This is a genomic window from Prosthecobacter sp. GW821-HT29F12, assembly GCF_058803405.1.
This window is the reverse complement of record NZ_CM179517.1, coordinates 3,329,272-3,436,879: the sequence shown is the minus strand read 5'-3', so window position 1 is coordinate 3,436,879 and position 107,608 is coordinate 3,329,272. Positions and strand designations below refer to the sequence as shown.

The 107,608-nt window shown below is 60.9% G+C and carries 112 protein-coding genes, 1 pseudogene and 1 riboswitch (2 of these 114 running past the window's edge); of the genes and pseudogenes, 41 read left to right on the top strand and 72 right to left on the bottom strand.

The features are described 5' to 3' along the window. From rplQ to AC3RLQ_RS14275, 3 genes are all read right to left on the bottom strand, one after another. A protein-coding gene (gene rplQ, locus AC3RLQ_RS14285; RefSeq protein ID WP_493038150.1) for a 50S ribosomal protein L17 crosses the window boundary here: on the bottom strand, positions 1-373 show its 5' portion. It extends 116 nt beyond the left edge of the window; 373 of the gene's 489 nt are visible here — the first part of the coding sequence; the start codon lies at positions 371-373; its stop codon lies beyond the left edge, outside the window. 39 nt (positions 374-412) lie between these two features. Beyond that, complete coding sequence (locus tag AC3RLQ_RS14280; RefSeq protein ID WP_395734463.1) at positions 413-1,534, bottom strand: DNA-directed RNA polymerase subunit alpha; 1,122 nt, start codon at positions 1,532-1,534, stop codon at positions 413-415. Positions 1,535-1,734: 200 nt separating this feature from the next. Continuing rightward, entirely contained in the window at positions 1,735-3,051 is a 1,317-nt protein-coding gene (locus AC3RLQ_RS14275) for a Trx7/PDZ domain-containing (seleno)protein (RefSeq protein ID WP_493038148.1), read from the bottom strand. A gap of 123 nt (positions 3,052-3,174) precedes the next feature. Here AC3RLQ_RS14275 and AC3RLQ_RS14270 point away from each other — a divergent pair, with 123 nt between their 5' ends. From AC3RLQ_RS14270 to AC3RLQ_RS14245, 6 genes are all read left to right on the top strand, one after another. Beyond that, positions 3,175-4,245, top strand: a complete 1,071-nt coding sequence (locus AC3RLQ_RS14270) for a TFIIB-type zinc ribbon-containing protein (RefSeq protein WP_493038146.1) — start codon at positions 3,175-3,177, stop codon at positions 4,243-4,245. A gap of 6 nt (positions 4,246-4,251) precedes the next feature. Next, positions 4,252-5,376, top strand: a complete 1,125-nt coding sequence (locus tag AC3RLQ_RS14265) for a sugar ABC transporter permease (protein ID WP_493038144.1) — start codon at positions 4,252-4,254, stop codon at positions 5,374-5,376. 57 nt (positions 5,377-5,433) lie between these two features. Next, positions 5,434-6,315, top strand: coding sequence for a uracil-DNA glycosylase (locus AC3RLQ_RS14260; protein WP_493038142.1), 882 nt, complete (start codon positions 5,434-5,436; stop codon positions 6,313-6,315). A 15-nt stretch (positions 6,316-6,330) separates the two neighbouring features. Next, on the top strand, positions 6,331-6,948 hold the full coding sequence (locus AC3RLQ_RS14255; RefSeq protein ID WP_493038140.1) for a hypothetical protein: 618 nt from the start codon (positions 6,331-6,333) through the stop codon (positions 6,946-6,948). A gap of 41 nt (positions 6,949-6,989) precedes the next feature. Then, complete coding sequence (locus tag AC3RLQ_RS14250; RefSeq protein WP_493038138.1) at positions 6,990-8,210, top strand: molybdopterin-dependent oxidoreductase; 1,221 nt, start codon at positions 6,990-6,992, stop codon at positions 8,208-8,210. A gap of 81 nt (positions 8,211-8,291) precedes the next feature. Continuing rightward, on the top strand, positions 8,292-8,618 hold the full coding sequence (locus tag AC3RLQ_RS14245; RefSeq protein WP_493038137.1) for an H-type lectin domain-containing protein: 327 nt from the start codon (positions 8,292-8,294) through the stop codon (positions 8,616-8,618). Here AC3RLQ_RS14245 and AC3RLQ_RS14240 read toward each other — a convergent pair whose 3' ends face one another. Next, a complete protein-coding gene (locus AC3RLQ_RS14240; RefSeq protein ID WP_493038135.1) occupies positions 8,619-9,416 on the bottom strand; it encodes a phthiotriol/phenolphthiotriol dimycocerosates methyltransferase in 798 nt (265 codons plus the stop codon). 117 nt (positions 9,417-9,533) lie between these two features. Here AC3RLQ_RS14240 and msrP point away from each other — a divergent pair, with 117 nt between their 5' ends. Together msrP and msrQ are read left to right on the top strand one after the other, a co-directional pair. Continuing rightward, complete coding sequence (msrP, locus tag AC3RLQ_RS14235) at positions 9,534-10,499, top strand: protein-methionine-sulfoxide reductase catalytic subunit MsrP (RefSeq protein WP_493038133.1); 966 nt, start codon at positions 9,534-9,536, stop codon at positions 10,497-10,499. 5 nt (positions 10,500-10,504) lie between these two features. After that, positions 10,505-11,122 carry a protein-methionine-sulfoxide reductase heme-binding subunit MsrQ gene (gene msrQ / locus AC3RLQ_RS14230; RefSeq protein WP_493038131.1) on the top strand — a complete coding sequence of 206 codons (618 nt, stop codon included), beginning with the start codon at positions 10,505-10,507 and terminating at the stop codon, positions 11,120-11,122. A 15-nt stretch (positions 11,123-11,137) separates the two neighbouring features. On the opposite strand, the gene AC3RLQ_RS14225 is transcribed toward msrQ, so the two are convergent. After that, positions 11,138-11,884: a hypothetical protein gene (locus AC3RLQ_RS14225; protein ID WP_493038129.1), complete on the bottom strand. Its 747-nt coding sequence runs from the start codon at positions 11,882-11,884 to the stop codon at positions 11,138-11,140. Positions 11,885-11,986: 102 nt separating this feature from the next. Between AC3RLQ_RS14225 and AC3RLQ_RS14220 the strand changes: the two genes are divergently transcribed. After that, entirely contained in the window at positions 11,987-12,328 is a 342-nt protein-coding gene (locus AC3RLQ_RS14220) for a zinc ribbon domain-containing protein YjdM (RefSeq protein WP_493038127.1), read from the top strand. Here AC3RLQ_RS14220 and AC3RLQ_RS14215 read toward each other — a convergent pair. Next, entirely contained in the window at positions 12,325-13,389 is a 1,065-nt protein-coding gene (locus AC3RLQ_RS14215; protein ID WP_493038125.1) for a fatty acid desaturase, read from the bottom strand. The two genes, AC3RLQ_RS14220 and AC3RLQ_RS14215, sit on opposite strands and share 4 nt — an antisense overlap. Positions 13,390-13,564: 175 nt before the next feature. On the opposite strand from AC3RLQ_RS14215, the gene AC3RLQ_RS14210 reads away from it, so the two are divergent. Further along, on the top strand, positions 13,565-14,581 hold the full coding sequence (locus AC3RLQ_RS14210) for a methyltransferase (RefSeq protein WP_493038123.1): 1,017 nt from the start codon (positions 13,565-13,567) through the stop codon (positions 14,579-14,581). Positions 14,582-14,587: 6 nt separating this feature from the next. Here AC3RLQ_RS14210 and AC3RLQ_RS14205 read toward each other — a convergent pair whose 3' ends face one another. Beyond that, positions 14,588-15,046: a DUF5069 domain-containing protein gene (locus tag AC3RLQ_RS14205; RefSeq protein WP_493038121.1), complete on the bottom strand. Its 459-nt coding sequence runs from the start codon at positions 15,044-15,046 to the stop codon at positions 14,588-14,590. Between the two features lie 108 nt (positions 15,047-15,154). Between AC3RLQ_RS14205 and AC3RLQ_RS14200 the strand changes: the two genes are divergently transcribed. From AC3RLQ_RS14200 to AC3RLQ_RS14185, 4 genes are read left to right on the top strand one after another with little or no spacing between them, the layout of a single operon-like run. Further along, entirely contained in the window at positions 15,155-15,331 is a 177-nt protein-coding gene (locus AC3RLQ_RS14200; RefSeq protein WP_493038119.1) for a hypothetical protein, read from the top strand. Positions 15,332-15,368: 37 nt separating this feature from the next. Beyond that, positions 15,369-15,902: a SelL-related redox protein gene (locus AC3RLQ_RS14195; RefSeq protein ID WP_493038117.1), complete on the top strand. Its 534-nt coding sequence runs from the start codon at positions 15,369-15,371 to the stop codon at positions 15,900-15,902. Positions 15,903-15,962: 60 nt separating this feature from the next. Continuing rightward, complete coding sequence (locus AC3RLQ_RS14190; protein WP_493038115.1) at positions 15,963-16,175, top strand: hypothetical protein; 213 nt, start codon at positions 15,963-15,965, stop codon at positions 16,173-16,175. Between the two features lie 12 nt (positions 16,176-16,187). After that, positions 16,188-16,838 carry an SGNH/GDSL hydrolase family protein gene (locus AC3RLQ_RS14185; protein ID WP_493038113.1) on the top strand — a complete coding sequence of 217 codons (651 nt, stop codon included), beginning with the start codon at positions 16,188-16,190 and terminating at the stop codon, positions 16,836-16,838. 12 nt (positions 16,839-16,850) lie between these two features. Here the strand turns inward: AC3RLQ_RS14185 and AC3RLQ_RS14180 are convergent, their stop codons facing one another. The 8 genes from AC3RLQ_RS14180 to AC3RLQ_RS14145 all read right to left on the bottom strand — a co-directional run bounded on the left by AC3RLQ_RS14180 (position 16,851) and on the right by AC3RLQ_RS14145 (position 21,698). Then, positions 16,851-17,189 carry a hypothetical protein gene (locus tag AC3RLQ_RS14180; protein WP_493038111.1) on the bottom strand — a complete coding sequence of 113 codons (339 nt, stop codon included), beginning with the start codon at positions 17,187-17,189 and terminating at the stop codon, positions 16,851-16,853. Between the two features lie 64 nt (positions 17,190-17,253). Continuing rightward, positions 17,254-18,150, bottom strand: a complete 897-nt coding sequence (locus AC3RLQ_RS14175; RefSeq protein ID WP_493038109.1) for a class I SAM-dependent methyltransferase — start codon at positions 18,148-18,150, stop codon at positions 17,254-17,256. A 104-nt stretch (positions 18,151-18,254) separates the two neighbouring features. Next, positions 18,255-18,716 (bottom strand): cupin domain-containing protein, encoded by a 462-nt coding sequence (locus AC3RLQ_RS14170; protein ID WP_493038107.1) that lies wholly within the window; start codon positions 18,714-18,716, stop codon positions 18,255-18,257. Continuing rightward, positions 18,713-19,801, bottom strand: a complete 1,089-nt coding sequence (gene rlmN, locus AC3RLQ_RS14165) for a dual-specificity RNA methyltransferase RlmN (protein ID WP_493038105.1) — start codon at positions 19,799-19,801, stop codon at positions 18,713-18,715. The genes AC3RLQ_RS14170 and rlmN overlap by 4 nt, the downstream gene beginning before the upstream one ends. Further along, on the bottom strand, positions 19,798-20,154 hold the full coding sequence (locus AC3RLQ_RS14160; protein WP_493038103.1) for a TfoX/Sxy family protein: 357 nt from the start codon (positions 20,152-20,154) through the stop codon (positions 19,798-19,800). The genes rlmN and AC3RLQ_RS14160 overlap by 4 nt, the downstream gene beginning before the upstream one ends. A 6-nt stretch (positions 20,155-20,160) precedes the next feature. Continuing rightward, positions 20,161-20,775 (bottom strand): DNA-3-methyladenine glycosylase I, encoded by a 615-nt coding sequence (locus tag AC3RLQ_RS14155; protein ID WP_493038101.1) that lies wholly within the window; start codon positions 20,773-20,775, stop codon positions 20,161-20,163. Positions 20,776-20,781: 6 nt separating this feature from the next. Then, positions 20,782-21,069 carry a YciI family protein gene (locus AC3RLQ_RS14150; RefSeq protein WP_493038099.1) on the bottom strand — a complete coding sequence of 96 codons (288 nt, stop codon included), beginning with the start codon at positions 21,067-21,069 and terminating at the stop codon, positions 20,782-20,784. Positions 21,070-21,107: 38 nt separating this feature from the next. Then, positions 21,108-21,698 carry a TetR/AcrR family transcriptional regulator gene (locus tag AC3RLQ_RS14145; RefSeq protein WP_493038097.1) on the bottom strand — a complete coding sequence of 197 codons (591 nt, stop codon included), beginning with the start codon at positions 21,696-21,698 and terminating at the stop codon, positions 21,108-21,110. A gap of 95 nt (positions 21,699-21,793) precedes the next feature. On the opposite strand from AC3RLQ_RS14145, the gene AC3RLQ_RS14140 reads away from it, so the two are divergent. Further along, positions 21,794-22,465, top strand: coding sequence for a hypothetical protein (locus tag AC3RLQ_RS14140; protein ID WP_493038095.1), 672 nt, complete (start codon positions 21,794-21,796; stop codon positions 22,463-22,465). A gap of 8 nt (positions 22,466-22,473) precedes the next feature. Here AC3RLQ_RS14140 and AC3RLQ_RS14135 read toward each other — a convergent pair whose 3' ends face one another. The 8 genes from AC3RLQ_RS14135 to AC3RLQ_RS14100 all read right to left on the bottom strand — a co-directional run bounded on the left by AC3RLQ_RS14135 (position 22,474) and on the right by AC3RLQ_RS14100 (position 30,184). Next, entirely contained in the window at positions 22,474-23,349 is an 876-nt protein-coding gene (locus AC3RLQ_RS14135) for an RNA polymerase sigma-70 factor (RefSeq protein WP_493038093.1), read from the bottom strand. Positions 23,350-23,798: 449 nt separating this feature from the next. Beyond that, positions 23,799-24,212 carry a cupin domain-containing protein gene (locus AC3RLQ_RS14130; protein WP_493038091.1) on the bottom strand — a complete coding sequence of 138 codons (414 nt, stop codon included), beginning with the start codon at positions 24,210-24,212 and terminating at the stop codon, positions 23,799-23,801. A gap of 37 nt (positions 24,213-24,249) precedes the next feature. Continuing rightward, positions 24,250-24,999 carry an SDR family oxidoreductase gene (locus AC3RLQ_RS14125; protein WP_493038727.1) on the bottom strand — a complete coding sequence of 250 codons (750 nt, stop codon included), beginning with the start codon at positions 24,997-24,999 and terminating at the stop codon, positions 24,250-24,252. Positions 25,000-25,187: 188 nt separating this feature from the next. Then, positions 25,188-25,676, bottom strand: a complete 489-nt coding sequence (gene bamJ, locus AC3RLQ_RS14120) for a BamJ family beta-barrel-assembly machinery protein (protein WP_493038089.1) — start codon at positions 25,674-25,676, stop codon at positions 25,188-25,190. Positions 25,677-26,606: 930 nt separating this feature from the next. Beyond that, entirely contained in the window at positions 26,607-27,347 is a 741-nt protein-coding gene (locus AC3RLQ_RS14115) for an IS5 family transposase (protein ID WP_493031932.1), read from the bottom strand. A 79-nt stretch (positions 27,348-27,426) separates the two neighbouring features. Continuing rightward, entirely contained in the window at positions 27,427-28,209 is a 783-nt protein-coding gene (locus AC3RLQ_RS14110; RefSeq protein WP_493038087.1) for a M90 family metallopeptidase, read from the bottom strand. Positions 28,210-29,012: 803 nt separating this feature from the next. Then, the gene (locus tag AC3RLQ_RS14105) at positions 29,013-29,489 is read right to left on the bottom strand and encodes a VOC family protein (RefSeq protein WP_493038085.1); all 477 of its coding nucleotides are present in this window, start codon (positions 29,487-29,489) and stop codon (positions 29,013-29,015) included. Positions 29,490-29,617: 128 nt separating this feature from the next. Next, positions 29,618-30,184 (bottom strand): hypothetical protein, encoded by a 567-nt coding sequence (locus tag AC3RLQ_RS14100; protein ID WP_493038083.1) that lies wholly within the window; start codon positions 30,182-30,184, stop codon positions 29,618-29,620. 199 nt (positions 30,185-30,383) lie between these two features. Here AC3RLQ_RS14100 and AC3RLQ_RS14095 point away from each other — a divergent pair, with 199 nt between their 5' ends. The 3 genes from AC3RLQ_RS14095 (at position 30,384) to AC3RLQ_RS14085 (ending at position 35,100) form a co-directional block, all read left to right on the top strand. Next, positions 30,384-31,931 (top strand): DUF1549 and DUF1553 domain-containing protein, encoded by a 1,548-nt coding sequence (locus tag AC3RLQ_RS14095; RefSeq protein WP_493038081.1) that lies wholly within the window; start codon positions 30,384-30,386, stop codon positions 31,929-31,931. A gap of 11 nt (positions 31,932-31,942) precedes the next feature. Then, on the top strand, positions 31,943-33,301 hold the full coding sequence (locus AC3RLQ_RS14090; RefSeq protein WP_493038079.1) for a DUF1501 domain-containing protein: 1,359 nt from the start codon (positions 31,943-31,945) through the stop codon (positions 33,299-33,301). A 467-nt stretch (positions 33,302-33,768) separates the two neighbouring features. Beyond that, complete coding sequence (locus tag AC3RLQ_RS14085; RefSeq protein ID WP_493038077.1) at positions 33,769-35,100, top strand: ammonium transporter; 1,332 nt, start codon at positions 33,769-33,771, stop codon at positions 35,098-35,100. A gap of 191 nt (positions 35,101-35,291) precedes the next feature. Here AC3RLQ_RS14085 and AC3RLQ_RS14080 read toward each other — a convergent pair whose 3' ends face one another. After that, a complete protein-coding gene (locus AC3RLQ_RS14080) occupies positions 35,292-36,362 on the bottom strand; it encodes a hypothetical protein (protein WP_493038075.1) in 1,071 nt (356 codons plus the stop codon). 119 nt (positions 36,363-36,481) lie between these two features. Between AC3RLQ_RS14080 and AC3RLQ_RS14075 the strand changes: the two genes are divergently transcribed. Then, positions 36,482-37,408, top strand: coding sequence for a metallophosphoesterase (locus tag AC3RLQ_RS14075; protein ID WP_493038073.1), 927 nt, complete (start codon positions 36,482-36,484; stop codon positions 37,406-37,408). 47 nt (positions 37,409-37,455) lie between these two features. On the opposite strand, the gene AC3RLQ_RS14070 is transcribed toward AC3RLQ_RS14075, so the two are convergent. The 4 genes from AC3RLQ_RS14070 to AC3RLQ_RS14055 all read right to left on the bottom strand — a co-directional run bounded on the left by AC3RLQ_RS14070 (position 37,456) and on the right by AC3RLQ_RS14055 (position 41,554). Next, complete coding sequence (locus tag AC3RLQ_RS14070; protein ID WP_493038071.1) at positions 37,456-37,767, bottom strand: hypothetical protein; 312 nt, start codon at positions 37,765-37,767, stop codon at positions 37,456-37,458. A 237-nt stretch (positions 37,768-38,004) separates the two neighbouring features. Continuing rightward, positions 38,005-38,580 carry a hypothetical protein gene (locus AC3RLQ_RS14065; protein ID WP_493038069.1) on the bottom strand — a complete coding sequence of 192 codons (576 nt, stop codon included), beginning with the start codon at positions 38,578-38,580 and terminating at the stop codon, positions 38,005-38,007. 286 nt (positions 38,581-38,866) lie between these two features. Then, positions 38,867-40,795: an acyltransferase family protein gene (locus AC3RLQ_RS14060; protein WP_493038067.1), complete on the bottom strand. Its 1,929-nt coding sequence runs from the start codon at positions 40,793-40,795 to the stop codon at positions 38,867-38,869. 378 nt (positions 40,796-41,173) lie between these two features. Then, positions 41,174-41,554 carry a hypothetical protein gene (locus tag AC3RLQ_RS14055; protein ID WP_493038065.1) on the bottom strand — a complete coding sequence of 127 codons (381 nt, stop codon included), beginning with the start codon at positions 41,552-41,554 and terminating at the stop codon, positions 41,174-41,176. Positions 41,555-42,301: 747 nt separating this feature from the next. On the opposite strand from AC3RLQ_RS14055, the gene AC3RLQ_RS14050 reads away from it, so the two are divergent. Further along, positions 42,302-44,080, top strand: a complete 1,779-nt coding sequence (locus AC3RLQ_RS14050; protein WP_493038063.1) for an OmpA family protein — start codon at positions 42,302-42,304, stop codon at positions 44,078-44,080. A gap of 481 nt (positions 44,081-44,561) precedes the next feature. Here the strand turns inward: AC3RLQ_RS14050 and AC3RLQ_RS14045 are convergent, their stop codons facing one another. The 7 genes and pseudogenes from AC3RLQ_RS14045 to AC3RLQ_RS14015 form a co-directional block, all read right to left on the bottom strand. Continuing rightward, positions 44,562-45,296 carry a hypothetical protein gene (locus AC3RLQ_RS14045; protein ID WP_493038061.1) on the bottom strand — a complete coding sequence of 245 codons (735 nt, stop codon included), beginning with the start codon at positions 45,294-45,296 and terminating at the stop codon, positions 44,562-44,564. Positions 45,297-45,359: 63 nt separating this feature from the next. After that, positions 45,360-46,109, bottom strand: coding sequence for a hypothetical protein (locus AC3RLQ_RS14040; RefSeq protein ID WP_493038059.1), 750 nt, complete (start codon positions 46,107-46,109; stop codon positions 45,360-45,362). A gap of 39 nt (positions 46,110-46,148) precedes the next feature. After that, positions 46,149-47,438: a nucleotide disphospho-sugar-binding domain-containing protein gene (locus AC3RLQ_RS14035; RefSeq protein WP_493038057.1), complete on the bottom strand. Its 1,290-nt coding sequence runs from the start codon at positions 47,436-47,438 to the stop codon at positions 46,149-46,151. A 36-nt stretch (positions 47,439-47,474) separates the two neighbouring features. Then, positions 47,475-48,080: a TetR/AcrR family transcriptional regulator gene (locus tag AC3RLQ_RS14030; RefSeq protein WP_493038055.1), complete on the bottom strand. Its 606-nt coding sequence runs from the start codon at positions 48,078-48,080 to the stop codon at positions 47,475-47,477. A gap of 582 nt (positions 48,081-48,662) precedes the next feature. Further along, on the bottom strand, positions 48,663-48,974 hold the full coding sequence (locus tag AC3RLQ_RS14025) for a PDDEXK nuclease domain-containing protein (protein WP_493038053.1): 312 nt from the start codon (positions 48,972-48,974) through the stop codon (positions 48,663-48,665). After that, positions 48,971-49,234 carry a GIY-YIG nuclease family protein gene (locus tag AC3RLQ_RS14020; RefSeq protein WP_493038051.1) on the bottom strand — a complete coding sequence of 88 codons (264 nt, stop codon included), beginning with the start codon at positions 49,232-49,234 and terminating at the stop codon, positions 48,971-48,973. The genes AC3RLQ_RS14025 and AC3RLQ_RS14020 overlap by 4 nt, the downstream gene beginning before the upstream one ends. Before the next feature lie 51 nt (positions 49,235-49,285). Beyond that, a pseudogene (locus tag AC3RLQ_RS14015) lies at positions 49,286-50,113 on the bottom strand (PDDEXK nuclease domain-containing protein); the annotation flags it as partial. A 644-nt stretch (positions 50,114-50,757) separates the two neighbouring features. Here AC3RLQ_RS14015 and AC3RLQ_RS14010 point away from each other — a divergent pair. Next, positions 50,758-52,860, top strand: a complete 2,103-nt coding sequence (locus AC3RLQ_RS14010) for a helix-turn-helix domain-containing protein (RefSeq protein WP_493038049.1) — start codon at positions 50,758-50,760, stop codon at positions 52,858-52,860. 134 nt (positions 52,861-52,994) lie between these two features. Here the strand turns inward: AC3RLQ_RS14010 and AC3RLQ_RS14005 are convergent, their stop codons facing one another. Genes AC3RLQ_RS14005 through thiC form a run of 3 tightly spaced genes read right to left on the bottom strand, consistent with a single transcriptional unit; the run spans position 52,995 to position 56,838 of the window. Continuing rightward, on the bottom strand, positions 52,995-53,615 hold the full coding sequence (locus tag AC3RLQ_RS14005) for a HEPN domain-containing protein (protein ID WP_493038047.1): 621 nt from the start codon (positions 53,613-53,615) through the stop codon (positions 52,995-52,997). A 23-nt stretch (positions 53,616-53,638) separates the two neighbouring features. Continuing rightward, entirely contained in the window at positions 53,639-54,856 is a 1,218-nt protein-coding gene (locus AC3RLQ_RS14000) for a GmrSD restriction endonuclease domain-containing protein (protein WP_493038045.1), read from the bottom strand. Between the two features lie 17 nt (positions 54,857-54,873). Next, positions 54,874-56,838: a phosphomethylpyrimidine synthase ThiC gene (thiC, locus tag AC3RLQ_RS13995; RefSeq protein ID WP_493038043.1), complete on the bottom strand. Its 1,965-nt coding sequence runs from the start codon at positions 56,836-56,838 to the stop codon at positions 54,874-54,876. Positions 56,839-56,896: 58 nt separating this feature from the next. Continuing rightward, a riboswitch (TPP riboswitch) is annotated at positions 56,897-57,008 on the bottom strand. Between the two features lie 464 nt (positions 57,009-57,472). Between thiC and AC3RLQ_RS13990 the strand changes: the two genes are divergently transcribed. The 3 genes from AC3RLQ_RS13990 (at position 57,473) to AC3RLQ_RS13980 (ending at position 60,939) form a co-directional block, all read left to right on the top strand. Next, positions 57,473-58,837 (top strand): vanadium-dependent haloperoxidase, encoded by a 1,365-nt coding sequence (locus tag AC3RLQ_RS13990; RefSeq protein ID WP_493038041.1) that lies wholly within the window; start codon positions 57,473-57,475, stop codon positions 58,835-58,837. A 29-nt stretch (positions 58,838-58,866) separates the two neighbouring features. Then, positions 58,867-60,051 (top strand): serine hydrolase domain-containing protein, encoded by a 1,185-nt coding sequence (locus AC3RLQ_RS13985; RefSeq protein ID WP_493038039.1) that lies wholly within the window; start codon positions 58,867-58,869, stop codon positions 60,049-60,051. Between the two features lie 72 nt (positions 60,052-60,123). Beyond that, the gene (locus AC3RLQ_RS13980) at positions 60,124-60,939 is read left to right on the top strand and encodes a superoxide dismutase (RefSeq protein WP_493038037.1); all 816 of its coding nucleotides are present in this window, start codon (positions 60,124-60,126) and stop codon (positions 60,937-60,939) included. Positions 60,940-60,960: 21 nt separating this feature from the next. Here AC3RLQ_RS13980 and AC3RLQ_RS13975 read toward each other — a convergent pair whose 3' ends face one another. The 4 genes from AC3RLQ_RS13975 to AC3RLQ_RS13960 are packed head-to-tail and all read right to left on the bottom strand — an operon-like array spanning position 60,961 to position 65,031. Next, the gene (locus tag AC3RLQ_RS13975) at positions 60,961-61,533 is read right to left on the bottom strand and encodes a hypothetical protein (protein ID WP_493038035.1); all 573 of its coding nucleotides are present in this window, start codon (positions 61,531-61,533) and stop codon (positions 60,961-60,963) included. 14 nt (positions 61,534-61,547) lie between these two features. Beyond that, the gene (locus tag AC3RLQ_RS13970) at positions 61,548-62,642 is read right to left on the bottom strand and encodes a helix-hairpin-helix domain-containing protein (protein ID WP_493038033.1); all 1,095 of its coding nucleotides are present in this window, start codon (positions 62,640-62,642) and stop codon (positions 61,548-61,550) included. Beyond that, entirely contained in the window at positions 62,642-64,246 is a 1,605-nt protein-coding gene (locus AC3RLQ_RS13965; protein WP_493038031.1) for a hypothetical protein, read from the bottom strand. The genes AC3RLQ_RS13970 and AC3RLQ_RS13965 overlap by 1 nt, the downstream gene beginning before the upstream one ends. Before the next feature lie 11 nt (positions 64,247-64,257). Further along, positions 64,258-65,031, bottom strand: coding sequence for a metallophosphoesterase family protein (locus AC3RLQ_RS13960; RefSeq protein WP_493038029.1), 774 nt, complete (start codon positions 65,029-65,031; stop codon positions 64,258-64,260). A gap of 83 nt (positions 65,032-65,114) precedes the next feature. Between AC3RLQ_RS13960 and AC3RLQ_RS13955 the strand changes: the two genes are divergently transcribed. Beyond that, positions 65,115-65,876, top strand: coding sequence for an ABC transporter ATP-binding protein (locus AC3RLQ_RS13955; RefSeq protein WP_493038027.1), 762 nt, complete (start codon positions 65,115-65,117; stop codon positions 65,874-65,876). Here the strand turns inward: AC3RLQ_RS13955 and AC3RLQ_RS13950 are convergent, their stop codons facing one another. From AC3RLQ_RS13950 to sqr, 3 genes are read right to left on the bottom strand one after another with little or no spacing between them, the layout of a single operon-like run. After that, positions 65,877-66,404, bottom strand: coding sequence for a DsrE/DsrF/DrsH-like family protein (locus AC3RLQ_RS13950; RefSeq protein WP_493038025.1), 528 nt, complete (start codon positions 66,402-66,404; stop codon positions 65,877-65,879). Positions 66,405-66,423: 19 nt separating this feature from the next. Further along, a complete protein-coding gene (locus tag AC3RLQ_RS13945; RefSeq protein ID WP_493038023.1) occupies positions 66,424-66,735 on the bottom strand; it encodes a TusE/DsrC/DsvC family sulfur relay protein in 312 nt (103 codons plus the stop codon). 21 nt (positions 66,736-66,756) lie between these two features. Beyond that, complete coding sequence (sqr, locus tag AC3RLQ_RS13940) at positions 66,757-67,986, bottom strand: type III sulfide quinone reductase, selenoprotein subtype (protein ID WP_493038022.1); 1,230 nt, start codon at positions 67,984-67,986, stop codon at positions 66,757-66,759. Between the two features lie 85 nt (positions 67,987-68,071). Here sqr and trxA point away from each other — a divergent pair, with 85 nt between their 5' ends. Next, complete coding sequence (trxA, locus tag AC3RLQ_RS13935) at positions 68,072-68,530, top strand: thioredoxin (RefSeq protein ID WP_493038020.1); 459 nt, start codon at positions 68,072-68,074, stop codon at positions 68,528-68,530. A 4-nt stretch (positions 68,531-68,534) separates the two neighbouring features. Here trxA and AC3RLQ_RS13930 read toward each other — a convergent pair whose 3' ends face one another. Together AC3RLQ_RS13930 and AC3RLQ_RS13925 are read right to left on the bottom strand one after the other, a co-directional pair. After that, positions 68,535-69,212, bottom strand: coding sequence for a class I SAM-dependent methyltransferase (locus AC3RLQ_RS13930; protein ID WP_493038019.1), 678 nt, complete (start codon positions 69,210-69,212; stop codon positions 68,535-68,537). Positions 69,213-69,303: 91 nt separating this feature from the next. Then, entirely contained in the window at positions 69,304-69,684 is a 381-nt protein-coding gene (locus tag AC3RLQ_RS13925; protein ID WP_493038017.1) for an ArsR/SmtB family transcription factor, read from the bottom strand. Between the two features lie 152 nt (positions 69,685-69,836). Between AC3RLQ_RS13925 and AC3RLQ_RS13920 the strand changes: the two genes are divergently transcribed. The 3 genes from AC3RLQ_RS13920 to AC3RLQ_RS13910 all read left to right on the top strand — a co-directional run bounded on the left by AC3RLQ_RS13920 (position 69,837) and on the right by AC3RLQ_RS13910 (position 72,386). Continuing rightward, positions 69,837-70,115: a DUF6132 family protein gene (locus AC3RLQ_RS13920; protein WP_493038016.1), complete on the top strand. Its 279-nt coding sequence runs from the start codon at positions 69,837-69,839 to the stop codon at positions 70,113-70,115. Positions 70,116-70,135: 20 nt separating this feature from the next. Beyond that, positions 70,136-70,687 carry a peroxiredoxin family protein gene (locus tag AC3RLQ_RS13915; protein ID WP_493038015.1) on the top strand — a complete coding sequence of 184 codons (552 nt, stop codon included), beginning with the start codon at positions 70,136-70,138 and terminating at the stop codon, positions 70,685-70,687. Between the two features lie 61 nt (positions 70,688-70,748). Next, positions 70,749-72,386, top strand: coding sequence for a bifunctional metallophosphatase/5'-nucleotidase (locus tag AC3RLQ_RS13910; protein WP_493038014.1), 1,638 nt, complete (start codon positions 70,749-70,751; stop codon positions 72,384-72,386). A 108-nt stretch (positions 72,387-72,494) separates the two neighbouring features. On the opposite strand, the gene AC3RLQ_RS13905 is transcribed toward AC3RLQ_RS13910, so the two are convergent. From AC3RLQ_RS13905 to AC3RLQ_RS13840, 14 genes are all read right to left on the bottom strand, one after another. Continuing rightward, positions 72,495-72,683 carry a hypothetical protein gene (locus tag AC3RLQ_RS13905; protein WP_493038013.1) on the bottom strand — a complete coding sequence of 63 codons (189 nt, stop codon included), beginning with the start codon at positions 72,681-72,683 and terminating at the stop codon, positions 72,495-72,497. 21 nt (positions 72,684-72,704) lie between these two features. Further along, complete coding sequence (locus tag AC3RLQ_RS13900) at positions 72,705-74,162, bottom strand: NAD(P)/FAD-dependent oxidoreductase (protein ID WP_493038012.1); 1,458 nt, start codon at positions 74,160-74,162, stop codon at positions 72,705-72,707. Positions 74,163-74,249: 87 nt separating this feature from the next. Continuing rightward, a complete protein-coding gene (locus tag AC3RLQ_RS13895) occupies positions 74,250-74,594 on the bottom strand; it encodes a hypothetical protein (protein WP_493038010.1) in 345 nt (114 codons plus the stop codon). A gap of 216 nt (positions 74,595-74,810) precedes the next feature. Continuing rightward, entirely contained in the window at positions 74,811-75,524 is a 714-nt protein-coding gene (locus AC3RLQ_RS13890; protein WP_493038008.1) for an ABC transporter ATP-binding protein, read from the bottom strand. Beyond that, entirely contained in the window at positions 75,521-76,735 is a 1,215-nt protein-coding gene (locus AC3RLQ_RS13885) for an ABC transporter permease (RefSeq protein WP_493038006.1), read from the bottom strand. Before AC3RLQ_RS13885 ends, AC3RLQ_RS13890 begins: the two co-directional genes overlap by 4 nt. Further along, entirely contained in the window at positions 76,732-77,655 is a 924-nt protein-coding gene (locus AC3RLQ_RS13880) for an efflux RND transporter periplasmic adaptor subunit (protein WP_493038005.1), read from the bottom strand. Before AC3RLQ_RS13880 ends, AC3RLQ_RS13885 begins: the two co-directional genes overlap by 4 nt. Positions 77,656-77,665: 10 nt before the next feature. Next, positions 77,666-79,336 (bottom strand): FAD-dependent oxidoreductase, encoded by a 1,671-nt coding sequence (locus AC3RLQ_RS13875; RefSeq protein WP_493038003.1) that lies wholly within the window; start codon positions 79,334-79,336, stop codon positions 77,666-77,668. Further along, a complete protein-coding gene (locus tag AC3RLQ_RS13870) occupies positions 79,333-79,908 on the bottom strand; it encodes a DUF6691 family protein (protein ID WP_493038001.1) in 576 nt (191 codons plus the stop codon). The genes AC3RLQ_RS13875 and AC3RLQ_RS13870 overlap by 4 nt, the downstream gene beginning before the upstream one ends. Positions 79,909-79,912: 4 nt before the next feature. After that, a complete protein-coding gene (locus AC3RLQ_RS13865; RefSeq protein WP_493038000.1) occupies positions 79,913-80,434 on the bottom strand; it encodes a YeeE/YedE thiosulfate transporter family protein in 522 nt (173 codons plus the stop codon). A gap of 20 nt (positions 80,435-80,454) precedes the next feature. Further along, on the bottom strand, positions 80,455-80,937 hold the full coding sequence (locus AC3RLQ_RS13860) for a DsrE family protein (protein WP_493037999.1): 483 nt from the start codon (positions 80,935-80,937) through the stop codon (positions 80,455-80,457). Beyond that, positions 80,934-81,359, bottom strand: coding sequence for a rhodanese-like domain-containing protein (locus AC3RLQ_RS13855; RefSeq protein ID WP_493037998.1), 426 nt, complete (start codon positions 81,357-81,359; stop codon positions 80,934-80,936). Before AC3RLQ_RS13855 ends, AC3RLQ_RS13860 begins: the two co-directional genes overlap by 4 nt. A gap of 20 nt (positions 81,360-81,379) precedes the next feature. Continuing rightward, complete coding sequence (locus tag AC3RLQ_RS13850; protein WP_493037997.1) at positions 81,380-81,730, bottom strand: ArsR/SmtB family transcription factor; 351 nt, start codon at positions 81,728-81,730, stop codon at positions 81,380-81,382. A gap of 139 nt (positions 81,731-81,869) precedes the next feature. Further along, positions 81,870-83,477: a bifunctional metallophosphatase/5'-nucleotidase gene (locus AC3RLQ_RS13845; RefSeq protein WP_493037996.1), complete on the bottom strand. Its 1,608-nt coding sequence runs from the start codon at positions 83,475-83,477 to the stop codon at positions 81,870-81,872. A gap of 46 nt (positions 83,478-83,523) precedes the next feature. Further along, a complete protein-coding gene (locus tag AC3RLQ_RS13840; protein ID WP_493037994.1) occupies positions 83,524-83,874 on the bottom strand; it encodes an ArsR/SmtB family transcription factor in 351 nt (116 codons plus the stop codon). A gap of 68 nt (positions 83,875-83,942) precedes the next feature. On the opposite strand from AC3RLQ_RS13840, the gene AC3RLQ_RS13835 reads away from it, so the two are divergent. The 6 genes from AC3RLQ_RS13835 (at position 83,943) to AC3RLQ_RS13810 (ending at position 89,482) form a co-directional block, all read left to right on the top strand. Beyond that, positions 83,943-84,440 (top strand): hypothetical protein, encoded by a 498-nt coding sequence (locus tag AC3RLQ_RS13835; protein ID WP_493037992.1) that lies wholly within the window; start codon positions 83,943-83,945, stop codon positions 84,438-84,440. 40 nt (positions 84,441-84,480) lie between these two features. Further along, a complete protein-coding gene (locus tag AC3RLQ_RS13830) occupies positions 84,481-84,687 on the top strand; it encodes a YgaP family membrane protein (RefSeq protein ID WP_422322976.1) in 207 nt (68 codons plus the stop codon). Between the two features lie 71 nt (positions 84,688-84,758). After that, complete coding sequence (locus tag AC3RLQ_RS13825; RefSeq protein WP_493037990.1) at positions 84,759-85,775, top strand: efflux RND transporter periplasmic adaptor subunit; 1,017 nt, start codon at positions 84,759-84,761, stop codon at positions 85,773-85,775. Beyond that, positions 85,772-89,059: an efflux RND transporter permease subunit gene (locus AC3RLQ_RS13820; RefSeq protein ID WP_493037988.1), complete on the top strand. Its 3,288-nt coding sequence runs from the start codon at positions 85,772-85,774 to the stop codon at positions 89,057-89,059. The genes AC3RLQ_RS13825 and AC3RLQ_RS13820 overlap by 4 nt, the downstream gene beginning before the upstream one ends. A gap of 6 nt (positions 89,060-89,065) precedes the next feature. After that, on the top strand, positions 89,066-89,296 hold the full coding sequence (locus AC3RLQ_RS13815; protein ID WP_493037986.1) for a YgaP family membrane protein: 231 nt from the start codon (positions 89,066-89,068) through the stop codon (positions 89,294-89,296). A gap of 18 nt (positions 89,297-89,314) precedes the next feature. Continuing rightward, positions 89,315-89,482 carry a DUF6132 family protein gene (locus AC3RLQ_RS13810; protein WP_493037984.1) on the top strand — a complete coding sequence of 56 codons (168 nt, stop codon included), beginning with the start codon at positions 89,315-89,317 and terminating at the stop codon, positions 89,480-89,482. Between the two features lie 111 nt (positions 89,483-89,593). On the opposite strand, the gene AC3RLQ_RS13805 is transcribed toward AC3RLQ_RS13810, so the two are convergent. Together AC3RLQ_RS13805 and AC3RLQ_RS13800 are read right to left on the bottom strand one after the other, a co-directional pair. Further along, positions 89,594-89,992: an RNA recognition motif domain-containing protein gene (locus AC3RLQ_RS13805; protein ID WP_493037982.1), complete on the bottom strand. Its 399-nt coding sequence runs from the start codon at positions 89,990-89,992 to the stop codon at positions 89,594-89,596. A gap of 269 nt (positions 89,993-90,261) precedes the next feature. Then, positions 90,262-91,200 (bottom strand): sugar phosphate isomerase family, encoded by a 939-nt coding sequence (locus AC3RLQ_RS13800; protein WP_422320533.1) that lies wholly within the window; start codon positions 91,198-91,200, stop codon positions 90,262-90,264. A 178-nt stretch (positions 91,201-91,378) separates the two neighbouring features. Here AC3RLQ_RS13800 and mazG point away from each other — a divergent pair, with 178 nt between their 5' ends. Genes mazG through AC3RLQ_RS13780 form a run of 4 tightly spaced genes read left to right on the top strand, consistent with a single transcriptional unit; the run spans position 91,379 to position 95,571 of the window. Further along, on the top strand, positions 91,379-92,167 hold the full coding sequence (gene mazG, locus AC3RLQ_RS13795; RefSeq protein ID WP_493037980.1) for a nucleoside triphosphate pyrophosphohydrolase: 789 nt from the start codon (positions 91,379-91,381) through the stop codon (positions 92,165-92,167). A gap of 30 nt (positions 92,168-92,197) precedes the next feature. After that, the gene (locus AC3RLQ_RS13790) at positions 92,198-92,449 is read left to right on the top strand and encodes a hypothetical protein (protein WP_493037978.1); all 252 of its coding nucleotides are present in this window, start codon (positions 92,198-92,200) and stop codon (positions 92,447-92,449) included. Then, positions 92,446-92,841 carry a PIN domain-containing protein gene (locus AC3RLQ_RS13785; protein WP_493037976.1) on the top strand — a complete coding sequence of 132 codons (396 nt, stop codon included), beginning with the start codon at positions 92,446-92,448 and terminating at the stop codon, positions 92,839-92,841. The genes AC3RLQ_RS13790 and AC3RLQ_RS13785 overlap by 4 nt, the downstream gene beginning before the upstream one ends. Further along, positions 92,842-95,571: a DEAD/DEAH box helicase gene (locus AC3RLQ_RS13780; protein ID WP_493037974.1), complete on the top strand. Its 2,730-nt coding sequence runs from the start codon at positions 92,842-92,844 to the stop codon at positions 95,569-95,571. Here the strand turns inward: AC3RLQ_RS13780 and AC3RLQ_RS13775 are convergent. Genes AC3RLQ_RS13775 through AC3RLQ_RS13765 form a run of 3 tightly spaced genes read right to left on the bottom strand, consistent with a single transcriptional unit; the run spans position 95,558 to position 99,175 of the window. Next, the gene (locus tag AC3RLQ_RS13775) at positions 95,558-97,999 is read right to left on the bottom strand and encodes an MFS transporter (RefSeq protein WP_493037972.1); all 2,442 of its coding nucleotides are present in this window, start codon (positions 97,997-97,999) and stop codon (positions 95,558-95,560) included. The genes AC3RLQ_RS13780 and AC3RLQ_RS13775 overlap by 14 nt on opposite strands. Before the next feature lie 9 nt (positions 98,000-98,008). Next, on the bottom strand, positions 98,009-98,674 hold the full coding sequence (ispD, locus tag AC3RLQ_RS13770; protein WP_493037970.1) for a 2-C-methyl-D-erythritol 4-phosphate cytidylyltransferase: 666 nt from the start codon (positions 98,672-98,674) through the stop codon (positions 98,009-98,011). Between the two features lie 48 nt (positions 98,675-98,722). Next, entirely contained in the window at positions 98,723-99,175 is a 453-nt protein-coding gene (locus tag AC3RLQ_RS13765; protein WP_493037968.1) for a GatB/YqeY domain-containing protein, read from the bottom strand. Positions 99,176-99,480: 305 nt separating this feature from the next. Between AC3RLQ_RS13765 and AC3RLQ_RS13760 the strand changes: the two genes are divergently transcribed. Both AC3RLQ_RS13760 and AC3RLQ_RS13755 read left to right on the top strand, forming a co-directional pair. Further along, positions 99,481-100,329, top strand: coding sequence for a PIG-L deacetylase family protein (locus AC3RLQ_RS13760; protein ID WP_422321577.1), 849 nt, complete (start codon positions 99,481-99,483; stop codon positions 100,327-100,329). Positions 100,330-100,333: 4 nt separating this feature from the next. Continuing rightward, positions 100,334-100,738, top strand: coding sequence for a VOC family protein (locus AC3RLQ_RS13755; RefSeq protein ID WP_493037966.1), 405 nt, complete (start codon positions 100,334-100,336; stop codon positions 100,736-100,738). An 84-nt stretch (positions 100,739-100,822) separates the two neighbouring features. Here AC3RLQ_RS13755 and AC3RLQ_RS13750 read toward each other — a convergent pair whose 3' ends face one another. The 6 genes from AC3RLQ_RS13750 to AC3RLQ_RS13725 form a co-directional block, all read right to left on the bottom strand. Further along, positions 100,823-101,302 carry a peptidylprolyl isomerase gene (locus tag AC3RLQ_RS13750; protein WP_493038725.1) on the bottom strand — a complete coding sequence of 160 codons (480 nt, stop codon included), beginning with the start codon at positions 101,300-101,302 and terminating at the stop codon, positions 100,823-100,825. 843 nt (positions 101,303-102,145) lie between these two features. Continuing rightward, on the bottom strand, positions 102,146-104,713 hold the full coding sequence (locus AC3RLQ_RS13745) for a M16 family metallopeptidase (protein ID WP_493037964.1): 2,568 nt from the start codon (positions 104,711-104,713) through the stop codon (positions 102,146-102,148). After that, positions 104,710-105,123, bottom strand: coding sequence for a Minf_1886 family protein (locus tag AC3RLQ_RS13740; protein WP_493037962.1), 414 nt, complete (start codon positions 105,121-105,123; stop codon positions 104,710-104,712). Before AC3RLQ_RS13740 ends, AC3RLQ_RS13745 begins: the two co-directional genes overlap by 4 nt. Before the next feature lie 34 nt (positions 105,124-105,157). After that, a complete protein-coding gene (locus tag AC3RLQ_RS13735) occupies positions 105,158-106,462 on the bottom strand; it encodes a glycosyltransferase family 4 protein (protein ID WP_493037960.1) in 1,305 nt (434 codons plus the stop codon). Between the two features lie 399 nt (positions 106,463-106,861). Then, positions 106,862-107,407 (bottom strand): acetolactate synthase small subunit, encoded by a 546-nt coding sequence (gene ilvN, locus AC3RLQ_RS13730; protein WP_422316128.1) that lies wholly within the window; start codon positions 107,405-107,407, stop codon positions 106,862-106,864. Next, positions 107,404-107,608: the 3' end of a DNA-methyltransferase gene (locus AC3RLQ_RS13725; protein ID WP_493037957.1), read on the bottom strand. The gene runs 602 nt beyond the window's last position; 205 of the gene's 807 nt are visible here — the last part of the coding sequence; its start codon lies beyond the right edge, outside the window; the stop codon is at positions 107,404-107,406. The genes ilvN and AC3RLQ_RS13725 overlap by 4 nt, the downstream gene beginning before the upstream one ends.

The following is a 107,608-nucleotide window of genomic DNA, read 5'->3' as shown; positions in this document are numbered from 1 at the left end:
GGGCGGCTTTTGGCACGTAGGCGTCCACCCACTCGATGTAGGCCATCGGAGCGGAGTCGCTGCGGCGCTGGCCGAGCTTGGTGATGCGGGTGTAGCCACCGACGCGGTCCTTGGAGGCCACGGCGATCTCTTCGAAGAGCTTCTTCACCATGTCTTTGTGACGGAGTGAGGAGAGGGCGGTGCGGCGAGCATGCAGGGTGCCGCGCTTGCCGAGGGTGACGAGCTTCTCTGCGTAAGGGCGGAGGGCTTTGGCCTTGGCCAGTGTGGTGCGAATCCGGCGGTGCTCGATGAGGGAGCAGGTGAGATTCATGAGCAGCGCGTCGCGGTGATCCTGTTTGCGCTGAAGTTTGACGATTTTTCTTCCGTGTTTCATGTCCTAAATGGGTCTGTCTAAAATTCTGTCTGTGATTGATTACTCGTCTTCGTCGTCTGCGTCTGGCAGATGGCTGTCCACGAGCTTGGTGAAGTCGAGGGAGTCGGCTTCTTCATCGTCGTCGCCGATCATGCTGCTGCGGGCGAGGAGGGAGACACCGCCAGGGGTGGCCTCAAGCAGCGCTGGATCGAACTTCATGCCGAGAGACAGACCAAGCTCTGCGAGCTTTTCCTTGATCTCGGTGAGGGACTTCTTGCCGAAGTTGCGGTAACGAAGCATTTCGCCTTCGGTCTTCATGGCCAGCTGGCCGACGCTCGTGATGTTGGCGTTGTTGAGGCAGTTGGCGGCGCGGACGGAGAGTTCGATCTCGTTGACGCTCATGTTCAGGAGCTTGCGCAGCTCGCTGTTTTCTTCGCTCTGAGCTTCCGGTGCGGCTTCGAACTCGATGGCCTTGTCGTCATAGTTGACGAAGACGTCGAGGTGGTGGCGCAGGATGGCGGCAGACTGCAGGAGGGCGTCCTGCGGGGTGATGCGGCCGTCGGTCCAGATGTCGAGCACCAGCTTGTCATAGTCGGTGTTCTGACCGACGCGGGTGTTTTCCACGCCGTACTTCACGCGAGTGACGGGGCTGTAGATGGAGTCGATCGGGATGACGCCGATGGGGGTGTCAACGCGCTTGTTTTCTTCCCAGGTGGAGAAACCACGGCCGACGCGCACTTCGAATTCGCATTCGAACTTCGTTTTGCGGTCCAGCGTGCAGATCACGAGGTCCTTGTTGATGACTTCGTAGTGGTTGTCGTCCTTGATGTCACCGGCGGTGACGGCGCCTTCCTTGTCAGCAATGATGGAAAGCAGGCGGGGCTCCTTGGCATCGCTGTGATGCTTGAAGCGGACCTTCTTGAGGTTCAGGATGATCTGAACGACGTCTTCGAGCACGCCCGGGAGGGTGGTGAATTCGTGTTCCGCACCGCGGATTTTCACGGAGGTGATGGATGCGCCTTCAAGGGAGGAGAGAAGGACGCGGCGGAGGGAGTTGCCAATTGTGTGACCGTAACCTTTGTCGAAGGGTTCGGCAGTGAACTGGGCGTATGTTTCGGTTGCCGTGGCCTCGTTTTTCACAAGGCGGGAAGGCATCTCGAATCGGGCAAGACGTACTGACATAGGATTTGTGTTAACACTAACGGCCGGGTTACCTCCGGGCGAGAACCCTGCACATCTCGAAGAGAGGCAGGCGCGGAGACCAACGGCGAATGGATGACGACTCGCAGGGGGCGGGGAGTATGGAAGCCGCTCTTTAGAATGCAACCGGGAATTTTCGGGGGGAAATGGGCCGGAAACGCCCGGAAAAGGGCTGGTTTCGGCTACTGCTGCGGCAGATTCAGCTCCACCCGCTCCTGGCCTCTCAGCACGATGGCGGGGATTTTCTCTCCGGGAAGGTGGTGCAGGAGCAGATCGCCGATGAGGGCGCTTTCCGTGAGGCGCTGTTTCTGGTCGCTGATCTGAATGATGATGTCGTCCTTTTTAAATCCCGCTTTCTTGGCGGCCGCATGCTGGCCGAACTCGCCCACGTGGAAGATACGCAGGGCCATCTGGGTCTTGTCCAGGCCGAGGGCGGTGCGTTCCTCATCGGGGATGTCGTCCATTTTCATGCCGCCAAAGGCCATCGCCCGCATGGGCCAGGTGCCCACGCGCTTGCCGATGTCTGACTTCAAGCGCCAGCCGGCAGGGAGATCGAGGGTGACGGCGGTTTCCTTGCCGCTGCGCTGGACTGTGGCGGGGAGGGAACCCGAGTCGGGCGAGCGATGCAGCACCCAGCTCACGTCGGCGATGGAAACCAAGGGCTGGCCGTTGAGATGGGTGAAAATGTCGCCTGCTTGGATTCCGGCGGCATTGGCGGCAGAACCGTCTGCCACGGCCTCCACTTTGGCGACCTCGTCGGTGGCAAGAGTGATGCCGAGGGTCTCGATCGACGGCTGCGGGTAGATCCACTCGACCGGCACGGGCTTGTTCTGGCCACGGTAGTAGGCCCGAAAGGCATCGCCCACCATGTGGCAGTGGACGCAACTGGCCACGACTTTGCCGTTCCAGTCGAGCTTGCTCTGGTACTTGCCTGCGAGTGCGGGGAATTCGATGGGCGTCTGGTAAGGTGTGGGTCCGCCCTGCTTGCCACTGAGTGCGGCTTTGTTGGCGGGGTAGCCTTGGTGAATGGCCAGCGCGGCTTCGAGCGCCTTCTTGAAACCGGCGGTGGTTTTGTTCAGCGGGTCCTTTTGGTGCAGCCAGGAGCCATAGCGGCCGTAGATGGTGCCGTCGCCATTGAAGAGGATTGCAGAGAAGGAGAGATCGTAGTCAAACTGGAAGCGGGAGAGGTCGAGTGCGTTGGCATTGATGATGCGCACGCAGACAAATTGATCGAGCAGGGGCACGAGTTCCTGCTCCTCCAGCACACTGGCGTCAATGCCGGCGCAGGACATGCAGGGCAGGCAGCGCAGCACCACGAGCAGGGGTTTGCCGGTGGTCTTGGCCAGACGGAAGCCGCCGTCCACGTCATTCCAGTTCCAGCGGGGGTCGTTTTCCAGCCGGGCCTTGTCACCCCGCACCGCGCCCTCGCGGTCTTTGACGGTGGCGGCGGGTGCGGATTGAATCAGGAGCAGGACGGCGAGCAGCAGGAGTTGCTTCATGCCCGCATTCTGAGGAGTCGGCGGGGCCCAAGGCAAGCCGGGATTTATTTTCTGCCGGTTTTTGGAATGGACAGGCTTTGGTTTTCTCCGGTTAATCGGGCAGCTTTCACCCACGCGCCTTATATGTCTGAAGTCACCGCCATTTCCAAGTTTGCCTGTCCGGCCTGCGGTGCCGAGGCAGTCTGGACGCCTGCGAAGCATGCGCTGGTCTGCCCGTATTGCGGCACGGTGTCTCCGGCTGAGCTTAAGAACGACGGCTCGCTGGTGGAAGAAAATGATCTCGTGGCCATGCTGCGGGCCATTCCAGACGACCAGCGCGGTTGGGCGGCGGTGCGCAAGACGGTGAAGTGCCAGAGCTGCCATGCCATTTCCGTCTTCGATGAAAAGCGGGTGGCGCAGCGCTGCGACTTTTGCGGTTCGCCGGCCATCATCGCCGTGGATGATGTCGGCACGCCGATCCGGCCCGGCAGCCAGCTGCCATTCAAGATATCTGAAAGCCAGGTGCGGGAGGACATCCGCCGTTGGTATGCCAGCCATTTCTGGGCGCCAAACGCCCTCGGGCAGAAAGCCATGACGGACACGCTGCATGGCATGTATCTGCCCTACTGGACCTTTGATGCGCATGCGGAATGCCCGTGGGAGGCGGAGGCAGGCTACTATTACTACACCACCGACAGCAAAGGGAACCGCACGCGGCATACCCGCTGGGAGTATGCGTCCGGTCATGTCAGCAGTGATTTCGATGATGTGCTCGTCCCTGCTTCGAAAGGCGTGCACACGGCATTGCTCGAAAAGCTGCAGCCGTTTCCCACCACCACGGATCTGCTGCCCTATGACCCGGGCTATCTCTCCGGCTGGGTGGTGGAGCAGTATCAGATCGATCTCATTCAGGCGGCGCAGGATTCACGCAATCGAATGGACAACATCCTGCGCGGCCAGTGCACCGAGCAGATCCCCGGAGATACCAGCCGCAACCTGCAAATCTCCCCGGACTACAGCGCGCAAACCTTCAAGCATGTGCTGCTGCCGGTGTGGCTGCTGACTTACACCTATGGCACGAAGACTTATCAAGTCACCGTGAATGGAGCTACGGGCAAGATCGGTGGCGAATACCCGCTGAGCTGGGTGAAGATCACCATCGCGGTCATCATCGCCCTGATCATCCTTGGCATCTTTATGTCTTCGCAGAACTAAGCCCGCGTGAACTTCCGCTTTCGAGAACTGCCCATCGCCATCGCCTTGCTCGCGATCTGTGCGTTTTTTGCCATCAAGGAGCCGGCGTTTCTGGGAGCGCGCAATTTGTCCATGCTGGTGACCGAGCTTTCGATCACCGCCACGCTGGCGATGGGCATGCTGCTCATTCTGCTGCCGGGGCACATTGATCTGTCGGCAGGCAGCGGGGTAGGTTTGCTCGGCGGCATCGCGAGTGTGCTGGTGTTTCATTATCACCTGCCAGCGCCTGCCGCGCTAGGGGTGGGATTTCTCTGCGGGGTTTTAATCTGGATGGCCATGGGGGCCTTCATCGTGTGCGAGCGCATGCCTGCCTTCATTGTCACGCTCGGAGCGCTGCTGATTTTCAAAGGTCTTTTCTGGCTGGTGATCGACAACGCCACCGTGCCGGTGGCACCGGGCGGGCAGAGCAATCTCTACTCGCTCCTCACCACCTACTACCTGCCGGTGCAATTGGGCTGGTTGCTGGCGGCGGGGCTTGTGCTTGCGCTGGTGTTCACTACGCTCAGTGCGCGCAAACGCCGTCTGGAGCATGGCTTTGCGGTGGAGGACAGGGAGATGGCGTTCATGCGTTTGTTCATCACTGCGCAGGCCATCGCGCTGTTTGTGCTCGTCACGGGGCAGTTTCGCGGCATTCCGCTGCCTTCGCTCATTCTCGGCGGGGTGACGCTGATCGTGTATGCGGTGACGCAGCACACGGCGCTGGGGCGGCACCTGTATGCCATCGGCGGCAGCGCGGAGGCGGCCTTGATTTCTGGAGTGCCGATGAAACGCAGCGTGATCGCCGCCTACAGCGGCATGGGGGCCATCGTGGCCATGACGGGCTTCATGCAGACTGCCTACGCTGGCTCATCCACAACCACCGTGGGAGATCTGATGGAACTCGATGCCGTGGCCGCCTGTGTGATCGGCGGTGTCAGCCTGCGCGGCGGGCGTGGCAACGTTCTGGGAGTGCTGCTCGGTGCCCTAATCATCGCCTGCCTGCTCAATGGCATGACGCTGATGTCCGTGCCGCCGGAGAGGAAGTTCATCGCGCGTGGCGTGGTGCTGATTCTCGCCGTGTGGATGGACATGCGGCTCTCCCGGAAGCAATGACGAATGACGAAATCAGAATGACGAATGACTGAATCTCTGCATTCGTCATGCTTAAACATGTCCGCCGCCTCTCAACTCCTCAAACAGCACCTTCAGCAGCGCCAGATGCTGGGGAAGACGCACGTCGCGCTGCGGCCGGGGACGATGGAGAGGCTGAAGGGTGTTGTACGTGAGCCTGTGGTGCGTGCTGCTCCAGTGCCGGAGCCGTCCCGATCTTTTGCTGCGGCACCTGCGCCTGCCGCGCGCATCCTGCGCGAGACTCCGCCGCCGGAAACGAAGAAGGCGGAACTGCTCGAAGTGGCGGGGGAGACGGTCGAAGAAAAGCTCGCGGCTTTGCGCGCGATGGCGGAGACATGGGAGCCTGCGCTTTCCATGAGCAGCCTGCGCAAGACGATGGTCTTTGCCGTGGGGAGTCCGCTGGCATCGCTGATGTTTGTGGGCGAAGCCCCCGGAGCAGAGGAGGAAAAACTGCGCGAGCCGTTCGTGGGTCCGGCGGGGCAGAAGCTCACCGCCATCATCAAGGCCATGGGGCTCGAACGCCGGAAGGTCTACATCAGCAACATCTGCAAATTTCGTCCAGCCATGGACAATCAGGGCAGTGGCAACCGCAAGCCCACCGCCGAAGAGATGCGCGCCTGCGTGCCCTTCGTCCTCACCGAGATTGATCTCATCAAGCCGCTGGTCATCGTGGCTCTGGGTGCCACGGCAGCTGAGGGGCTCGGCATCCCTGGAACGGTCGGCGGTTTGCGTGGAAAGTTTCACAGCACCGGCGGCATTCCGACCATGGTGACCTACCATCCTTCCTATCTGCTGCGGGAAGAGCAAACGGGGGACGGCATTCGTGCCAAGCGCGCCGTGTGGGAGGACATGCTCAAGGTCATGGAAAAGCTGGGCCTGCCGATCAGCGCGAAGCAGCGCGGGTACTTTCAGACGAAATAATCCGCTCCACCGTTTATGAACAAGCACCTTGTCCTACTGCTGGCCTCGGGGGTGTTCTTTGCGCTGGTGTGGCTTAACTGGCAGCCAGCCAGACCCAAGCCTTCTGCTGTGGCTGTAAAGCCGGTCCCTGTAAAGGCTGCTGCTCCTCCTCCTGCGGAAACTGTTCCCACAGATGATGCGCAGCCACCCAAGCATTACCGGCCCAGGCAGGTGTCTGCAGCCGTGCGCCGCAAGGTGGATGACTTCATCCGCCGCTACAAAGACGCCTCTCCCGAGGAGCTGATGAAGAGTGCAGAAATGGTCTCCTTGACGAAGCAGTTTGAGGAGAGGATGGAAGCGCCTGAGTTTCTGAGCGAGTTGGAAAAGCGCATTTCGGCGATCACAGCCGCCCGTGGGAAGGAGCATGGCATGCTGACCATCAGCGGCGGCAAACTCGATGAGCCGGAAGGCCGGGCCTGGCTGGAGGCGATGTTTTCTGACGATGCAGATCTGCTGCAGGAGTACCTTCTCAACAAGCTGGATGGGGCCATCTTTGAATTTGCCTTTGATCCCACCCTGGAAAACGCAGGCAATGGCGTGAAGGTGCAAGGTGCAGCGCCTCCTGCGCCTGCGGCCAACAAGCTGCCAGACTGAGGGCTTGTCTTTCGCCGGCAGTCCGGGTTTAAATCATCGGCATGAAGTCCAAATCATTCTCCCGCCGTGAGCTGTTCAAGCTCGGCGCTGCGGGGGCTGCGGTGCTCGCCAACGCGGAAGTGCAGGGGGCTGGGAAAAAGACGGGTCCCGTGTGTGTGGAAGGCGGCTGCTGTATCACGCCTTCGGGAGATTTTTACAATGTGGAGCGCGGCAATCCGCTGCCGTACAAGCTGCCCATCGAGAAGCAGCGGGAGATCGGCATGGTGCGCGAAACGTGGCAGCTTGAAGTCGTCGCTGATGCAGCGAGCAACGCGAAGATCGAGCGGCCTATGCTGCGCAGCGATGGGACGGCGCTGACGTTTGAAAAGCTCATGGAGATCGCGAAGACGAAGGCGGTCAGTTATTTGAAAGTCATCACCTGCAACAACCTTGCAGATCCGCTGGGCCACGGCCTGTGGGAGGGCGTACCGCTGCGCGATGTGCTGTGGCAGTGCGGCCCGGTGGAAAACCTGCGCCACGTCTGGTATCACGGCCATCACAACGAAGACCCGAAGCAGATCTTCAAATGCTACCTGCCGATGAACCGCGTGTTTGAAGACCCGCCCGGCGAACTGCCGGTAATCCTTTGCTACAAGCTCAACGGTGAATTTCTCACCGGTGAGCGCGGCGGCCCGGTGCGCATGATTGTGCCGGAGGCTTACGGTTTCAAATCGGTGAAGTGGCTGCAGCGCATCGGTTTTACCAACGCGCATCAGTCCGACGACACCTACGCGAACGGCAACAACGACATCAACTCGTGGCTCAAGACCTTCGCGCGTTTTGGCGATCTGCCGGACAAGCTCAGCGCGAAGGATGAGCTCACACTGCATGGCAATGCGCAGGTGGGCATCTCAGGTCTCAAGCAGGTGCAGTACTGGCTGCGCAATGTGAGCACACCGCTGCCTGCGAATGATCCGCACTTCACCCAGGCGCCGTGGCAGGAGGCGCAAATTGTGCCGTTTGATGGCAGCGGCATTGCGGGATTTCAAGGAGCGCCGCTGCATCCGGTGCAGTTTGATCCCACGACGCGCAAGCCGCGCCAGTGGCCGCTGCGGCACACGCTGTGCCGCTGGACGGCGAAACCGGTCAAGCTTGCACCTGGAAAGTACGAGCTGCGCTGCCGGACGATTGATGAAAACGGGAATGCCCAGCCGATGCCGCGTCCGTTTCCGAAGTCCGGGAAAAACAACATTCAGAAAGCGCTGCTGGAAGTGGTGGCGTGATGCCGAGTGCGCGAGGCCTCATTTTCAGTGTGACAACAATGAGGGTGGTGTCCGGCCCGGATGCTGCTCTACTTTGGTCGCATGTATTCATCCACTGTTCCCTGGAAAGTCCTGTCGGCCAATGTCGGTGTCGGAATCCTCACTCCAGGCTGGACGCTTGATGTGGTTTATCCGGACTTTGCGGAGCCGCGGAGTTTCGTTCTGGATGTCGTGTTTGATTCACCCTTTTCGACCATCCCCGTCGTGCATCTCGGCCTCACGGGATTCGACATGGACCGGCGGGAAAGCTCGCGCATCACGGTGAAAGCAGTGAACGTCACCGAGTTCGGCTTTCAGGCGGTCATCTCCACCTGGGATGCGTCGCGGGTGTTTTCAGTGGAGTTCGACTGGCTGGCCATCGGGGCCTGATCACGGCTTGCGAAAGCACCAGGAGCGGTAGGAGAGCTCGCCAGACTTCAGCGCCTCATACACGCGCGCGCCCGGCAGTCCGGCAAAGTCGCGGCCCAGGGAGTGCAGAAACTTGGGCAGTCGCTGGCAGATGAGAGCCTCGCTGCGTACGGCATTGATCTCCATGCCGCGCAGCACCTCGGCGCGGATGTCACGGGTCTGCACGATATCGAGCGGTGATTGGGCGATGGCCTGCTCCCACTCGGCCCATTGATCGCGGAAGCGAAAGTCGGCGTAGAGGAAGTGACCGCCCGTTTTCAGCACGCGTGCGACTTTGGTCAGGAAGCCGGGGAAGTCAGGATAACAGTGTGAGGCTTCGACATTGATCACGGCATCAAACGTTTGCGGCGGGAAGGAGAGGGACTGCGCATCTCCCTGCACGAAGCGGAGGCCCGGCACCTGATGGCGTTTCTTGCAGAAGGCGATGCCGGTGGGATTGAGATCGAGCCCCGTGTAGCTCGCAGGATGCAGCGTGCGCGTGAGCCAGGAGGCGCCGCCGCCATGGCCGCAGCTCACCTCCAGCACGTTCTTGCCCTGCAGATCCACCTGGGTGGCCACGTGATGGTAGAGCTGGATGCAGGCGCGATTCGGTTCGTCTGCGGGGTCGAGCTTCAGGCCCACGGGCGGATCGGTTTCAAAGGCGTAGTTCAAAAACAGCACTTCTTCGCTGCGCAGCCGCCGTGTGAGGTAGGGATACCACAGCTGCCAGATGGCTTTGCGGACCGGGCCGATGGAGAAGAGGCGTTCGAGGAGTGACATGGAAGGGCAAAGCCTGCGAGATGATGGTGGCGGATGCAACTTGCCAGTTGGCATTCGTTGTGCGGGAATAGAACCGCCGCCTGCGCCTCACACCTGGAACTGCATGCTTTGTCCGCCATGAAAGATCGTTCTCACATTCCCTCCAGCGAGGTCACACCTGAGGAGACATTTCTGAACCGGCGCTTCTTCATGAAGTCGGCCATCTGGGCGGGCTCCACGCTGGCCACGGCGGGGCTGTACCGCACCTTCAGTCCACGGCCCGAGGTGGCGAACACGGGAGCCGCCATCGCCACGGTGGCGGAGCCTGCATTGCAGACGGCTCTGGGGGCGGATGAGAAGGTGAACTCGTTCACCGACATCGCGGGCTACAACAACTACTACGAGTTTTCGACGGACAAATCCGAGGTGGCTGCGAAGGCGAAGAATTTTGTGACGGATCCGTGGAGCGTGCAGGTCGGCGGACTGGTGCAGAAACCGCGCACGTTTGATCTGGCGGACTTGCTCAAGTTTGAATCCGTGGAGCGCACCTACCGTTTCCGCTGCGTGGAGGGTTGGTCGATGGTCATCCCATGGGTGGGTTTTCCGCTGTCCAAATTATTGAACCTGGTGGAACCGCAGAGCGCGGCGACGCATGTGGCGTTTGAGACTTATTATGACATCAAGCAGATGCCCGATTCGCGCTATGCCGGCATCGATCTTCCCTATGTGGAAGGCCTGCGGCTGGATGAAGCGATGCACCCGCTGACGCTGCTGGCCACGGGGCTGTATGGCAAGACGCTGCCGAATCAAAACGGGGCGCCGGTGCGGCTGGTGGTGCCGTGGAAGTATGGCTTCAAGAGCATCAAGTCGGTGGTGAAGATCACGCTGATGGACCGCGAGCCGCCCACCACCTGGAGTCTCGCGAATCCGGGGGAGTACGGCTTCTACTCGAATGTGAATCCCAAGGTGGATCACCCGCGCTGGTCTCAGGCGCATGAGCGGCGCATCGGCGAGATGGGCTTACGGCCCACGCTCATGTTCAACGGCTATGCGGAGCAGGTGGCGCATCTGTACCAAGGAATGGACCTCAGCGTGGATTTTTGACCAGTATGACCTTCAGCGCAGACACACGATTTCACCGGCAGCTTTTTGTCTTCAATGGGCTGCTGCCCGCCGTGCTCATCCTGATCGACGGCTGGCGCGGCAAGCTGGGCGCGAATCCGGTGGAGTTCGTCACGCGGGCCACGGGTGTGCTGACGCTGGTCTTCCTCATGCTCACGCTGCTGGTGACGCCGCTGCGAAAAATCTATGGCTGGAACTGGCTGCTCAAGCAGCGCCGCCTGCTGGGGCTCTATGCGTTCTTTTATGGACTCGCGCACCTGCTCACCTATCTGGCCTATGATCGTGACTGGCAGCTGGGAACCGTGGTGGGGGATGTGTACAAGCGGCCCTTCATTGCCATCGGCATGTTCAGCTTTCTGCTGATGGTGCCGCTGGCGGTCACCTCCACCAATGCGATGATCAAGAAGCTCGGAGGCCCGCGCTGGGCGCAGCTGCATCGCCTCACCTATTACATCACCATCGGCGGTGTGCTGCACTACTGGATCATCGTGAAGTCGGATGTGACGTATCCATTCTTCTTCGCGGTGGTGCTGGCGCTGCTGCTTGGATACCGCGTGGTGATGAGCATAAAAAAAGCGCGAGGTGCCGCACCCCGCGCTTCGTGAGACTTTGAAGTTTGCTTATTTCGCGGGAACGGCGTTCCAGACCTTGATGTCGTCAAACCAGCCGCTCTGACCGGCGACGCCGAGTTCGATCTTGGACTTGGTTTCGTGACCAATGCCGGCGGACTTGAGGAAGGCCACGGCCTTGCCATCGATGCTCACGCGCATTTCATCGCCCACGGTTTCCACCACGACGGTGTATTCCTTGTTCTGCTCCAGCTTCACGGGGAAGGTGGCGCTCTTGCCGGCCATGAGCTTGTTCACTTCGTCCTTCTTGGCGGGGTCCTTGCGGAGCTCCTTGATGATCATGTTCTGGCTGCCTTCGCGCTCATCCATGATGGTCACCTTGTCCAGACGGATCTGGGCGCGGCAGAGGTGGCCGTAGTGGGCGGCGGTGTATTTGCGGTCGTCGAATTCCACATCCATCATCGTGCAGCCGTCGAAGCGCATCTTCACCTCGATCACGGTGTCCTTGGTGGGGACTTCCAGGCCATAGACTGCGGCATGCGCGGTGATGACGGACTTGCCATCCTTGGAGGGCTCGTCCTTCACGCGGGTCTGCGTGCCTTTGAGGGCGTTGTTTTCAAAGACGAAGGTGTCCACCACGCGGTGCCAGCGCTTGTCGTGCTCGCTGCCGTTCATGTCATCGGAGAAGAGCAGTTCCTTCTTTTCGGCGATGGGCTTGGAAGGGATCTTGGGAAGGTCAGCAGCAAAAGCCGCAGTACTGATGAGGAGGAAAGGGGCAAGGAGGGGGCGGATGTTCATGGGCGCAAGGTAACGATTAAATTTGGCGAGTTCATGCGCTGAAATTGCCGAACTTAAGTCAGCACTTGAGTTTCATGCCCGTGAAGTGTTTGGTCATTGCCTATGAGCCAACCTGCCTGCCCGATGTGCGAGATGAATGATGTCCTGGACCACGCCGACCGCTATGAATGCATGACCTGCGGTCACGAGTGGCCGAAGGAGGCTGTGGCAGACGAGCCCGAAGCGGAACGCGTGGTGAAGGATGCCTATGGTGCGGTGCTGGCAGACGGTGACATCGTGGCGATGATCAAGGATCTGAAGCTCAAGGGCTCCAATGAAGTGCTCAAGGTGGGCACCAAATCCAAGCCCATCCGTCTGGTGGACGGCGACCACGAGATCTCCTGCAAGATGGACGGGATCGCGATCGGCCTGAAGGCCTGCTTTGTGAAGAAGGTCGTCAGCTAGGCGGCCGGCACGGCAGCCGCATTCAGCTTGGGATTGATCACATGGCGCCACCATGGGGGCAGCAGCACCATGGCGATGGCCCAGAAGTAACCGACCGGAAGCTTGGGGGCTTCGGGCTCGGGGTCCAGGAGGTAGTAGGGCTTCACCGCGATGTGGTGATAGGAGTGGTGGCCGACGCGGAAGGTGATGTAGCTGGAGAAAAAGTGGTAGGTGTCCCAGGAGTGCTCCGCGCCGGTCTTCTCATATTCACCGTTCGTCTTTTGGCGCATGAGGCCGTAGTGCTGGATGTAATTGACCGACTCGAGGACGATGTGTGCGCCAAGAATGTGAGCCAGATAGAACAGCGTTCCGTTCGGGCCTGAAACCAGGAACAGGCCGGTCAGGAGCGCCACCTGGCCCAGGGCGTAGATGAGCATTTTGTTCTTCAGCAGGCCCTCACCATTGCAGCGGCGTGCCTCCATTTTCCAGCAGCGGATCATGCTGCCGGGAATGGTACGGAAGATGTAGGAGTAGATGCTTTCGTTCATCCAGGCGGTGTTTTCATCCTGATCCGTTCCGGCGTGGACGTGATGGCTGCGGATGTGAATGAGCTTGTAGTGTGGGTAGAACAAGAAGGTGGTGAGCAGCCTTTGCGTGATTTGATCAAGCGCGTCCTTCCCATGCAGCAGCTCATGCGCCGCGCCAAAACCGATGCCGCCCAGAAGGCTGGCAGAGGCGATCAGGATGCCAATTTCCATGGCATTGAAACGATCCAGGGACATGGCCAGCCAGACGACTGAGGCCATGTAGAACAAGGCGTAGAGCCGGGTGTTCCAGTGCAGCACGGCCAGATGTGCTGCGGAGAACTCGGACTTGTCAAAGTGAGCGTCATCCTGCCAGCCGGTGATCCAGTCCAGCAGCGGCAGTGCGACCTGCAAAAAGACAATCGGCAGCAGCAGCCACCAGCCTCCGCCCCAAACACCCAAGGCCAGCATGACAAAGAGAGAATGGGGCAAAAGGCAGAAAAGGACGTGGCGGCTTACCGGCTGCTTGGTCTGGCTTTCAGGTGCGGGGGATTCCATGATGGCGGGGTAATTTGGGATGCGACTGAGCCTGAATAGAGATCGAGCCTATTCAGATGGAACCATGCGAGCGTGTGTGTATGACGGCCACTAAATCTTTATTTAGCCGGGCGTTTTCGGGTGAAGGCTGCGTTAGGGTGGCAGCCACGTACTCTCTCGTTTATTGTCTTTTATTATGTCTGAATTATCCACCGCCCCCTCTCCCCAACTCTTCTTTGAAACGATCAATGCTTTTCAGAAATCGGCGGCATTGAAGGCCGCGATTGATCTGGGTTTGTTCACCGCCATTGGCAATACTCCAGCGACTGCCGCGGAGATCGCGACGCTTTGCCAGTGCCCGCAGCGCGGTATCCGCATCCTGGCGGACAATCTCACGATCCTGGGCTTTCTCACGAAGGAGGGGGAGTGCTATGCGCTCACACCCTCATCAGCGGTCTTTCTGGTGCAGAGCTCTCCGGCCTACATGGGGAATGCCGTGAAATTTCTGCATGCTCCTGGCCTGACGGAGGCCTTTGATGATCTTGCGTCCACCATTCGTCGCGGGCGTCTGCATACAACGGAAGAGGGCACCACGGCGGCGGATCATCCGGCATGGGTGGAATTTGCCCGCGCCATGGGACCGATGATGGCACCCACTTCGCAGGGGGCGGCGGAGCTGGTGCCGCTGGACCCAGCCCGCGACACTCGCGTGCTGGACATCTCCGCGAGCCATGGAGCCTATGGCATCGCTGTTGCGCTGAAGAATCCGCGTGCGCATCTCGTGGCGCTGGACTGGGAGGCTGTGCTTGCTGTGACCGAGGAAAACGCGCAGGCAGCCGGCATTGCGGACCGCTTCAGCAAGATCGTAGGCGATGCCTTCACCGTGGATCTCGGGAGCGACTACGATGTCGTGCTGGTGCCGAATTTCCTGCATCACTTCAACATCGAGGACTGCACGCGTTTCCTGAAACGAGCGCATGCAGCGCTGCGTCCGGGCGGGAAAGTGGTGATCGTGGAATTCGTGCCGAATGCCGATCGCGTCAGCCCGCCACCTGCTGCGAGCTTCAGCCTCGTCATGCTCGGCACCACGCCGGAGGGAGATGCCTACACCTTCGCCGAGTATCAGCAGATGCTCACGGCGGCCGGTTTCCGCGAGGCGGAGTTTCATCCGCTGCCACCCACGGCGCAGAGCGCGGTGATCGCGGTGGCGTGAGGAAAATCACTTCGCGCCAGGGACCAGCCGGCCTTCGTCGATCTCGATGTATTCAAACATGGTCTGCACCGTTCCGGGTGGCAGGCCGATTTCTTCGAGGCGTTCGTTCAGGCGCTGGGTGCCGGCATCGCGCCAGCCGCGCTTGGTCATGAAGCCGTTCCAGACTTCGATCTCCTGCTCGGTGGGCTGGCGGCCGTTCGCATAGGCCCAGGCCAGCAGGCTCTCGTCGCTGCCGCCTTTGAGTGTTTCGGCCTCGAGTGCGGTGTAGTCGATCTTGAGGAATTCGCAGCAGCGCCAGTCAAAGCTGCCTTTCGCAGCACCACGCATGGGCTGCCAGCCTTCGGGGAGCTTGCCTGCGGCATTGAGGCGAATCTTGTCCAGCATGCGGCCGAAATAGACCAGGCCGTTCACTTGATCATAAGGGCTGCGGAGACCAGGGATGATTGTGGGGTAGGGGAGGGGCATGATGTGGTAGCAAAGCACGGCCCGCGCAGGCCTTCAAGAAACGCCTGCGTGTGCGCAATGGCCTGAAGCCTCCATTGCAATTTGGGCTTTTTAAAAGTATCGGAAGGCATGCGCAGCCAAAAAGTCAGCAACAGAGCCCCCAGACCCTTCAAGACCAAGAATGATCGGTGGTCGGGCGTCCGTGTCCCCAAGGTGATTTTCACCGCTCCCAAGCCCGCAGTGCCTGCTGTCAAAACCGACGCAGCGGCCGAGAAGCCTGCGGACAAGGCTGCTGATGGAAAGTAAATCGTGGGGGATGTGAGCGGCACGACCTGCAAGCATCATGAGCGCCTCCTCCAATACCGCCGACCTGCTGGGCCACACGCTGACCAGCGGCGGTGAATCGTTGGCGGCGCTGTCAGAGAAGTCGCCAGTGCTGCTGGTGCTGCTGCGGCATGAAGGCTGCACGTTCTGCCGCAATGCCATGTCTGACATCGCGCGACTGCGCCGTCAGATCGAAGGAGCCGGAACACGAATCGTGCTGGGGCACATGGGCACGGCGGAAGATTTCGCGGCGTTTGCCGGGCGCTACGGTTTGGCGGACATCGCTGCTGTGGCCGATCCGCAATGCACCCTGTACAAGGGATTGGGACTGCAGCGGGGTCGCATGCTGCAGCTCATAGGTCCGCGCGTGTTGTGGGTATGGGGCAAATCCACCCTGGCCGGACATCTGCCCGGGAGGATCAAGGGCGATCCGCTTCAGCTTCCCGGGGCGTTTCTGCTGCATCATGGGCAGGTGATCAAAGGCCACACCTATCGCGATGCCTCGGACCGGCCGGACTACGTGAGGCTCGCGACGCCGTTACAGGCGGCGTGAGCTTTTGTATTCACCACCTTTTTGGTTGCCAGTTTGCGGTGGCTGCGGTGATCGTACTTCATGGCAACTCCTGAGAACGTCCAGATGGCAGCAAACTTCGGTCTCTTCATGCTCGGCGTCGGCGCGCTGGGACTGTTCAGCGGGACGACGCTGGGACGCAGTGGCATGGTGCGGCGTGCGGATGCACCGGGCACGTTTTACGCCACCTGTGGCTCTCATCTGGCGGTGGGGGCTTTTTGTTATTTCGGGCAGCATTTCGCGCGGACGGTTTAAAGTGAAGGCCTCATGCTGCGTCTCCTCATCCTCCTCTTTTTACTGAGCCTCCAAGTCTTCGCGCAGAGTCCCGCACCGCGCACGGCGATTGTGTTTGGGGATTCCATCACCGCAGGAGGTGCCCTGCCCAAGGAGGAGCGCGGGCATCTCTGGGTGACGCAGGTGCAGCAGCAGTCGGCGGGCGCGCTGACGCTGATCAATGAAGGCAAAGGCGGGCGTCCGACGAACTCGCTCAAAGAGTTTGAGGCGATGCTCACACGCCATGCGAAGGCGGACGCGCTTGTCATTGCGCTTGGCATGAATGATTCACGCGACATCACCGCGCAGTGCATCCCCAAGGCGGTGGCGAATGTGCGGGCGATGATTGGGAAAGCGCGTGCAGCTTATGGCGCGAAGCTGCCGGTGCTGCTCGTGGGGCCTTCGAATATCAACAAAGCCGCGCTAGGGCCGACGAAGCCTATTGCTAAAGAACGCGAGGCCAAGCTGCGTGAACTCGGCGCTGCATTTGAGAAGCTTGCGGCTGAAACGAAGAGCGAGTTTGTCAGCCTCTTCGGCATCGTGCCGGATTCATCCCTGCTCAAAGATGGCGTGCATCCCGATGGTGCTGGGAATGACGCCATCGCGAAGGTGATGGGGAAGAAGTTGAAGGCGCTGGGCTGGTAGTGGCGCTGCCGCTCATCTGGAGCGCGCGATGCCGGACTTCACGTTGGAGATGGCCTTGGTGATCTTTTCCTGCATCTTGTCTTTGTCGCCCGTGGTCGCGAAGGCGATGGCCTCATCCACGTAGCCGATGGCATCCTTGCGCTGCCCTTCTTTGTTTGGCTTGGCATGCACCAGAGCTTTTCGGGCGGCACGCAGGCTTGTGAGGGGATCTTTGGCAGTCCGGGCGGCTTCTAGATGCCCGAGGGCCGTGCGCATGTGCGGCTGGTCATCGGCCTCGTTGGCTGAAAGAGGTGCGAAGGCAGGGGACAAAACCAAGGCCAGCATCAGCCAGAAAGCGGTTCGGTGATTCATGACGTGCGCGGTTGAGTTGGTCGTCATTATAGCCAGCCGCCTCAAACCGCGTCAATACCCTGATTTACTTCATCATCATCCACAGCGTGCTGGAGCCGTGGCCGGGCGGGAAGTCCACGGGGGTGCCGAGCTTGAGGTAGTCGGCGGAGCGGCGTTTGCCCTTCGCGCACCAGCGGGCGCTGCGCTCCAGGGTGGCGAGATCGAGCTTGGTGCAGTTCGTGGAAAGCAGGATGGCGCATTTTTGTGAGGCCACTTCCAGCGCGGCATTGAGGAGGTCTTCAAAGTGATCCTCCACCTGCCAGCGGCGGCCGTTCTTGCTGCGTGAGAAGGTGGGCGGATCAAGGATGATGGCGTCAAAGCGCTCTCCGCGCACACAGAGCTGAGGCAGCAGCTCAGCGGCGTCATCCACCACAAAGCGGTGCTTCGTTTCCGCGACGCCATTGAGCGTGAGATTGTGCCTGCCGCGATCCAGTGACTTGCGGGACAGATCCACGCTCAGCGTTTCCGCGCCCGCGAGCGCGGCCACCAGCGAGAAGCTGCAGGTGTAGGCAAAGGTGTTGAGCACGCGCTTGGGCTTCAGCGCGTGCAGCTTGGCGCGGTTGAGGCGCTGGTCTAGGAACAAGCCGTGACTGTAGCTGGCACCGATGTCGAGGCCGTAGCGAATGCCGGCTTCTGTGACCACCGTGGTGAGCGGCAGCGAGGCATCGCCGCTGTGCAGCACGGGCGAGACGCGGTCGGCGTTCTTCATCGGCAGGAAGCGGTAAAACACGCGCACGGGCTGCCAGCCGGAATTCGTGCACCACGTGGCCAGCCCTGCGGCCAGTAAATCACGGGCGTCGTCGCTCTTGTAGGAAAGGATCACGTCATCTCCCAGACGCTCCACCCAGCCGCCGGGGCCTGAGGCGAGGCGATGCGCGTTGGTGCCTGCGGCTTCGATCGTTTTACACTGGGCGGGAGTCATCCATGTCACGGATGGAGAGGCAGGACGTAGGTCGGGGGGAAGGTTCACTGCCTCACTCCTGCCGCAGGAAGGGCGGCGAGGCAATCAGAGTCGGCAGGCCCGGCTCAGTCCTTCGGCGGCCACTGCGCGCCTGCGAGTTCCTTGGGCAGCTGCTTGGGATCGGTGGGATAAATGAGCGAGAGGTCGGGCTTGGTCGTGGCACCGGGGAGAAATTCGATTTCCTCGGGTGCGCCGATGATGAGCCAGAGCACTTCTTCAGCGGTGTCGTTAAACACCTGGCGCAGTTGATCCGGGCCGACGTGGACGCCGCCGTGCTTGGGCACGGTGAGGGTTTCATCGCCCACGCGCATGCGGCCGGTGCCTTCGAGCACGAAGTAAAACTCCTCCGCGCGGATGTGTTTATGAAGTGTGTTCGCGCTCATGGGCGGCATGCGCCACAAACGTGCGCCCATGTTTTCGCTGCCGGTGCGCTCCAGAAAGTCTGCGTTCGGGATGCGCATGAGATTCGACAGACGCCAGGTGAGATCATCGGGCGTGATGAGATGGAAGCCTTGCACGGGGTTCATGAGCTTGCAGAAGTATGCGCCGCTTCGCGCTTCCGCAACTGGCCGCAGGCGGCATCGATGTCCGGTCCACGTGCGCGGCGCAGATGGGCCACGGTGCCATGGGCGCGGAGTTCGGTGAGGAATGCTTCCGTTTGCTCCAGGCTGCTCGGCGCATAGGTGCGGCCACGCAGGCTGAGGCCGGTGGCATTGTAGCGCAGCAGATTCACATGCATGCGCCGTCCTTCCAGCAGACGCGACAGATCACGTGCCTGCGCGAGGGAATCATTCACGCCATCGAGCAGGCAGTACTGGATGGTGGTGATGCGGCCGCTGCTGGCCTGATAACGATCCACGGCGGCGAGCACATCCTGCACATCAAACCGTTTACCCATGGGGAGCAGGTCAGCGCGGGTGGCGTCATCCGGTGCATGCAGAGACAGGGCGAGATGCACACCGAGATCCGCCTCACGCAGTTCATCGATGCCGGGCACGATGCCGACGGTGGAGATGGTGATCTGCCGCCAGCCAAAGGCACCGAGTGTGGGCGCGGCGATGCGCTGCACGGCGGCGAGCACGTTTTTGAGATTCAGCATCGGCTCGCCCATGCCCATGAAGACGATGGTGCGCAGCGTGCGGCCGGCTGTGTGTGCCTCACGGCGCAGATGGATGAACTGCTCCACGATTTCGCCGGAGGTGAGATTGCGCTCAAAACCGGTCTGCGTGGTGGCACAGAAGTCACAGCCCATGGCGCAGCCCACCTGGCTGGAAATGCAGCCCGCTGCACGGTCCGGGTGGAAGTCCGGCATCAGCACGGACTCCACGGTGCGGCCGTCATGCAGGCGCAGCAGGAGCTTCGCTGTGCCATCTTCAGACACTTGACGCATGGCGAGACTGGCGGCGGCAGGGGGAAAGGCGGTCTTGAGCTGCTCCTCCAGTTTCTCGGGCCAGAGGAAATCAGCGCGCGTTTTCGGTGGCTGCGCAGCCAGCAGACTCCGGATCACGCGAGGGGCGTGCGCGGTGTTGAAGCCGTGGTCTTGCATCCACGTGCCCAGCTCCTCGGCAGAGAGGTCGGGCAGGGCGCGTGCGATGATGGCGCGGGTGCTCATTTCGATGAAGGGGCTCGTTTTTTCGAGGCCTTGGCCTTGGGATTGAAGGCGAGCGCGAGCTCCACCCAATGACGCAGATCCTGCTCGGAATCGTAGCCTTCCGGATCCACAAAGACATAGCCCTTCATGGGCCTGCCGGTGAAGTCCATCGGCCTGCAGCCAGGACGTTTCAGCGACTCGGCCTCCACGGCAGGATCCAGCCGCACCATGAGGCGTGCCTGCGTCACGCCGAGGCACATCTTGTCATTCACCATGAAGCACAGCCCGCCCATCATCGCTTTTGTTGTGAAGCGAAGGCGCCGGGCGGTGAGCAGATCGGTGATGCGATCCGCAAGTGAAGTGTCGTAAGGCATGGAGGCTCAGCTATGGGGACGGCGGAAGACTTTGCGAGCCTTTTCCACCTTGGCGCGGATGAAGCAACCTTCCGCGTGGTCATTGATGAGACCCATCGCCTGCATGAAGGCATACACCGTCGTCGGCCCGACGAATTTCCAGCCGCGCTTTTTCAGTTCCTTGGAAAGCGCGACGGATGCCGCCGAGGTGGACGCAGTCTGGGGTTCCGCGAGTGTCCGGGCATCCGGCTCATGCCGCCAGACAAAGGCGGCGAGGGAGCCTTCCTGCTTCACCATCTCGCGCGCACGCTGTGCGTTGTTGATGACGGCCTCGATCTTGCCGCGATGGCGGATGATGCCTGCGTCTTGAAGCAGGAGCGCCACGTCCTTCTCGGTGAAGCGCGCCACGCGGTCGAAATCAAAGTCATGGAAGGCACGGCGGAAATTTTCGCGTTTCGCGAGGATGGTGCGCCAGCTCAGCCCGGACTGGAAGCCCTCCAGGCAGAGCTTTTCAAACAAGCGGTGGTCATCCGCCACGGGGAAGCCCCACTCGGTGTCGTGGTAGGCGGGGAATTCCGGTGCGGAGGCGCACCAGTGGCAGCGCGGTTTGCCATCGTCGGCGGAGGTGTGGGTCAGGCTCATGGCGGTTCAGGAGACGAGAAATTGCAGACGCTCATCGGCCATGCCGGGATCGAGCTCGTGGATCTCAGCGGTCACAATGCCCTCGGCGACAAAGGGGTCTTCGTTCACGCGCTGCTGCAGTGCGGCGTGCGTGGTCTGGTGCGCGAGGATGCCGCCACCGAGCCCGGGCTCAAGGCTGCCGGCGAGCAGGAAGACGCCTTCGGCGAAGCCGCGTTTGATCCAGGCCTTGTGGCCGTCCATGCACTGGCCGGCCTGGCTTTTCCTGTCCGTGAACTTGAGGAAGACGATGAACATGAGGGTGGAGTGAGGTGAGGAGTTTGAAGAGGGAAAGATCAGCGTTTGCTGCGGCGGGCGGGCCGTGTGCCGAGGCTGCCGAGCCACGCATGCACACGATGTACCTCCGCGCGGATGAAGGACTCATCGTGGAAGGCCTGCGCGAGTGTGGCGGTGCCCTGGCTCCAGGCCAGCAGGTGCATGGCATGCGCCCTGGATTCGCCCCCGCAGCCGAGGTCCTCGAACTGGCGTTTCAACCAGTCGCGGAAGAGGCTGAAGATCTTGTTCGCATGCGCGAGCGCCGCGTGCTCCAGCTTGGCCAGCTCCGTGCAGAGCGTGCCCACCGGGCAGCCGTGCAGAAGGATCTTTGCGCGGTTCATGATGAGGATGTTGATGAAGCTGCTGATGCGTTCCGCCGCAGTGCAGCCTTCCGCCTCCCACTGCTCCAGCATGCCGCGCGTGCGCCGCAGCCGCAGGTCGATCACGGCTTCCAGAATGTCGTCCCGCGTCTTGAAGTGGAAAGTGAGATTTCCGCGCGTGATCTGCACCGCCGCCGCGATGTCCGCGACGGACGTGTACTCAAAGCCCTTCTGGTAAAACAGACGGTCTGCGGTTTCGATGATCCGGTCTCGTGTGGTTGGGGCGCTCATGCTGGCCTGATGCCGCCGAATTAGGACAAATGTCCTAATGTGTCAAGCACGTGATCCGGCTGCAATTTCCTCTCATGCCCCGCGTTTTCGCCACCATGACCCCGCCCCTCCGTCTTGCCGCCCTGTGTTTTGCCTTCTCGTGCACCGTCCTGCCATCCCAAGCCCAGACGGGAGATGCTGACTACAAGCCGGAGCTGTTTCAGAGTTTGAAGCTGGTGTACTCGGACAACTTTGACGGCCCGCTGAACACGGAGCACTGGGAGGTGCGGCAGGGCACCACGTGGGTGGTGAAGGACGGCGTGCTCACCGGCAGCCCGTCGTCCAAGGAATTTCAGGACAAGAAGAAGGCCAGCGCCGATTCCTCCCACGCGGGGCTGAAGCCCGTGATCTGGCTCAAGAAGGTGCCGGAAAATTTCGTCTGCGCGATGCGGGTGCGCTATGATGCCACGACCTACCAGAAAGGTTTTCCGCTCTTCGACCTCGGCCACCACATCCACACCCTGAGCTTCAGCGAGAAAGCCACGACACTGGCGATCAAAAAGAACGTGGAGATCCTGCCCGTGACGGATCCGCTCTTTGCGCTGAACCAATGGCACGATGTGGTCATCGAGCTGAAGAAGGGCACGATCCTCCTCAAGATCGACGGCAAGAGGCATGTCTTTGAAAGCAAGAACATCGACATGACCGGCCAGGCGCAGATCGACTTTAAAGCCGTCGATTTCGGCTCCTGCCAGATCGACTCCGTGCGAGTGTGGGAAGGGAAGTGAGGCGATGTTTAAGCCAGAGGAAAGCCCGCGAGGTGCCGCAGCTTTTCCGGATTCCAGATGCCGTACACATTCCGCACGCGGCCGTCCACGAGGTCGAATGAATAGGCGCTGTAGATCTGACCGCCGGAGATCATGAGCATGCCCGGCATGCCATTGACGGTGGCGTACTGGCATTCGGTGTCGGTGGGGAGCTTGCGCTGGATGCCGATCAGGAAGCGACTGACGCGATCGGCGGTGCGGATTGGCAGACCTGCGGCTTTCACCTTGCCGCCGCCGTCGTTGTAAACGGTGACGTCCTCCATCAGCAGGTCCAGCAGTTGATCAATCTGCCCGGTGGTGGTCGCGTGGGCGAACTGCTCCACCACGCGCCGCGCCTGGTCATTGGGTGGCTGGGGTGGTGCGGGGCTGGCCAGCAGGCTGGCTTTGGAACGCCGGATGATCTGCCGGCAGTTCGCTTCGCTTTTGCCGACGATGGCCGCTGTGTCGGCATAGCTGTAGTCAAAGACCTCATGCAGCAGAAACACCGCGCGCTCCACCGGACCGAGGGTTTCCAGCATCATCATGAAGGCCATGGTCAGCGAATCGGTGAGGTCTGCCAGGTGGTCCGGCGCGGCATCCGCCGCCGCCACCAGCGGCTCTGGCAACCACACGCCGTAATACTCCTCACGCACATGCCGTGCAGAGCGCAGTTGATCAATGCACAGCCGGGTGGTGGCGGCGACGAGCCAGGCCTTTGGAGATTCGATCTCCTTCGCCTCCTGCTTCTGCCAGCGCAGCCACACCTCCTGCATCATGTCCTCCGCCTCAGACACGCGCCCGAGCATCCGGTAGGCGATGCCGAAGAGCGCGGGCCGGTGGGTGTTGAAGATTTCGATCAAGGTCATCTGGCCGTTTGTTGTCTCTGTTGCATAAGATTGCCCCGGAAGGTCATGTCTGCATGGCAATCTGCCAAGGCATACGCCTGGCATGAATAGCACTCGGTTAAGGCGAGGCATCGTTCTCTTCGCTTGCTTCTGGTGCTGCACATACGAGAACGCGACAGCGTCTTGGAACCGAAGCGCAGCGAAGGTAGACAGCCGCAGGCTGCCCGAAGGGTGAGCGGAGCGAATCAATGCGTGCGGCAAGCCTGGGCGCGACGCCGCTTTCGCAGGCCGGACAGCACGCTCAGGCCAAAAGGAGCATGCAACACCTGGCGAAAGCGGTGTCGGCGATGCAGGCTTGCGCCGTGCATCTTTGTCACCGCACTCCAAGACGCTGTCGCGTGACTCGGGTGCCCCAGACCTCCAGAACACACGACAATGCCCCTTAACTGAGTGCCATTCATACCTGGCTTCTACTTCCCGTGTTCGTCCAGCGGAGTGGAAAGCGGTGCGCCCTTTGGATTTTCCACGAAGGCGATGATGATCGTCTTTTCTGTGCCCGTATTTTTGCCCACGATGTGCACACTGCCGGCGGGCTCAAAGAAGACATCGCCTGCTTTCAGATGCAGCAGCGGGCCGCCTTTGATCTGAAAGTCGAGCTGGCCCTGCTGCACGTAGCCCGTGACCATGCCGGGATGCACATGCGGAGGCGCGCCTACGCCGGGCTGCAGTTCGATGCGTTTGACCACGATCTCCTTGTCCTTCAGCTCGGGATGGGCCTGCTTGAAGATCTCGGTGATCGTCACCGGCGGTTCTTCGGCGGGGAGAATGGAAAGCGAAAGGGTGAGCGAGGCGAGGACGGTGGCGAGAATGCGCGTTGTTTTCATGGATGGGGTTGGTTTGGGTAAATTGAAGTCTTTGAGCTCAAGCAGCGGAAGCCGCGAGCCAGTCTGTGAAACGGGTGGAACCGAGCAGCGGGTTCGCGCCCGGCACGAGGCTGTGGTCATCCACCGGCGTGCCGAAGTAGCCGGCATTCGCATCGGAGATGATCTCACGGGTGTCTCCCTGCGCGGCAAGGTACTGGCGCACCAGAGCATCCATACGGATGGGCTCGGGCCCGGCGAGCTCGACGGTGCCATTCAGCGGCGCTGCGAGCGCGATCTGCGTGACTGCGGCCGCGACGTCTCCGGAGTAGATGGGCTGCATCATGGCGGTGGAAATCCGTGGCACATCTCCCGTCATCGCGGACTGGGCGATGGCGTTCACGAATTCAAAAAACTGCGTGGCGCGGACGATGGTGTAGGGGATGCGGTCAGCCTTGATCAGCGTCTCCTGCGCCATCTTGGCCCGGAAGTAACCGCTGGCCAGCAGCCGCTCCGTGCCGACCACCGACAGCGCGATGTGATGCCGCACGCCGGCGGCGTTTTCCGCTGAGAGGAGATTGCGCCCGGAGGTCTCAAAGAAGGCGAGCACCGGCTTGTCTTCAAACGACGGCGAATTCGCCAGATCGACCACGACGCTGGCACCGCTGAGTGCCTCCGCGAGTCCTTCACCCGTGAGTGTGTTGACCCCGGTGGAGGGGGATGCTGCCACCACCTCGTGCCCGAGCTGGCGGAGATTTGCCACGACTTTGGAGCCAATGAGCCCGCTGCCACCGATCACCACGATTTTCATGTTTGTTTTCATCAGCAGTCCAGACGATCCAGCCGTGGGATCTGTGACAACGGCGGAAACTATTTTGAAAATCATTCGGTCACCGAGGTCGCGGGGGCCGTGGAGGTCGGCAAAAAAAATGACCCGCTGCGGTGTGCAACGGGTCATCTTTTGGAAAGAGAGTGATAGGCCGATGAGGCCCGGCATCATTACGCGCCAGCGCCGTGCACCTGGATCAGATGCACCTGGAAGATGAGGTCGCTGTTGGCCGGGATGTCGCCCATGGCCCGAGGGCCGTAGCCCAGATTGGCGGGGATGTAGAGCAGCCACTGGTCGCCGGGCTTCATGAGCTGCAGCGCCTCCGTCCAGCCGGGGATCACCTGGTTCACGCCAAAGGTGGCGGGGGCACCGCGCTCGTAGGAGCTGTCAAACACCGTGCCATTGGTCAGCGTGCCCTTGTAGTGCACCGTGGCGGAGTCATAGAGCGTGGGAGAGCGCCCGTCTGCAGGCCCGGATGCCAGCACCTTGTAGCGCAGCCCGCTCGGAGTGGAGATCATGCCATCGGTGGATGGCGTGCCGCTGATGGCCGGAGTGGCGGCGGCTTGAGCAGCGGGCTCGGACTTTTTGCCGCTTTCGCAGCTGGTCATGAGAAGCAGGAGTGCGGCGGACAGGGTGAAGGACAATGAAGAGCGTTTCATGGTGGCTGCGTTGGGTAGGGTGGTGCAGGGCCTCGATTGAGACTGGCCCCGTGGTGGCGGAAGATGTGGGCGGGAAACGGCCCGCGCGCAACCGAGATGCGTGGTGCTGCAAGGAGCTGCGAGCGGTGCGGGGGAAGGGAGCATGCTGTGTGGCCTCGCTCTCCAGCGATATGCGAAATGGATTTCTGGGAAGTGAGCGTGGCGACGCCCGACGGCGCTTGGAGGACCAAGCGCCCTACCTCGCGCCTTGCTTGCGCAGAACGAGCGCAGGTAGGGCTGGCTGTCCTCAGCCAGCCGCCGTCGGAGCCCACGATCTTCGAGCAAGAAGCAGCTTGTTAAACGGAAACGAGTTTTGCACAGCGCTGCAACCCGTTGTTGGGGAGGTTTCGTCAGTTGTGTCAGTTCTGTCAGTGCGTTTTGAAAGGGGGAGCCTTTTTTTCAGCGCTCCAGGTGAAGAATTGCATGCCCCACAGTTGCCTTGTGGCTGTGCAACAAGGTGCAGCTCCGCATCTCCCATACCTCACGGGGAGTCTCATGCGCCTTGCGGTTGCGGCGCCTACCTGTTCCACAGGAACAGGGCAACTTTGTCACAAGCTGCCCCCAACCGAGGGGTTTTGTAGGTTTCGGAGGTTTTGGAGGTCCATTTTGAAAAGGGGAGTTATTTTTCTGACCTCCCAGGTGATTGGGGGCTGGAGGTTTTGAGGGTTTTGATGGTTTTGAGGGTTCGTTTTAAAAGGGGGAGTGTTTTTTTACACGTGGGGATTCACGTGCTGGCATGACTCAAGGGTGGGTTGCCATGAGGGAGTTCATGAATGGTATGCCAGTAGATGTCATTGCATGTTACTCACTGGTAATTATAATAGCATAAAGTCACTTTGTTCCTCTGGCTAACTTACAGGTGAAACCTTCCTAGGCGGTGTTTGAAAACCCTCATCGGCCGTATTGAAGCCAGTCGATGACGGCAGCAAACTCGATGAGCGAGAGGAAATGTGCGGCGAGTTTGTCTCGCCGAGTGCTGGCACAAGCCCAGCGCTTCAGACGGCAGAAGTAGTTCTCAATGCGATAGCGCTGTCGGTAAAGTTTACGGCTGACCTTGCGCTGGATTCCACATCTGGCTCTGCGTGGAATGCAATGGGTTGCCCCGAGCAGTTGAAGCTGCTGACGTAGCTTGTCACTGTCGAAGCCTTTGTCGCCAACCACGCACAGCCCTGCAGGGTTTCCCAGCAGCGGCAGAACATGGTGCCCTTCATAGGCCTGTCCTGCGATGAGCAGCAGGTTCACTGCAAGCCCCCGCCCATCAGTAAGGGCCATGATCTTGGTATTGCGGCCTCCTCGCGTTTTGCCCATGGCCTGCTTGTCTGCGCCACCTGCAGGATTTGCAGCACACTGATGAACCACCACATGCGTGCCATCCACAAGCCTGATGCGGTTCCTGGTTTTGCGGGAGACCATGGTGAGCATGCGCTTCCAGAGACCTTCGCGCGCCCACTGCCGATGCCAGCCATAGATGGTGCGCCAAGGACCAAAACATTCGGGCAGGTCACGCCAAGGACCCGCGTTGCGCAGCCGGTAAAACAAGCCTTCAAGAACAAGATCCAGCGACGCTCGCGGACGGCCGCCAATGTTCAAAGCACCATTTTTTTGAGTCGCTTTTTGAGCGGCTCCCACCATGCAAAGCGTTGTGTTTTCATCGGTTTTCTCTCATGCCACAAATGCTTTCCTTGGGCAATCGAGGGTTTTCAAACACCGCCTAGTGTGTTTCCATCCACTCCCGTGGATCCAGACGGTAGTACCTGGCCAGCTCTGCGTACATCTCCGGCCGCTCATCGTACAGCTTGTGTGGTTTCTCGAAGAAGGTCTCGGTGGCCACGGCGAAGAACTCCGCCGGATTCGTGGCGCCGTAGGCATCCAGCACCTTCTCGGTGCCCTCCTCCGTGCGCTGCAGGAAGTCGGCGTAGTTGTCATGGAAGACGTGGGACCACGTGCGGTAGGCGGCACCGCTGGACAGGGCGGGGGCGCCATCGGTGGGACCGTCCTCATGGTCCAGCTGGTGGGCAAACTCATGGAAGGTCACGTTGTCGCCATCATGAATATAGCGTGCTCCGTGAGTCACGGAATCCCAGGCCAGCACCACGGTGCCCCAGTGGGAGGATTCCCCCAGCCGGTGAACCTCTCCCTCGCTGACGATGCCGTGGGCATCTCTGCGCTGGCTTACCGAGCTGAAGGTGGTGGGGTAGAGGTACACCGCGCTCAGCTTCGGATAAGGTCTCCCAGTGCGCTGCACCACCAGCAGGCAGGCCTGCGCTGCCACGGTGAGGATCATGGCCTCCGTCAGCTCCAGCCCGCCACAGCCTTCAAAACGGATCGTCGATATGAACTGCGCGATCCTCTCGTGAAGCCGCAGTCGCAGTTCCTCAGGCAGGTGGGCATACAGCGGTACATTCTCCTGCAGCAGGGCGATCCATTCCTCATGGAAGACCACTGGCTCCTTGGTCTCGATGCCTAACAGTGCCTTCAGTTTCTCCCAGATCATGGGGCGGAGAGTAGTCCATGAGAGTCTGGCTGCCAGAGCATTTGAAAAACTGGCCCATGACTGTGGGGCAGGGAGGTTCTTGTTCCACAGATGCAGCTCTTCCCGGCCATCCAAACTCTACTCCGCAGGGTGGAAAAAATAACTCCCCCTCTCAAAAGGAGCCTCCAAAACCTCCGAAACCTCCAGTCCACCTCCACCTGGGAGGGCAGAAAAAATAACTCCTCCTTTCAAAACGAACCCTCAAAACCCTCAAAACCCTCGAAACCTCCCCACTACATCGCCCGAGGTGGCTGAAAAAAATATTTCCTCTGCAAAACACACCGACGAAACCGACGAAACCCCTCAGGTGGGCAGCATCTGATCAAGTTGTCCTGTTCCTGTGGAACAGGGAGGCACGCCGCGACCATAGGAGCATGAGATTCCTCGTGAAGCGTGGGCGATGCGGAGCTGCACCTTGTTGCACAGCAACAAGGCAACTGTGGGTCAGCCTTCCTGCCACACACACACACAGGCCTGATAGAATTGCTCCCCCTTTTTAAATGCACTGACAAAACTGACAGAACTGACGCTACCGGGTTGTGTCAGTTTTGTCAGTGACCTTGAGATGGAAAATGGATGCAAAGCAGCCCTGTTTCTGGGCTCCGCAATCCCAAGCCCTGCCACACACGCAGGCCAGTAAAAAACACTCCCCCTTTTAAAATGAACCCTCAAAACCATCAAAACCTCCGAAACCCCAGTTTTGTTGGTTTTGATGGTTTCGTTGGTTCCCTTGGACTGGGATCGGGAGATGTTTTTCCGCCGGCCTAGGCGCCATCGGCGGCACGTTCCACTTCGGCGATGTCGATCTTGATCATCTTCGTCATCGCTTCCATGGCGCGGTAGGCACGGGCGGGGTCCGGGTCATTGAGCAGCTCCAGCATGCGTCTGGGCGTGATTTGCCAAAAGAGACCAAACCGGTCCTTCAGCCAGCCGCAGGCCACTTCCTCGCCGCCATTCGTGGTCAGCGCGTCCCAGAGCCGGTCCGTTTCGGCCTGGTCTTCACAATTGATCATGAAGGAAACGGCTTCGGTGAAGGTGAAGCTGGGCGTGTTCAGCGCGTAGTAACGCGTGCCCGCCAGCGTGAACTCCACCAGCAGCACCGTTCCCGCCGCCCCTCCGGGAGTGTCCATGGGCGAGCGTGTGATGCGTTCAATGCGCGAATCCGGCAGCAGCGAGACGTAAAACTGCGCAGCCTCTTCGGCCTTGCCGTCGAATGACAGGAAGGGGGTGATCTTTTGCATGGTTGTTTCGATGAGTGGTTGGCGGGGGGCGTTTCAGCGCACGCTGATAAATCAAAGATCCAGCCGAGTCCATGAGCGACCTGCGGGCGGGCGGGATTAGAATCCCAACCGCTCTCAGACCGGACACCTCACGGGCACCAGGCGTCGAGGGTGTTTTCCACCGCTTTCGCAGCCACGGAGACATCGATCGTGGGATCATCCTTGGCGAGTTCCAGCAGCACCACTTCGGGAATGATTTTCGTCACGGCCATGATGAAGGGCGTGAGCTCGCCGAGGTGGCGCAGGGCGATGTCTGCCAGCGGCTTGTCATCCATGCCCAGGGCGGTGGTGTGCAGCATCTCGTAGGACACGCAGGCCAGGGACAGGGCGGTGTAGTTGTCCCGCAGGATGCGCGAGAGGGGGTGCTTGCGCACCTGTCCATACAGGCCGGCCAGCGCGCCGGTGAGGTTCGTCACGGCTTCCTTCAGGGCCGCGCCCACGCCACCGCCCAGCGCGTGCGCCTGCCGCTCCATCTCCGCCCGCTGCGCGGCCAGGGTGCTGTGCATTTTTTCGATCAACTGGTGGGCCTCGATGTGGCTGCGCACGTCCGCGTCCTTGCACTGCTGGGCAAAGGCGTTCTCGATGTGCTTCGCCATCGCGGCGGTGTCGTTGACGTACATTTGCAGATTCTCGGTCTGGGCGGGACTGGTGGTCATGGAGAGTGGTGGTTTCCAGGCCATCGTGAATGAGAACCGGCGTGGATGGGCGAAACGTCGTGGGTGCGCCCCTCGCGCCCGCGCTTCGGAAAGAATGATCGGCGGCGGTCGTTGATGCTCAAACGAGGCCCCTCCGCCTTTCCAACCGTCTCAGCTCTTCGCTTCCAAACCGCCTTGGCAACTTCGGAAAGCAAACACCATGCGCTGCCTGATCTTTCCTCTCTGTGCGCTCGTCCTCGTCGCTGTCGCTGTGGCTGAGCGCCCATGCTCGGCGGGTGATACGGCCGCTGCAGAACTCGCCGCGTTGATCGACCAGCAGATCGACACACGCCTGCGCAGCGAGAAGGCGCAGCCTGCCGCCATGGCGGATGATGCGGAATTCGTCCGCCGCATTTACCTGGACCTCCACGGCACGGTGCCCACGCTGGAGCAGGCGCGGCGCTTTCTCACCGATGCCGCGCCGGACAAGCGCGCACGGCTGGTGGATGCCCTGCTGGCCGATGAGCGCTACGGCTTCTACATGGCCGACATCTGGCAGGGCTATCTGATGTCCCCGCTCGCGGATGAGATGGCCAAGCGCACGGATCTCTTCCGCAGCTGGCTCGCGGCGCAGTTCAATACACGGCGCTGGGATCAGATCGTCACCGATCTCCTCACCGCCACCGGCAGGATGGAGGACAATCCCGCCGTGACCTACCTCATCGAGGCCCGCCTGCCGCGCGCCGTGCCGGACCTGACCGATCTCACGAGCCGCTACTTCCTCGGCGTGCGGCTGAACTGCGCGCAGTGCCATGATCACCCCGTGGTGAAGTGGAAGCAGGCGGAGTTCTGGGGCCTGGCGGCCTTCTTCACGCAGATCCAGACGCCCAAGCGCGCCAAGCAGGTGTATGAAAAAGGCGTGGTGGATGATCCCACCCTCACGCTCGCCTCCCTGACCCAGGCGGGCAATCCGGATGGCTTTCTGCCGAGCGCGCCCACCTTTCCCGGCGGGCAGCCTTTGTCCGCCGCCGCCGGGCAGACGCACCGCGCCGCGCTGGCTGCATGGATGACCACCCCGCAGAATCCATGGTTTGCGCGGGCGATGGTGAACCGGACCTGGTGGCGGCTCTTTGGCCGCGGCCTCGTGCATCCGGTGGATGACATGCATGAGGGCAATGCACCCAGCCATGCGGTGCTGCTGGACGGGCTGGCGCGCCGCTTTGCGGCCTCCGGTTATGATCTGAAGCATCTGACGCGCGCCATCGTGCTGACCCGCGCCTACCAGCGCACCAGCCAGGGTGTGGCAGGAGATACCACGGGGAAACTGACGGCGCTGTTTGGCCGCATGGCCATCAAGGTGCTTTCCGCAGGGCAGCTCTATGATTCGCTGGAGACGATCTGCGGCTCGCCGGAAAAGGTGTCAGGCATTGACGCCCGGCAGGGCGCACGCTGGGAGTTTGTGCAGTTCTTTGGTGAAAGCGGCGATCCTGATCCCACGGCCTATCGGCGCGGCATCCCGCATCTGCTGCGCCAGATGAATTCCGGGCAGTTCGCCGTCAGTTCGCTTTCCAGCGTGGAGACGGTGTCCGGCGCGGGCTTGCCCTCAGCCGATGCGCTCGCATCCGAACTCTTTCTGAAGCTTCTCTCCCGGCAGCCCACAGCGGAGGAGAAGCGCCAGGCCAGCGCCTTCCTGACCAGCGGCGGCTCCGGCCTGCGCGAGCTGGCGTGGGTGCTGATGATGACGAGCGAGTTTTCACTGAACCATTGAGACCCACCACGATGAAATCCATGATCGACAGGCGGAGTTTTGTGACCACCACCGCAACCGGCGGCGCCGGGATGGCGCTGAGCGGCTGGCTCGGCAGGCTGGCGGCGGCAGCACCGGAGGGGAAGCGGCCCAAGGCCTGCATCCTCCTGTGGATGGCGGGCGGCCCCAGCCACATCGACACCTTTGACCCCAAGCCGGAAGCTCCGGCAGACATTCGCGGGGCGTTCAGCGCCATCGAGACCTCCGTCTCCGGCATCCGCATCAGCGAGCACTTTCCACGGTTTGCGCGGCTGATGCAGCACGCGGCCATCCTGCGCGGCATGAGCACGCAGGAGTCCGACCACAAGCTGGCCACCTACCAGATGCACACCGGCTACCAAAACCGCGCCGGAGCCGTGTCGTTTCCCAGCTTTGGCGCCCTGGTGTCCAAAGAGCTCGGCAGGCAGGATGTGGCGCTGCCCAATTTCATCACCATCGGGCGCGGACCGCAGGAGGCGCTGACCTCCGGGTTTCTGGGGCCGGATCATCAGCCGCTGACGGTGAATGATCCCATCCGCGGGCTGGACTTTGTGGAGCCCGCCGGGGAGCCTGCGCAGTTCCGCCGGCAGCTGGAACTGCTGCAGGGCTTTGATGCGGGCTTTCATGCCCGGTACCAAAGCCCCGCCGCCGACGCGCACCACAAGGCCGTGGAGCGCGCGGTGCGGCTGATGAATTCGCAGCAGAAGGAGGCCTTCGACCTTTCGCACGAGCCTGCCAGCATGCGCGATCTTTACAGCCCGCCTGCCGGTGCGCCCGGCTCCGCGCCTGCCGTCTCCGGTGGCAAGATGGGAAAAATGGTCAGCAGCGGTGCCAGCGCGGGCAGCTTTGGCCAGGGCTGCCTCATGGCGCGCCGCCTGGTGGAATCCGGCGTCCCCTTTGTGGAGGTGGTCATGGGCGATGGCGTGGGCTGGGACACGCATCGCGACAATTTTCCCCGCGTGCGCTCCCTTTCGCTGGAGTGCGATGCCGCCATGGCCGCGCTGGTGACCGATCTGCAAAGCCGCGGCCTGCTGGACTCCACGCTGGTGGTGTGGATGGGCGAGTTCGGGCGCACCCCGCAGTGCACCGGCGGCGGGCGCAACCACTGGGCCAAGGCCTGGAGCACCGTGCTCATCGGCGGCGGCATCCGCGGCGGCCAGGTCATCGGCCAGACCGACCGCGACGGCGCCACTGTGGTGGACCGCCCCATCAGCGTCCCCGACTTCCTTGCGACGATCGCCACCATCCTCGGCATCGACTACAAGCAGATCAACCGTCCTCCTGGCGTGGACCGCCCGATTCCGATTGTGGATACGAGCAAGAATGTGAAGCTGATCAGCGAGCTGCTCTAGGGGGAATGGAAGGCCGTGGGTGAACTTCGTGAAGTGGGAGCGTTGCGGAGCTGCTCCTTGTTGCACCGCAGCAAGGCAACTCGGGGCGGGCCAGCCGTTACCACGTCATGGTAGAAAACAATATTAACCCTCCAAAAACGAACAACTGAAGCTTGACTGGGTAGGTCGCCGGGGCGGAGGAGGGCCGCTTTTTGGGGAGGAAAGGTGGAGGCGACCTCTCAAAACCTCCCCGCACCATCGTGCTCCACCTGAGCAACTCGCACCTCAAAATCATCGTCTTCAGCCCGGTCGCGGAATCCGGGCACAGCAAAGCTGACTGGGGGTAAAAACCAGCGATGGAGTGAAAAATAGAGCAAGAATCGTGCCATCGACCGGTGGTTTTTTCTTGTCTGCGGGGGCTGTTTGGTTAGCATCGGCACCCCAACCAGCCTCCAACCAAGGCTCAAGCACCAACCTACCAACCAACCATGACCCCATCCCTGCTGAAACGCACGGGGAGCGGGGCCGCACGGCATGCCTTTGCCGCGCTGGCCGCGCTCGCTCTCGCCACCACCTCCGCCCATGCCGCCGACGGCTCCACCCTCAACAGCGGGGACACCGCCTGGCTGCTGACCTCCACCGCGCTGGTGCTCTTCATGATGATCCCCGGCCTGGCGCTGTTTTACGCCGGACTCGTGCGGGCGAAGAACATCCTCTCCATCCTGATGCAGTGCTTTGCGCTGACCGCCGTGCTCAGCCTTGTCTGGCTGGCCGTGGGCTACTCGCTGGCGTTTTCAGACGGCGGCAGCATCGTCGGTGGGTTCAGCAAAGTCTTCCTCAGCGGCGTCACGCCCACGTCCGTGCGCAGCGACTGCCCCACCATCCCGGAGCTGCTGCACTTCGCCTACCAGATGATGTTTTTCCTCATCACTCCCGGGCTGTTCATCGGCGCGTTTGCCGAGCGCATGAAGTTCCAGGCCATCCTGATCTTCAGCGTGGTGTGGAGCCTCGTGGTCTATGTGCCCTGCTGCTACGGCGTCTGGCACAAGGCGGGCGCGTTCTTCGGCCTCACGGGCGTGATCGATCTCGCGGGCGGCATCGTTGTGCACATCACCGCCGCCGTGGCCGCGCTGGTAGCTTGTATTATGGTCGGCCCGCGCCGGGGCTTCCCGCATGCGCAGATGATGCCGCACAATCTCGCCCTCACCGTCACCGGCGCAGGCATGCTGTGGGTGGGCTGGTTTGGCTTCAATGCGGGCAGCCAGCTCGCAGCGAACGGCTCTGCGGCCATGACCCTCGTCGTCACGCACATTTCCGCCAGCTCCGCCGCCGTGGTGTGGATGCTCATCGAGTGGCTGCGCAACGGCCGGCCCAGCGTGCTCGGCATCGCCACAGGCTCCATTGCCGGGCTCGCCGCCATCACCCCGGCCTCCGGGAAAGTGGGCCCCGTGGGAGCCCTCTGCATCGGCGCCATCTCCTCCATCCTGTGCTGGCTGGCCTGCGCCAAGCTCAAGCAGCGCTTCAAGTACGACGACTCGCTGGACGTCTTCGGCGTGCATGGCGTCGGCGGCTTTGTGGGCACCATCCTCGTGGCCGTGTTTGGCACCACCTCCTTCGCCGGCGGCCTGGGCGACTTCCACATCGGCAGCCAGCTCGTCACGCAGCTCCTTGCATCGCTTTACACCATCCTGCTTTCCGGCATCGCCAGCTACGTCATCCTCAAGGTGATCGATGTCACCCTCGGCCTGCGCGTCAGCCCCGAAGATGAGAACCAGGGCCTCGACCTCGCCGAGCACGGCGAAGCCGCCTACAACGACTGAGTTCAAACCCATGTCGCGGGAGGGAAGGCGGTGGCAGTAAACACGCCGCCGCCCTCTCCCTCCCCGCGCATGGAGGGCGCTTAAAGTTGCCCTGTTCTTGCGGAACAGGCGAGCGCCGCAACGACGAGCACTGTGAGGGATTCGTGACGCGTGGGAGATGCGGGGCCGAACCTCGTTGCGCAGCCACGAGGCTACTTTGGGCCCAGCCTGCTTGCACCATGGCATGGTATATAAAAGCAGAAGGAGGTCAGACTTCGATCTTCCAAGTCTCCTTGAGCATCCAGCGCCACCCCTCGCTTTTTTTTGGCAAACTCTTCTTCTGAGCTGAGATCCTCATAGAAGCACCAGCCATCTCCTGCCGTGCGGCGATAGCCGGGAAACTCTCCTGCATCCCTGGCGCACAGCAGCCAGCGAAACCTGCCGCTGTTCAAATAGTAATCGGGCGCATGATTAGCAACCAGCAGGAACCCATACCCAATGCCTTCGGAAAAGACCAGAGATTCGGCGTTCCAGGGCGCTGCACCCTGCGATTTTTCTGTGGAAATGCAGATCGGCCAGCGGTTTGCACGCGTCAGAGGATCCGGGCTTGAACGCAAACGTTGCTGCATGAAGGCCAGCCGGGTAGCCTGATAATCGTCCACGAGGAAGCTGACGCAGGTGACTTCGGCGCGGCTCAGCAATTCGCGCAGCTTTTCATAAAAGCCCTTGGGGAAGCACGGCCTTGTACGGCTCTTGTAGTCGGAGCGTGTGAGCTCAAAAGGCGTCTTGGCATCAAAGTCATAGGTATGGCGGCGCAGATCCAGACAAGCCAGCTCCGTGCGAATCAAAAGATCTGTGGATTCTCGCAGGGAAGCCTGGGCCGCCTTCACCTCGGCATACAGCTCGCTTGCCCAGTCTTTGAATGACTGGCTTTCGCGTGCGGTCAGCCAGCAACGGGATTCAGGAGTGGTGTCATCGTAGGCCCAGTCAAAGCAGCGGTCAAAGTCGGCAAGCGGCAGCCAGTTGTCCGGCCATTTGTGGGAGCCTTGGGTGTCCTTCTTTCTCCAACTGCGGAAGTCGTGGACCGAGGGAGGCACGTCCAGCAGCTCCACCCAGATGTATTTCCACACATCACCGGGGCGTTGGATGGCCATCAGCTCGTATACACGGTATGCCTCGGCAGCATCGGCCATCAGATGCCGCAGGGCCAGGTCATGAAGCTTCACCTTGAAGGGCAGGGAAGGATCATTTCTCCAGAAGTGGCAGATGAGATCAACGAGCATAAGAATGCCATTGTGGAGAACGCTGGCACTGGCGGCAAGCCGCAACTCGATGCTCACGTAATACCTGTTCCATTTCACCCTCGCTAAGGCACTTCATTTCCCGTACTCTCCCAACAGCCATGCCCATCCATCTTTCCACCCCATCCCGGCGCACGTTTCTCACTCAGCTTGGCGGCGCGGTCGTTTGTGCTCCGGCGCTGCATGCGGCGGACGCGCAGCGGGTGGATGCGGACCGCATCGCCATTCTTAATGACACGCACATCGCCGCCGGGCACACGGCCAGTGCGGCCATCCCCACGCATCTGCGGGAGACGGTGGCCTGGCTCGTTGCGCAGGAGCGACGGCCGGCGGCGGTGGTCATCAATGGGGATCTCGCCTTGAGCAACGGGCGGCCCGGCGACTACGCTCACTTCGCGCGGCTCATCGCCCCGCTGCGGGAGGCTGGCATGCCCGTGCACCTCACGCTGGGGAATCACGATGACCGCGATGTCTTTTACCAGGTGCTGCAGGCGGAGAAAGCCGCAGAGCCGCCCGTGGTCTCGCGCCATGTCGGCGTCGTCTCATTGGCCAAGGCGAATCTCTTTCTGCTCGATTCGCTCAAAACCGTGGGGCAGGGCGCGGAGGCACGCATCGTCGCGCAGGGGTTGCTCGGCGCGGAGCAGCTGGAGTGGCTGGGCCGCATGCTCGATGCGCACCCTGGCAAGCCCGCGCTCGTCTTCGCTCATCACAATCCCCGCCTTGGCGGCGAGGAAAAGCATTTCCCCGGCGGGCTGGAAGACTCCGAGCCCCTGTGGGAGCTCCTCGTCTCACGCCCGCAGGTGAAGGCGTATGTGCACGGCCACATCCATCATCGGGATCACTTCCAGCATCGCGGCATTCACATCCTGAACACTCCCGCCACCTCCTACGTGTCCAATCCCACCGCCAGCACCACCGGCTGGACGATGGCCCAGCTCACGGATCAGGGTGCGGACTTCACCACGCTGACGCATGCGCCAGACCACGCGTGGAATGGCAAGGTGGAAAAGGCGGTGTGGCGGGCTTGAGCTCCGCTGCCTCCTGAGGCAGAAGGCGGAGCGGGGAGCGTGGAGTGTTATTCCGCAGACGCCTGCGTCAGAGGTCCCACATGCACGGAGCCTCTTTTATCTCCGGCGTGCCGGATGGCCTGCGCATGGTAGAAGGTGTTGTTGTCCATGCTCTGGTGATCGTAAAGGAAGGGCGTGTACAGCTTCGGACTGTACTGCTGCAGCGCCACTTTGTTGTTCATCACAAGAGGGCCAATGACGCCTGGAGCGGATTCGAGCACCGTGCCGGTGTGAACCAGCTGGACCTTGGGGGAATTTGAGCAGGCGGTGAAGCTGGCGGCCAGACCAGTCAGCGCGAGCAGCATATAATGACGTTTCATGGTGGTAAGTGGTAAGGAGTTGAAGATGGAGTTTGAGACTCTCAGTTCTAACATTGGACACCAAGGGATCGAACCCAGCTCAAAGAACGACCTTCCGGTGCACCCCCGAACAGAGGGTCAGGGACTCCATTACCGCCATGCGGACGGCCGCCGATGTGTTCCCCTCCCACCCTTTATCCACCACCTGCTGGCGGGAGCCTCAGTCCGGGATTGCACCCTGGATCAAGGAGTGCGCTGTCAAAGCCCGGCTCCTGCGCCTTTCTTTTCATCCGGGTTCATGATCACGCTGAAATGTTTGGCGACGCATTTCGGACAGATGCCATGGGTGAACTGGGCGGCGGACCGTGAGGCGACGTATTCCTCCATCTGCTGCCATTCGCCCTCTTCATCCCGGATGTCCTTGCAGTAGGCGCAGGTGGGCAGGAGCCCCTCCAGCGTACGTACGCGGGCGCGCAGGGCCTGGGTTTGCTCAGAGAGCTTGCCGCACAGGAAGGTGATGAAGAAGAGGATCGCGAGCCGGATGATGGCATTGATGATGGCCACGGGCAGCGTGTAGGGGATGCCCCAGGCGTATTGGATGCTGAACCGGATGATGCACAGGATGGCCGCCAGCCGCAGGGCGGTGCGGAGGCCGCAGTTCCACGCCATCAGCGCCACGGGGATCACAAACAGGAAGGGAAAGAAAACAATGGGGCCTGCCAGGAAGTCGCTGCAGGCCATCAGCAGGGCAATGCAAAACAGCACCCGCTTGTCATTCCAAGGATACCGTTCGAAAAAGTATTCCGACGGAGGTTGGGACGGGTGGCCATTCATGGCTGTTGCCGCTCAAGAAACATGGGATAGGTGCTGTAAAGGGGCAGAGTCACGCAGGTGACTATGAATCAGTGACTAAGGGAAGGCAATGGATTCCCAAATCTAAACTAAGGCAAGTCTTATCGCGATCTGCTGACAGCAGGCCTGACGCGGTGAGCCGGGGAAGCCCGGGCGCTCGAAACGGACGCGGGCGCTGACAAAGGAGCACCGTCCTTGGAAGGTGGAAAGGCTGGAGATGGGGGCCTTTGCCGGTGATGGGGGCCTTTGCCGGTGATGGTTGGCAGTCCTACCTCTCCTCAAACACCCGCTTGAAGAGAGGGCTCAGCAGCTCCGCGCCTTCCCGGGTGAGGTGGTGGCTGTCGAAGTAGAGGATCTGGTCGTTTTTCAGGACGCCGTAGAGGCCGCGGGGGTTGAGGAAGAGGTCGGCGGGATCGATGACGGTGGCACCCATTTGGGCGAGTTCGGCGAAGGTGGGCTCCAGGGCGGCATTGGCCTGCTGGTGCTTCTCCTTGGCGATCCCGAGGGCGTCGAGGTCGCCGCCGCGCAGGGCGGTGAGGGCGGCAATGCGGGGGACGTCAAAGCCGGGGGCGGGCACGTCCTTGAGCACGAGCACCTGCGCGCCAGAGGCCATGAGCGTGCGCACGGTGGCGATGAGATCGGCCCGGAACTCCGCGGAGGCGGCAAAGGCGTCCCATTTGGCCGTCATGATCACGTGCGGGATGTGTTCCTTGGAAATGAAGGCCACGACGCTTTCGGCCACCTTGGGCGCGGCTTTGCCGAGGCCGAATTCGCCGGGGCTGATGTAGTGCAGCACCGGGGCGGTGGAGTGGAAGCCCGCCAGTACGCCGCGCTGCTGGTGCTGGCGGCAGAGGGTGTCGATGGCCGGGGCGATGGCCATGGCGTGGCTGTCTCCCCAGACGAGGACGCGGATGGGCTGGGTGCCTTTGGCGGAGCCGAGTTCGGTGAAGTTTCCGGCCAGGGCATTGTCCGGGCTGAGGTTTTCGCGGAAGCCATGGCTGTCCCGGCTGGCAGCGTAGGCCAGAGCGCTGGCGGGGAAGCGCGCGGGGAGGCCTTTGAACGCGGACACGCTGAGGGCCGAGGAGATGAACACGCCGGTGACGACTGCCGCGAAGGTGAAGATCTGCCGCCGCTCGCTGAGCCAGCGCCGCTGGCGGAAGGGCGTCTCGATCAGCTTCCACGACAGCACGGCGAGGACGAAACTGGCCAGCAGAAGGCCGATGCGCATGGTGGTGGTGAGCTCGTAGGCGGAGAGGTACTTGGCAAACACGAGCAGGGGCCAGTGCCAGAGGTAGAGCGGGTAGGACACCAGCCCGATGAAGACAAAGGGCCGCCACGAGAGCAGCCGCCCCACGGCGGAGAGCCGGGCATCGCTGGAGGCGATGATGAGCCCCGCGCCGAGGCAGGGGGCCAGCGCGGCCACTCCGGGGAAGCGCGTGCCGCCATCAAACCCCAGCACCGCCAGGCCGATGAGCGCGAGGCCGAGCCAGCCGGAGACCTCCTGCACCAATCTGTTTGAAGGAAAGCGCCCGCGATACACCGCCACCAGCACGCCGATGAGCAGCTCCCACGCGCGCGCGGGCAGCAGGTAGAAGGCCATGCGCTGATTGTGCGAGGAGTAGCTGAGGGCCACGCCGATCACAAGGGAGCCGAGGGCGATGCCCCAGATCCAGCGCATCCAGGTGCGCGGGCGGGAGCGCACCAGAAAGGTGAGCAGCAGGGGGAAGAGCAGGTAAAACTGCTCCTCCACCGCGAGGGACCAGGTGTGGAGCAGGGGCTTGGTCTCAGCGCCGGGATCGAAGTAGTTGCCGTCTTTCCAGAAATGGAAATTGGCGGCCATCACCGCCTGGGCCATGACGGATTTCCCCACACGCAGGAAGTCCTCCGGCAGGCAGAAGAACCACGCCGCCCCCAGCACCGCCACCACCATGCAGGTGAGCGCGGGCATGATGCGCCGGATGCGCCGCTCCCAAAACTGCACCATGCTGAAGCTGTCGGCGGCGATCTCCCGCAGAATGAGCGAGGAGATGACATACCCGGAGATGACAAAGAAGACATCCACCCCCACAAAGCCGCCGCTGCAGCCGAGCCCCGCATGAAAGAGCAGCACCGGCAGCACCGCCAGCGCCCTCAGCCCGTCCACATCAGGCCGGTAGCTGGAAGACGAAGATCCGGCGGAGGCGGCAGAAGGCGTCATGGGGAGAGTGCAGGTGGGCGTGGGGAGGGGAAGGGGGAGCGCTGCCTGCTGTAAACTGGCAGGGCTGGGTCTGCACCTTTTTCCTGCGGGGTGCTGCGGCGCAGGAGGGCGCGCCTGGCAGGACCGGGAGCGGCGGTGAAACAGCCGTGGTACCCGCGAGGCATTACGGTGTCCCCGTTACCATCGAGCACGCAAGTGTCTGCGCTCCTTGGTTGCGCGGGTGCCCGGCCCTGACCTTACGGCAGTGTCGCCGCCGGTGGTGGTGAGGAGGAGACTGCTGGCTGACGAACGAGCGCCGGGCACGGCCCCGCCCTCTCTTCACCCAGCCAGTCTGACAGGTGGAGAGCGGGCGAGCTTACTTAAAGAGTGGGTACAATCTCAGCGCAGCGCGGTGGCGCGGCGGACTTCGTAGCTACCAAGGGCGGGATTCGTGATGGTGTGCACCGCCAGGGGAGCCAGGGGTGTTAAAGGACCCACGTAAACCGAGCCTCTGCCAGCGCCAGGGGCGCCATGCCGGATGGCTTGGGCGTGATAGAAGGCGTTGTCATCCAGACTCCGGTGATCGTAAACAAAGGGCGTGTACAGCTTCGGGCTGTACTGCTGCAGGGCCACGCTATTGATCGTGTAGAGGGGACCGTTGACGCCCGGGGGATGGACGATCCGGGCGGTGTTGACCCACTGGACGCTCGAAGGAAAGGCGCAGGCGGAGAGGCTGGCGGCCACGCCGGTCAGGGCGAGTAGCAGAAAATGACGTTTCATGGTGGTTGGTAATGAGTCGGGAATGCAATTCTGACACGCATTTTTAACAAAAGACTCAAAAAAGATCGAATTAAACTCGGTGCTGGATATCTCGAGTGCCCCTGAAAGTCATGTAGAGGCCACCGCCAGCAGGCCTCTTACTTTCAAGCGTGGTTGATAGTCAGTGCTCCGCGCCCTGCTTCACCGGCTGCGCGTTCCAGATCTTGAGGCCGTCGAGGCAGCTTGGGGCGGGGGCTATAGAAAAGGGGCATGCGATGAGGCAGCTGACCACGCTGGAGCGAAGGATTCCACAGACGCGCCCAGAGCATCCCTACCATCCCAGAGCCACGCGCGCCGCAGGGCGGGTAGGGAACCGCTGCGCGGGTCCGAAGCTTCGGGTCTGCAGCGTCGCGGGCGCAGAAAAAGGTGCGCCGTCCTTGGAATGGGGAAAGGCAGGAGATGCGGGCCGTTGCTGCGAAGATTCATCCCCCTGCTTCTCCTGCTCCGCGCTCCCAATTTGCCAGTTCCAAGGGCATAGGCACAGGAACAGGGACAGGGACAGGGGGAAAAGAAACCGCCTGAGGGCAGGCCGCTGTCGGCGGGAGATACGATAAGCAAGGAGCGGCTGAACCATGAGCAGGCGAGGCCTGCTGCGGTCCCTCGCTTCGCCGCTATGCCCTTGAAGCCTCAGGGCAGGGTTAGACCCCATGGAATGCCCCACCGCCACACTCTAGCCTGAATCATCGACGCGTCCCGCACCTTACCCTTATGAAACGTTTCCTCCCATCTGCCTTTGCCACCTTTGCCATCCCATTCCTGTCGATGGCGCAGACCTCCGCTCCTCCTCCTCCAGACGAAGAAAAGCCGCTGGTCCCTAAAGCACCCGTCCCGGCACCTGAGACGGTTGTGCCTGGCCAGCCTTCTGCCGCAGTGCCTCCTGTGCTGCCTGCCGGCGTGACTCCGGGCAAGCTTCCTGCGGCGGTGCCTCCCGTGACTGGCCTGCCTGAAAAACCTGCGATACCCGGAGCGGATCGCCCGGGCCCTCCCGGCGGTAAACGCCGCGGCCCGCCCGGAGCCAAAGAGGCACCCGGCGCGCCCGAAGACCCAGCCACGGCTCCCGGCAAAGACAGGCCTTCAGCACGTCCGGGTGAAACGCCTGGGACGCCACCCACCCGCGAAAAGGACGGCAGGAAAGACCGCGGAAAGGGACCCGCCAATCGCGGCACGCCCCCGGCCACCCCCGAGACCCCAAGCACGCCCGCTACACCACCCGCCGCCCCCGGCACGCCAGTCACTCCCGGCACACCACCGGTCATGCCCGCCACGCCACCTGCCACGCCCGCGAACCCCGGCACGCCGCCCGCTATCCCCGCCACCCCACCGACCACCACCGGGACTCGTCCTCTGCCTGGCAAAAGGCCCACCGATCCGCAGGAGCGGGGCGGTGACCCTTCCCGGCCCCCCGCGCCCGCCCCTGGCGCTCCGATGCCTGCCGTGACCACGACACCCGAAGCCCCTGGCGAAACCAAACCCGCCGTACGGCCCGAGGCACGCGAGCGTCCTGAGCGCCCCGCCGCCCAGAAGCCCCCTTCCCAGGAGACGGCCAAAGTGCTGGAAGATGAGCCCAAGCGTGACCGTCAGGCGGACGCCGCACAGGCGCGGAAAATTGACAACAAGGAAGATGCCAAGCGCCTCCTTCTTAACATCCTCGGCGCCGGTGCCGCCGCCGTTGGAGTTAACTCCAATGATCGTCGTGAGCCTGACTCAAGGCGTCGCCCCGGCGGCCCCATGCCTGGCTACGGCTACCGTCCTTCCGTCGAGGAAGTGGGCAGAACCCAGCAGGACCGCGAACGCACCGTCTCCAGCATCGTCGAACGATTCCAGGGCCGCGCCCCGCAGGCTGCGCCCTCCGGCAGCCTCCATCGCGAACAAAGAATCTTCCAGACCACGGAGACGCAGCGGCACACCCGCTTTTACGAAGGGAACCGCCGGGTGATCCGCTATTCCTCCATGCAGGAGATCCCACCGGTCATCGTCGCCTCCCAGCAGCTCCAGCGCGTGCAAGTCCTGCCCCAGGCTCGAAGCCCCTACAGCATCAGGCCCCAGGCGCCGCAGCAGGGGTATTACCAGAACGCCATCCCCCCTTCCTACACCACCGGGGATGCGTATGCCGTCTCCTACAGCGTCGATCCGAAATCTGCCATCAGCACGGATGCCATCCTCTTCCGCCAGGGCTCCACGGACTTTGCCGACGCCTATTCCTACGACCTCGTCATCGACATGGCCAACGCCATGAAGGCACCGGCCCTCGCCAACGACACCTTCGTCATCGAAGGCCATGCCTCGGCTGAAGGCGATTATGGGCAGAATCTCCAGCTCTCCCAGGAACGCGCGGAGCGCATCTCCCGGGAGCTCGTGCGTCATGGCGTGAGTGCCGAGCGTCTCATGCCCGTGGGCTATGGTGAAGCCGAAGCCGCCAGTCCGGCCGATGCCGCCGAGGCCGACCGCAGCCTGGACCGCCGCGTCGTGGTCTTCCGCATGCGCTGAAGCAACCTTCCATTCGGGCATCGGGTGTCCGAATGGAATGCTGGGCGTCTTATTCCCCAGATCTTGAGTTCATCGAGGAAGTTTGGGGCGGGGGGCTTTTGAAAAGGGGAACGCGCTGAGGCGACAGACCACGCTGGGACGAAGGATTCCACGGACGCGCACAGCGCATCCCTACCATCCAGAGCCGCGCGTGCCGCAGGGCGGGTAGGGAACCGCTGCGCGGGTCCGAAGCTTCGGGTCTGCAGCGTCGCGGGCGCTCAAAAAGGTGCGCCGTCCTTGGAATGGGGAAAGGCAGGAGATCCGGGCCGTTGCCGCGATGGTTTGCCCCCCCCTGCATCACACGCACGCGCCGACGGCTTGGAACTTCAAAAATCAAAAATCGATGGTTCGACAATCGTCAATCCTCCGGCTCCAGGGCGTCCTGGCCGTGCGTGATTGACGATTGATGAACAAGGATTGCTGATTTTTGAAGGGTGTCCCCCTACTTCACCGCCTCCGCGCTCCAAATTTTGAGATCATCAAAGAAGCCGTCTTTGCCCATGCAGCCGAACTCGACCTTGGACTTCGTCGGGTGGGCGATGCCGGGGGACTGGAGGAAGGCCACGGGCTTGCCGTCGATGGAGGCGCGCATTGTGTCGCCCACGGTTTCGAGCATGAAGCTGTGCCAGGCCTCGGGATCGAGGCTGAGGGGGAAGCTGACGTTCTTGCGGCCTTTCGGCGTCGGGGGCTCGCCGGTGGCGCCTTCGGGCCGGGCCACGGCCAGGCCCTTCTGATCCACGAGGATGAGACGGTCCGCCGCGATGCGCGCCATGCAGAGGTGCCCGTAGTGCGAGCCGTTGAACTTCCGGTCGTCAAATTCCGCCGTCACGGACTGCGCCCCGCCCAGCCGGAAGCGGAACTCGATCACACTGTCCTTTGTCGGGATGTCATTGCCGATCACCGCTTGATGCCCCTTCACCGGCGGCTTGCCATCCTTCGCCGGAGCATCAAAGCGCATCTGTGTGCCTTTCAGCGCGCCGTTCTCCACAGAAAACGTCGGCACCACGATGGCCCAGCCCTTGTCCTTGCCCAGCTCCGTCCGCTCGAAGTCATCGGAGAAAAGCAGCTCCTTCTTCTTCGCGGTTGGCTCGGCGGGAATGGACGGCAGCTTCGGCGCATCGGCAGCGAAGGTGGAGGCGGTGATGAGCAGGAGGGGCGCGAGAAGGCGGAGTTTCATGGGGCAGATGAAACGCAGCTTCCTCGATGGTTTGTCAGAATGTTGCCCCCTGATCCCGTTCCTTTACTGCATGAGGATGGTGGCGAACTGAACCCAGGCATCTGTCTTCGCGATGAGCGCTGACGCCACACAAACGACAGCGTGAGCTCCAAAGGCACCGGCAAACCAGCGGTCGATGCGGCTTTCCAGCATGCATTTGATGCCAAACAGGATCGCCCCCAGCAGCAGGGTGGTGAGGAATGCGCTGAAGCATTCTTCCATCCACGTGCCCGCGTACCAGCCGTTGAGTGCGGGCATGCGGCCCAATGCTGCGGAAACAATGGACAGGGACGCCATGAACATCATCGGACGATGCACTTCGGGACGCCGGCGATACCTGATGCCTACCAGCACGAAGGCACCAAACGCGACGATGCTGCTCAAAGGCACGGTCAAAAACTCCTTGGGCGTGAGGCCAAACACCTTCAGGTCCGGTGGATTCACCCGTGCGGCATTCACGGCGACGAGACAGCCGGTGACGACGATGGCGGCGGCCAGGGCTGTGCCGAACAGACCGAGCGTCATGTGGACGCGCTTGCGGCCGGAGGCAACGAGCAGCGGCTGCACCACGGACAGCAGCATCCAGGCGGTCATCAGCACGGCATGCACGATGAGGAGCGTGCGGATGGGCGGCGTCAACGGTCGCTCGGGGAAGGCCTCCATGTTCAGGTAAAACAGACGGAAGCCGACAACGGTCAGCACCAGCAGGGCGAGGGAAGCCGCCGAGTAAAACAGACGGCTATGATGGGGCTTGGTGAATGACAAGGTATTCATGGAAAGGGGAGGTGATGAGACGAGGGATGCATGGGAAAGTTAACAAGCGCAGCAGGCAGCCTGCTCTGCCAGAGACTCAAGCTCTGCGATCGCGTCAATTCTTTCAGATTCCACAGCGATGGCCGTGCCCAGACGGCGGGCGGCTTCGGTGAATGCGGGCTGGGTGATCAAGCGATTCAAGGCGGTGCGGATTTCCTCGCTGCTGCTGCTGGCGCTCATTCGCAGTCCCGCGCCGTGCTCGACGACGCGCACGGCATTTTCATCCTGATCACGACCATGCGGAATGACGAGCATCGGGCGATGATGGCTCAGGGCACGCATCACCGTGCCGTGACCGCCGTGGGTGACGACCACCGCCGCCTGCTGCATGACGGCATTGTGGGGCGCACTCGGTACGACCACGGTGTTTTCCGCCGGACGCACGGACTCGGGTGCCACCTGCCCGAGCGTCACCAGCACGCGCACCGGAAGCTCCGCCGCGGCATCGATCACTTTTTGCAGCACGCCTTCGTGGGCCTGATAGGTGGTGCTGAAGCATGCGGCGATGAGGGGGCGGGGATCGCTCTCCGGCCATGGCGAGCGCCATGGCTTTGCCCAGGCGGGCTCATCGAGCTGCGGGCCGATGTAGCGAATCTTTTGCGGCAGTTCTTCCACGGGAAAATCGAACGAGCGGCTCGAAGCCAGGAGAAAGCGCGTCGCGACTTCCAACTGCTCCAGCACGGTTTCAATCGGACTGAGTCCCAGCGCGACACGGGTGTCGTTCAGGGCGCCAAGGTGGGCGTCCAGCATCGCGAGCGTGCCCTGGCGAATCTGTGCGTGCAGGGCCTCTTCTTCAGCCGTGCGTGGGGGCGGCAGTCCAGGACCGAATGTGGGCATTCCTTCCAAGGGATACAGGCACAGATTGGCGGAGAGGATGGCCACCGGCTGGCCCCGGCTCTCGCACGCGGCGAGGATGCCAGGCAGCATGTCGCTGGTCACCACCAGATCCGCCGGTTCGCGATCCAGCACGGCGGCGAGGTCACGGGCGTAATCGAGCGATGGACCAAACAGGATCTTGTCCAGCGCGAGGCCGATGCCCTCCTGTGGACTGGCGGCTTCCCAGTCGCGCAGCGGACAGCTCGCCGGTGTCTTGTCAGCCCGGTTTGGCGCGGTCTGCCACGCGTGAAAGGCGATCCCTGCAGCCGCAGCGTCTTCGCGGCTGGCCTCGTCGCTCATCAATCGGACGCGGTGACCACGTTTGTGCAGTTTGCGGGCGACGGTGATGACGGGCGGCAGATTGCCGCCGCCCTCCCAGGTGGTGAACAGGATGTTTTTGGGTTCGGTGCTCATGCGATGGGTGGTGTTGCAGGTTTGAGTGGATGGCGTCTATCGCGGCTCGAGGGCGGCGAGAATCATCTGCCGGACGATCTGCTGGTAGGCAGGGATGGGACGCCCCATGTCGAGGCGTACCAGCTTCCAGACGTAGATGTCCGCAGCGACGACGAGAGCATCCAACGTGGCCTCGCGGCGTGCGGGCGTCAGCGTCTTCAGTCGTTCAGCAAAAGTCTCTTTCAGCCAGTCGCGGTGTCCCTGCCGTCCCACATCCAGCGTGGGCTTGAGGACCGGATGCATCTGCTCCTGATCCAGCAGCCGCAGGACCAGCGGACCCACATCTTCATAGTCCCGCGTCAGGGCATCAATGGCGCTGTTCAAATCGCCGGGGATCACCACGCGGCGCACGGCGACCGACTCGCCCATGTGTTTGTGCGCCACATCCAAAAGGCCCATCTTGCTGCCAAACTTGCGCACCACGGTCTGCACGGTCACCCCTGCATCGGCAGCAATGTCATCGAGCTTGATCTTGTCGAACCACTCCGTTTCAGCGCGCTTGAGGAAAGCCTCAATAATTCGACGGGTGCTGGCCTCCGCCGCCTCGGCACGGGCCGTCTGCTGGTAGTCACGGGGAGGTTTTGCGGCGGTTTTCTTTTTCATGTTAATGTGAGTAACATGAAATAAAACGGCGTCAAATATTTATTTTAGTGTGACTAACATGAAAATAGGAGCTCGTGTTCCGGCTCCTTTCAGGCTGTGGGAGATGCATCGCCATGGCCGCGCATTGTCGAAAAGGACGGGCCGGACGTTGCCGGGCACGTGATGAGCCAGGCTCAGGCTCAAATGAGGCTCAAACCAGGCTCATGAGCCTCTCAGGGGCTCAGGCTCACAGGCTCACTACCTATATATAGGTAGTGAGCCTGTGAGCCTGAGCCCAGACCCAACGGGTGATCCTGAAATGATCCTCTGAACCCACCGCAGCCACCGCCACCTGCCCCGGCGGGCAGCCTCCCACCTTGCCGAACCTCTCGCCAAAGCCCCTGTGAACCTGAACCTGACCCCCTGTGAACCTGAGATGAACCTGAGTCCTACTTCGAGGGTAGGGATTGACTCAGGGGCAGCGAAGCGAGGCAGCTCCGTGCTCCGGGGTTTAGGTTCACGGGTTCAAAAGGGATTCAAAACGGATTTTGAACCCATGAACACAGTCTCCAACGAGGAGACGCAACGCGGCGGTTTCTCAGCTTATTGAGCCTTGCGGGCCGTCTTCTTCCCAGCTTTGTCATCACTCAAAGTGAGTCGCTGCCGGGCGCGGACGACGGCTTGGTGGAGCTTTTGTTCGAGCTGCTTCTTCGGCAGCAGTTGGGTCCAGTAAGTCGCCACGTGGATTCCGCTGCTGGCGAGTTCGAGCAGCTCGACGTGCTCATCGTTCTTGCCCGCGCAGAGGATCATTCCCAGCGGTGCTTCTTCGCCGGGCTCGACGGCGTGGCATTTCAGCCAGCCGAGATACAGCTCCATCTGCCCTTTGTCCGCCGCCTCGAAGTCGCCGAGCTTCACCCCGTGAGATAATCAGCGAGCCGCGATTTGATGTACCGTTTACCCCAAGCGGTTTTCAAATATTTTTCGCGTCGCGTCGCATCAGCGCGACTTCGGCATGCCTCATAATAAACGAGTTCCAAAGGCACACGTCTGGCTGTTGAAGGAACAGCCCCAGAGTTGTGTTCTTTGAATCGCCGACGCAGGTCGCTCGTGTATCCGACGTAGAACTGACGGTCGGCCGTGCTGCGAAGAACATAGACGTAATGGAATGCGTTCATGATGCTTGTCTCTCAGGAGGTCCCCCCATGAGATTATGCGGCCATCGCTAGCAGGCAAAGCTCGCGTTGGGAGTATCTCACGGGGTGAAACTCAATCGCCACCAGCCGTTTGAGTTTCCGATGGTAGAACAAAAGATCGAGGTAGTAGTCCTTGGCATCAATCTGCATCCGCTTCTGCCGCTCCAGGAAGGCAAAGCCGATGCCGAGTTCGAGGATGAAGCTCTCCACCTCACGCAAGATCGCCGCCTCCACGTCCTTCTCGGCATAGGTGTCCTTCAGCCCGAGGAAGTCGAGGATGTAGGGATCGCGAAAGACGAGGTCGGGCGTGAGCTTGTCCTCGCTGCGCAGGGCGGCGAGTTCCTGCTTGATGAGCTTGTCGGGCTTCTTGGAGAGCGCGGTGCGCTCGTAGAGCATGCTCTTGATCTTCTGCTCCAGCGTGCGCGTGCTCCAGTTTTCCATGCGGCACATCTCGGCGTAGAAGTCGCGTTGAAGCGGGTCGTCGAGGTAGATGATGCGACGAAAATGGGTCCAACCCAATTTTGTCCGCAGTGCGGTCAAAATGTTCGGATCGGGGAAAGCCTCTGCAAACTTCACCATCCGCGCCAGGTTCCGCTCACCAAACCCACGGCCGAACTCCGCTTCTAATTTTGCACTCAGTGCGGACAAAATCTGCTCACCATAATCAGCCCGTTTCTCTTGGAGGATGTCCCGGCGAATGCGAGTGCCGATCTCCCAATAGAGGAGTGTCAGACCTGCGTTGACGGTCCGGGCAACGGCTTCGCGGGCCGTGAGGATGAGATCGCGCAGATCCGCAAGCAGCGGCGCGGCAGGGGCGGCGGGTTTGGGAGCGAGCGTGCGAGGCTTGGGCTTGGCGGGCATGGCTCCGTCAGAGTAGCGCGGTCAGGCGGCTTCGGGAAAGGTGAATTGTCTCCGCAGTGCGGAGAGAGTCCACGTGCCATTCTCCAGCGAAAACGTCGCCCCCCAATGGCCCAGCCCTTGTTCTTGCCCAGCTCCACCCGTTCAAAGTCATCGGAAAAGAGCAGCTCCTTCTTCTTCGCCGTCGGCCCCGCGGGCTTGCGAAGCTCGCCGCTCATCTGCTTCTCTTTGGCAACGGCAACGGAAGGCAGCTTCGGCGCATCCGCAGCGAAGTAGGAGGCGGTGAGAAGGCTGGTCAGGGTGAGGAAGCGGAGGTTCATGGGGGAGAGGGAACGCTGTTGCATGGGGCGTATGTAAGAGCACTTCGAAAAGTCGCAGTCTTTGTGATGAGACTCTTAATACTAGGTTTCAAGATTGCTTGCTCGCTAGTCGCCCCAATTTTCAGCCAAAGCCCGGAAGAGACATTACGGCGCTAAACGGGAAACTGTCCCCAGATGTTATAAATCAGTCCATAAGTTGCATGATTGCATTATTTTGAGATTAAAAAACAGCATTATTGCATGCTCAAACAACAAAACTCAGCATAATTGAGTTTACAGTCGAGTAAAACAGTGCAATAAATAACCTAACAACGACCCAATTAAATCATGAATGGCCAAGTCCCTACTCACCTTCTTCGTTTTGCGCGCGAAAAATCAAAAATAAGCCAAGCAAGCTTGGCGCTTGAACTTGGAATAAACGCGAGTGTTCTCTCGAGGCTCGAGGCCTCAGTACAAGCCGACGCAAAGATGGCGGAACGCTATCTAAGTGCGCTTAAATCAAAGCTTGCTGACGATATTATTCGTTTTTACTCCGATCACTGGAGGCATTTGGAACGACCAGATTTTCTCCATCCTGACCGGGCAATCATGTGGGATGCCGAGCGTGCACTACAGACGTTAGAGCATTTTGAAAAAAGTGAGCAGTTCGAGCCAATACTACAAGATCCTCTGACGAAATTGCGCAACCGAATTATCTCTGAAGTGGATTTCATTCGGCAGAAGGAGCATGGCATTTCGTTTGTTGGGGAAATCGGCGTCGGAAAAACAACAGCTCTTTCTTTTGTTACCAACCTGATTACCAAAAATAACGAGAAGACTAGAAGTATATTTCCTACTGGAAGCGGTCGAACCACCGTTTGCGAGGTCGCAATAAAAATTGCCCCCGCCTTTGGTATTGCGGTCGAGTCCTTAACGGAGGATCAGATCAGACGCCTTGTTTCTGATCTTGTTAACGGGCTGAAATTCGGAAAAAACGGACTTCCCAGCGAACTCGAACGTGTCATACGTAGCATGGCAGATCTGCGTCGTGTCAGCGTACCCAGCAAGAAACCATCTGAAAAGCCGACGACGGTCGACAACCTCAAAAAGTTGATCGATGAATTTGGAGATGTCGATGCTGTTATTGGTGAGGTTATGGCGAGGTTGAAACTCGAAAGCCGGACCGAGACGCAGTTGATCTTGTCGCGGGATACCGAAGGAAGCATGGAGTGGCTGTCTTCAAATATTAGCAAAATCAATTACGGTCAGCACCCGCGATTCTCTGTACCCCAGCGTATTACTGTACTTTTACCGTTGGAAGCCTTGAGGGAGACGCCCTTCTTAATCAGTGTTATCGACACAAAGGGCGTCGAGGGAACCACCCAAAGGCCAGATTTGATGGCGCAAATCGAGGATAGCCGAACTGTCACTGTGCTCTGCTGCAAATTCTCCGATGCTCCAGGAGGTGTGCCGCTCTCCATTATACGAGAAACGGTTGATTCTGGGTCGGATGCTATTGCGGCGGAGCGCCTTTGTCTCCTAGTCCTCCCACGCGAAGACGAGGCGCTTAAGATTGTAAACGATTCTGGAGAACCCCCTGCAAACGCTGCTGAAGGATACGCCGTCAGGGAAGCTCAGATTGAGCAGCAATTTGCGACCGATGGTCTGCCAAGTATACCGGTCAACTTCTTTCAGGTTGGCTCGGACGAGCCCGAAAACGTTTGGAACTGGCTAACCTCACGCATTGAGGCCATCCGAGCCGCTAAAGTAGAACGTATCACTCGCCATGTGGCTGCGGCAGACAACTTGGTCACCAATGCGGATGCGGTAAAGACTCGTGAGGCCCGCCGGACCATAGCGGATACGATAGGCAAGGTTGCTGAAAGGTTTCGTAAACTATCGAACGTAGTTCGGCCGGCACATATGACACTTGTTACAGAAGCAAAGAAGACGCACCAGAATTCAATAGCGGCTTCAGTTAATCGTCAGGGTAATTGGGAAAACTTTCCGGTGGCGCACATTCTCGGACAGGGCGTCCGCATTGATTTGAATCTGCGGACTCGAGACACATTTGTGCGTATCGATGAAGCGATTGAGGGGCTGAAAGATAATTTTTCGCACTTAGGTGATGTGGCGCAGTTCCTCGAAAATTTGAAAGATGATATCGAGGAATGGAGAAAAGATTTTTTAACCCGGGTTGCTCTTGCGGGCCGCACTATGTTTAGCCCTTATCTCGATCAGGCGACAGACATGTGGACCGAATGTGAGCAGCGATACGGTGGTGGGGCAGGCTATAGGGTTGACGTTTCAGCAATTTTTCAGGGGCATTTCGAAAATAACGAGGCAGCTATTTCTACTTCAGGAAAGGTGGAGTTGCAGGTTGCTTCGATATGGGAACAGATAGTTGTGAATCCATTGAGAAGGACCTCGGCATATAAAGACGACGAGTGATTTTAACTCGTTGTCTGCAACGAAATCACATTCTGATCACGTCAAGGGGAACCCATAAACGCTCAGGCAGAAGTCTGGCTCCAAAAGCCTCCTCTTAAACTATACACCTTTGTTGGCGAACTTTCGATGCATATTTAAAAGATGTTCTTTTTCGCTTTCTCTCGGATGTCATTACAGAGGGCGAGAACGTCGTTAACATGCTTTTTTGCGTCTTCTGGTGACATTACTACCTTAATTGTACCTTTATGAGCGTATTCGCCTCGATTTTCCGCAAGTTTTCCAAGGGCGTTCTGCCAGTTGGGATTATCGCTGAGAGTGATCGAGGCAGGTGTAAGCAGCTCGCGCAGATAGAGTTTTGAAACTCCATGATTGTTATGAATCGCTCGAGCGAAAGCATCTTTCGATTCTTCTAAAATCGGCTTCAAATAATCAAAGCAGGTTGTTTCGCTATGCGTATTATCATCGTCTATTTTAAGCTTCTGTCCGCTCCAAGCTAACAGCAGAAGAAGCACATTGTTAATCTGGCGTTTAGTTAACCAAGCATCGTAAGCCTGATTCACTACGTGCGAAACTACGCGCTCTACAAAATCCTCAAATGCGCCGTGCGCCAAAACGCAGTAAGCGCGCACGTCCAGTTCGTATGTGTCGGGTGTGGCTGATGGATCGGGGGGGAGGTGAATTGTGACAAATTTTGTCTCCAACTTGGCGAGGTAATCGACCAAGCCAGTATAAAGAAGATCGATTTTGGCGGCCATTAGCGCTCCAGAGGATTGTTTGATTACTCTTTGATCGGTATGGACTTGATTGTTGTTCCGAACGACGAGTTAACCAAGTCACGCATCCTTTTGAACCGTAATTCATACCGGTCATTGGTTTTGGTTGTAGACTCGACAGATGAGCGGAAGTCGGCATTTTCAAACAGGCTTTTCAGCCCTTTAACGAACTTTGATTTGCCACCAGCCAAACTGCTTTTTGGTACAAGTCTCAGGTAATATGCCTCAACTTCAAACAGCACACGATTGAATCGGGACTCCCATGAGCCATCAACGAACTTGCGTCCAACGTACTGCTTGCCCAAAAGGGTTTCAAGATTGTTTATAGCGTGGCTTAGTTCGGCATAAACTTCATCTACTTTGACCTTCATGGTGGACCAGTTATCGGTTACTTGCATCATTACATCGTCAAGGAACTTTTTCAGGTTTCCTCGGTAAAGATTGCCGAATAGGACTATGCCAATAAATCGAAGTACAATCTCGACATCTTTTAATCGCGTGTCTGGGCCTGCCAAACCGAGGACCGAATGAATGGGCTGAACTGTGTTTGTTATAGTAATGAGATGATCTGCAAACTGTCCTTTGTGCAAGACTTGCCGCAACTCCTGGGTACTCAATGGTACAGAGCCGGTGTTTAAACGGTAAAAGATGTCATAGAGCGCATCATCAGACTTAAAGTTCGAGATTACTGCGCATCTTACATCTGCGTTCATGAACTCACGCTCTTCATCTTTGTATTTTGCATCATCTTTTATTTGATCGCCAGTTACACCATTCAGATCCGAGCGAAGTTTTAGGCCCTTCAATTCAGATTTTTTCCAATATCCAATCGTAGGGTCAAGAAAGCCAGCGATCGTAAGAAGACGTTGTTTGCCATCGATCACGATGAACGATTTCTTCTTTCTGGGGTCTTCGGCCAGGACTATTTCAGGAACGGGAAGCCCCACGATTAATGATTCGATAAGTTTACTCCGGCGTGAATCGTCCCACGCATTTCGTCTTTGAAACTTCGGATTCAGGTCGATGTTGCCTTGCTCAATCTGGCTGACGATGGTCGCAATTGTCCAATCTCTGGAGTACACGACAAGTCCGGAGGTTGCATCAGATTCAATATCCTCGAGAACTTCTTCGTTTGCTTCCAAATCGTCCTCAAAAGAATCGAAAAACTCCAGCTGAGAAGGCGGTTTCTTTTGATGGGCGGCCTTTGAGGGGTGTTTTTTCATGTGGGTGATTATAGATATTAAGCCTTCGCGTAAACCTCAGCGCCACTCTCCACGAACTCCTTGCTCTTCTCCGCCATGCCCTTGGCGAGGGCTTCCTCCTCGGAGATCGCCTGCTCCGCCGCGTACTTGCGGACGTCTTCGGTGATCTTCATGCTGCAGAAGTGCGGGCCGCACATGCTGCAGAAGTGGGCGGATTTGGCGCCGTCCTGGGGGAGGGTTTCGTCGTGGAAGGAGCGGGCGGTGACGGGGTCGAGGGAGAGATTGAACTGATCTTCCCAGCGGAACTCGAAGCGGGCTTTGCTGAGGGCGTTGTCGCGATACTGGGCACCGGGGTGGCCTTTGGCGAGGTCGGCGGCGTGGGCGGCGAGTTTATAGGTGATGACGCCGACTTTGACGTCTTCCTTGTTGGGCAGGCCGAGGTGTTCCTTAGGCGTGACGTAGCAGAGCATGGCGCAGCCGTACCAGCCGATCATGGCGGCGCCGATGCCGCTGGTGATGTGGTCGTAGCCGGGGGCGATGTCGGTGGTGAGGGGCCCGAGGGTGTAGAAGGGGGCCTCGTGGCACCACTCGAGCTGCTTGGCCATGTTTTCCTCGATCATGTGCATGGGCACGTGGCCGGGGCCTTCGTTCATGACCTGCACGCCCTTGGCCCAGGCGCGGGTGGTCAGCTCGCCCTGCACTTCGAGTTCGCCAAACTGCGCCTTGTCATTCGCATCGGCAATGGAGCCAGGGCGGAGGCCGTCGCCGATGGAGAAGCTCACATCGTAGGCGGCCATGATGTCGCAGATGTCGTCCCAGTGGGTGTAGAGGAAGTTTTCCTTGTGGTGAGCCAGGCACCACTTGGCCATGATGCTGCCGCCACGGGAGACGATGCCGGTCATGCGGGAGGCCGTCATGGGCACAAAGCGCAGGAGCACGCCGGCGTGGATGGTGAAGTAATCGACGCCCTGCTCCGCCTGCTCGATGAGCGTGTCGCGGAAGAGCTCCCAGGTGAGGTCCTCGGCCTTGCCGTTCACTTTTTCCAGGGCCTGATAGATCGGCACGGTGCCGATGGGCACGGGGCTGTTGCGCAGGATCCACTCGCGCGTGGCGTGGATGTTCTTGCCGGTGGAAAGGTCCATGACGGTGTCGCCGCCCCACTTGGTGGCCCAGCGCATTTTTTCCACCTCTTCCTCGATGCTGGAGGCCACGGCGCTGTTGCCGATGTTGGCATTGATCTTCACCAGGAAATTGCGGCCGATGATCATCGGCTCCAGCTCAGGGTGGTTGATGTTGGCGGGAATGATGGCGCGTCCGGCGGCGACTTCGCTGCGCACAAACTCGGGCGTGATCTCATTCGGGATGCGCTGCGGGAAGCGCTTGAAAATGCCTGGGGTGTACTCGCTCTGCACCTGGGAGGAGCCCACGTGCTGCTTGTCGAGGTCGTTGCGGACGATGTCGCTGGTGAAGTCGGCGATTTTGGCGCGCTTCATGTTTTCGCGGATGGCGATGAACTCCATCTCCGGGGTGATGATGCCGGCACGCGCGTAGGCGAGCTGCGTCACCACTTTGCCCGCCTTGGCCTTCAAGGGCTGGCGCTGGGCATTGATGGGGGCCTTCAGGGGACTGAGGATGCCTTCGCGCTTGGCGGCGGCGTATTCGGCGTGGTTGGCGGTGAGGTAGCCGTTGTCGCGCGGCTCGATGGCGCGGCCGTCGTAGGCTTCCACGTCATTGCGGGCGAGGATCCACTGCTTGCGCAGGCCCGGCAGGCCTTCTTCCACGGTGCCTTTGTAGGCGGGGTCGCCCCAGGGGCCCGAGGTGTCATAGACGCGCACGGGTTCATTCTGGATGATGCGGCCGTTGAAATCCTTGGTGGGGGAGAGGGTGATCTCGCGCATGGGCACCTGCACATCCGGGTGGATCTGGCCCTGCACATAGACGCGGGTGGAGGCGGGGAGTTGCTCGGAGGAATGGGGCTCGAAGGATTCTTGGGCGGCGATCATGGAGGAAAGTTCTTGGTTCTTTGTTCTTGGTTGGGGCGGCTGAATAGCCGGAACTGAGATGAACCTCCGAGCGAACTCCCTTCGGCGGCATGACCCGCATCAGGTTCGGAGGGTTCGGATCGAGGAAGATCCATCTCAGTCCCTGCGGTGGGACGCCCCTGTCGTGACGCGGTTATGGTGCGGCTGGGAGGGCGAAGGTCAAGGGGAAGTGGGCGGGGAGTTGATGGGGGGATGGGGAGGGGGGATGGCCGCAATCCGTTCTTCGCTCTTTGAGCTACGAAGGACAGGAGAGGGGCAAAAAGACGCAAAAAGGAGGGGGACTTGGGGACGGAAAGGTGGAGAGGCGGGAGTATTGGAAAAGGGGGAGAGCGGTGGGGTGGCAGGGGGCGCTGGGACGAAAGAATCTACGGACGCGCACAACGCGTCCCTACCATCTGGCGCGGCGCTTCGGGGTGGTAGGGAACCGCTGTGCGGGTCCGTGATTTCGGGTCGTTGGCTTCCTCAGGCGCTCAAAAAGGTGCGTCGTCCTTGGGGCGTTGAGAATGCGGCAGGGGGTAAGCAGAGGTCCCGGAAAACCTTAGAAACTCGTTGTTTACTATGGTAATTATTGTAAACTTAGATGTTTTATCAGTCGATGTTGCGTTTTCCACCCCATTTTTCCGGCCTTTTCGCGAGTGCCGCCCTGCTGCTGACCGCAGCTCCGGCGGTGCGGGCGGACATCGTCTCGGACTGGAATGCGCTGGCGCTGACTTCGATGACGGGCAATGCGGACCCGCTGGTGGCGCATGATCTGGCCATTCTGGCGGCGTCCATGTACAATGCGGATCAGAGCATTGCAGGCACCTACAACACCTACGGCTACGGCTCTTACCCCGCCCCCGCCATTGGCAGCGCACCCGCAGGTGCGGATTCCCAGGCGGCGATGATCGCGGCGGCCAACACCGTGATGCAGTATCTCTATTCGGGATCGAGCACGGAGGCCAACTCCCTTTACAACAGCCAGCTCAGCGGCATCGCCAACAGCCAGGCCAAGACCGACGGCATCGCGTGGGGCGTCACCATCGCCAACAACTTTCTGAGCGCGCGTTCGGCCGATGGCTCGGCGGATGCCTCCACCACCCCGTACACACCCGTGGGCACCATCGGCTACTGGCAGCAGACCTCCTCCGCCGGCGCTTTGCTGCCGGGCTGGGGCAGTGTGGGCACCTTTGCCATCCCGGGCGTGGGCGGTTACATGACCACGCTGCCGGGCGGCTCGGTCACCTCGTATTTGCAGTCCAGCCAGTATGCGGCGGATTACGCCCAGGTGAAGGATCTGGGGTCAAACTTCAGCTCCACGCGCACCTCGGATCAGACGAATCAGGCCTACTTCTGGGCGGCCGGAGACGGCACGGTGAAGATGTCGGGCATGTGGAATCAGATCGCCCAAACCGCCGCCGCCACGGCTGGCCTGAGCACCGCCGATACAGCACGCCTGCTGGCCACCCTGAATGTGGCCATCGCCGATGCGAGCACCGCCGCCATGACCACAAGCTACGACACGCAGTTCTGGCGTCCGGAAACGGCCATCGCCAACGGCGACATCGATGGCAACGCCAGCACCGTGGTGGATTCGTTTTGGGCTCCCCTGATCAATTCCCCATCATTGCCGGAATACGTCTCGCTGGGAGCCACGATCAGTGAAGCCGCCGCCGTCGTGCTGGCCTCCTACCTCGGCGACAATGTCGCCTTCAGTCTGGGCAGCGACATCAATGGAGACGGGAACATCGACCTGACGCGCAACTTCACCAGCTTCAGCCAGGCGGCGAACGAAGCGGCGATGGCGGGCGTCTATGGCGGCACGCAGTTTCAGACGTCCGTGGCCGACGGGCAGATCCTCGGATACAACGTGGCGAACTACATCCTGGCCAACAACTTCACCGTCGTGCCCGAGCCCGCCGGAGCTGTGCTGCTGGTGTGCGGCGGCTTGTTTCTGCTGGGTGCGCGCAGACGCCGCTAGATCCAGCGCCGCTGGTGCGTTGATTTGCGATGAACCGCATCGCATGTTCCGTTTTTTCCGCCCTCCTGCTGTTTCCCGCGCTGCTGCCAGCGCTCGATGAAGCGAAGCTGGCCGCCATCCATCCCGCCATGGAGGCCGCCGTCAAAGCCAATCAGGCCGCAGGCATCGTCACGCTGGTGATGGAAAAGGGGAAGGTCGTCCACTTCGATGCCGCCGGCATGGCCGACATCGGCAAAGGCCGCGCGATGGAAAAAGACGCGCTGTTCTGGATCGCCTCCATGACTAAATCCATCAACGCCACCGCCGTGATGGTGCTGGTGGATGAAGGCAAGCTCTCGCTCGATGAGCCCGCGTCCAAGTGGCTGCCGGAACTCGCCAAAGTGAAGCTGGCCGACGGCAGCGCACCGGAGAAACCCATCACGCTGCGCATGCTGCTCAGCCACACTGCGGGCATCGCCTTTCCACGCCGTGCGCCATCGGATGGAGCCATCTCTTTGAAGGCCTACGTGGCCTCATTGCTCAAGACCCCGCTCGCGTTTCAACCGGGCAGCGCCTACGAGTACGGCTTCGGACCCACCGTGGCCGGGCGCATCATTGAGCTCGCTTCGGGCATGAAGTACGATGCGTTTTTGCAGGCGAAGATTTTCGCGCCGCTGGGCATGAAGGACACGATGTTCAACCCGGATGACGCCCACCGCGCACGCATCGCCCGTACCTACAAGATGGATGACGAAAGTCATGAGCTTGTGCCCGGTTACAATCCCTTCGTCACCAGCGACGCCAGCGTCACGCACATGACGGAGCCAGCCGGCGGCCTCTTCTCCACTGCGGCGGACATGGGGCGCTTTTACGCGATGATCGCCAACGGCGGCGAGCTCGACGGCGTGCGCATCATCAGTGAGAAATCCGTGAAGGACATGACCACCCCGGTGACTGCGGGCGGCAAGCAGCTCAACTACGCCTGCGGCTGGCAGGTGAACACGGCAACGCAGCGCGTGAACTCGCAGATGCCCGTGGGCAGCTTTGGCCACGGCGGCGCCTTTGCCACGAATGGCTGCATCGATCCGCAGAGCAAGATCGTCACCGTGTATCTGGTGCAGAACGTGCTGGTGCCAGACAGCGGCAAGCCTAAGGATGAATTTCAAAAGCTGGTGATGAAGGCTGCCGGTATCCAAGTAGCGGCACCACCGACAACAAAGAAAAATAAACCTTAAACTCTTTGCGGTATTAGGCGAGGTTCTTGCTTGCTCAAACGGTTGAGGATCAAGTAATCTCGAAAATATCGAATGAGAAAATCAACCGTCACCCGCCGCGCCTTTGTTTCGACCGGCTTTGCCGCCGTGACCGGGGCCTTTTTAGCCGCTGAGGAGCAGGTGATCGCCCCGCTGGGCGTACCCATGCATCAGGAACCGCTGGCGTTTGATTTTGACGCCCTGGAGCCGCACCTCGATGCGGCGACCTTGAAGCTGCACTACAGCAGGCATCACGGTGACATTCTCGAAAAGCTCACGGAGACACTGCAGCCGCTCAATCTGAAGGTGGGCAATGTCTCAGCCCTGATGCCCAACATCCCCCGTCTGGTGCTGCCGATCAACCCACGCAAAACGGTGGTGCGGATGGGCGGCCCACCTGCAACTCTGTCACCTGAAGGCCAGCGTGCTCTCCGGCAGTATGGCGGGGCGCACATCAATCATACCGCCTTCTGGCGTTTTCTGGCACCGGCAGGCTCAGGGCCGGCAGGACCGGAGGGCAGGGTGGCGGAAGCCATTGTCAGCGAATTTGGCGGCATCCATGAATTCAAGACCGCCTTCACCGAGGCCGCCATGAAGCACTTCGGCTCCGGCTGGGCTTTCCTGGTGTACCGCCCGGATGGCAGGCTGGTCATCACCACCATGAAGAATGAGGACAATCCGCTCATGACCGACTTTGTGAAGCCGGAGGAGCAGGGCAGGTTCATTCTGTGCCTGGATCTCTGGGAGCACTCCTACTATTTGAAGTATCGGAACGACCGCAGAAAATACATCGAGGCGTGGTGGAATGTGGTGAACTGGAGTTCTGTGTTGCGTTCCTACACCGTGGCCGCATCCAGGGCGCGGGTGTGACAGGCGGAGGCTGACCGCTCCTCAGCGCGGGGGATAAAGGTCGGGCATCAGCAGCGGGCGCAGCACCATGGGGGTGAGCTCGCGCGGCAGCGGCACCCAGGGGTGGCCTTTGTCATTCTTTCGCAGGCCCCACCAAAGGCGGCCGCCATGGCGCCAGGGATCGATCACGAGGCCGTCTTCAAAACGCTGGCCCTTCGCGGTGACGATGATGCCGTGGTGCTCCTGCCAGGTGTCGCGCTTGGAGGATGTGAGGTGCAGCTCCAGCGTCTTGAGATTGAGGCGGAAGAGGAAAGGGAACAAATCATCCCGCCACTGGTAGCACAGGCCGCGTTTGCGCAGGCCGGTGTTGACGAGGCCGTTGTTCATCCACGGGTGGGCGAAGGGTTTGAAGTCCGCGGAGAGTTTGGCGGATTCCTCGATCGCCGTGGTGGCCAGCCGGTCGGCCTCGCGTGCGCTCACCGTCGGGGACAGCTGCTGGAGATCGTGGCTGAGCTGCCGGGCTCTTTCCTGGCGTGTAGCGGGTGTGCCAGGGCTGACGCAGCAGGTCAGGGCGAGTGCGAGCAGCAATAAGCAGAGGCGCGAAACGGGGAACATGCGGTGAGGGAAAATCAGGACAGCGGGCCGTGGGCGGCTTCATGCAGCGCACGGGCCTGCTGCTGCCATTGCTCACGGGTGGCGCGGTTTTTAAAGGCCAGGAGTTCGCTGAAGGCGCGCTGCTCGTCCTCATTCCACTGCGCGATCTGCCGCCAGGTGCGGATGCCGTGGGCGCGAAGCTGCTCGCTGATGACCTTTTTGATGCCCTTGATCTGCGTGAGATCGTCATCCGGCACGGTTAAGAGGGCTGATTCCCCCTCCTCCACACGGCGAAGCACCTGCGTTTGAATTCGCAGCCTTTCGATCTCTGCCGTCGCGGTGGCCAGACGCTTCTCGCTGTCGGCCAAACTGCGGCGGGCGAGCCCCAGTCCGGCGGGATCGGCCGGTGTCTGCCCTTCGAGTTGGGAGATACGGCGCAGCCAGTCATCGCGCTCCTGCGTCAGTGTGGCGAGGCCCGTCTGATGCGTGCTGAGCTGGCTTTCGAGAGCGGTGATTTTTTCATGCAGCGTGGAGGTGGTGGCCTTGGGCTTCGCCGGAGTGGCGCGTTTGCGCTTGGGCTTGGCGGGGGCTTCTGCCGTCTCGACTACAGCGGGAGCGGGAGCGGGAGCAGAAGCAGAAGCAGAAGCAGGAGCAGGAGCAGGAGCAGGAGCAGGAGCTTCAGCCGTTTCGACAGCGACCGGAGCAGGACGGCGCAGGTTTTCGAGTTCCGTTTGTGCGGAGGTGTGCGCTGCACGCAGGTGCTCGAGATCCGCCAGAAGCCGGGTCATTTCCGTTTCGAGCGACTGTGCGGCTTCGTTGGCCTTGGCGGCCTGATCCTGGCGCAGGCGTGCTTCGCTTTGGGCGGATTTCAAATCGCTGCGCAGAGACTGGATCTCGGCTGCAACTGCCGGGTCTTGCGGTGCTGGGGCTGCGCTGGCGGCCAGGGCGGTGGCGCGGTCGGTTTCAGCCTGGCGCAGGGCTGCTTGCGCTGTTTCAATCTGCGCGGCCAGTTCATCGATGCGCTTCTGCATGTCACTGCCACGCCACTGCCAGCCGAACCACGCAAACAGAGCGGCGGTAAGGCCGAGCAGCGGTGCGAGGTAGAGCAGCAGCCAGAGGAGGGAGGACATCAGTGGGGGGCAGGGAGCGTCAGGTGCATGCGAAGCTGCTCGATCGACTCGGCAGCGAGATCTTCAACAACAGCCGCGGGAATACCTGCGGGAATGCGGCCGGAATGCGCCAGACCGCCCGCCTCGACGAGTTCGCGCGTCACGGGAATGAGCGTCCAGGTGCTGCCCGGCTTGGCGAGGGCAAACATCCCGGCGCTGCCGGCGGCGGGTGGTGGCGGCAGGCTTTTGAGCGTGTGCAAAATGCTGCCGGAGGGCTCGCAGTCGCCGCTCACATGCACCCCGTCACTGAAGACGATGTACTGCGCACCGTAGGCCATGCGTACGGCGGCGATGAGCTGGGCGCGCACCGCCTCTTCGGCGACCTGCCCTGAGACGAAGGCCTTCGTGCCGAACAGGGTGAGGGCGATGAATGCCGGGTCTCGGGGCTGGGCGGGAGCCGGCGAATGGGAGTCGTCTCCTTGCAGCCAGTCGCTGAGTGATGCGCTGTCATTTTGCAGCAGCCGGGCATCAAGCCCGCTCGGCAGATCGTTCTTCCATGACTGCTCGCGAGGGGCGATCTGCCAGTCCACGGGTTTCCAGGCCTCGCCGCTGAAGCTGAGAAAACAGGATTTGCCACCCGCCTTGCCATCCTGCGGCAGCAGGGCGGTGGTGATGGGGCCAAAATCACCGCTGGGGCGGCGCTCCTCACTGACGCGGATTTCATCATGAAGCCGGCGCGGGGCGAAGGTGGACAGGGCGTCTTCGAGAATCTCCTCCTTCATGGCGGCACTGCCGACTTCGCCACGTAGGATGATCTGCTGATCACGCACCGCGATGAAGAGGTAACCCGGCGGCAATCTGGCCAGGCGCTCGCTTTGCGCCTGGGCGAGGTGCTGCTGCTGCTGGGTGGCGCGCAGCTCTTTCAATGCAGGGCGCACCTGCTGCTGCCATTCGTCCTCGCTGACACCCAGCGCGAGCGCTTCAGTGAGCAGTTCGGCGTCAGATTTGCCCAGGTTCAGCTCCTTCCATGACTGGCCGATGCGGGCCAGATAAGCCTGCGCACTGGACTGCGGGGCCGGTACGGTGCGCAGGGTGGTGGAGACGCTGGCGGCTTCATCGTGGTTCTCAGCATCGGTGCCCGGCATGCCTTCGCTCACGCCGCCCCGGAGGCTCCAGGCCTCCTGCACGCTGCGTGCGAGGTCGCGTGCTTCAAAGGCGTTGGCGGTGGTGCCCAGCAGTCGCGCGTGCGCTCCGTCGGCAGCCAGCAAAATCCAGCCGGGAGGGCTGGGAATGACCTCGACCTCGCTCTGCAGACCACCGACCGGATTGAGGGAACGCCCGAGGCCGAAGGAAAGCGGTGCGGGCAGGCGCACCTGATCGCGCACGGTGGTTTCGATCAGGCTGCGGTCCTCCGGGGTGCGCACGCTGCCGGTGAGGCGGGCCTTTTGGCCGTCGAACTCCAGGTGCAGTCTGCCAAGGCGCTTGCTCAGGGCGGGCTGCTGCGAGAGCGCCTCCTGCGCGGCCGTTTCCAGACCCCGCTGCAGGTGCGGCAGGCACACCAGCGCACCGACCAACCAGAGCGCGAAGAGGGTGGCAGCAGAGATGATCCAGCGCGCGCGAGTCATGGCGGGGGAGGTCACGCTTTTTCGGTGAGCATGCGCACCTCGTTGAAGCTGTAACGACGTGCCTCGCCACGCTGATTGGTCTGCAGCAGGGTTTGCGTGCCGGTATCCAGCGAAGTGAGCCAGCCCTCCCCATAGGCCCAGGTGTCGAGGCAGATGCGGCCCGACAGAATGAGGGGCAGTCCGCTCTTCTGGGCGGTGTGGCCGCAGACCAGCGTCTTGCCCGAGAAATGCGGGTGGGAATCATCAAAGCGCCGCCAGAACAGCCAGTCGTCGCTTTGATCCTCCATGGGCAGCATGGCGTTCACATTCGCATGGGCAAAGATATGCGTGTCATTCGTGTGCCAGCGGCGCAGGCGCTGGCTCAGAAAGTCCCAGTGCTCCTGCTGGATGGCGTTCCAGTCCGGGAGGTCCATGACTCCGTAGGACTGCATGGTCTGCCTGCCGCCGACACCATACCAGGAGCCGGGATCAATCAGCTGGCTGCGCGCATCGAGCATGAGGATCTCATGATTGCCGAGCAGCGGAACGAGCTGAACACTTTTTTCCAGCTCCAGCAGACGGTCCAGCACGCCGCGGGTGTCCGGACCGCGGTCCACGTAATCGCCCAGGGTGACGATGGTGTCTTCGCTCTGGGGGGACAACTCCTGCAGCATGAGGTCAAACGCGGTCGAGCAGCCGTGGATGTCGCCAATGACCAGAGTACGTCCGCTGCTGCGTTCACGTGAAGGGAGTTTGACCCTCGTCGTGTGAATGTCTGGGGTGTCGTCGCTGACCAAAATGGGCATCAGTTAATCTTGCGCGATGAGCGCCGGACGCAACCACCGATCATCGTGTTGGCACAATCCCTTTCGCCATGCAAAGTGTGGGAATGCCACCCGCCTCGCAGTCCAGCACCAAGAATCCCGGCCAGTCGTATGTTGAGGGCGTTAAGCCCATCTTTGCGGCCCGTGGGCTGCGCAAAGTGTACCACACCGGAGATCTCAATGTGGTGGCGCTCCAGGGGGTCGATCTTGATTTCCACCCCGGTGAGCTGGTGGTGCTGCTGGGCGCGTCTGGCAGCGGCAAGTCCACCCTGCTGAACATTCTCGGCGGGCTGGACATCCCCACCACCGGCACCCTGCGCTACAAAGGCTGGGACCTCTCCGGCGGCGGCGAGCGCACGCTGACACAGTTCCGCCGCAACTGCGTGGGCTTCGTGTTTCAATTTTACAACCTCATCCCCAGCCTCACCGCCCGCGAAAACGTGGCCCTCATCACCGACATCGCCCCGGACCCGATGAAGCCGGAGGATGCGCTGGACCGGGTGGGCCTGAGCCATCGCCTGGATCATTTCCCATCCCAGCTCAGTGGCGGCGAGCAGCAGCGCGTGGCCATTGCCCGTGCCATTGCCAAGAAACCCGAGGTGCTGCTGTGTGACGAACCCACCGGCGCCCTCGACGTGACCACCGGCATCACCGTGCTGGAGGCCATCGAGCGCATCAATCGGGAGCTCGGCACACTGACCGTCGTCATCACCCACAACGCCGCCATGGCCGCCATGGCCGACCGCGTGCTGCACCTCTCCGACGGGCACATCGTCAAGGAAAGCCGCAACGCCACACGGGTGGACGTGTCCACCCTGCAGTGGTGATCAGGTGAAAAGAATGTGCGTCCCCGCGCCGGCGGACTCCTCGTAGAACTGACCCACGGTCAGCACGCCGTCCACGCGGTCCATCAGGTCTTCCTTCTTCAGCTTGAACATGTCCATCGCCAGTTTGCAGGCGAAGATCTTGCCGCCGGAGTCGGAGATGAGTTCCAGAAATTCCCGTACCGGCGGGATGTCGAGCTTCTCCATCTCCTTGTTCATCAGGTGTGTGGCAAAGGCGGACACGCCGGGGATGGCACCCATCACCGTGGGAAACGGCAGGGTCATCGGCAGGCCGAGCATGGGCATGGCCATGTTCAGCGCGGCATTGCCCACGGTGGAGACCTTCAGGTGATCCAGCGTTTTATTGGCCAGCGCGTTCAGACCGAAGAAGGTGAAAAACAGCGAAGCCTCAATGCCTTCCATGCGGGCGCCGTTGGCCATGATCAGCGCGGGGTAGATGCCATCCAACGAGCCTTTGCTCACGATGATGGACATTTTTTTCACGGGTTGTTTGTCGTCTGGGGTGCTCATGGTCGGAAAAGGTGGGGAATTAAATGCAGCCAACGGGTTTGGGAATGCCGGCAATCTTGGCGGACTTTTTCAGCGGGCCGCCGGGGAAGAGATCGTAGAGTTCCTTCGTCGTCACCACGCCGCTTTTGCCCATGCTGCGGATGGTCAGGGCCGCGCCTTTGGCCTGCTGCTCGCGCAGGTAGCGCACCACCTTCATGTGGGCATCCGTCAGCGCGCCAATTCCTTCCTCCGTGGCGATGGCTGCAGCGATGGCTTCGTTCCACTGGGAGGCGTCGGTGAGGTAGCCTTCCTCGTTCACGTCGATTTCAGTTCCTGCGATGGTCTTTTTCATGATGGTTGGTGTGGTTGATCATTACGCTTCGGCTGGCTTCTTTTTCTGCCGGCTGATGCCCGGCAGCGGCCAGCCGCGAAGCAGGACATTCCAGTAGATGTGGCGGAAGGCCAGCTTGCCCCAGTGGTTCACGCGGCTTTCTTCCAGCAGTCGCATGGGGCCGAAGGCGAAGGGAAACGGCCCTTCGTGCGGCTCGTACTCGTAGTTGAAGTCGATCAGCAGCGCCTTGCCGTTGCCGGATTCGATGAAGCAGTTGGAGTGTCCGTCGAACTCCTCCTTGAGCGGTTTGCCCGCGATGTGCAGCAGAATGTTGTCCGCCAGAGTCTCGCTTTCAAAATGGGCCACGGAGCCCGCCTTGGACGCGGGCAGGTTCGTCGCATCGCCGATGATAAAGACGTCCTTGTACTCGACGGACTGCAACGTGTGCTTTTGCGTGGCGATGAAGTCCAGGTCATCCCCCAGGGCGGAGCGGCGCACGGCCTCATCCCCCATGTTCGTCGGTGTGGTGACGAGCAGGTCATAGGGCACCTCGCGGCCGTCAAAGCACACCAGCTTGTTGTTTTCCTGATCCACCTTCTCCGCCACGAAATCGGTCACGAGTTCGATGCCTTTGTCTCCGAGCAGATGCCCCAGTTTTTTCGATGCTTTCGGTTTGGTGAACGCCCCGGACAGCGGGGTGACGTAGGTCAGCGTGACTTTGTCACGCATGCCCTTCTCGCGGAAGAACGTGTCGGCCAGGAAGGTGAACTCCAGCGGTGCCACGGGGCACTTGATCGGCATCTCATTGATGTGCACCACCACACGCCCGCCGGTGAAGGTTTTGAGCTTCTCGCGCAGAGCGCGTGAGCCATCCAGCGTGTAGAAATCGTGCACGTTCACCCGCCACTTGGGTCCGAGCATGCCTGCCGTCTCCTCCGGTGCCGTGCGACAGCCGGTGGCGACGATCAGCAGATCGTATTTCAGCGTGCGCCCGTCCTTGATCGTGACGGCATGGTCTTCGGGAATGATTTGATCCACCTCCGCCTGCATGAACTCGACCCCTTCCGGGATGAAGTCGCGGGTCTTGCGGATGATCTCGCTCTCCTCATACTTGCCGAAGGGCAGAAAGAGCAGTCCCGGCTGGTAGAGATGCCTGTCCGAGCGGTCCACCACCGTCATGCTCCATTCAGAGGCAGGCAGCCGCCTGCGCAGGTTGTTGGCCATGATCGTGCCCGCAGTGCCGCCGCCGAGAATGAGAAGATGCTTGCTCATGGAGAATTGGAAGGTTGAGTTGCAGTACGTCTATATGCGTGTATGCGTATATACAATAATTAATCCCAACTCATTTTTGTCATTCATGAACTCTCACCTGACCGCCGATGAGCGCGGCATCATCCTGCCCTGTCCCGCCTGCGGCACTGCCAACCGCATCGCCTACGCCAAAGCCGCACAGCAGGGCCGCTGCGGCACCTGCAAGGCGGAACTGCCCCATGTGGCCGTCCCCGTCGAAATCACCAGTGCGTCCGACTTCGCCGCCCTCATCACGCAAACTACGCTGCCCGTCGTCGTTGATTTCTGGGCCCCCTGGTGCGGCCCCTGCCAGATGATGGCTCCGGAGTTTGCCAAAGCCGCCGCCAAGGCCGCAGGCGCGGCGATCCTCGTCAAAGTGAACACCGACGAGCGGCAGGACATCGCCGGCCAGTTCCGCGTTCAGGGCATTCCCGCCTTTGCGCTGATCAAAGACGGCAGGCTGGTCTCACAAACCACCGGCTTTCAACCGGCGGAGCGTCTGCTGGCGTGGATGCGGAGCCAGTGAAGTCTCACTTCCGCCGAAACTTCACGAAGTAGTTCTCCTTCAGCACGTCTTTCACCTCGTCGATCTTTTCAAAGCCGGCGGCGGTGATCTCGGCCTCGAAGACTTCCTGTCCGGCGCGCACGTGGCCCATGACGAAGTCGCTGCTTTCGCCGGGGATCCGTTTAAAGTCGATCAGCACCAGCACGCCGCCGGGCCGCAGCGCCTTGTGCAACGTGGCGAGGCTGGCCTGCGGGAACTCGAAGTGGTGATACACATCGCAGATGAACGCGAGATCGACGCTGGCCTCCGGGAGCTCGACGCTGCGCCCCGTGCACTGGATGGTCTGCACATTCGCCGCATGGGCCTTGTTGGCGCGGGCCTGGATGTGTTCGAGGAAGTTCTTCGCGATATCGACCGCATACACTTTGCCACTTTCCCCGACCGCCTGTGAAAACGGCAGCGTGAAGAGCCCCGTGCCCGCGCCGATGTCCGTCATGGCCATGCCAGGCTTCAAGCCGACTGCAGCGGCGATCTTCTCCCGCTGATGATAAATCTCGCGGCTCTCGGTTTCAAACTTCTGCGTCCACTCCCCGACCTTGAGCTTGGGATCGAGGAACTTGTCGTTGATGCCGGATTTGACACTTTGTTCCTGGGCAAAGGCGTGGGCAACAAATAGAAGGAGGAGTGGGAAGATGGGGCGCATGGGGGCAGATGGAGGGGGGATTGCGTGGTTGTGGTGTTAAATGGATCTATGCCGGAGAACGAACGCGCTTTCAACGCCCGGCCCCGTTTGCTTATCGGGATCGAATCTTCAGCTCCTGGGCTGCCGGCTTTGTCTGAAAGTGCGTGACCTTGCGTTCGAGGTCCTTTTGGAGGCGCGAGCAAACGAGGGTGCAGAGGTCGAAGACCATGCTGTCGGCGATGGCGTAGAAAACGTGCAGCCCGTCCTTGCGGCGGTGGAGGATGCCCGCATCGCAAAGCCGGCCGAGGTGCTTGGAGACATTGGCCTGCGTGGCTCCGCTGGCTTCCACGAGCTGCGTGACGTTGCGCTCACCCTCATAAAGGGCCTGGAGAAGACGCAGCCGCATCGGCTCGGCGAGCAGCTTGAACCTGGCGGCGATCAGTTCGAGCGCCTCGGGCGAGAGCGAGGCAGGGGATATTTTGGGGCGTGCCATGAGAATTGATAAATATAATGGAATAACTATGCGGTTATGTACTCATGTAAATCGTAACCCCAACGCTCCCGCTCTGCAATGGTGGAATCATCGTCCCTCCGTGGGCGACCTTCTCGCCGGGCGGCGGCCATTCAAACCCACCCTCCATCCTCATGAAATCTTCCCTGCTTCAAGCCTGCTGGCCTGTTCTCCTCGCCGTGGTCATCGGTGCCTCACTCGGGGCCACCCTCGGCTACTTCGGTCAATGCACCTCCGGCACCTGCCCGCTCACCTCCACATGGTGGCGGGGAGCGATCTACGGCGGCGTGCTTGGGCTGCTCTTCTCGTTCAGCTCGAACGCCCGCAACGCAGCCGCAGAAAAACAGGGCAGCCGTCCGGCACTCGCGCCGGCCGCCGAGTCCGCCCCGAAAGACTCCACACGCCCTCAATAAATTTCATTCATCACATTCCTATGAAACTCGACAAAGTCACCGTCCTCCTCCTCGCCGTCGGCACCGCATTCGCGGGCTGGGCTTTCTGCAATAGTACCTCGGGTGGTTGCGGCCTCTCCCGGCCACGAGACATCATCCCCATGAGCAGCCGAGCGGGTGGCGAATCCGCAGCTCCCGATTGGGCTCTGCCGGGGCTTGATGGCAAGACAGTCAAACTCTCCGACTTCAAAGGCAAAGTCGTCGTGCTCAACTTCTGGGCCACCTGGTGCCCACCATGCCGGAGAGAAATCCCCGACCTCGTTGCGCTGCATGACAAGTATGCCGATCAAGGTGTGGTGGTCATCGGCGTTTCGCTGGATGAAGGCGGGGCCGTCGGCGTGCAGTCCTTTGCCACGAAGTCGGGCATCCATTACCCGCTCGTCATGGGCGATCAGCAAACCGCCGAGGCGTATGGTGGCATCTCGTCGATCCCGACCACCTTCATCATCGGTCGGGATGGCAGGCTGGCGGGGAACATCAAGGGCGGCGCGAGCCTGGCCGGTTTTGAAGCTGCCATCAAGCCCGCGCTGTAAACGAGCACCCGCACACCCCTGCAAACTATCACCCTTCCTTCAGTCCCTTTCTCTTCATTCCATGAACCGTCGCACTTTTCTCACCACCACCACCACTGCGGCTGCTGCTGCCAGCCACTCTCTCGTACGCGCCACGCAAAATCCACCTCGGCCCGCAGGGCGCCGGGTGACGCTGCTGCACATGGCCGACGCGCACGCGCAGCTCGAAACGCACCCTGACTACCTGCCGGGCGAAATGCCGGAGATTCAGGACATGGGCGGCTTCGCGCGGCTCATGACCGCGATCAAGCGTGAACGCGCCAAGGTCGCAGGTCCAAGTTTCCTCGTGGACAGCGGCGACGCCGTGCAAGGTTCCGGGCCGGCCGCATGGTCGCAGGGCGAAGTCGTCATCGCGCCGCTGAACGCGCTCGGGCTTGATGCGTTTGTGCCGGGAAACTGGGAGGTCGTTTACGGGCCGGAGCGCTTCAAGGAGCTGATGGCAAAACTCACCGCGCCCGTCATCGCCTACAACTTCCATGACACCGCCACGGGCCAGCGCCTCTTCGCGCCTGCCGTCACGTTGGAAAAGGACGGCGTCCGCGTCACCTTCATCGGCATCGCCGATCCGACGACGACCGTGCGCCAGCCGCCCGCGCAGGTGCGCGGTCTTGATTCCACGCGGATGGACGGGCTGCGCGAGTTCGTAAAAGCGACGCGCGAGAAGGAGCGCGCGGATCTCGTCGTCATCATTTCGCACTCGGGCCTCACGGTTTCGCGGCAGCTTGCGCGCGAGATTCCTGAACTCGACGTCATCCTCTCCGGCCACACCCACGAACGCACCGTCGAACCCATCATCGAGGGCAAGGTGCTTATTGTGGAGCCGGGCGCGATGGCATCCTTTCTCGGGCGGCTCGACATCACACTGGGCGAGAAGGGAGGCATCGCCAGCCACGAGTTTCGGCTCATCCCGATTCGTGCTGCCGAGTTTCCTGAAGACGCCAAGGTCAAGGCCCTCGTCGATGCCTCCCTCGCGCCGCACCGCGCGCGGATGAACACCGTCGCAGGACAAACGAACCGGCTGCTCATGCGCTACGACGTGCTCGAAACGAACACCGACGATTTCATCGCCGACGCCGTGCGCGAGGTGACGGGCGCCGACATCGGCCTCACCAATGGCTTCCGCTTTGGCCCGCCGCTGCCGGCTGGCCCGATCACCACCGCTGACCTCTGGAACATGCTGCCGCTCGACACGCGCATGAAGACCGGCACCGTCACCGGCCGGCAACTGCGCGACTATCTCGAAAACGAGCTGGAACTCGTCTTTTCCAAAGACCCGTGGAAGCTCTCCGGCGGCTGGGGGCCGCGCGCCTCCGGCCTCGCCGTGGTCTTCACCGCCAAGAATCCGCCGGGCAAACGCGTCGTCTCGCTCAAAGTGAACGACCGCGAGGTTGACGATGCCGCGCACTTCACCATCGGCGGCTGCGAACGCGACGGCGAACCGCTCGCCATGATCTGCCGGCTGCGCGGCGCGAGCGAGCCGAAGATCGCGCCGCTGAGTGTTCACGAGGCGCTCGTGGAGTATTTGAAAAAGCATCCCGTCATCGCGACCGAGCGTGGTGGGCGGTCGGTCGCGACGGATCTCCCGAAAGTGGTTTTCAGCCAGGACGCCACGCTCACGGGAACGACCAACTGCGTCCCGCGTGCGCTGCGTAAAGTCTGAGGGTCTTGCGGCTCTCGGTCTCAAACTTCTGCGTCCACTTGCGGCCTTGAGTTTGGGATCGAGGATCTTGTCCTTGAGACCGGTCCTCACCCTTGCGTCTTGAGCAGTTCATTGGCGCGGCTTTTGCGGCAGCGTGGCCGGGGGCGGTGCGTGTGATTTAAAAATCAGGCGCAGCATCTTCACGTTGATCACGAAGAAGCGCAAAAGCTGGTAGGGCACAAACGTCCGCCAGAATCGCGTGAGCGGAGTGGGGACGGTGGCGTAGGCGACGGGACTGCTGATGTCGGTGGGTTTCATGGTGGGTGAGGCGGGAAGCGATCACTCGGGAATCAATGACCAGAAGGGGAGGCATTTGGCCTTGTAGATGAACATGTGGTGCAGAAGATGTTTGAGCCAGTGCCCGGCCAGGCCGATTTCCCCCGTGGTATAGGCGAGGTCGCGGCCAAACTCGTAGTGCTCGTAGTCGGGGATGAGCGGATACAGGGTGATCGTGGCGGCCGTGCCGCTGAGCAGTCCTTTGCCTGCGGAGGCGACGCACGCGGCCCCCATGGTGGCAAAAGGTGCGCGATGCAGGGGAGACTCGCCCCCATTGCGGATGCGGTCGGCGATGGAGAAGGCCACCGTGCGGCCCATGATGCCAGCGGTCATGCCCGTGCGTGGAACGGCGGGCGCGACGAGGGTGCCCTTGGGCGAGCGGAGAGGGCGGGAGACCGCATGCGGAGGCGCAAAGGCGATGCCAGCGGCGAAGACATTGGCATAGGTTGGGTTCTGGTAGGTGGCCGGCCAGTCGCGTGGGGACCACTCTTCAAACGGACGCTCCGTGTAGTCGGCATCGACGCGCATGAAGCCGTTCGGAGCAAAGAGCTGCGCCGCGATGTCGGTGCCCGCGCGATTGATGGCCGCCAGCCCGACGCCGCGAAAGGGCGGGAGGAGCATGGCAAAGTCGAACGCGATTTCGCGTTCCAATCCCTCGACGGTCTCATAGGCGAGCCTGCCGGGGCTGACTTGCTGGACATGCGCGCGGTTGATCCACTCGACCCCGCGCTCCACGAAGAGCGATTCTGCAAAGAGACGGCTGGGGGTCACGTAGCCGCCGCGCTTGAGGTGCAGCCCGCCCATGCCGAAGTCCCCGAGTTCGTTTTCGTTGGTCAGGAAAATGATCCGCGCACGTTCGCGCACCTTGTGGCGGCGCAGCTCATGCTCGACATTGAAGACATACTCAAAGGCGGCTCCCTCGCAGGTGCAGGTGCCGTGCCCCATGCCAATGACCAGCGTTTGGTTTTCACCGCGCTTCATGCGGTCAATGCTCTCGCGGAAGGCGCGGGCTGCCTCGACGGCATGATCGGCAGTGCAGACGGACCAGCTGTGGCCTCCATGCGGCCCGAGTCCGGGTGTCGCACCAAAGTTGAGTTTCGGACCGGTGGCATTGATCAGGTAGTCGTAGGTTTCACGGCCAGGGGGCGCCTCGGCCGCGGCTCCGGAAACGGTGTATTCGACATGTGGCCTGGGCAGTTCTTCAGTGCCTTCCGGCCGGATGACGGTCGCCCGCCCCTGCCTGAACTCTATGCCCTGTCGCGCATACACGGGCGCGAGTGGAAAGACCACTTCGCGCCGCTCCATCGAGCCCACGCCCACCCAGATGTTGGAGGGAATCCAGTTCCACTCCGGCTCAGGAGAGATGACGACAATCTCATGGCTGTGCCCGACTTTTTTGCGCAGCAAAGTTGCGGCGGTGTGGCCGGCGATGCCAGCTCCTAGAATGACTGTTTTAGCCATGACGTTGGACGGTTGGATGGTTTCAGTTGGAGACTTGGGGCGGCCCAGGCTGCATCTGGCCCGGCCTGTGATGTTCGGCAAAGCCGGTCACTTCAGCGCGGCATCGAGCTCACGCAGCGCCTGCATGATGCGCTCGTGATGCGCTTTGGTGGCCTCATGCACCTGTTTTTGCTTCGCATGGTCTGCTTTGGCGTGCTGGTGTGCCGAGGTGGGGGCGTTGCCTGCTTTCTCATGGTCGGCAATCTCGCGTTCGTGTGCGGCGATCTCCGCCTCATGCGCGCGGATGCTCGACTCGTGGCTCGCGAGTTCCTCCTGCGCCCGTTTCAAGATGGCGGCGGCTTCCTTGTGATCGGCAGACCACGCGGCGTGGTCGCTTTTCCATTGGGCATGATCCAGTTTGTCCTGGCCGTGTTCGATGGTGGTCGTGTTCATGGTGGAATTCAGGTTGCCCCGTGCTCCACCGTGAAGGGTGGATGCGCACCTTAAGATGCTGGCCGCAGCCTTGCCGTCGCGGTGCAATGCTGGGCCAATCTTGCGGTGCCAGCCACCTACGGCACTTCCTCAGGCGATGAGGTAAGGCAGGTTTCAAACATACCTTCTGCGCGACGTTGTTCGTGGCGGGAAGTCAGAGGAATGCGGGGATGTGCTTCAGGAAGCTTTGACGGGTTGAGATGGTGATCGCTCGTGGATCATGCCATCTTCTACATCCACGATGCGGTCAAAGACATCGAGCGTGCGGTGATCGTGAGTCACGACGAGGACGCCGGCGTTGCGCTCGTGGGCGACTTTGGCAAAGAGTTCCATCACCTGGCGTCCGCGCTGGCTGTCGAGCGCGGCAGTGGGTTCGTCGGCGAGGATGAGGCTGGGGTTGTTGGCCAGCGCACGGGCCACGGCGACACGCTGCTGCTCGCCACCGGAGAGGGCGACGGGCAGGTTGCCGGCTCGCTCGCCGACGCCGAGGTAGTCGAGCAGTTCCATCGCGCGTGCGCGAGCGGCCTTCGGGGCGGTGTCGTTGACTTCGAGGGCGACCTGCACGTTTTCCAATGCGGTGAGAAAGGGGATGAGGTTGGCCTTTTGAAACACGAACCCAAGATGCTGGCGGCGAAAGGCGCGCAGATCGACGAGCGCCTTCGGACCATCAAGCACGGCCGCGCCACCGATCATCACCTTTCCTGATGTGGGAGGATTGATCAGCGCCATGGCTGTGAGGATGGTGGACTTGCCGGAGCCGCTGGGGCCGAGCATGCCGACGATCTCTCCGCGTGCGATGGTCAGCGAGGCATCGCGGATGGCGACGACTTCGGTGTGGCCGCTGCCATACACTTTGCGCAGATGCTGGACTTCGACGGCGGGAGCGCTCATGCGGAGAGGACGGTGTTGGGCTCCACGCGCAGGGCTTTCCAGATGCCGAGCAGGCTGGCGAGCGTGGAGATGACGAGGACGATGAAGCCGAGTGAAATGAGGTCTGACGGCTCCACGACGACGAGACGCGGAAAGTGCGGGAACGTGAACTGCCCGATGCCCCACGCCAGCGCATAACCAAAAGCGCCCATGAGAAGCGACTGCTGCAGAATGAGGCCGCCGATGACGCCATTGCGGGCGCCAATGAGCTTCAGCAGGGCGATGTCGCGAATTTTGTCGAGCGTGAGCGTGTAGATGATCAGCGCGATGATGATGGTCGAAATGATGATCAGAAGAACTCGGAAAAGGCCGAGCTGGCGCTTCGCCTTGTCCACCATGCCGGAGAGCAGCAGGTCCTTTTGCTCCTGAGTGGAGAAAACCGAGATGTCCGGCCAGTTCGCGAGTGTGGCACGAACGGCTGCGGCATCCGCACCAGGCTGCAAGGTCACAAGCACGGCGCTGACCTGCGGCTTCGACAGCGCGGGAATGCTGCCGGAGGGACCGGCAGCGCGATCCAGCAGCAGAGGCTGCAGGCGGCCGACCTCAATGTTCTCCAATCGCGTACGTCGGGCGGCGCGTTCCAGCCGCACCGCTTCTCCCGGCACGTCAGATTGAATCGCCAGCGCATCGCTCACAGTGAAAAAAGTCAGTCCGTCGCCACTGGTGCCAACCATGCCGCGCGTGTGGCCAACGACTTCATAGACGTCCTTGCCGAGCGTGATTTTTTCACCCAAAGGCAGGCGCAGCGACAGATCGGCGATCATTTCATAATGCGCCTGCCGCAGCGCACGCCCTGCCACGAGCGGAATCCACCCGCCGCGATCCTCCGGCCACGCAAGGCCCTGAACCACCATGCGCAGCGGCCTGCCCTGATGCATGCGTTGAATCGTGTGCGACACGAAGCGGCGGGCTCTGGCCACGCCCGGCACCGCGTGCACGCGGTCCTCCAGGCTGGCTGAAATCCGCGAGATCTCCGCAAACGGCCCGCGTGTGCCGCCCTGCACGACCCACAGATCCGCGCCCACACGGTCCACCAGCAGGGTGGCTTCATGGATGAGACCACGATAGATGCCGCCCATGCCCATCACGATCATCAGCAGCAGTCCGATGCCCAGCGTGGTAAACACAAAGCGGCCCGAGTTGTGCCGGATGTCGCGGACGGCGAGGTTCATGGCATCTGAATGAACACCTCCGCGCGCTGGCCGATGGTCCAGTTTTTCGGCAGTTCGTCCACGCGCACATCGACGAGAAACTCGCGCGTCTCGCGGTCTGTCTCGCGGCCGATGCGGGAGACCACGCCAGGGTAGTTTTTGCCGCTTTCGGAACGGAAAACGATGCGCGCCTTCTGGCCGGGCGCGACTTTCGAAATGGCGGTTTCATCGACCCACGCACTCACCCAGATTTCTTCGAGCGAGATGAGTTCCATGAGTGAGCCTCCTGGCACGAGCATGTCGCCCGGTTCGCGAGTGCGCCGGATGATGAGCCCGTCGTAAGGTGCGCGAATTTCCGTGAAGGCCATCTGCTCCTTGCGGTACAGCAGCGTCTTTTCCGCCACCAGCACCTGGGCCTGCGCCTCGGCGATGGTCGCGTTTGAGCGGTCCAGATCAGCCTCCGCCACATGCAGCGCTTCCGCAGCCTTGTCCTCGTCCGTCTGGGAGACAGCGTTGGAGGTTCGCAGGCCGGTCATGCGCTTGTGCTCGAGCCGGGCCTGCACCAGCACCGCCTCCGAGCGTGCCAGATCCGCGCTCACTCGCGCCGCTGTCTGCCGCGCCGCCGCCAAAGTCGCCTCCGCGATGGCCACCTGCTGCTTGATCTCCGCGTCATCGAGCCGCGCGAGCAGCTGCCCGGCTTTCACCGCATCTCCCTGATCCACCAGCACCTCCGCCAGACGCTCTTGAATGCGTGAGCTCACCGTCGTCTTCACGCGCGCTTCCAGCGTGCCGGTGCCCATCACCTCATGCGTGATGCTGTCTTGACTCAGCTTGGGCTCCTCGACGGGCTTTGGAACCACCTTGAACTTGTAGAACGCCACTCCGACCACGGCGATGACTGCAAACCAGGGCAGGAGACGACGCAGGAAGGTGCTTTTCATAAAGTTCGTATCAGCGGGTTGCCGTGCTGAAGGTTCGCCATGAGCCGGCGAGGTTGCGCACTTTGAAGCCATGCTGCACGAGCAGGCGGCATGCGAAGTAGCTGCGCTGGCCGCTCTGGCAGGAGGCGATGATCTCCTTGTCCTTCGGCAGTTCGCCCAGGCGTCCGCGCAGCTCATCCAGCGGGATGTGCACGGAACCGGGGATGCAGCCCTTGGCGCGCTCGTCGGCCCTGCGAACGTCCAGCACGAGGGTCTTGTCAGGATCAAGCGTGGCAATCTCATGCCACTGCGCGAGCGCCACATCTCCGGCGAGCACGTTTTGCGCGGCCATGCCGGCGAGATTCACGGGATCTTTGGCGGAGCCAAACGGCGGCGCATAGGCGAGCTCCAGTTCGGCGAGATCATCCATGGTCATGCCGGCTTTGAGCGCGGTGGCCAGGACATCGAGGCGCTTGTCCACGCCATCGCGGCCCACAGCCTGAGCGCCGAGCAGCTTGCCCGTGCCTGCATCAAAGAGCACCTTCATCGCGATGGGTTCCGCGCCGGGATAATAGCCTGCATGAGACATCGGGTGCAGATGCAGCGCCTGGTAGTTTCTGCCAGCGGCACGCAGCGTCTTTTCGTTCGCGCCCGTGCAGCCTGCGGTGAGGCCAAAGAGCCGCAGCACGGCCGTGCCCTGCGTGCCGTGGTAGGCGGAGCTGCGGCCCATGATGTTGTCCGCAGCGATGCGGCCCTGGCGGTTTGCCGGGCCGGCCAGCGGGATCAGGCTCCACTCACCGGTGATGACATCGCGCACTTCGACTACATCGCCGACGGCATAGATCGCAGGATCGCTGGTCTGCATGCGCTCATTGACGCGGATGCCACCGCGACCGCCGATCTCCAGACCGGCGGCTTTGGCCAGGGCGCTTTCAGGTTTCACGCCCATGCCGAGCACGACAACATCCGCAGGCAGACGGCGGCCATCTTTGAGCACCACGATGGAGGCCCGGGCGGGCTCGGCATCGGTCGGTGCTTCAAAGGCGGCCACGGCGCTGCCGGTGCAAAGTTCGACGCCATGCTGCTTGAGCTCCAGATGCAGCCACGCGGCCATCTCGGGGTCGAGCGGTGCCATGACCTGCGGCAGTGCTTCGACGAGCGTCACGGAGACGCCGCCATGCCGGACGAGCTGCTCCGCCATTTCCAGACCGATGTAACCGCCGCCGACCACCACGGCCCGGGTGTACTCGGTCTCGCTGATCCAAGATTTGATCCGCACCACGTCAGGCACATTGCGCACCACGAAATGGCCCTCGCGCTGGATGCCGGGAATCGGCGGGGTCAGCGGTGCGGCACCCGTGGAAATGACAAGTGCGTCGTAGGGCAGGGCGTATTCGCGGCCATTCGTCAGCTCGCGGACGTTCACCACTTTGGCCTCGCGATCAATCGACACGACCTCGCTGTGCACACGCACGTCGAGGTTGAATCGCGAGTGCAGGCTCTTTGGAGTTTGCACCAGCAGATCCTCCTCATTTGGGATCTCACCGCCGACGAAGTAAGGCAGGCCGCAGTTGGCAAAGGAGACGTGGGGGCCGCGCTCCAGCACGGTGATTTCACAGGTTTCGGACAGGCGGCGTGCACGTGCGGCGGCACTGGCACCACCGGCGACACCTCCGATGATGACCAGACGTTGGGGTTTCATGAGGATTTGGATTGGGTTCTTTCAAAACGTGCGACGAGCGCAAAGACAACGGCCGCCAGCACCACCAGTCCCGCATACCACACCCATTCCGGCAGCGTGGTGAGTTCAGGCAGGCGCTTTTTGCCCAGATCCGCCACCGGCAGGATGTTCGCGGCGATCCAGTCGTAGCACAGCGCATAGGCGGCCGCACCGACGAGCATTCCCAGAAAGCCCACGAGCGCATCCAGCTTGCCGGTGGCGATGGCGGCGATGCCGGTGCCTGGGCAGTAGCCGTAGATCACCATGCCGATGCCAAAGAGCAGCGCGCCAAGGATGACCGCGAGCATATGGGCGGGCTTGATGTGCCAGTTGGACAGCTCCTGCCCGTGCAGGATGAACAGGCCCACGCCACCGACGACGATGGCGGTGAACATGACCTTGAGCACGGTGAAGTCACGAAACAGAAACTGCTTCACGATGACATTGAAGTCCGTGACGCCGCCGCGGTGCAGCAGCACGCCAAAGATGAAACCAAAGAGCAGCCCGGCCCAGAGCAGATTGGAGCCGGTGATGAAGGCGTGAAATGTTTGCATGAGATCAGGATTTGGAGGTGCTGCGGAAGAGAAGGAAGGCGGTGACGATGCCGCTGATGAACATGGCGATGAAAAAGGTCCAGCTGCTCACGGCCAGCTGCAGCGAACCACTGATGCCGTGACCGCTGGTGCAGCCATCCGCCAGCCGTGCGCCGAAAATGATGACCACGCCGCCGATGAAAGCTGCGAGCAGGCGTTTGCCGACGGACGGACCAAAACGCTCGCGCCAGATGGCGGGCACGCTTTCCAGCTTGAAGCTTCCGCTCACCAGCGCACTGGCGAGGGCGCCGAAAAAGGTGCCGAGCACGAACAGGCTGCCGTAGTCCCAGGCTGGCACCGCTTTTTTGGCCCAGTAAGTGTTGGCCGCCACGCCATCCGCGCCCAGCACAGGCAATGCACACGCACCTGAGGCCTGCGCGATGCCGGTGGAGATGCCGATGGGCTTGTCTGCCAGCGTAAAGGTGAGGATGCTGAGCACGCTGATCAGCGCGCCAACGAGGTAAGGATTCCAGCGGTGAGTTTTCATGGTTGGTGGTGGAAAGGGGGCTACTCGAACTTGATGTAGGCGAAGCCTTGCAGCTGCAGATCGATCAGACGCGGGAAGGCGCCGACGACGAGTTTGACGCCGGGCATCAGTTCGGTGGGCTTCACGCCTTTCTGCTGCATCGTGTTTTCACACAGCTCCACCTGCACGCCGCGCTTGATGAGTTCCGCAAGGATCTCGCCGTTCGGGTTGGCCGCATCCACGCCGAGGCGTTTGCGGGCCGCATCATTCACCACGGCGGCGATGCCGGTGCCGTGATAGACGAGATGCAGATGCACCTGGTCGGCGGCAATGCCCTGCTTCTCATACGTGTTGATGAGTTTGCGGGCGTAAAACAGTCCTTTGTTCACGCCATCGTGGGCCGCGTCATTGGTCACCTGATAGACGATGCGCAGGTTCTCGCGCACCTGGATCGGAATGACTTCAGGTTCGGCGGCAGAGGTGGAGACGGTGAGTGCGAGGAGGGTGTAGAGCAGGTATTTCATGGTTGGGATTCGGGCTGCCACGACATGTAGCCGCGGTGGATGTGCTGGATGTTGCGAAAGCCGAGCTGTTTCAGGACGATCACCGCCTTGCGGCTGCGATAGCCACCCGCGCAATACACCAGCACAGGCTTGTCCTTGTTGAGCGCGGCCACCTTGGTCTCGAAGGCTGCGTCGCCGATGGAGATGTTCACCGCGCCGGGCAGCGCGCCGCCTTCAAATTCGCCGGAGGAGCGCACGTCCAGCACCTGCGTCTCGGGGTGGTCGCGCAGCCACGCATTGGCCTGGCCGGCATTGAGGTTGGCACACACGGAGCCGGGGGCCGCTTTGAAGAGACGGCGGTCCCAGTCTCCTTCATACCAGTACCAGCCGAGGATGACGGCGATGAGAATAGCAAAGGTCCAGATCATATTTCGAAGGGGCATGGGGGGATGAAACAGGCGGCTCAGGCACCGCCGAGTTTTTTCACCTGTTGAGAGAGACGTTTGAGGAGGTTGTTGCAGACGTTGTCGCACAGTTCGGTGATGCTCGGATCGGCGATGAAGCAGATTGCGGTCAGGCCTTCACGGCGACGGCCGACCATCCCCGCATCCACGAGCGACTGCACATGGCGCGAGACATTCGCTTGAGTGAGGCCGGTGGCGGCGACGAGTTCGGTGATGTTCTTTTCGCCCTCTTCCAGTGCGCGCAGAATTTTCAGGCGGCTGGGTTCGGAGAGCGTGCGGAACCAGGAGGCGATCAAAGTGAGGGCCTCCTCGGAGACCGGTGGCAGGGATTTTTTGGTGCGTGAGGCCATGGGGGATGGAATGTTTACACGTTGAATCTATATGAATGTTTACGCATATAGTTGCGTAACTGGAACAGCATGAGAGTGGTTCCGTCCACCAAAACCTTGGCCTTTGGCGTGCTTTGAAGTGTGGTGAAAAGGTGCATGGTCAGTTGATAAACTGGCTGCGGACGGCCGGAGAGATGTCCAGCGAAACGATCCGGCCGGGCTGGCCCATGATGACGGGGGAGTGCTCCTTCAAATAGCGGCGCACCGCCTGGTGCGCATCCACATCGAGCACCTGGACATCCATCACATCGCGCATGCGGCAGACGGTGCTTTCCACATCGCCTTCGCGTTCACAGGAGGTGAGGGTGTAGAGCCGGTCCGCCTGCACCGGCTGGCCGTTGATCCGCATGTCGCTGATACGCCGGCCTTCAGGCCTGCCGGCATGGAAGCTGAAAGTGAGTCCGGATGTTCGTGGCACCCAGCCGCCGAAAAGGCGCTTCGTATTCTTGGAGAAGACATTCTCAAGCTCACGCTCGAAGAACTGCTGCAGCTGCGCGCCGCTGACCCTGCCGGTCTTCAGCCGTGAGTTGATCGGATAGTAGTTCCACAGGTCGTTTTCAGTGATGTTCCCCACAGGAATGGGGTAGGCGAAACGGAAGCCGTTGGAGAGCGCGATCTCGGTGCCGCCTGCCGCGCGCAGCGCATCGGCAAGCACGGCGTCCGCAGGCGTCTCCACCGGCGCGTAGCGGAACAGCGGTGACCGGGTGCTGCCAATGACGCGGTTCAGATTGTCGCGATACGGCGCGAGGGATTTTTCCACCAGTTCCTTCACAGCGGCATCCTCCTCATAGTGGCTGGCGCGGAGTTCGATGAGATTCCAGTCCCGCCGTGTGATCCTGCCATCCTGAACGAAGATTTCCAGCTTTCCCAGATGAGAGCCGAAGGCCCCTGCTTCCACCACCCAGGTGCTGCCTCGGATCACCGCCTCTTCCGTGCGTTCATGGGTGTCGGCGGAAAGAATGACATCGACACCTTTCAGGGTTTCCGCCAAAGCAATGGCTTTGGGCAGGCCAATGTGGGTCATCAGTACCACGAGATCGGCCTGACCCTCTTTTTTTGCCTCGTCCACCAGCGGCTGAAGTATGTCTGTCTCTTCATAGTGAATGCCTTTGCTGAAGGACGGGGGCTGACGCATCGGGACATCCGGATCGGTGAAACCGATGAGGGCGACTTTCAGTCCGGCAGCGTTGTGAATGACGTAAGGCTTGAACAGGCGCTGCTGCGTGTCCTCATCACGCATGTTGGCGACGACCGCCGGAGCCGTGAGCTTCTTGCTGATGTTCAGCAGCACCTTTTTGCCAAAGATCACCTCCCAGTTTCCAGGCAGCCAGTAGTCGAGTTTCAGCGCATTGATGGGATCCACCATGGTGACGCCCTCACTCATCGCGACATGTCCGGAGCCCTGGATGGTGTCGCCAAGGTCAAGCGTGATGGTGCCCTCGGGATTGGCGGCGCGGATCTCGCGCATGAGTTTCGCGATACGCGCCACTCCTCCGGCGGTGACGATTTCATCCTTGCCGCCAGCCCAGTACATTTCCGGGTGTTCTTCCAGCTGGCCGTGGATGTCGGCGAAAAACGCGAGGGTGATTTTCTTTTCGGCGGATGGCGTCCCGGCGCGTGAAAAAGAAGCGGATGCCAGTGCCGCGAGAGTCGCGCCGCACATTTTTCGGCGCGTCAGTGTGGAGGAGGGAGTCGTGTGTTGTTGCATGCAGAGGGGGGATTTATCGAAATGAAATGCGTGACGGTCTCATCAATCACGAACCGCCGAGCCCCTTCACCTGATGGGTGAGGCGCTTCAGGAGGTTGTTGCAGACGTTGTCACACAGCTTGGTGATGCCGGGGTCGGCGATGAAGCAAATCACTGTCAACCCCTCGCGGCGGCGTCCCACGATGCCGGCATCGACGAGAGTCTGGGCGTGGCGGGAGACGTTTGCCTGGGAGAGGCCGCTGGCCTCGACGATTTCAGAGATGCTTTTCTCGCCCTTCTCCAGCGTGCGCAGGATTTTCAGGCGGCTGGGCTCGGAGAGCGTGCGGAACCATGAGGCGACCATGCCGAGCGCCTCATCGGAGACGGTGTGGTGTTTTTTCTGGCTGCGGGCGGACATGGCGGAAAAATTGTTTGCGCTGTGTGTTTATATGCGTATAGACTCATATAGTCAAACAAAGAAACACCATGAAAACAAATTCAACCTTCGGGGTCCTGTTCATCTGCACTCTGTTCAGCACGCTCGCGGCGCTGCCCTCCTGCGCCCAGCAGGGCGGTGGGCGCGGGATGCCGCCTGAGGCACGCGAGCAGATCCACACCCTTTTTGACAATCACGCCAGCATCCGCCGCGAGGTGAAGTTCACCGTCGACGGCTACACCGCCGTCACGGAAAGCGATGATCCGAAGGTGGCCGCCGCTTTGAAAAAGCATGTCGGGCAGATGCAGGCTCGGCTCGGGGAAGGGTTGAGCGTGCGCCGCTGGGATCCGGCCTTTGCCGAATACTGCGACCACTATACGGATATGGACCACGAATTCACGCCTACGGCCAAGGGCGTGCGCATGACAGTCAAAGGACGCACAGCAAACGCCGTCAAAATTGCTCAGAATCATGCCAGGGTCGTTTCTGCCTTTGCCGCACATGGGTGGAGCGAGCACGACAAAAAGCATGACGCCGTCACCCGCTAAATTTGCCCCCACCCAAAACTCAACCACACACACTCTCACCATGAAACTCGAAAACGCCATCCGCGCCCTCGCCGGCACCATGATCCTCGTCAGCCTGGCCCTCAGCCACTTTGTGAATCCGAACTGGCTCTGGCTCACCGCCTTCGTTGGCGCGAATCTGCTGCAGTCCGCCTTCACCGGCTTCTGCCCTGCTGAAACGATTCTTAAGAAACTCGGCGTGGGCGGTTCCTGCTGCGGAAAACACTAAATAAGAGGAGCGTTGCACAGCCTGCTTCTGTTAGCCTGAACAAGAATCCAGCCCCGCTTTTTATGACCGTCATGAAACGATTTCTCTCCTTCAGCGTACTGCTCGCCCTTGCCGCCTGTGGCAGGCATGAGGCCGCCCCTCCCGCCACGACAACCCTGCCCAGCGTCACGGTGAAAGTGCAGGTGGCCCGGCTGCAGCCGCATGTGGCGGCCGAAGAAGTCGTCGGCACGGTGCGCTCCAAATTGCGCGCTCAGGTGGAGGCCAAGATCAGCGGGCGTGTGCTGGAATACACCGCCACGCCCGGCGCGGCGGTGAAGGCGGGGGACTTGCTCGCTCTCCTGGAAAACCAGGAAATTCAGGCCAAGGTGGATCAGGCCAAGGCGTTGCTCGATCAGGCTCAGCGTGACTTTGCGCGGCAGAAGGAACTCGTCGCCAGCAATGCCACCACGCGGCAGGACTTCGATGCGGCTGATGCGCGTGTCAAAGTGGCTACTGCGGGTGTGAATGAAGCCGAAACGATGATGGGCTACGCTCGCGTGACTGCGCCATTTGATGGCGTGGTGACACGCAAGCTCGCCGACGTGGGTGATCTGGCAATGCCAGGCAGACACCTGCTCGAAATGGAAGCGCCGACCACGCTGCGCTTTGAAGCTGATCTGCCCGAAGCCATTCTGGACCGCATCACCATGGGGGCGAAGATGCAGGTGAAGATCGCTTCCGTGGCGAAGCCGCTCGATGCCACGGTGAGTGAGATCGCACCGGTGGCCGATCCCGTGAGCCGCACGTTTCAGGTGAAGCTGGATCTGCCGGCGGCGGAGGGGCTGCGCACCGGCCAGTTTGGCCGTGTGGCCGTGCCGATGGCGGAAATGCAGCTGCTGATGGTTCCCAGGGCCAGCGTGATCAAGCGCGGACAGATGGAGCTGATTTTCGTTGTCAAAGATGGTCATGCCAACCTGCGCCTGGTGAAAACGGGCAAGGCGATCAATGGCAGCATCGAAGTGCTGTCCGGCCTCGAAGAAGGCGAGCAGGTCGTGATCAGTGATGTCAGCAAACTCGCCGATGGCCAACCCGTGACGATCCAGCCATGAGCGAACCTTCCCATCATTCTGAGAATCTGGGCGTCGCCGGCCGCATCGCCGCGATGTTCATTGATTCCAAACTGACCCCGCTGGTCATCATCGCCTCCGTCATTCTCGGCGCTGCGGCCATCGCGCTGCTGCCACGTGAAGAGGAGCCACAGATCAAGGTGCCGATGGTCGATGTCATGGTGTCCATGCCCGGCTCATCCGCGAAGGAGATCGAAGAACGTTCCACGCGGCCGATGGAAAAGCTGCTGTGGGAGGTGGCGGGTGTGGAATACATCTACAGCACCTCCCGCGACAGCGAGAGCTTGGTCATTGTGCGCTTTAAAGTGGGCGAGGACCCCGAACGCAGTCTCGTGAAGATCACCGAGAAACTGCGCTCAAACTTTGACCGCATCCCGATGGGAGTCACTGCACCGCTGATCAAACCGAAAAGCATTGATGATGTTCCAATCCTCGCGCTCACCTTCCACAGCGCACGTTACGACCACCTCACGCTGCGCCGGCTGGCGGCCCAGGTGGATGAATCCGTCAAACAGGTGCCGCTGGTGGCGGAAACAAATCTGCTGGGCGGAGCGCGCCGTGCGGTGCGTGTGATGCTTGATCCCGTGAAGCTGGCCTCGCGCAATCTCAGTCCTGCGGGCCTGGTGCCCATGCTGCAGCAGGCCAACCGGCAGTTTCGCGCAGGCGGCCTGACCACCGGCAACAACGAGGTGCTCGTGGAAACCGGGGCCTTCCTGAAAACCGCGCATGATGTGGGCGATGTGGTCGTGGGCGTGTTCGGCGGCAGGCCGGTGTATCTGCGCGAAGTGGCCGAGATCCATGATGGCGGCGAGGAGGCCGTGCAGTACGTACTTCATGGCACCAAGACGGACGAAGAACCTGCCGTCACGCTCAGCATCGCCAAACGCCCCGGGGCAAATGCCATCTCCGTGGCTGACGAAGTGATTCGCAAGGTGGACCTGCTCAAGGGCTCGATCATTCCCGCCGATGTCACCGTGAGCGTCACGCGCAACTACGGCGAGACCGCATCGGAGAAGTCGAACGAACTGCTGCTGCACATGGGCATCGCTGTTTTCAGCGTGGCCATCCTGATCTGGCTGACACTCGGCTGGCGGGAGAGCGGCATCGTTGCCGTGGCCATCCCGGCCACGCTGGCGCTGACGCTGCTCGTTTTTTACCTCTACGGCTTCACTCTGAATCGCATCACCCTCTTTGCGCTGATCTTCAGCATCGGCATCCTGGTGGATGACGCGATCGTCGTCGTGGAAAACATCGTGCGTCATTTCCACCTGCCGCAGAACAAGGGACGGGACTGGTCAAAGATCGCCGTCGAGGCCGTGGGTGAAGTGGGCAATCCCACCATCCTCGCGACTTTTGCCGTGATCGCCGCCGTGCTGCCGATGGCTTTTGTCGGCGGTCTCATGGGGCCCTACATGCGGCCGATCCCGATCGGTGCCAGCGCAGCGATGTTTTGGTCGCTGCTCATCGCATTCATCGTCACGCCCTGGGCCTCCATCCGCATTCTGCGCTGGGGCGGCAAATATTCGAAACTGACGGAAGGCGTCGCGGTGGATGACGGCCACAAGCATCTCGCGTCTGAGCACGCGGAAGATTTCTTCACCAAGCTGTACCGCCGCATGATGGGCCCGCTGATTCATCACACCGGCTGGCGCTGGATGTTCCTCGTCGGCATCACCGTGCTGCTGCTCGGTGCCATGGCGACGGTCGGCCTCGGCTGGGTGAAGGTGAAGATGCTGCCCTTTGACAACAAGAGCGAGTTTCAGGTCATCCTGAACATGCCGGAAGGTACTTCGCTGGAGCAGACGACCGCCGTGGCGCGGGAGATGGCGGCGGCGATCCGCACGGAGCCGGAAGTCACCGACTACCAGATCTATGCCGGCGTTGCCTCGCCCTACAATTTCAACGGTCTGGTGCGCCACTACTTCATGCGCCGTGGCGCCAACGTGGCGGACATTCAGGTGAACCTCGTCGGCAAGCATGAACGCAAGGCGCAGAGCCATGACATCGCCAAACGTGTGCGTCCCGCCGTCGCCGCCATCGCGGCACGCTATGGCGCACGGGTCGCCATCGCGGAAGTGCCGCCAGGACCGCCGGTGCTGCAAACGCTCGTCGCTGAGATTTATGGGCCGAATGAAGCGGACCGTCTGAAACTCGCCGAAGCGGTGAAGAACATTTTCAAGTCCACGCCCGGCGTGGTCGATGTCGATTGGTACATCGAAGCCGACCAGCAGAAGGCGCGCTTCGTCATCGACAAGGAAAAGGCCGCACTCCACGGCATCAGTGCCGCCACGATTTCACAGACGCTCAAAATCGCCGTGGATGGCGAGACAGTCGATCTGCTGCACCAGCCAGAGGAGAAGGAGGACGTGAACATCCGCCTGGAACTGCCGCGCTCCGCCAAGACCACACCGGAGGAGTTGCTCGCGCTGCGCGTGCGCTCTGGCGACGCGAATGCGCTGCCTGAGCCGGGAGCATCTGGCTCGCCGCTGGTGCCGCTGCGCGAACTGGTGAAGGTCGAGCACGTCACGGTGGAGAAGAGCCTCTATCACAAGAACCTGATGCCTGTGACCTATGTCATAGGCGATGTGGCCGGCGTGGTCGAAAGCCCCGTGTACGCCATTTTTAAGATGAACGAGGCGCTCAAGAAAATCGACACACGCGAGTTCGGCGGCAGCGGCGCGGAGTTACAGATCCTCAATGCGGCCATGCCCTTCAGCGATGCTGAACCCGCGCTGAAATGGGATGGCGAGTGGCACATCACCATCGAAGTCTTCCGTGATCTCGGTGCCGCGTTTGGTGCGTGTCTGATCCTCATCTACGTGCTCATGGTCGGCTGGTTCCGCAGTTTCATCACGCCTGCCATCGTGATGATCGCCATTCCGTTCTCGCTGGTCGGCATTCTGCCTGCACATGGTTTGATGGACGCGTTTTTCACTGCCACCAGCATGATCGGCTTCATGGCAGGAGGTGGTATCGTGGTGCGAAACTCCATCATCCTGGTCGATTTCATCGAGCTGCGCATTCAGGAGGGCATGCCGCTGAGCGAGGCCGTGATCGACGCCGGAGCCGTGCGCTTCCGCCCCATGCTGCTGACGGCCATGGCCGTCGTTGTCGGTGCGGCGGTGATTCTTGCCGATCCCATCTTCCAGGGCCTCGCCATCGCGCTCATGGCCGGGGAGATCGCCAGCCTCTTCATCAGCCGCATGGCCGTGCCGGTGCTCTACTTCATGGCCAACAAGCATTCTCATCCTGAACCCAAAGCTTAAAACATTATGAAACCCAACATTGGAACCGTGGACCGCGCGCTGCGCATCATCATTGGCCTCGGCCTCATCGCCTACGGCATCGTCAATCACACCTGGCTGGGAGCCCTCGGTGCCGTGCCGCTGCTCACCGCATTCATCCGCTTCTGCCCTCTTTATGCACCCTTCGGCATCAGCACCTGCGGCAAAGGCGGCAATGGCAAAGGTGGTCGCTGCTGCGGAGGTGGCAAGTGCTGCTGAGCCCCCATTCATATTTCCATGGCACGCTTTCTCATTCCCATCGCCATCGGTGCCGCCATTGGCTCGGCATTGGGTTACTTTGGCCAGTGCAGTTCTGGCACATGCCCGCTTACCTCGACGTGGTGGCGCGGAGCCATCTACGGCAGTGTGATGGGTCTGCTGATGGCGCTTGGCTCGGGGCGCTAACCGGACAGGCCACGCCGCAGTGTCGTTACGACACGAAAAAGCGGCATCCTGTTGCCAGGATGCCGCCGTGAATTTTCTTGGAGCCTTTGGTTGGAAGGTCAGAGGGGACGCTTAGTAGCGACCGCCACCGCCGCCGCCACCACCGTAGCCGCCACGGCCACCGCCGCCGCCGCCACTCTTGCCGCCGCCACCACCACCGTAGCCGCCACGGCCACCGCCGCCGCCACCACCACCGTAGCCGCCGCCGCCTGCTGGACGATCTTCCTTCGGACGAGCTTCATTGATGGTCAGGTTGCGACCGCCGTAATCTTTTTCATTGAGGCCACGGATGGCTTCATTCATGGCGGTTTGGGAGTCCATGGTCACGAAAGCAAAGCCACGAGGACGACCGGAGTCGCGGTCCATCGGAAGGTGGATGTCGGTAACGGTGCCGTAGTCGGTGAAGAGAGCGCGGACGTCGTCTTCTGTGGCGGTGAAGGGCAGGTTGCCCACGTACATTTTAGTATTCATATCGATTTTCTTGAGTTCAGCCAGCCTCAATGAGGGCCTAGTAAGCTCCGTAATCGGATTTAAGAACACCAAAGGAAACGACCTGATGAACGACTTAGCTTAGCCTTTATCAGGTTAACTTGCGAGGTGACACTCGTCCCCATTGGGGGAATAGCAAACGTTAGTTTGGATTTCGGCGAATGAGGCCGGAATGACCAACTTTGCAGCGCTCAGCAGCGCCGGGCAGCGAATGACGAATGGGCTTCCATTCGTCATTCCGCCCCAGACGATCAGTGCATTTCCACATCGCATTGGCCCAAGCCGCCGCGGTAGTAGTTGAACTGCACATTCGGATGTTCAGCGAGCAGCGACATCGGCACGGAGGCATCTGCGAGACGCTTGGAGATCAGAAGTGCGGTGAGCCGCTGACCCAGAGGATTGTCATGCTGGCCGGCATGCCAGACGCTGACTTTTTCAGCCATCCAGGTTTCCTTGGGACCCACCGTGATGGCCTTCTGCGGCACCAGGGTGAGATTGCCACCACCCGATGTCCGGGCATTCTGCATGAGGGTCACCGGATGCAGATCCACGAGACGTGTGGTCAGTTTGCGAAACTCTGCTGGCGGCGGCGGCTCGTTCTTGAATTTGCCGGTGCGCTTGGGTGGATCATTGAAGGCCCAGTTTTTGATGTCGCCCTGACCGCACTGCATCACCGCGCAGCGCACACCACTCTGCCAGCTCTTGATGTAGGCCGCCGTGTCCGCTTTCGGGAAATGCAGCTGTGTGTCCGGCATGCAGAGCTTTTTCTGCATGCGGTCAAAGCAGAGGTCGCGGTTTGCTTTTTCAAACGACAGCGGATGCTCCAGAGTCACTTCCTTCTTCGTGTGCTCGTCATACCACTCGTCCATGCCCCAGAAGTGGCCGTCTTTGATCGAGATGCCGAGATCATTGATCAAACGTGCCACGAGCGGGAGCTGCTCCGTGGGGCCCACGGGGCCGCAGATGCCAGCCGGATTGTCCGGGGTGGCCTGCTTCCAGGCGTGGATGTATTCCAGCGCCTCAGCCAGGTAAAAATCCTCCAAGGTGTCAAACATCACCACTTTGAATCCGGGGCGGGAGAGTTGGCGCAGATCTCGTTCCGTGAGCCGGGCGGCATCATTGATGAGATCATCTTCTAACGTGGTGTAGTCCCACCACTCCGGTGCGATATGGCTGATTTTACGCGGCATGGTATGGTTTGGTTGTTACGGGATATTCAGGGAGAACGCCCGTTTTGCCAAGCTCTCATCATGGGAGGGTAAAAAAATCTCGGGGTGCCGGGGGGTAAGACGATGAGGTTTAGGATGTCCGACCACATCTTGACGGGCGCAGCCTTGACCATGCCGACGCACCGCACTACCTGCCTGCATGGACGAAATGCTCAACCACCCCGATGCCCTGACCCGCCTGCGTTACGTCGTGCACCGCCTGCGCGCTCCCGGCGGCTGCCCCTGGGACATGGAGCAGACCCACACCTCCCTCATCCCCCATGTCATCGAAGAAGCCTACGAGGTGGCCGATGCCATCCGCAGCGGCGATCCGGCCCAGATTTGCGATGAACTCGGCGACATCCTGCTCCAGCCCGTGCTGCATGCGGAGATCGCCAGCGAGACAGGCGCCTTCGATCTCGACACCATGGCGCACGGCCTGACCGAAAAGCTCATCCGCCGCCATCCGCACGTTTTTGGCGACACCAGCGCCGCCACCTCCGATGCCGTGCTGAAGCAGTGGGATGCCATCAAGCGCACCGAAAAAGGCACCGAGCACGAAGGCCTGCTGCATGGCACCGGCAATGGCCTGCCAGCCCTCATGCGCGCGCAGAAACTGCAAAAGAAAGCCGCACGCGTCGGCTTCGACTGGCCGGATGCCACGCCGGTCTTCGCCAAGATCCGCGAAGAAGCCGCTGAACTCGAAGAAGCCATCGCCTCAGGTGACAGAGCTCACATGGAAGAAGAACTCGGCGACCTGCTCTTCAGCGTCGTCAATCTCGCCCGCAAACTCGGCATCGAATCCGAGCCCGCCCTGGCCGCTGCGAATGAAAAATTCACCCGCCGCTTTCACGCCATGGAAACGCATCTGCGCGGGCAGGGACATGAACTCGGCAAGCTCTCGCTGGAGCAGATGGATGCCGCGTGGGATGAGGTGAAGCGCGGTTGACATGCGCATTTAAAAAAGCCATTTTCACCTGTGCAACTCACCATCGACATTGACGACGAACTCTACGCCGGCATCGAAGCTGTGGCGAAGCAGGAGCATTCCAGCGTCAGCAGCGTGGTGAAACATGCACTGAGCCGGCTGCCCACTTTGAAAAATTCTGTCGAGCCACCAGTGAAGGCACCGCATGGATACAGGCTTGCCGCATCGGAGGGAAGACATCCCTTCACGACCGAAGATGTTCTTCTGATTGAGGAAGAACTCTATCTGGATGGCAAAGCATGATCTGGCTTCCTGACGGAAACGTTCTTATTGCCTTGATGATCAAGAGCCACGCAGCATATGGGCGGGCAACGCAATGGCTGGACGCATTAAGCGATCCCTTTGCCACCTGCTCTGTGTCTCAAGGTACCTTGGTGCGTCTGCATATGCACCTGGCTCAAGATCAAAGCTCAGATGCCGCGTGGAGAGCCTTGGCAGAAATCGAAGCTCATCCACAGCATGTTTACTGGGATGGCGACCTTCCTTATCGCAACGTGCCTCATCGTCAGATCCAGGGCCACCGACAAGTGACAGATGCCTGGCTTGTAGAGCTGGCGCGTCGAAACGGCGGCAAAGTGGCGACACTTGATCAAGGAATGGTCGCGACCTATCCAAACGACGCTGTGCTGATCTAAATGGTCATCGAAGATTTCTCATTCCCCAAACTCTGGGCGCAGGTGCGCACGAAATCCTGGCTGTGGCTGTTTCGGCGGCAGCAGATTGAGGAAGGCGGACGGCTGCTTAAGCATGGGGACATTGGTCTCGCGGGGGTGCATGTGTGCGCGGAGAATGAAGTGGAGCTGATCGCGGGCATTGGCACGGGTTTGTTCAATTCCGCCTCCGTCACGGCGCATCTGCGGCTGCGGGAAGACGGCAGCATGGCGATGACCTCTCACTGCACCTGTGCGGTGGGAACCCTGTGCCAGCATGCGGCGGCGCTGATGCTGATGCTCGATCATGAGGAAGGACGCCGGCGCATCGAAGCCATGGCGCGCGTGCGGGAGAAAACGTCTGTTGCCACTGATGACGGATCGGAATCTCAGGTGGAACCGAAGGAGATCGAACTGCCACCGTCAGAACCCAAGCCCATCCTGCTGGTGCGGCGCATGATCGTGGACATGCCGCAGATCACGGCCAAGCGAAACATCGGCGGCTGGGCGCCACGCAGCATCGCCTTCATTCAACCCTGTGCGGAATACGACGACTGCCCGCTGCGCTTGGAAATGCTCGTGCGCAGTCCGGCGCATCAATGGATGGATGAAAACGAGACGCGGCATACTCTGGTGCGCAATCTTCGTTCGGAGCGTCTGCTCCTGACGGACTTGTCCGGCCTGGGTTTCAAATCTTTCTCCGAAGCATTGCCGGGGGCCAAGGCACCGGAGTCCACGCTGGGATTCATGGCGGTGGCGGGGGATCAGGCCCTGTTCTGGTCGCAATTCCTCAAGGACCAGGTGCCCAAGCTGCGTGAGTCCGGCTGGCGGGTGGAGGTGCCGGAGGACATCGGCTTTCAAATTCATGACGCCGGTGAAGACGCATGGTTCACGGATCTCGCGGGAGATCAAGACGGGCGCGAATGGTTCTCGCTCGATCTCGGGGTCGAAATCGAAGGGCGTCGCATTTCGATGGTGCCGCTGCTCGTCGATTGCATCGATCAGGGCCTCACCGCCGCTGTCCTGGAAAAGAATCTTGATCAACGCTTCCTGCTCTCACTCGGCGGTGACAAAGGTGACGTGCTCTCCGTGCCTGCGCATCGGCTGGTGGTGCTGCTGCGTTTCTTTGATGAATTGCTCGCCACGCGGCCCGTGCGCAAGGATGGCAAGCTCCAGCTCGACAAACTGCGCGCCGCACAGCTCGCCACGCTGGATGGCCTGCCGATTCGTGCGCCCGCTGAACTGACCGCACTCAGTCAGCAACTCGGCAGCTTCCGCGAGATCGGGCTCATCACACCACCGGCTGGTTTGAAAGCCAGCCTGCGCGATTACCAGCGCGAGGGTGCCTCATGGATGCAGTTCCTGCGCGAGTTCGGTCTGCATGGCATTCTGGCCGATGACATGGGCCTGGGCAAAACGCTGCAGACGCTCACGCACATCCTGATCGAGAAAGAAAGCGGGCGCATGAAGCATCCCTGCCTCATCGTGGCACCGACGAGCGTGCTGCGGAACTGGATCAACGAGTCGATCAAATTCACGCCTTCATTGAGCCTGCTGCTCATGCAGGGGCAGTCGCGCAAGAGCGACTTCAAGCACCTCAAGCAATACGATCTTGTCGTCACCAGCTTCCCGCTCCTTGTGCGTGATGCCGATGTCATGCAGGCGCAGGAGTGGCACATCGTCGCGCTGGATGAAGCGCAGAACATCAAGAACCCCAAGAGCCTCGCGGCGCAGACATGCAGTGGATTGAAGGCCAAGCACCGTCTTTGCCTCACAGGAACGCCGATGGAAAATCACCTCGGCGAGTTGTGGAGCCTCTTCAATTTCCTCATGCCCGGCCTGCTGAGCGATGCCGACACCTTCCGCCAGCATTATCGCAATCCCATCGAGCGTGAAGCCGATGCGGAGCGGCAGAAGCAGCTCAGCACACGCATCCAGCCGCTGCTGCTGCGCCGCACGAAAGACGCCGTGGCCAAGGAGCTGCCGCCAAAGACGGAGATCCTGCACAGCATCGAACTCGGCCAGGCGCAGACGGATTTGTATGAAACGATCCGTGCAGCGATGGACAAGCGTGTGCGCGAAGCCATCGAGGTGAACGGGTTGGACCGCTCGCAAATCGTGGTGCTCGATGCGCTGCTCAAACTGCGGCAGGTTTGCTGCCATCCGCAGTTGTTGAAGCAGGAGACAGCGCGCGATGTCACTGACTCGGCGAAGACGGCCTTCCTCATGGACGAACTCCTGCCCGAGCTCATCGAAGAAGGCCGCCGCATTCTCATCTTTTCGCAATTCACGGAAATGCTCGCCATCATTGAGGCCCGCTTGAAGAAAGATGGGACGCGTTATGTGAAACTCACGGGCAGCACGAAGGATCGCGAAACACCGATCCAGGAGTTTCAGGCGGGCAAGGTGCCCGTGTTCCTCATCAGTCTCAAGGCGGGTGGCGCGGGCATCAATCTGACGACCGCAGACACGGTCATTCATTACGATCCCTGGTGGAATCCGGCGGCTGAGGCGCAGGCGAGCGACCGTGCGCACCGCATCGGCCAGAAGAATCCTGTGTTCGTCCACAAGCTCATCTGCGAAAACACCATCGAGGAGCGCATCGTCAAGATGCAGCAGAAGAAAGCCGCGCTGGTGGAAGGACTGCTGGCGGGGAGAGCGGACAAACTTCAGCTCACCCAGTCCGACATTCAGGCCCTGTTCATGGCTGAGTGAGGAAGCCCTGCTCGTCCATCTTCACGCCGGGGAGGCTGATGCTGCGATCGTCATTTGGCAGCAGGCCGCTGATGCGTATGCCTTCCGCGTTGGATTCGATGGCGAGGCCTGGCAGCAGGCGGCCGAGGGAGCCGGCTTTGCGGCCGAGTTGCTCGTCTTTGTTATTGGCCGGCATCGGCGGATTGGGAACTTCGGCGCTGATGAGGATGCCGGTGGCTGCATCAATGTAGCCGCGCAGGGAGGTGGTCTGGGGCAGGGGAGACAGGTCGCTGTCGAGGCAGAAGACGAGGCGCTCCTGACCGGTGAGCTTGCCCAGCGTATCGCGGGTGCAGAACGCGACGATGTGCGTGGGGTGGGCCTCGGGTCCGTGATCAATGAACTTGGTGCCGGGCATCACCTGCGTGAGCGCTTTGACAGTGCGGTGGATGATGCTGCCTTCGGGTTCGAGGCTGAGGAAAACATCGCCCGCATGATGCCATTCGATTTCTGCGAGGCGGAGAGCGTTGGCGAAGGCAACTGTGTCTGCCTCGGCGTGGCTCCAGCTTTTGCGTTTGAGGAATGCCTCGCTGCTCAGCGCGAGCATGGCATGGCGCATCACCTCAGCGGTGGCGGCACGTGCTCCCAGAGCCTCGCCAAAATGCACTTCCACGGGATAGCGCAGGTGCTTGGGGCGTTTGGTGAAGAACTTGCCGCCCTGGAAGGAGAAGATGCTGCCGTAGAGGCCGTCGAGATACACGGGCACCACCTGGGCCTCGCCCTGGCGCGCCATGAGTTCGAAGCCTTTGAGCAGTTCGTTGACCATTCCATGGCGGGTGATCTGGCCTTCGGGGAAGAGGCAGACGACCTCCCCTTCCTTGAGAGCGGCGGCCACGGCGCGGATGGCATCCTTGGCACGGGTGGCGGAAATCGGCACGGTTCCAATGAGGCGCATGAGCCACTTCAGCCACCACAGATGGTAGAGTGCATCCCACATGACGAAGCGCACAGGGCGGCGGCTGGCGGAGCCTACGATGAGCGCATCCACATAGCTGACGTGGTTTGGCAGGAGCAGCACTCCGCCGGTGGCGGGAATGCGCTCCATGTGCACGGGCTTCACCTTGTAGGTGAAGCGCACAGCGGCCAGCATGAGGAAGCGCACCAGATCCTGGGGCAGCAGACGCATGATGTACACGGCGGCGGCAAAGGTGGGAATGGCCAGCAGCAGGAACTGGGTGGAGGCCGTCAGCTCCATCCATTTCATCAGGCCGACGATGGCCACCGCCACGAGCGTGCCGAGGCAGTCCATGAGGTTCATGCCGGCGTGAATGCGGGCCTTCTCGTGCTTTTCCGCCTTGTCCTGGGCGAAGGCATAGAGGGGCACCATGAAGCAGCCACCCGCAGCACCGGTGAAGATGATGCCTGCATACATCCAGCTGCTGCCAAGAGGGGCCAGCCCGGACCAGAGCAGCCCGGCCACAAGCCCGAAGCCGCCCAGCGGAATCAGTCCCAGCTCAATGCGATTTCGGCTGACGTGGGAGGCAAAGATGCTGCCGCTGATCACGCCGATGCCGAGAATGCCTGCGACCTTGGCGAGTTCCATCGGGCCGTCGCCATGTCCGGTGTCGGGATGCAGCTCCTTCGTGAGCGTGACGAGGATGAAGCTGAGTGCGTTGGAGATGAACCAGAAGTACGTCACTCCCAGCGCCGCGAGGCGGATGGAGCGGCGGCGGAAGACAATCTTGAGGCTTTCGAAATGCTCCAGCGCCATGCCTTTGCGCCAGTGGACTTCCGTGTGCGAGGGCGTGCTTTGAATGCAGATGGCGGCGACCAGCTCAAAAATGCCCATGATGCTGATGATGATCAGCGGCCAGAGCGCGGACATCCAGGCGTCGCCCGTTTTTTCATACTCGGTGCCATACCAGATGCCACCCGCCCACATGCCGCCGAGAATGCCAGCGAGCATGGTGACCTGCAGCCAGCCGGAAACGCGACCGAGGCGGCGCGAGCCTGCGAGCTCTTTCATGATGCCCATCTTCGCAGGGCTGAGCACCGCAGCCTGAACTGCCAGCACGAAGAAACCAACGAGTGAGATCTCCAGAGAGCCCGGCACACGCTTCATCCACAGCGCCAGCGCCAGCCACACAAAGCAAATGATCTGCATGACCTGCATCCAGACGATGACCTTGCGCTTGGAAAAGCGATCCGACCAGTAACCGGCCAGCGGGGCAAAAATCATGTAGGGCAGCGAAAAGATGGCCCCGAGCCACAGCTCCATGTGGCGGCCCACCCAGGAGTCTTTGGCAATGATGATCGACAGCGCGATCAGCAGCATTTTGACAAAATTGTCGCTGAACGAATTCATCGCCTGCACAAACAGGACGAGAATAATGGACGCCCAGTTACGGCGTGGCAGATGCGGTGCGTTGTCGAGGGCGGCGGAGTCGAGCATGGGTGTCGTTCAATCGACAAAACGCTGAGCCAGCAGAATGTCTGCCGGGAACGTGATCTTGGGGTTCAGTTCAAAATTTTCGATGACAAAAACGGGTGCGCCAAGGTGCTGCACGGCGGAAACTTCATCCGTCACAAGCAGTCCGTCACGCAGCACGGCGTCATAGGCTTTCACGAGCAGATCACGCTGAAACACCTGCGGCGTTTCCATGATCCAGGCGTTCGCACGATCAATGGAGTCAATGATGCGGCCGGTGCTGTCACAGCGTTTGAGGGTCTCAGTCATGGGCCGGGCGCAGGCGACGGCGGCCTGCGTGCGCGCGGCCTCAACGCAGCGGGTGATTTGCGCCACCGAGATGAGGGGACGTGCGCCATCATGCACCGCGACGATCTCGCAGGCAGGATTCAAGGCCTGCAGACCGGCATGCACGGAGAGGTGGCGTTCAGCGCCGCCGATGATGATCTGGGTGATTTTACCGAGGCCGCTGGAGCGCCAGGCTTCGATCTCCGGGCGCAGGGCCTCGCTGGTGACCACGAGGATCTCATCAATGATATCGCAGGCTTGAAAGGCATCCAGAGTGCGCCTGAGAACAGGCACGCCGGACAGAGGCGCCAGGAGCTTGTTGAAGCCCATGCGCCGGCTGCTGCCTGCGGCAACGATGATGGCGGAGGTCATGAAAGCCGGTGAATCATTGAAACGGTGCGCGGCGGGGCAGTCACCGAATTATGCGAGACGTTTGGCGACTTCGGTGGAAATCGACTTGCTGTCGGCACGGCCTGCAACGCGTTCCTGCAGCGCCTTCATCACGCCGCCCATGTCCTTCTTGGAGGTGGCGCCGAGTTCGGCGATGACGGTGTCGACGAGCGTGCCCAGCTCTTCCGTGCTCATGGCGGCAGGGAGGTATTTTTCCAGCACGGCGATCTCGGCCTTGGCGGCTTCCACCGCTTCCGGGCGTCCAGCTTTTTCGGCGCCATCCACGGAGTCCTGCAGTTTCTTGATCTCCTTGCGCACCACGGCCAGGGCATCGGTGTCGCCGAGTTCACCATCCGCGCCGAGTTTTTCGATGGCGGCGTACTTGAGGGCGGACTTCAGATTGCGGATGACGTTGAGGGCCACGGTGTCCTTGGCACGCATGGCATTTTTGAGGTCTTCGGAAATTTGGGAAATGAAGCTCATAAGAAAGGGGCGGCTGGGTTGGTTGGATTGAGCGGCGATCATGGCGTGGCAGGGGCCTTTGTCCAGACGTTAGGAGAGTGAGCGGCGGGGCTTTGGCTTGGCGCAAGAAGAACAAAAATGACCCAAACGACACCAGAGACGTATGGGGCAAATGTTTTGCCACTGTGCGTGCGTCAATTCTGCAACTTTGGCATCCCTTTGAGAAGCATGCATTCCTCGTGCCATTGTGCGTGGGCTAATGCGGCGGCCGGATGGCATGGAATGCTCTTTGCACTCCCCGCCTTGCCGTGCATGGTCACCTTCCTGTGCAATTTCGACATCCTAAACACGACCTTTACATTCCTGACGAAACTGAACCGTGGACCGCGCTGCGCCGGGTGACGCACCTGGGCATCGTTTCCCATCAGGATGATTTGGAAATTGCCGCGTATCACGGGATCACCGAGTGCTTCCATCACAAATCCCAGTGGTTTGGCGGCGTGGTGGTCACCGATGGTGCGGGCAGCCCGCGCAAAGGACCGTATGAATCCTACACGGATGAGGAGATGCAGAAGGTGCGCCTCATTGAGCAGCGCAAGGCGGCCTATGTGGGCGAGTACAGTTTCATGGTGCAGCTCGGCTATCCGAGTGATGACATCAAAAAGCCGAGGCACGCACCAGCCGTGGAGGATCTGAAATTCGTCCTGGAGCATGCCCAGCCGAAGTTTCTCTATCTTCACAATCCCTGTGACAGGCATGACACGCATGTGGCCACCTTTCTGCGCTGCCTCGAAGCCATCCGCGAACTGCCGCCGGAAATGCGGCCTGAGAAAGTGTATGGCTGCGAAGTCTGGCGCAAGCTCGACTGGCTGCTGGCAGAGGACAAGGAGATGCTCTGGGTGGACAAGCACCCGCACATGCTGCGCCCGCTGCTCGGGGTGTTTGATTCGCAGATCAGTGGCGGCAAACGCTATGACCTGGCCGAAGAAGGCCTGCGCCATGCCAACGCGACCTACTTTGACTCCCACACCACGGACAAGACCAGCCTCTTAACTTTTGCGATGGATCTGACGCCGCTGACGAAGGATGACAAGATGTGCCCGGTGGAGTACGCCACGAACTACGTGAGGCGGCTCGAATCTGACGTGCATGACCGCGTGAAGAAGTTCATGTGATCCCATGCTTGATCACATTTTTCTAACCGTCTCCGACATCGAGCGTTCGATCGCTTTCTACGAGCTTGCTCTGGCCCCTCTTGGGATCGAGCATGCAGTCGATTACGATGGCAAGGATGGTCCGGAAGGTCACCCGGATCTCAAAGGATTCGGGCGCGACAACCGGGTTTCGTTCTGGCTCCGCCAAGGAACTCCGCAGCCGCAGGCGGTTCATGTGGGGTTTCTCGCCCGCAGCGAAGGGGAAGTTCAAGCTTTCTACAGGGCTGCCATGGCAACGGGTGCCAGCGACAACGGAGCGCCGGGAGCGAGGCTTTACTACGATCCGCGTTATTATGCGGCCAATGTGTTGGATCCCGACGGTTACAGCTTGGAGGCTGTTTACAAGAGCTGGCAGCATCCAAAGGCATGAGGTGCGCGGACTGCTGGGAGTATAAAAAATGCCAGCCGATTTCCCGGCTGGCATTGAAGTTTGGCGGTTAAGAGCTGACGCTGATTACTCAGCGATCTTGGCGCTCTTGATGATGATCGGTTCCACTGGAACGTCACCGTGGGGACCTTTGCGGCCGGTGGCGACGGCGGCCATGGCTTCAACGACTTCCATGCCTTTGCTCACCTTGCCAAAAACGCAGTAGCCCCAGCCATCCTGGCCAGGATAGTCGAGGAAGCTGTTGTCCTTCAGGTTGATGAAGAACTGCGAGCTGGCGCTGTGTGGGTTGGGCGTGCGGGCCATGGCGAGGGTGCCTTTGACGTTCTTAAGGCCGTTCTTGGCTTCGTTTTCGATCTGGCCGTCCGGTTCCTTCTGCTGCATGTCGGGGGTGAAGCCGCCGCCCTGCACCATGAAGTCAGGGATCACGCGGTGGAAGATCAGGCCGTCATAGAAGCCTTTCTTCACATACTTCACAAAATTGGCGACAGAAATGGGAGCCTTGGCGGCGTCGAGTTCGAGTTCGATGGTGCCTTTGGAGGTCTCCATCACGATTTTTACTGGTTTGGCGTCACTCACGGTTTGGGCTTGGGATGTTCCGGTCAGACCAGCAAACGTGATCACGAGAGCGGCAAGAGTCGGTGCGATTGATTTCATAGTGGGTTGGTAGGGAGGGGAATGAGCCACGAAGGGCTTGATTTGCAATGGTCAAAATCGGATCTCTCGGCGGCGGCGGTCTTGCAGCCGCCTGAAAACAACTCGGCCCGGGAGAACCCAACCAAAATTCTCCCGGGCCTTTAGGTGACCAGAGAGTCCCAACCATGAAGTGACTCTCCAGCTCGTTGTGTGTTTTCTCAGGCGAACCCGAGAAATGTTTGTGAAGCTTGCGCCCCAACTGAGTGTTTGATAGAGCAGCCAGCGGGCCAGACCTGCGCATTTTCTGCTGATTAAACAAATTCCCGGTCAGAAAGTATGGGACCGCGTCACAAAAGGAATTCAAAGGCAGCCAATCAGTGGGGGACTGCTAATCCTCCTGCCACCCAGTGTCTGAAAACAACTCGGCCCGGAAGGACCCAACCAAAATCCTTCCGGGCCTTTAGGTGACCAAGGAGTCCCAACCATGAAGCGACTCCCCAGCTCGTTGTGTGTTTCCTCAGGCGAACCCGAGAAATATTTGTGAAGCTTGCGCCCCAACTGAGTGATTGATAGAGCAGCCGTCGGGCCAAGTTTGGCGGGGAAATTCAGAAAATTAAAATTAATGTCCGAAGGCGGGCATGGTCCTTCATCTGCGGTGGAAATTTGCGTGAGCACTGGCAGAGGGCCAAGGCTCACACACGATGCAGCGGATGTGAATGAAATGCGCTGACAGGCACACAAGCCGGGAGGCTGGTGCTACTTCGGCAGCACGCGCACGATGAAGGATTTCTTCTCGCCGAAGTACTTCGCTGCGACGCGCTGAATCTCCTTGGAGCTGATGTCGGCCATGATGCCGGGGAGCTTCTGGAAGTGATCCCAGCCGAGGCCGTTGATTTCATTCCATGCGCAGACGTCCGCCATGCCGGTGTTGCCCTGCTGGGCACGCAGCCAGGAGGAACGCCACGTGACACGTGCGCGGTCAATCTCATCGGCATGCAGGCCGTTGTCGGCGAGGTCATTGATCTGCGCCATGAGCTCCTTCTCGGCGAGCTTCACTTTTTTGGGATCAGTGCCCACGTAGAAATAGAAAGCACCTGCGCCCATAGCGGCGAAGTTTTGCGCGCCGACATAGTAGGCGAGGCCGAGCTCTTCGCGGATGCGGTTGAACAAACGGCTGCCCATGTCGCTGCAGGCTTCATCAATGAGATTGAGCGCATGCACGTCACGATCTTCAAGGCCGACGGTGCGGAAGCCGACGACGATGACGGCCTGCTCTTTGTCGAGATGTTCGGTCCAGGCGGCGGGTTTGGCGCTGGCATGGTACTCACGGCCCATGGCGATCTGGCGGTTGCCGCGTGGCAGTTTGGCGAAGGCTTTTTCCACCTGCGCTTTGATCACAGAGGCCTTCACATCGCCGAAGACGGAGATGACGCCGTTGCCGGTGGCAAAGCTGGCATGCAGCATGGCGCGGCAGTCGGTGAGCTTCAGCGCGGCCACAGATTGCTCGGTGCCGAGCGCGGTGCGGTGAAAGGGCTGGCCGGCGAAGATTTCACGCCGTGCTTTGCGCATGGCGACGGTGAGCGGGTCTTCCTTCTCTTCGAGGATGTTGGCGATCTGGCGCTTTTTCACCTCGGCCAGCTGGGCCTGAGGCAGGGCAGGATTGAGGATGAGATCGGCCACGAGATCCAGCGCGTCGGTTTCATCGCCACGCATGACATCAGCACCGATCATGTAGCGGTGCGCGTCCGCAGAGCAGATGAGGCTGCCACCGCGATTTTCGAGTTCGGAAGCGATCTCCGCCGCAGCACGTTTCTTGGTGCCTTTGAGCAGCATCTGCGCGGAGATCTGCGTCACACCGGCGGAGAGGTCGGTTTCGGCCAAAACACCGGCGAGGAAGTTGGTGCGCACGCTGATGAGAGGCAGACGCGGATTCTCTCCCACAAGAAGGATGAGACCGTTTTTGAGTTTGAAGCGCTGGATGTCTGGTCGTGCGGAATCGGCGGTGGATTTGGACTTGGTGTCAGCCTCGACATCATCGCCCACGACCACGGTGCTCATGGCTTCAGGGGTCAGGTAGCGCCGTGCAGCATTGCGGATGACTTCCGGCGTGAGGGCTGAGATGGCTTTGAGGAACTGGCGCTGGTAGTCGAGCGAGCCGGAGAGCAGCCAGCCGTTGCCAAGGCTGCCTGCCTGTCCTTTGACGGTGCTCAGCGTGCGCATCTGACCGCTGAGCGTGGCGCACACGGCCTTCTGGAGCTCGGCGCGGCCCGGTCCTGTTTTTTGCAGGGTGGCAATCACTTCGAGCATGCCCTTCTTCAGCTTGTCAGCATCGGCGGGATTGCATTCGGCCTCGACACTGAAGAGCCCGACCTCCGGTGCGCACCAGGCACCGGCCCAGACGTAATGGGCGAGGCTGCGTTTCTCGCGCAATTCTTGGTAGAGGCGTGAGCTGCGGCCGGAGCCCAGCAGGAAGGCCAGTACGTCGAGGGCTGGTTTGTCCGCATGGTTTTCTCCGGGGATCTGCCATCCGAGGGCGATGCGTGTGAGTTCGGTGGTGAAGTTTTTGGCGGCGGAGCGGCTGCCATGCTGGGGCGGTTCGGCGGGCAGCAGCACGGGATCAAAAGCACGGCGCTGCCAGTCGCCAAAGAAGCTGCGCACCGTTTCCAGCACGGCGGCGGTATCGACATCCCCAGCGATGACGATGAAGGCATTGTTGGGCACGTAGTGACGCTGCACAAAACCGTACACATCGGCACGGGTGATCTGATCGAAGACTTCACGATGGCCGATGATGGGGTGGCGCAGCGGATGCTGGCGGAAGGCGGTGGCCTGCATCAAATGCTGGATCGTGCTGCCGGGGTCGTCGTTATCCATGGCCATCTCACGGCGGATGACTTCTTTTTCGCGTGTGAGTTCATCGGCATCGAATTTCGAATGGCGGATCATGTCCGCGAGGATGTCGAGATAGCCGCCCGCGTGCTCGGCAAGGCCGTCGATCCAGTACACCGTGCGGTTGAAGGAGGTGTAGGCGTTGACGTAGCCGCCCAGTGCCTGAATGCCCTGGGAAATCTGCGCCGGGTTGCGCTTCTCCGTGCCTTTGAAAAGCATGTGCTCCACGCAATGCGCGATGCCTGCGCCGGTGTGCTGCTCCTCATGCATGCTGCCGGCCTTGATCCACACCTGCACGCTGACGAGCGGGTGGGCATGGTCTTCCCGGACGATGACCTCCAGGCCATTGGGCAATGTGGTGACGCTGGCATCCAGGGAGGGGACGGAAAGGGAGGCTGCTTTGGCAGACGCAGCACGGGCGAGAACTTTTTTCATGAGGATTTTTTCTCGCGCTCTTCACGCAGCGAGGCAGGGAGGAAAGGGGTGGTGAAGGCGAGCTCGAAGTCGTAGCCGCCAGAGAAGTCTTCGAGACTGTCTCCGTCATTTTTGCCGAAGTAGCCGCAGTCGATCAGGTTGTAGACGATGTTGCCCACGTCTTCTCCGCGCTGGAGGCCCCATTGATCGAGAATGATGGTGGACATGGGGCCGTATTCCTGGAGCACATAGTCACGGAAACCTGCGAGCAGTTCCTGACCGCTGACGTGCTGGTCCTCGGCGTTCTCGTCGCGGAATTTTTTGGCGGCCATGTGCAGCGCATCGCGCACCAGTTCGTAGGCGGCCGGGTGGTAGCGGGGGTCTTTTTGAAACGAGCGCCGGACGGCCTCGCCAAAGGTGATGGAAGTCATGGGCGGACGAACATTGGAGCGGAGAAGGGCAGGGTCAACGCACGGCTTGGGTTGTGGCCACGGCTTCCTGCAGCATGGCTTCGAAGCGCTCGGCCATGCGGGTGGCGCTGAATTCCTGGCGGACGCGGGAAATTCCGTTTTTGGAGAGTTTCTCGCGCTGCTCATCGTCGTTGAGCAGGGCTTCGAGGGCATCGGCCAGCGCTTTGGCGTCGTCGGGCTTGCAAAGCACGCCGCCTTCGGTGGCGGCGATGAGTTCCGGGAAGGCACCGTGGTCAGGCTGCACCACGGGGACACCGCTGGAGGCGGCCTCAATGACGTACAGTCCGAAGGCTTCGCCGTAGGTGGCGGGAACGCTGAAGACGGTGAGGTCGTGGAAGAAATGCACCTTGTCTTTGAAGCTGACATTGGGGTGCCACTCCACGCGTTTCTCCAGCCCGGCGGCCTTGATCTTGCGCTGCAGGCCGGCCACATATTTTTCGTCGATGGGCGTTTTGGCTCCGCCGATGCGCAGTTTCACGCGCGGCACGGTGCCGCGTTTGGCCAGGTCGATGAAGGCATCCACCAAGGTGGTAAGACCCTTGCCGTGGATCATGCGGGCAAAGTAGCCGATTGTGGGCCAGTTTGGGTCGGGAGACGAGGTGGTGAAGGCGGTGGTGTCGATGCCATTGGGCATCACTTTCATCTGCGCAGTGCTTGCATCCAGGCGCTCGCGCATCAGGTCGGCGTAGTAGCGGCTGGGGGCGATGAAGGTGCGAACGCTCCGTGCATTCCGCTGCATGGCCTCCCAGCACTGGGCGCGGTAGGGTTCCGGCAGGGTGTCCAGGAAGCTGTCTTCTCCCTGCAGGGAGCAGATGACGGGAATGCCCAGTTCTTTTTCCAATGCGGGAGCCAGACCGGTAAGCAGGCTGTTGGACAAGGAGATGACATCAAATTTCCCGTGGGCGCGGATCCATTCAAGGAGCTTGTGCCACTCGCCCCACTGGCGGCCTTCGGCGCCAAGCAGCGCTCCCAAGGTCATTTCACCGAGCACCTTGGCGCTGGTCATGCCCATGCGCTTGGAGGCTCTGCGGAGGAAGTCGGGCTTGTTGATCCAGTTGTGGAAGAAGCGCGGCAGCTTGTGAAACCAGGTGAACTTCTGCTGCAAAAACAACGAGATGCCGCCGATCTGCACGGGCAGCTCCTGCGAGCCAAACTCACGGTCCGTGACCAGCGGCAGGTACAGCGGTGCCATGAGCGCATCATGGCCGCGCACGCGCAGGGCCTTGATCAGCGCATGGTCACGCAGGCAGCTTCCGCAGTGGAAATTGCCGGTGCCGGGGGTGAGGTGCAGGATGCGCATGGGAAAATGACGAATGACGAAATCAGAATGACGAAGCTGGAAGGAGGGCAGCTGCCAGAGCTGGAGAGGGATACGCTGGCGGGACCCGGTTCGTCATTCCGATTTCGTCGGGGACAGGCGTTAGGCAAAGGGATTTTTTTGGCATGCCTCAAAGAGGCCATGGGCGGCTCCCGTCGTGGGTTGGGTGTGTTTGGCGTCCTGGACTTTTCACCTCCCCAAGACCTCTTCGCCAAACCGCCCGACTCCGAGGGCGCTTGTATGGCGCTGCGCTCTCTAGATGCTCACAGACGGGTAGCCAAGGTGCGGCAGTGCCAAACATCCTGAGCGAATCATGAAAAAGCCAGAACTCCGGCGAGGGCGTTCTGGCTTCATTCAACATGGGGCATTGCTGCGCAGCGGTCAGGTCTCAGTCAGGCCGCGGGCCATGACGACTTTGCCGGTGCGGACGGTTTCGACGATCTCGAACTTGGTCAGCAGGCGGACGGCGGCGTCGAGCTTGTCGCTGTTGCCGCTGATCAGGGCGATGAGGCTGTCTTCCTGAAGGTCGACGGTCTTGCCGTTGTAGTGCTCGATGATCTGGAGAATCTCGGTGCGCTCTGCGGCGGTGGCGGCGACCTTGATGAGCACCATTTCCTTGGAAACGGCGTCGCGGTCGGTGTGCTCAACGCAGTGGATGACGTCGATGAGCTTGTTCACCTGCATGATGATCTGGTGCAGGCCTTCCGGATGACCGCTGATGCCGATGGTCATGCGGCTGAAGCGGGGATCACGCGTCTGGGAGACGACGAGGGACTCGATGTTGAACCCACGACGGCTGAACACGGCGCAGATGCGGCCGAGGACGCCGGGCTGGTTGTTCACCATGACGCTCAGCGTGTGGATGTTGATGATGTCAGCCTGCAGGGCTGGCTTTTTGTCGGTGGTGGCGGGGATGCGTTCGCTCATGGGATGGATGATTTACGTTTGGTGATTGGTGCTTTGGCGGAAAGGCGGCGCTTGGCGATCTTGAAGTAATTGGCGTCTTTCTCGATGCCGAGCCATTTGCGTTTGAGCTTCTTGGCCGCCGCTGCGGTGGTGCCGGAACCGAGGAAGGGATCGATGACGAGGTCGCCGGCGTCCGTGGAGCAGGCGATGAGTTTGTCGATG

What these genes read in the sequence shown, in the direction of transcription:
- AC3RLQ_RS14280 (WP_395734463.1), bottom strand. Translation starts at nt 1,534, where the DNA reads ATGTCAGTACGTCTTGCCCGATTCGAGATGCCTTCCCGCCTTGTGAAA.
- AC3RLQ_RS14275 (WP_493038148.1), bottom strand. Translation starts at nt 3,051, where the DNA reads ATGAAGCAACTCCTGCTGCTCGCCGTCCTGCTCCTGATTCAATCCGCA.
- AC3RLQ_RS14270 (WP_493038146.1), top strand. Translation starts at nt 3,175, where the DNA reads ATGTCTGAAGTCACCGCCATTTCCAAGTTTGCCTGTCCGGCCTGCGGT.
- AC3RLQ_RS14260 (WP_493038142.1), top strand. Translation starts at nt 5,434, where the DNA reads ATGTCCGCCGCCTCTCAACTCCTCAAACAGCACCTTCAGCAGCGCCAG.
- AC3RLQ_RS14255 (WP_493038140.1), top strand. Translation starts at nt 6,331, where the DNA reads ATGAACAAGCACCTTGTCCTACTGCTGGCCTCGGGGGTGTTCTTTGCG.
- AC3RLQ_RS14250 (WP_493038138.1), top strand. Translation starts at nt 6,990, where the DNA reads ATGAAGTCCAAATCATTCTCCCGCCGTGAGCTGTTCAAGCTCGGCGCT.
- AC3RLQ_RS14245 (WP_493038137.1), top strand. Translation starts at nt 8,292, where the DNA reads ATGTATTCATCCACTGTTCCCTGGAAAGTCCTGTCGGCCAATGTCGGT.
- AC3RLQ_RS14240 (WP_493038135.1), bottom strand. Translation starts at nt 9,416, where the DNA reads ATGTCACTCCTCGAACGCCTCTTCTCCATCGGCCCGGTCCGCAAAGCC.
- msrP (WP_493038133.1), top strand. Translation starts at nt 9,534, where the DNA reads ATGAAAGATCGTTCTCACATTCCCTCCAGCGAGGTCACACCTGAGGAG.
- msrQ (WP_493038131.1), top strand. Translation starts at nt 10,505, where the DNA reads ATGACCTTCAGCGCAGACACACGATTTCACCGGCAGCTTTTTGTCTTC.
- AC3RLQ_RS14225 (WP_493038129.1), bottom strand. Translation starts at nt 11,884, where the DNA reads ATGAACATCCGCCCCCTCCTTGCCCCTTTCCTCCTCATCAGTACTGCG.
- AC3RLQ_RS14220 (WP_493038127.1), top strand. Translation starts at nt 11,987, where the DNA reads ATGAGCCAACCTGCCTGCCCGATGTGCGAGATGAATGATGTCCTGGAC.
- AC3RLQ_RS14215 (WP_493038125.1), bottom strand. Translation starts at nt 13,389, where the DNA reads ATGGAATCCCCCGCACCTGAAAGCCAGACCAAGCAGCCGGTAAGCCGC.
- AC3RLQ_RS14210 (WP_493038123.1), top strand. Translation starts at nt 13,565, where the DNA reads ATGTCTGAATTATCCACCGCCCCCTCTCCCCAACTCTTCTTTGAAACG.
- AC3RLQ_RS14205 (WP_493038121.1), bottom strand. Translation starts at nt 15,046, where the DNA reads ATGCCCCTCCCCTACCCCACAATCATCCCTGGTCTCCGCAGCCCTTAT.
- AC3RLQ_RS14200 (WP_493038119.1), top strand. Translation starts at nt 15,155, where the DNA reads ATGCGCAGCCAAAAAGTCAGCAACAGAGCCCCCAGACCCTTCAAGACC.
- AC3RLQ_RS14195 (WP_493038117.1), top strand. Translation starts at nt 15,369, where the DNA reads ATGAGCGCCTCCTCCAATACCGCCGACCTGCTGGGCCACACGCTGACC.
- AC3RLQ_RS14190 (WP_493038115.1), top strand. Translation starts at nt 15,963, where the DNA reads ATGGCAACTCCTGAGAACGTCCAGATGGCAGCAAACTTCGGTCTCTTC.
- AC3RLQ_RS14185 (WP_493038113.1), top strand. Translation starts at nt 16,188, where the DNA reads ATGCTGCGTCTCCTCATCCTCCTCTTTTTACTGAGCCTCCAAGTCTTC.
- AC3RLQ_RS14180 (WP_493038111.1), bottom strand. Translation starts at nt 17,189, where the DNA reads ATGAATCACCGAACCGCTTTCTGGCTGATGCTGGCCTTGGTTTTGTCC.
- AC3RLQ_RS14175 (WP_493038109.1), bottom strand. Translation starts at nt 18,150, where the DNA reads ATGACTCCCGCCCAGTGTAAAACGATCGAAGCCGCAGGCACCAACGCG.
- AC3RLQ_RS14170 (WP_493038107.1), bottom strand. Translation starts at nt 18,716, where the DNA reads ATGAACCCCGTGCAAGGCTTCCATCTCATCACGCCCGATGATCTCACC.
- rlmN (WP_493038105.1), bottom strand. Translation starts at nt 19,801, where the DNA reads ATGAGCACCCGCGCCATCATCGCACGCGCCCTGCCCGACCTCTCTGCC.
- AC3RLQ_RS14160 (WP_493038103.1), bottom strand. Translation starts at nt 20,154, where the DNA reads ATGCCTTACGACACTTCACTTGCGGATCGCATCACCGATCTGCTCACC.
- AC3RLQ_RS14155 (WP_493038101.1), bottom strand. Translation starts at nt 20,775, where the DNA reads ATGAGCCTGACCCACACCTCCGCCGACGATGGCAAACCGCGCTGCCAC.
- AC3RLQ_RS14150 (WP_493038099.1), bottom strand. Translation starts at nt 21,069, where the DNA reads ATGTTCATCGTCTTCCTCAAGTTCACGGACAGGAAAAGCCAGGCCGGC.
- AC3RLQ_RS14145 (WP_493038097.1), bottom strand. Translation starts at nt 21,698, where the DNA reads ATGAGCGCCCCAACCACACGAGACCGGATCATCGAAACCGCAGACCGT.
- AC3RLQ_RS14140 (WP_493038095.1), top strand. Translation starts at nt 21,794, where the DNA reads ATGACCCCGCCCCTCCGTCTTGCCGCCCTGTGTTTTGCCTTCTCGTGC.
- AC3RLQ_RS14135 (WP_493038093.1), bottom strand. Translation starts at nt 23,349, where the DNA reads ATGACCTTGATCGAAATCTTCAACACCCACCGGCCCGCGCTCTTCGGC.
- AC3RLQ_RS14130 (WP_493038091.1), bottom strand. Translation starts at nt 24,212, where the DNA reads ATGAAAACAACGCGCATTCTCGCCACCGTCCTCGCCTCGCTCACCCTT.
- AC3RLQ_RS14125 (WP_493038727.1), bottom strand. Translation starts at nt 24,999, where the DNA reads ATGAAAATCGTGGTGATCGGTGGCAGCGGGCTCATTGGCTCCAAAGTC.
- bamJ (WP_493038089.1), bottom strand. Translation starts at nt 25,676, where the DNA reads ATGAAACGCTCTTCATTGTCCTTCACCCTGTCCGCCGCACTCCTGCTT.
- AC3RLQ_RS14115 (WP_493031932.1), bottom strand. Translation starts at nt 27,347, where the DNA reads ATGGTGGGAGCCGCTCAAAAAGCGACTCAAAAAAATGGTGCTTTGAAC.
- AC3RLQ_RS14110 (WP_493038087.1), bottom strand. Translation starts at nt 28,209, where the DNA reads ATGATCTGGGAGAAACTGAAGGCACTGTTAGGCATCGAGACCAAGGAG.
- AC3RLQ_RS14105 (WP_493038085.1), bottom strand. Translation starts at nt 29,489, where the DNA reads ATGCAAAAGATCACCCCCTTCCTGTCATTCGACGGCAAGGCCGAAGAG.
- AC3RLQ_RS14100 (WP_493038083.1), bottom strand. Translation starts at nt 30,184, where the DNA reads ATGACCACCAGTCCCGCCCAGACCGAGAATCTGCAAATGTACGTCAAC.
- AC3RLQ_RS14095 (WP_493038081.1), top strand. Translation starts at nt 30,384, where the DNA reads ATGCGCTGCCTGATCTTTCCTCTCTGTGCGCTCGTCCTCGTCGCTGTC.
- AC3RLQ_RS14090 (WP_493038079.1), top strand. Translation starts at nt 31,943, where the DNA reads ATGAAATCCATGATCGACAGGCGGAGTTTTGTGACCACCACCGCAACC.
- AC3RLQ_RS14085 (WP_493038077.1), top strand. Translation starts at nt 33,769, where the DNA reads ATGACCCCATCCCTGCTGAAACGCACGGGGAGCGGGGCCGCACGGCAT.
- AC3RLQ_RS14080 (WP_493038075.1), bottom strand. Translation starts at nt 36,362, where the DNA reads ATGCTCGTTGATCTCATCTGCCACTTCTGGAGAAATGATCCTTCCCTG.
- AC3RLQ_RS14075 (WP_493038073.1), top strand. Translation starts at nt 36,482, where the DNA reads ATGCCCATCCATCTTTCCACCCCATCCCGGCGCACGTTTCTCACTCAG.
- AC3RLQ_RS14070 (WP_493038071.1), bottom strand. Translation starts at nt 37,767, where the DNA reads ATGAAACGTCATTATATGCTGCTCGCGCTGACTGGTCTGGCCGCCAGC.
- AC3RLQ_RS14065 (WP_493038069.1), bottom strand. Translation starts at nt 38,580, where the DNA reads ATGAATGGCCACCCGTCCCAACCTCCGTCGGAATACTTTTTCGAACGG.
- AC3RLQ_RS14060 (WP_493038067.1), bottom strand. Translation starts at nt 40,795, where the DNA reads ATGACGCCTTCTGCCGCCTCCGCCGGATCTTCGTCTTCCAGCTACCGG.
- AC3RLQ_RS14055 (WP_493038065.1), bottom strand. Translation starts at nt 41,554, where the DNA reads ATGAAACGTCATTTTCTGCTACTCGCCCTGACCGGCGTGGCCGCCAGC.
- AC3RLQ_RS14050 (WP_493038063.1), top strand. Translation starts at nt 42,302, where the DNA reads ATGAAACGTTTCCTCCCATCTGCCTTTGCCACCTTTGCCATCCCATTC.
- AC3RLQ_RS14045 (WP_493038061.1), bottom strand. Translation starts at nt 45,296, where the DNA reads ATGAAACTCCGCCTTCTCGCGCCCCTCCTGCTCATCACCGCCTCCACC.
- AC3RLQ_RS14040 (WP_493038059.1), bottom strand. Translation starts at nt 46,109, where the DNA reads ATGAATACCTTGTCATTCACCAAGCCCCATCATAGCCGTCTGTTTTAC.
- AC3RLQ_RS14035 (WP_493038057.1), bottom strand. Translation starts at nt 47,438, where the DNA reads ATGAGCACCGAACCCAAAAACATCCTGTTCACCACCTGGGAGGGCGGC.
- AC3RLQ_RS14030 (WP_493038055.1), bottom strand. Translation starts at nt 48,080, where the DNA reads ATGAAAAAGAAAACCGCCGCAAAACCTCCCCGTGACTACCAGCAGACG.
- AC3RLQ_RS14020 (WP_493038051.1), bottom strand. Translation starts at nt 49,234, where the DNA reads ATGAACGCATTCCATTACGTCTATGTTCTTCGCAGCACGGCCGACCGT.
- AC3RLQ_RS14010 (WP_493038049.1), top strand. Translation starts at nt 50,758, where the DNA reads ATGAATGGCCAAGTCCCTACTCACCTTCTTCGTTTTGCGCGCGAAAAA.
- AC3RLQ_RS14005 (WP_493038047.1), bottom strand. Translation starts at nt 53,615, where the DNA reads ATGGCCGCCAAAATCGATCTTCTTTATACTGGCTTGGTCGATTACCTC.
- AC3RLQ_RS14000 (WP_493038045.1), bottom strand. Translation starts at nt 54,856, where the DNA reads ATGAAAAAACACCCCTCAAAGGCCGCCCATCAAAAGAAACCGCCTTCT.
- thiC (WP_493038043.1), bottom strand. Translation starts at nt 56,838, where the DNA reads ATGATCGCCGCCCAAGAATCCTTCGAGCCCCATTCCTCCGAGCAACTC.
- AC3RLQ_RS13990 (WP_493038041.1), top strand. Translation starts at nt 57,473, where the DNA reads ATGTTGCGTTTTCCACCCCATTTTTCCGGCCTTTTCGCGAGTGCCGCC.
- AC3RLQ_RS13985 (WP_493038039.1), top strand. Translation starts at nt 58,867, where the DNA reads ATGAACCGCATCGCATGTTCCGTTTTTTCCGCCCTCCTGCTGTTTCCC.
- AC3RLQ_RS13980 (WP_493038037.1), top strand. Translation starts at nt 60,124, where the DNA reads ATGAGAAAATCAACCGTCACCCGCCGCGCCTTTGTTTCGACCGGCTTT.
- AC3RLQ_RS13975 (WP_493038035.1), bottom strand. Translation starts at nt 61,533, where the DNA reads ATGTTCCCCGTTTCGCGCCTCTGCTTATTGCTGCTCGCACTCGCCCTG.
- AC3RLQ_RS13970 (WP_493038033.1), bottom strand. Translation starts at nt 62,642, where the DNA reads ATGTCCTCCCTCCTCTGGCTGCTGCTCTACCTCGCACCGCTGCTCGGC.
- AC3RLQ_RS13965 (WP_493038031.1), bottom strand. Translation starts at nt 64,246, where the DNA reads ATGACTCGCGCGCGCTGGATCATCTCTGCTGCCACCCTCTTCGCGCTC.
- AC3RLQ_RS13960 (WP_493038029.1), bottom strand. Translation starts at nt 65,031, where the DNA reads ATGCCCATTTTGGTCAGCGACGACACCCCAGACATTCACACGACGAGG.
- AC3RLQ_RS13955 (WP_493038027.1), top strand. Translation starts at nt 65,115, where the DNA reads ATGCCACCCGCCTCGCAGTCCAGCACCAAGAATCCCGGCCAGTCGTAT.
- AC3RLQ_RS13950 (WP_493038025.1), bottom strand. Translation starts at nt 66,404, where the DNA reads ATGAGCACCCCAGACGACAAACAACCCGTGAAAAAAATGTCCATCATC.
- AC3RLQ_RS13945 (WP_493038023.1), bottom strand. Translation starts at nt 66,735, where the DNA reads ATGAAAAAGACCATCGCAGGAACTGAAATCGACGTGAACGAGGAAGGC.
- sqr (WP_493038022.1), bottom strand. Translation starts at nt 67,986, where the DNA reads ATGAGCAAGCATCTTCTCATTCTCGGCGGCGGCACTGCGGGCACGATC.
- trxA (WP_493038020.1), top strand. Translation starts at nt 68,072, where the DNA reads ATGAACTCTCACCTGACCGCCGATGAGCGCGGCATCATCCTGCCCTGT.
- AC3RLQ_RS13930 (WP_493038019.1), bottom strand. Translation starts at nt 69,212, where the DNA reads ATGCGCCCCATCTTCCCACTCCTCCTTCTATTTGTTGCCCACGCCTTT.
- AC3RLQ_RS13925 (WP_493038017.1), bottom strand. Translation starts at nt 69,684, where the DNA reads ATGGCACGCCCCAAAATATCCCCTGCCTCGCTCTCGCCCGAGGCGCTC.
- AC3RLQ_RS13920 (WP_493038016.1), top strand. Translation starts at nt 69,837, where the DNA reads ATGAAATCTTCCCTGCTTCAAGCCTGCTGGCCTGTTCTCCTCGCCGTG.
- AC3RLQ_RS13915 (WP_493038015.1), top strand. Translation starts at nt 70,136, where the DNA reads ATGAAACTCGACAAAGTCACCGTCCTCCTCCTCGCCGTCGGCACCGCA.
- AC3RLQ_RS13910 (WP_493038014.1), top strand. Translation starts at nt 70,749, where the DNA reads ATGAACCGTCGCACTTTTCTCACCACCACCACCACTGCGGCTGCTGCT.
- AC3RLQ_RS13905 (WP_493038013.1), bottom strand. Translation starts at nt 72,683, where the DNA reads ATGAAACCCACCGACATCAGCAGTCCCGTCGCCTACGCCACCGTCCCC.
- AC3RLQ_RS13900 (WP_493038012.1), bottom strand. Translation starts at nt 74,162, where the DNA reads ATGGCTAAAACAGTCATTCTAGGAGCTGGCATCGCCGGCCACACCGCC.
- AC3RLQ_RS13895 (WP_493038010.1), bottom strand. Translation starts at nt 74,594, where the DNA reads ATGAACACGACCACCATCGAACACGGCCAGGACAAACTGGATCATGCC.
- AC3RLQ_RS13890 (WP_493038008.1), bottom strand. Translation starts at nt 75,524, where the DNA reads ATGAGCGCTCCCGCCGTCGAAGTCCAGCATCTGCGCAAAGTGTATGGC.
- AC3RLQ_RS13885 (WP_493038006.1), bottom strand. Translation starts at nt 76,735, where the DNA reads ATGAACCTCGCCGTCCGCGACATCCGGCACAACTCGGGCCGCTTTGTG.
- AC3RLQ_RS13880 (WP_493038005.1), bottom strand. Translation starts at nt 77,655, where the DNA reads ATGAAAAGCACCTTCCTGCGTCGTCTCCTGCCCTGGTTTGCAGTCATC.
- AC3RLQ_RS13875 (WP_493038003.1), bottom strand. Translation starts at nt 79,336, where the DNA reads ATGAAACCCCAACGTCTGGTCATCATCGGAGGTGTCGCCGGTGGTGCC.
- AC3RLQ_RS13870 (WP_493038001.1), bottom strand. Translation starts at nt 79,908, where the DNA reads ATGCAAACATTTCACGCCTTCATCACCGGCTCCAATCTGCTCTGGGCC.
- AC3RLQ_RS13865 (WP_493038000.1), bottom strand. Translation starts at nt 80,434, where the DNA reads ATGAAAACTCACCGCTGGAATCCTTACCTCGTTGGCGCGCTGATCAGC.
- AC3RLQ_RS13860 (WP_493037999.1), bottom strand. Translation starts at nt 80,937, where the DNA reads ATGAAATACCTGCTCTACACCCTCCTCGCACTCACCGTCTCCACCTCT.
- AC3RLQ_RS13855 (WP_493037998.1), bottom strand. Translation starts at nt 81,359, where the DNA reads ATGCCCCTTCGAAATATGATCTGGACCTTTGCTATTCTCATCGCCGTC.
- AC3RLQ_RS13850 (WP_493037997.1), bottom strand. Translation starts at nt 81,730, where the DNA reads ATGGCCTCACGCACCAAAAAATCCCTGCCACCGGTCTCCGAGGAGGCC.
- AC3RLQ_RS13845 (WP_493037996.1), bottom strand. Translation starts at nt 83,477, where the DNA reads ATGCAACAACACACGACTCCCTCCTCCACACTGACGCGCCGAAAAATG.
- AC3RLQ_RS13840 (WP_493037994.1), bottom strand. Translation starts at nt 83,874, where the DNA reads ATGTCCGCCCGCAGCCAGAAAAAACACCACACCGTCTCCGATGAGGCG.
- AC3RLQ_RS13835 (WP_493037992.1), top strand. Translation starts at nt 83,943, where the DNA reads ATGAAAACAAATTCAACCTTCGGGGTCCTGTTCATCTGCACTCTGTTC.
- AC3RLQ_RS13830 (WP_422322976.1), top strand. Translation starts at nt 84,481, where the DNA reads ATGAAACTCGAAAACGCCATCCGCGCCCTCGCCGGCACCATGATCCTC.
- AC3RLQ_RS13825 (WP_493037990.1), top strand. Translation starts at nt 84,759, where the DNA reads ATGAAACGATTTCTCTCCTTCAGCGTACTGCTCGCCCTTGCCGCCTGT.
- AC3RLQ_RS13820 (WP_493037988.1), top strand. Translation starts at nt 85,772, where the DNA reads ATGAGCGAACCTTCCCATCATTCTGAGAATCTGGGCGTCGCCGGCCGC.
- AC3RLQ_RS13815 (WP_493037986.1), top strand. Translation starts at nt 89,066, where the DNA reads ATGAAACCCAACATTGGAACCGTGGACCGCGCGCTGCGCATCATCATT.
- AC3RLQ_RS13810 (WP_493037984.1), top strand. Translation starts at nt 89,315, where the DNA reads ATGGCACGCTTTCTCATTCCCATCGCCATCGGTGCCGCCATTGGCTCG.
- AC3RLQ_RS13805 (WP_493037982.1), bottom strand. Translation starts at nt 89,992, where the DNA reads ATGAATACTAAAATGTACGTGGGCAACCTGCCCTTCACCGCCACAGAA.
- AC3RLQ_RS13800 (WP_422320533.1), bottom strand. Translation starts at nt 91,200, where the DNA reads ATGCCGCGTAAAATCAGCCATATCGCACCGGAGTGGTGGGACTACACC.
- mazG (WP_493037980.1), top strand. Translation starts at nt 91,379, where the DNA reads ATGGACGAAATGCTCAACCACCCCGATGCCCTGACCCGCCTGCGTTAC.
- AC3RLQ_RS13785 (WP_493037976.1), top strand. Translation starts at nt 92,446, where the DNA reads ATGATCTGGCTTCCTGACGGAAACGTTCTTATTGCCTTGATGATCAAG.
- AC3RLQ_RS13780 (WP_493037974.1), top strand. Translation starts at nt 92,842, where the DNA reads ATGGTCATCGAAGATTTCTCATTCCCCAAACTCTGGGCGCAGGTGCGC.
- AC3RLQ_RS13775 (WP_493037972.1), bottom strand. Translation starts at nt 97,999, where the DNA reads ATGCTCGACTCCGCCGCCCTCGACAACGCACCGCATCTGCCACGCCGT.
- ispD (WP_493037970.1), bottom strand. Translation starts at nt 98,674, where the DNA reads ATGACCTCCGCCATCATCGTTGCCGCAGGCAGCAGCCGGCGCATGGGC.
- AC3RLQ_RS13765 (WP_493037968.1), bottom strand. Translation starts at nt 99,175, where the DNA reads ATGAGCTTCATTTCCCAAATTTCCGAAGACCTCAAAAATGCCATGCGT.
- AC3RLQ_RS13755 (WP_493037966.1), top strand. Translation starts at nt 100,334, where the DNA reads ATGCTTGATCACATTTTTCTAACCGTCTCCGACATCGAGCGTTCGATC.
- AC3RLQ_RS13750 (WP_493038725.1), bottom strand. Translation starts at nt 101,302, where the DNA reads ATGGAGACCTCCAAAGGCACCATCGAACTCGAACTCGACGCCGCCAAG.
- AC3RLQ_RS13745 (WP_493037964.1), bottom strand. Translation starts at nt 104,713, where the DNA reads ATGAAAAAAGTTCTCGCCCGTGCTGCGTCTGCCAAAGCAGCCTCCCTT.
- AC3RLQ_RS13740 (WP_493037962.1), bottom strand. Translation starts at nt 105,123, where the DNA reads ATGACTTCCATCACCTTTGGCGAGGCCGTCCGGCGCTCGTTTCAAAAA.
- AC3RLQ_RS13735 (WP_493037960.1), bottom strand. Translation starts at nt 106,462, where the DNA reads ATGCGCATCCTGCACCTCACCCCCGGCACCGGCAATTTCCACTGCGGA.
- ilvN (WP_422316128.1), bottom strand. Translation starts at nt 107,407, where the DNA reads ATGAGCGAACGCATCCCCGCCACCACCGACAAAAAGCCAGCCCTGCAG.